The 108,280-nt window shown below is 43.2% G+C and carries 102 protein-coding genes (1 of these 102 running past the window's edge); 48 read left to right on the top strand and 54 right to left on the bottom strand.

What is annotated here, in order from left to right; translation table 11 throughout:
• Positions 1-205 precede the first annotated feature (205 nt).
• From AAEZ02_RS01770 to AAEZ02_RS01760, 3 genes are all read left to right on the top strand, one after another.
• A complete protein-coding gene (locus AAEZ02_RS01770) occupies positions 206-574 on the top strand; it encodes a universal stress protein (protein WP_233768589.1) in 369 nt (122 codons plus the stop codon).
• Positions 575-701: 127 nt separating this feature from the next.
• Positions 702-2,513: an alkaline phosphatase family protein gene (locus AAEZ02_RS01765; RefSeq protein WP_233768588.1), complete on the top strand. Its 1,812-nt coding sequence runs from the start codon at positions 702-704 to the stop codon at positions 2,511-2,513.
• A gap of 34 nt (positions 2,514-2,547) precedes the next feature.
• Positions 2,548-2,685: a hypothetical protein gene (locus AAEZ02_RS01760; RefSeq protein WP_164839413.1), complete on the top strand. Its 138-nt coding sequence runs from the start codon at positions 2,548-2,550 to the stop codon at positions 2,683-2,685.
• A 228-nt stretch (positions 2,686-2,913) separates the two neighbouring features.
• Here AAEZ02_RS01760 and greB read toward each other — a convergent pair whose 3' ends face one another.
• The gene (greB, locus tag AAEZ02_RS01755) at positions 2,914-3,393 is read right to left on the bottom strand and encodes a transcription elongation factor GreB (RefSeq protein ID WP_351121713.1); all 480 of its coding nucleotides are present in this window, start codon (positions 3,391-3,393) and stop codon (positions 2,914-2,916) included.
• 215 nt (positions 3,394-3,608) lie between these two features.
• On the opposite strand from greB, the gene AAEZ02_RS01750 reads away from it, so the two are divergent.
• The 6 genes from AAEZ02_RS01750 to AAEZ02_RS01725 all read left to right on the top strand — a co-directional run bounded on the left by AAEZ02_RS01750 (position 3,609) and on the right by AAEZ02_RS01725 (position 12,965).
• Positions 3,609-5,981, top strand: a complete 2,373-nt coding sequence (locus AAEZ02_RS01750) for a Tex family protein (RefSeq protein ID WP_124012740.1) — start codon at positions 3,609-3,611, stop codon at positions 5,979-5,981.
• A 204-nt stretch (positions 5,982-6,185) separates the two neighbouring features.
• Positions 6,186-7,853, top strand: a complete 1,668-nt coding sequence (locus tag AAEZ02_RS01745; RefSeq protein ID WP_124012739.1) for a phosphoethanolamine transferase — start codon at positions 6,186-6,188, stop codon at positions 7,851-7,853.
• A 9-nt stretch (positions 7,854-7,862) separates the two neighbouring features.
• Positions 7,863-8,342: a diacylglycerol kinase gene (locus AAEZ02_RS01740; protein WP_124012738.1), complete on the top strand. Its 480-nt coding sequence runs from the start codon at positions 7,863-7,865 to the stop codon at positions 8,340-8,342.
• Positions 8,343-8,448: 106 nt separating this feature from the next.
• Entirely contained in the window at positions 8,449-9,123 is a 675-nt protein-coding gene (locus AAEZ02_RS01735) for a response regulator transcription factor (RefSeq protein WP_124012737.1), read from the top strand.
• The gene (locus AAEZ02_RS01730; protein ID WP_351121707.1) at positions 9,123-10,553 is read left to right on the top strand and encodes a sensor histidine kinase; all 1,431 of its coding nucleotides are present in this window, start codon (positions 9,123-9,125) and stop codon (positions 10,551-10,553) included. The genes AAEZ02_RS01735 and AAEZ02_RS01730 overlap by 1 nt, the downstream gene beginning before the upstream one ends.
• Positions 10,554-11,015: 462 nt before the next feature.
• Complete coding sequence (locus tag AAEZ02_RS01725) at positions 11,016-12,965, top strand: LTA synthase family protein (protein WP_233768640.1); 1,950 nt, start codon at positions 11,016-11,018, stop codon at positions 12,963-12,965.
• Here the strand turns inward: AAEZ02_RS01725 and AAEZ02_RS01720 are convergent.
• Positions 12,957-13,466, bottom strand: coding sequence for a hypothetical protein (locus AAEZ02_RS01720; protein ID WP_124012734.1), 510 nt, complete (start codon positions 13,464-13,466; stop codon positions 12,957-12,959). The two genes, AAEZ02_RS01725 and AAEZ02_RS01720, sit on opposite strands and share 9 nt — an antisense overlap.
• 77 nt (positions 13,467-13,543) lie before the next feature.
• Complete coding sequence (gene bioH / locus AAEZ02_RS01715; RefSeq protein ID WP_351077193.1) at positions 13,544-14,332, bottom strand: pimeloyl-ACP methyl ester esterase BioH; 789 nt, start codon at positions 14,330-14,332, stop codon at positions 13,544-13,546.
• A gap of 43 nt (positions 14,333-14,375) precedes the next feature.
• Between bioH and AAEZ02_RS01710 the strand changes: the two genes are divergently transcribed.
• Together AAEZ02_RS01710 and nfuA are read left to right on the top strand one after the other, a co-directional pair.
• Positions 14,376-15,182, top strand: coding sequence for a ComF family protein (locus tag AAEZ02_RS01710; protein WP_351077196.1), 807 nt, complete (start codon positions 14,376-14,378; stop codon positions 15,180-15,182).
• 230 nt (positions 15,183-15,412) lie between these two features.
• A complete protein-coding gene (nfuA, locus tag AAEZ02_RS01705) occupies positions 15,413-15,991 on the top strand; it encodes a Fe-S biogenesis protein NfuA (RefSeq protein WP_101033177.1) in 579 nt (192 codons plus the stop codon).
• A gap of 77 nt (positions 15,992-16,068) precedes the next feature.
• Here nfuA and AAEZ02_RS01700 read toward each other — a convergent pair whose 3' ends face one another.
• From AAEZ02_RS01700 to dinF, 3 genes are all read right to left on the bottom strand, one after another.
• A complete protein-coding gene (locus AAEZ02_RS01700) occupies positions 16,069-16,398 on the bottom strand; it encodes an FKBP-type peptidyl-prolyl cis-trans isomerase (RefSeq protein ID WP_351077199.1) in 330 nt (109 codons plus the stop codon).
• A gap of 36 nt (positions 16,399-16,434) precedes the next feature.
• The gene (locus AAEZ02_RS01695) at positions 16,435-16,569 is read right to left on the bottom strand and encodes a hypothetical protein (protein WP_351077202.1); all 135 of its coding nucleotides are present in this window, start codon (positions 16,567-16,569) and stop codon (positions 16,435-16,437) included.
• 126 nt (positions 16,570-16,695) lie between these two features.
• The gene (gene dinF, locus AAEZ02_RS01690) at positions 16,696-18,042 is read right to left on the bottom strand and encodes an MATE family efflux transporter DinF (protein WP_351077205.1); all 1,347 of its coding nucleotides are present in this window, start codon (positions 18,040-18,042) and stop codon (positions 16,696-16,698) included.
• A 14-nt stretch (positions 18,043-18,056) separates the two neighbouring features.
• Between dinF and AAEZ02_RS01685 the strand changes: the two genes are divergently transcribed.
• Complete coding sequence (locus AAEZ02_RS01685) at positions 18,057-19,115, top strand: polysaccharide deacetylase family protein (protein WP_101033174.1); 1,059 nt, start codon at positions 18,057-18,059, stop codon at positions 19,113-19,115.
• A gap of 42 nt (positions 19,116-19,157) precedes the next feature.
• Here the strand turns inward: AAEZ02_RS01685 and AAEZ02_RS01680 are convergent, their stop codons facing one another.
• From AAEZ02_RS01680 to AAEZ02_RS01660, 5 genes are read right to left on the bottom strand one after another with little or no spacing between them, the layout of a single operon-like run.
• Positions 19,158-19,781, bottom strand: coding sequence for an SCO family protein (locus tag AAEZ02_RS01680; protein WP_351077209.1), 624 nt, complete (start codon positions 19,779-19,781; stop codon positions 19,158-19,160).
• Positions 19,782-19,799: 18 nt separating this feature from the next.
• Entirely contained in the window at positions 19,800-20,711 is a 912-nt protein-coding gene (cyoE, locus tag AAEZ02_RS01675) for a heme o synthase (RefSeq protein ID WP_351077212.1), read from the bottom strand.
• Positions 20,712-20,724: 13 nt separating this feature from the next.
• On the bottom strand, positions 20,725-21,705 hold the full coding sequence (locus tag AAEZ02_RS01670) for a COX15/CtaA family protein (RefSeq protein ID WP_124012730.1): 981 nt from the start codon (positions 21,703-21,705) through the stop codon (positions 20,725-20,727).
• Positions 21,705-22,256, bottom strand: coding sequence for a redox-active disulfide-containing membrane protein (locus tag AAEZ02_RS01665; protein WP_101033170.1), 552 nt, complete (start codon positions 22,254-22,256; stop codon positions 21,705-21,707). The genes AAEZ02_RS01670 and AAEZ02_RS01665 overlap by 1 nt, the downstream gene beginning before the upstream one ends.
• A gap of 57 nt (positions 22,257-22,313) precedes the next feature.
• Complete coding sequence (locus AAEZ02_RS01660; RefSeq protein ID WP_124012729.1) at positions 22,314-23,141, bottom strand: SURF1 family protein; 828 nt, start codon at positions 23,139-23,141, stop codon at positions 22,314-22,316.
• Between AAEZ02_RS01660 and AAEZ02_RS01655 the strand changes: the two genes are divergently transcribed.
• Positions 23,089-23,307, top strand: a complete 219-nt coding sequence (locus tag AAEZ02_RS01655) for a DUF2909 domain-containing protein (RefSeq protein ID WP_124012728.1) — start codon at positions 23,089-23,091, stop codon at positions 23,305-23,307. The genes AAEZ02_RS01660 and AAEZ02_RS01655 overlap by 53 nt on opposite strands.
• Positions 23,308-23,314: 7 nt before the next feature.
• Here AAEZ02_RS01655 and AAEZ02_RS01650 read toward each other — a convergent pair whose 3' ends face one another.
• From AAEZ02_RS01650 to lexA, 6 genes are all read right to left on the bottom strand, one after another.
• Positions 23,315-24,190, bottom strand: a complete 876-nt coding sequence (locus tag AAEZ02_RS01650) for a cytochrome c oxidase subunit 3 (protein ID WP_101033167.1) — start codon at positions 24,188-24,190, stop codon at positions 23,315-23,317.
• Complete coding sequence (locus AAEZ02_RS01645; protein WP_124012727.1) at positions 24,187-24,750, bottom strand: cytochrome c oxidase assembly protein; 564 nt, start codon at positions 24,748-24,750, stop codon at positions 24,187-24,189. Before AAEZ02_RS01645 ends, AAEZ02_RS01650 begins: the two co-directional genes overlap by 4 nt.
• Before the next feature lies 1 nt (position 24,751).
• Positions 24,752-26,347 (bottom strand): cytochrome c oxidase subunit I, encoded by a 1,596-nt coding sequence (gene ctaD / locus AAEZ02_RS01640; RefSeq protein ID WP_101033165.1) that lies wholly within the window; start codon positions 26,345-26,347, stop codon positions 24,752-24,754.
• A gap of 9 nt (positions 26,348-26,356) precedes the next feature.
• Positions 26,357-27,958 (bottom strand): cytochrome c oxidase subunit II, encoded by a 1,602-nt coding sequence (gene coxB / locus AAEZ02_RS01635; RefSeq protein ID WP_351077221.1) that lies wholly within the window; start codon positions 27,956-27,958, stop codon positions 26,357-26,359.
• A gap of 395 nt (positions 27,959-28,353) precedes the next feature.
• The gene (locus AAEZ02_RS01630) at positions 28,354-28,860 is read right to left on the bottom strand and encodes a cell division inhibitor SulA (RefSeq protein WP_124012725.1); all 507 of its coding nucleotides are present in this window, start codon (positions 28,858-28,860) and stop codon (positions 28,354-28,356) included.
• Positions 28,857-29,471 carry a transcriptional repressor LexA gene (gene lexA / locus AAEZ02_RS01625; protein ID WP_101033162.1) on the bottom strand — a complete coding sequence of 205 codons (615 nt, stop codon included), beginning with the start codon at positions 29,469-29,471 and terminating at the stop codon, positions 28,857-28,859. The genes AAEZ02_RS01630 and lexA overlap by 4 nt, the downstream gene beginning before the upstream one ends.
• A gap of 264 nt (positions 29,472-29,735) precedes the next feature.
• Between lexA and plsB the strand changes: the two genes are divergently transcribed.
• The 5 genes from plsB to AAEZ02_RS01600 all read left to right on the top strand — a co-directional run bounded on the left by plsB (position 29,736) and on the right by AAEZ02_RS01600 (position 34,959).
• Complete coding sequence (gene plsB / locus AAEZ02_RS01620) at positions 29,736-32,159, top strand: glycerol-3-phosphate 1-O-acyltransferase PlsB (RefSeq protein WP_124012724.1); 2,424 nt, start codon at positions 29,736-29,738, stop codon at positions 32,157-32,159.
• Positions 32,159-33,415: a tryptophan permease gene (gene mtr / locus AAEZ02_RS01615; RefSeq protein ID WP_124012723.1), complete on the top strand. Its 1,257-nt coding sequence runs from the start codon at positions 32,159-32,161 to the stop codon at positions 33,413-33,415. The genes plsB and mtr overlap by 1 nt, the downstream gene beginning before the upstream one ends.
• 146 nt (positions 33,416-33,561) lie before the next feature.
• Positions 33,562-34,341, top strand: a complete 780-nt coding sequence (locus AAEZ02_RS01610; protein ID WP_124012722.1) for a VOC family protein — start codon at positions 33,562-33,564, stop codon at positions 34,339-34,341.
• A gap of 94 nt (positions 34,342-34,435) precedes the next feature.
• On the top strand, positions 34,436-34,699 hold the full coding sequence (locus AAEZ02_RS01605) for a hypothetical protein (protein ID WP_124012721.1): 264 nt from the start codon (positions 34,436-34,438) through the stop codon (positions 34,697-34,699).
• Positions 34,696-34,959 carry a hypothetical protein gene (locus AAEZ02_RS01600; RefSeq protein WP_124012720.1) on the top strand — a complete coding sequence of 88 codons (264 nt, stop codon included), beginning with the start codon at positions 34,696-34,698 and terminating at the stop codon, positions 34,957-34,959. The genes AAEZ02_RS01605 and AAEZ02_RS01600 overlap by 4 nt, the downstream gene beginning before the upstream one ends.
• A 159-nt stretch (positions 34,960-35,118) precedes the next feature.
• On the opposite strand, the gene AAEZ02_RS01595 is transcribed toward AAEZ02_RS01600, so the two are convergent.
• The 6 genes from AAEZ02_RS01595 to AAEZ02_RS01570 all read right to left on the bottom strand — a co-directional run bounded on the left by AAEZ02_RS01595 (position 35,119) and on the right by AAEZ02_RS01570 (position 43,126).
• Complete coding sequence (locus tag AAEZ02_RS01595; RefSeq protein WP_351121703.1) at positions 35,119-38,253, bottom strand: efflux RND transporter permease subunit; 3,135 nt, start codon at positions 38,251-38,253, stop codon at positions 35,119-35,121.
• Between the two features lie 11 nt (positions 38,254-38,264).
• Positions 38,265-40,046, bottom strand: coding sequence for an efflux RND transporter periplasmic adaptor subunit (locus AAEZ02_RS01590; RefSeq protein WP_351121701.1), 1,782 nt, complete (start codon positions 40,044-40,046; stop codon positions 38,265-38,267).
• A 126-nt stretch (positions 40,047-40,172) separates the two neighbouring features.
• On the bottom strand, positions 40,173-40,871 hold the full coding sequence (locus AAEZ02_RS01585) for a heavy metal-binding domain-containing protein (protein WP_351077239.1): 699 nt from the start codon (positions 40,869-40,871) through the stop codon (positions 40,173-40,175).
• A 105-nt stretch (positions 40,872-40,976) separates the two neighbouring features.
• Positions 40,977-41,426: a hypothetical protein gene (locus AAEZ02_RS01580; protein ID WP_351077242.1), complete on the bottom strand. Its 450-nt coding sequence runs from the start codon at positions 41,424-41,426 to the stop codon at positions 40,977-40,979.
• A gap of 177 nt (positions 41,427-41,603) precedes the next feature.
• The gene (locus tag AAEZ02_RS01575; protein WP_351077245.1) at positions 41,604-42,362 is read right to left on the bottom strand and encodes a PepSY domain-containing protein; all 759 of its coding nucleotides are present in this window, start codon (positions 42,360-42,362) and stop codon (positions 41,604-41,606) included.
• Positions 42,362-43,126 carry a PepSY-associated transmembrane domain-containing protein gene (locus AAEZ02_RS01570; RefSeq protein WP_351077248.1) on the bottom strand — a complete coding sequence of 255 codons (765 nt, stop codon included), beginning with the start codon at positions 43,124-43,126 and terminating at the stop codon, positions 42,362-42,364. The genes AAEZ02_RS01575 and AAEZ02_RS01570 overlap by 1 nt, the downstream gene beginning before the upstream one ends.
• Before the next feature lie 184 nt (positions 43,127-43,310).
• Here AAEZ02_RS01570 and AAEZ02_RS01565 point away from each other — a divergent pair, with 184 nt between their 5' ends.
• The 3 genes from AAEZ02_RS01565 (at position 43,311) to AAEZ02_RS01555 (ending at position 45,430) form a co-directional block, all read left to right on the top strand.
• The gene (locus AAEZ02_RS01565; protein ID WP_124012715.1) at positions 43,311-43,757 is read left to right on the top strand and encodes a hypothetical protein; all 447 of its coding nucleotides are present in this window, start codon (positions 43,311-43,313) and stop codon (positions 43,755-43,757) included.
• A gap of 115 nt (positions 43,758-43,872) precedes the next feature.
• Positions 43,873-44,469, top strand: a complete 597-nt coding sequence (locus AAEZ02_RS01560) for a CueP family metal-binding protein (RefSeq protein ID WP_101033151.1) — start codon at positions 43,873-43,875, stop codon at positions 44,467-44,469.
• A gap of 397 nt (positions 44,470-44,866) precedes the next feature.
• The gene (locus AAEZ02_RS01555; RefSeq protein ID WP_101033150.1) at positions 44,867-45,430 is read left to right on the top strand and encodes a NapC/NirT family cytochrome c; all 564 of its coding nucleotides are present in this window, start codon (positions 44,867-44,869) and stop codon (positions 45,428-45,430) included.
• A gap of 114 nt (positions 45,431-45,544) precedes the next feature.
• On the opposite strand, the gene AAEZ02_RS01550 is transcribed toward AAEZ02_RS01555, so the two are convergent.
• Together AAEZ02_RS01550 and rsmD are read right to left on the bottom strand one after the other, a co-directional pair.
• Positions 45,545-45,856 carry a DUF1145 domain-containing protein gene (locus AAEZ02_RS01550; RefSeq protein ID WP_351121698.1) on the bottom strand — a complete coding sequence of 104 codons (312 nt, stop codon included), beginning with the start codon at positions 45,854-45,856 and terminating at the stop codon, positions 45,545-45,547.
• The gene (gene rsmD / locus AAEZ02_RS01545; RefSeq protein ID WP_124012712.1) at positions 45,843-46,460 is read right to left on the bottom strand and encodes a 16S rRNA (guanine(966)-N(2))-methyltransferase RsmD; all 618 of its coding nucleotides are present in this window, start codon (positions 46,458-46,460) and stop codon (positions 45,843-45,845) included. Before rsmD ends, AAEZ02_RS01550 begins: the two co-directional genes overlap by 14 nt.
• Before the next feature lie 180 nt (positions 46,461-46,640).
• Here rsmD and ftsY point away from each other — a divergent pair, with 180 nt between their 5' ends.
• The 4 genes from ftsY to rpoH all read left to right on the top strand — a co-directional run bounded on the left by ftsY (position 46,641) and on the right by rpoH (position 51,003).
• Positions 46,641-48,260, top strand: coding sequence for a signal recognition particle-docking protein FtsY (gene ftsY, locus AAEZ02_RS01540; protein ID WP_124012711.1), 1,620 nt, complete (start codon positions 46,641-46,643; stop codon positions 48,258-48,260).
• A gap of 3 nt (positions 48,261-48,263) precedes the next feature.
• The gene (gene ftsE / locus AAEZ02_RS01535; protein ID WP_124012710.1) at positions 48,264-48,953 is read left to right on the top strand and encodes a cell division ATP-binding protein FtsE; all 690 of its coding nucleotides are present in this window, start codon (positions 48,264-48,266) and stop codon (positions 48,951-48,953) included.
• The gene (gene ftsX / locus AAEZ02_RS01530) at positions 48,950-49,915 is read left to right on the top strand and encodes a permease-like cell division protein FtsX (RefSeq protein WP_124012709.1); all 966 of its coding nucleotides are present in this window, start codon (positions 48,950-48,952) and stop codon (positions 49,913-49,915) included. The genes ftsE and ftsX overlap by 4 nt, the downstream gene beginning before the upstream one ends.
• A 230-nt stretch (positions 49,916-50,145) precedes the next feature.
• A complete protein-coding gene (gene rpoH / locus AAEZ02_RS01525) occupies positions 50,146-51,003 on the top strand; it encodes an RNA polymerase sigma factor RpoH (protein WP_101033144.1) in 858 nt (285 codons plus the stop codon).
• A 216-nt stretch (positions 51,004-51,219) separates the two neighbouring features.
• Here rpoH and menE read toward each other — a convergent pair whose 3' ends face one another.
• The 4 genes from menE to menD are packed head-to-tail and all read right to left on the bottom strand — an operon-like array spanning position 51,220 to position 56,394.
• Positions 51,220-52,749 carry an o-succinylbenzoate--CoA ligase gene (menE, locus tag AAEZ02_RS01520; RefSeq protein ID WP_124012708.1) on the bottom strand — a complete coding sequence of 510 codons (1,530 nt, stop codon included), beginning with the start codon at positions 52,747-52,749 and terminating at the stop codon, positions 51,220-51,222.
• A 2-nt stretch (positions 52,750-52,751) separates the two neighbouring features.
• Positions 52,752-53,846, bottom strand: coding sequence for an o-succinylbenzoate synthase (gene menC / locus AAEZ02_RS01515; protein WP_124012707.1), 1,095 nt, complete (start codon positions 53,844-53,846; stop codon positions 52,752-52,754).
• Positions 53,847-53,848: 2 nt separating this feature from the next.
• Positions 53,849-54,655: a 2-succinyl-6-hydroxy-2,4-cyclohexadiene-1-carboxylate synthase gene (gene menH, locus AAEZ02_RS01510; RefSeq protein WP_351088014.1), complete on the bottom strand. Its 807-nt coding sequence runs from the start codon at positions 54,653-54,655 to the stop codon at positions 53,849-53,851.
• Positions 54,655-56,394, bottom strand: a complete 1,740-nt coding sequence (gene menD / locus AAEZ02_RS01505; RefSeq protein WP_351121693.1) for a 2-succinyl-5-enolpyruvyl-6-hydroxy-3-cyclohexene-1-carboxylic-acid synthase — start codon at positions 56,392-56,394, stop codon at positions 54,655-54,657. Before menD ends, menH begins: the two co-directional genes overlap by 1 nt.
• Positions 56,395-57,106: 712 nt before the next feature.
• On the opposite strand from menD, the gene yjeH reads away from it, so the two are divergent.
• Positions 57,107-58,384 carry an L-methionine/branched-chain amino acid transporter gene (gene yjeH / locus AAEZ02_RS01500; RefSeq protein ID WP_351121690.1) on the top strand — a complete coding sequence of 426 codons (1,278 nt, stop codon included), beginning with the start codon at positions 57,107-57,109 and terminating at the stop codon, positions 58,382-58,384.
• A gap of 16 nt (positions 58,385-58,400) precedes the next feature.
• Here the strand turns inward: yjeH and AAEZ02_RS01495 are convergent, their stop codons facing one another.
• A complete protein-coding gene (locus tag AAEZ02_RS01495; RefSeq protein ID WP_124012703.1) occupies positions 58,401-58,850 on the bottom strand; it encodes a tellurite resistance TerB family protein in 450 nt (149 codons plus the stop codon).
• 126 nt (positions 58,851-58,976) lie between these two features.
• On the bottom strand, positions 58,977-59,522 hold the full coding sequence (locus tag AAEZ02_RS01490) for a DUF2780 domain-containing protein (protein ID WP_124012702.1): 546 nt from the start codon (positions 59,520-59,522) through the stop codon (positions 58,977-58,979).
• A gap of 170 nt (positions 59,523-59,692) precedes the next feature.
• On the opposite strand from AAEZ02_RS01490, the gene AAEZ02_RS01485 reads away from it, so the two are divergent.
• Positions 59,693-60,415 (top strand): hypothetical protein, encoded by a 723-nt coding sequence (locus tag AAEZ02_RS01485; RefSeq protein WP_124012701.1) that lies wholly within the window; start codon positions 59,693-59,695, stop codon positions 60,413-60,415.
• Positions 60,416-60,447: 32 nt separating this feature from the next.
• Positions 60,448-61,887, top strand: a complete 1,440-nt coding sequence (locus AAEZ02_RS01480; RefSeq protein ID WP_351088018.1) for a DUF4145 domain-containing protein — start codon at positions 60,448-60,450, stop codon at positions 61,885-61,887.
• 767 nt (positions 61,888-62,654) lie between these two features.
• Here the strand turns inward: AAEZ02_RS01480 and AAEZ02_RS01475 are convergent.
• Positions 62,655-63,677, bottom strand: coding sequence for a DUF4382 domain-containing protein (locus AAEZ02_RS01475; RefSeq protein ID WP_351088020.1), 1,023 nt, complete (start codon positions 63,675-63,677; stop codon positions 62,655-62,657).
• Positions 63,678-64,357: 680 nt separating this feature from the next.
• Positions 64,358-65,368: a DUF4382 domain-containing protein gene (locus tag AAEZ02_RS01470; protein WP_351088022.1), complete on the bottom strand. Its 1,011-nt coding sequence runs from the start codon at positions 65,366-65,368 to the stop codon at positions 64,358-64,360.
• A 577-nt stretch (positions 65,369-65,945) separates the two neighbouring features.
• On the opposite strand from AAEZ02_RS01470, the gene AAEZ02_RS01465 reads away from it, so the two are divergent.
• From AAEZ02_RS01465 to AAEZ02_RS01450, 4 genes are all read left to right on the top strand, one after another.
• Positions 65,946-67,793 carry an SLC13 family permease gene (locus tag AAEZ02_RS01465; protein WP_233768586.1) on the top strand — a complete coding sequence of 616 codons (1,848 nt, stop codon included), beginning with the start codon at positions 65,946-65,948 and terminating at the stop codon, positions 67,791-67,793.
• 995 nt (positions 67,794-68,788) lie between these two features.
• Positions 68,789-69,160, top strand: coding sequence for a hypothetical protein (locus tag AAEZ02_RS01460; protein WP_351088024.1), 372 nt, complete (start codon positions 68,789-68,791; stop codon positions 69,158-69,160).
• 18 nt (positions 69,161-69,178) lie between these two features.
• Positions 69,179-69,691, top strand: a complete 513-nt coding sequence (locus tag AAEZ02_RS01455) for a hypothetical protein (RefSeq protein WP_351078975.1) — start codon at positions 69,179-69,181, stop codon at positions 69,689-69,691.
• 91 nt (positions 69,692-69,782) lie between these two features.
• Positions 69,783-70,478, top strand: a complete 696-nt coding sequence (locus AAEZ02_RS01450; RefSeq protein ID WP_351078973.1) for an AbiU2 domain-containing protein — start codon at positions 69,783-69,785, stop codon at positions 70,476-70,478.
• Positions 70,479-71,215: 737 nt separating this feature from the next.
• Here AAEZ02_RS01450 and AAEZ02_RS01445 read toward each other — a convergent pair.
• From AAEZ02_RS01445 to AAEZ02_RS01425, 5 genes are all read right to left on the bottom strand, one after another.
• Positions 71,216-71,854: an SDR family oxidoreductase gene (locus AAEZ02_RS01445; protein ID WP_124013164.1), complete on the bottom strand. Its 639-nt coding sequence runs from the start codon at positions 71,852-71,854 to the stop codon at positions 71,216-71,218.
• 345 nt (positions 71,855-72,199) lie between these two features.
• Entirely contained in the window at positions 72,200-72,538 is a 339-nt protein-coding gene (locus AAEZ02_RS01440) for a hypothetical protein (RefSeq protein ID WP_101033129.1), read from the bottom strand.
• Between the two features lie 336 nt (positions 72,539-72,874).
• The gene (locus tag AAEZ02_RS01435; RefSeq protein ID WP_351121686.1) at positions 72,875-74,728 is read right to left on the bottom strand and encodes a multiheme c-type cytochrome; all 1,854 of its coding nucleotides are present in this window, start codon (positions 74,726-74,728) and stop codon (positions 72,875-72,877) included.
• Positions 74,729-75,459: 731 nt separating this feature from the next.
• A complete protein-coding gene (locus AAEZ02_RS01430; protein WP_351121683.1) occupies positions 75,460-75,651 on the bottom strand; it encodes a hypothetical protein in 192 nt (63 codons plus the stop codon).
• A gap of 120 nt (positions 75,652-75,771) precedes the next feature.
• Entirely contained in the window at positions 75,772-76,755 is a 984-nt protein-coding gene (locus AAEZ02_RS01425) for a LysR family transcriptional regulator (RefSeq protein WP_351121680.1), read from the bottom strand.
• Positions 76,756-76,880: 125 nt separating this feature from the next.
• Here AAEZ02_RS01425 and AAEZ02_RS01420 point away from each other — a divergent pair, with 125 nt between their 5' ends.
• Entirely contained in the window at positions 76,881-78,086 is a 1,206-nt protein-coding gene (locus AAEZ02_RS01420) for a multidrug effflux MFS transporter (protein ID WP_101033125.1), read from the top strand.
• Positions 78,087-78,166: 80 nt separating this feature from the next.
• Here AAEZ02_RS01420 and AAEZ02_RS01415 read toward each other — a convergent pair whose 3' ends face one another.
• Positions 78,167-79,177 (bottom strand): TonB-dependent receptor, encoded by a 1,011-nt coding sequence (locus tag AAEZ02_RS01415; protein ID WP_351121676.1) that lies wholly within the window; start codon positions 79,175-79,177, stop codon positions 78,167-78,169.
• An 88-nt stretch (positions 79,178-79,265) separates the two neighbouring features.
• On the opposite strand from AAEZ02_RS01415, the gene AAEZ02_RS01410 reads away from it, so the two are divergent.
• From AAEZ02_RS01410 to AAEZ02_RS01385, 6 genes are all read left to right on the top strand, one after another.
• Entirely contained in the window at positions 79,266-79,877 is a 612-nt protein-coding gene (locus AAEZ02_RS01410) for a tRNA-uridine aminocarboxypropyltransferase (RefSeq protein WP_351121673.1), read from the top strand.
• A gap of 5 nt (positions 79,878-79,882) precedes the next feature.
• A complete protein-coding gene (locus AAEZ02_RS01405; RefSeq protein ID WP_335686706.1) occupies positions 79,883-80,278 on the top strand; it encodes a hypothetical protein in 396 nt (131 codons plus the stop codon).
• Positions 80,279-80,326: 48 nt separating this feature from the next.
• The gene (locus AAEZ02_RS01400) at positions 80,327-80,968 is read left to right on the top strand and encodes a class I SAM-dependent methyltransferase (RefSeq protein WP_101033121.1); all 642 of its coding nucleotides are present in this window, start codon (positions 80,327-80,329) and stop codon (positions 80,966-80,968) included.
• 485 nt (positions 80,969-81,453) lie between these two features.
• Complete coding sequence (locus AAEZ02_RS01395; RefSeq protein WP_101033120.1) at positions 81,454-82,782, top strand: M16 family metallopeptidase; 1,329 nt, start codon at positions 81,454-81,456, stop codon at positions 82,780-82,782.
• A complete protein-coding gene (locus AAEZ02_RS01390; protein WP_351121669.1) occupies positions 82,779-84,230 on the top strand; it encodes a M16 family metallopeptidase in 1,452 nt (483 codons plus the stop codon). The genes AAEZ02_RS01395 and AAEZ02_RS01390 overlap by 4 nt, the downstream gene beginning before the upstream one ends.
• A gap of 163 nt (positions 84,231-84,393) precedes the next feature.
• Positions 84,394-85,002 carry a hypothetical protein gene (locus AAEZ02_RS01385; protein ID WP_351121666.1) on the top strand — a complete coding sequence of 203 codons (609 nt, stop codon included), beginning with the start codon at positions 84,394-84,396 and terminating at the stop codon, positions 85,000-85,002.
• 23 nt (positions 85,003-85,025) lie between these two features.
• Here AAEZ02_RS01385 and AAEZ02_RS01380 read toward each other — a convergent pair whose 3' ends face one another.
• The 5 genes from AAEZ02_RS01380 to AAEZ02_RS01360 all read right to left on the bottom strand — a co-directional run bounded on the left by AAEZ02_RS01380 (position 85,026) and on the right by AAEZ02_RS01360 (position 89,940).
• Positions 85,026-85,361: a DUF2956 domain-containing protein gene (locus AAEZ02_RS01380; protein ID WP_351088035.1), complete on the bottom strand. Its 336-nt coding sequence runs from the start codon at positions 85,359-85,361 to the stop codon at positions 85,026-85,028.
• Positions 85,361-85,825, bottom strand: a complete 465-nt coding sequence (gene trmL / locus AAEZ02_RS01375) for a tRNA (uridine(34)/cytosine(34)/5-carboxymethylaminomethyluridine(34)-2'-O)-methyltransferase TrmL (RefSeq protein ID WP_351121663.1) — start codon at positions 85,823-85,825, stop codon at positions 85,361-85,363. The genes AAEZ02_RS01380 and trmL overlap by 1 nt, the downstream gene beginning before the upstream one ends.
• Before the next feature lie 457 nt (positions 85,826-86,282).
• A complete protein-coding gene (locus AAEZ02_RS01370; RefSeq protein ID WP_351121660.1) occupies positions 86,283-87,671 on the bottom strand; it encodes an ATP-binding protein in 1,389 nt (462 codons plus the stop codon).
• Positions 87,671-88,357, bottom strand: a complete 687-nt coding sequence (locus tag AAEZ02_RS01365) for a response regulator (protein ID WP_101033114.1) — start codon at positions 88,355-88,357, stop codon at positions 87,671-87,673. The genes AAEZ02_RS01370 and AAEZ02_RS01365 overlap by 1 nt, the downstream gene beginning before the upstream one ends.
• Positions 88,358-88,473: 116 nt before the next feature.
• Positions 88,474-89,940: a cytochrome C biosynthesis protein gene (locus AAEZ02_RS01360; protein ID WP_101033113.1), complete on the bottom strand. Its 1,467-nt coding sequence runs from the start codon at positions 89,938-89,940 to the stop codon at positions 88,474-88,476.
• 295 nt (positions 89,941-90,235) lie between these two features.
• On the opposite strand from AAEZ02_RS01360, the gene AAEZ02_RS01355 reads away from it, so the two are divergent.
• Positions 90,236-90,730, top strand: a complete 495-nt coding sequence (locus AAEZ02_RS01355; protein WP_101033112.1) for a Spy/CpxP family protein refolding chaperone — start codon at positions 90,236-90,238, stop codon at positions 90,728-90,730.
• Positions 90,731-90,933: 203 nt separating this feature from the next.
• The gene (gene fieF, locus AAEZ02_RS01350) at positions 90,934-91,803 is read left to right on the top strand and encodes a cation efflux pump FieF (RefSeq protein WP_124013173.1); all 870 of its coding nucleotides are present in this window, start codon (positions 90,934-90,936) and stop codon (positions 91,801-91,803) included.
• Positions 91,804-91,961: 158 nt separating this feature from the next.
• Here fieF and AAEZ02_RS01345 read toward each other — a convergent pair whose 3' ends face one another.
• The 6 genes from AAEZ02_RS01345 to typA form a co-directional block, all read right to left on the bottom strand.
• Positions 91,962-93,191, bottom strand: a complete 1,230-nt coding sequence (locus AAEZ02_RS01345; RefSeq protein WP_124013174.1) for a sensor domain-containing diguanylate cyclase — start codon at positions 93,189-93,191, stop codon at positions 91,962-91,964.
• A 135-nt stretch (positions 93,192-93,326) separates the two neighbouring features.
• On the bottom strand, positions 93,327-94,739 hold the full coding sequence (glnG, locus tag AAEZ02_RS01340; protein ID WP_101033109.1) for a nitrogen regulation protein NR(I): 1,413 nt from the start codon (positions 94,737-94,739) through the stop codon (positions 93,327-93,329).
• A 36-nt stretch (positions 94,740-94,775) separates the two neighbouring features.
• Positions 94,776-95,813 carry a nitrogen regulation protein NR(II) gene (gene glnL / locus AAEZ02_RS01335; RefSeq protein WP_101033108.1) on the bottom strand — a complete coding sequence of 346 codons (1,038 nt, stop codon included), beginning with the start codon at positions 95,811-95,813 and terminating at the stop codon, positions 94,776-94,778.
• Between the two features lie 139 nt (positions 95,814-95,952).
• Positions 95,953-96,477: a DUF4124 domain-containing protein gene (locus AAEZ02_RS01330; protein ID WP_101033107.1), complete on the bottom strand. Its 525-nt coding sequence runs from the start codon at positions 96,475-96,477 to the stop codon at positions 95,953-95,955.
• Positions 96,478-96,609: 132 nt separating this feature from the next.
• A complete protein-coding gene (gene ppnP / locus AAEZ02_RS01325; protein ID WP_124013175.1) occupies positions 96,610-96,921 on the bottom strand; it encodes a pyrimidine/purine nucleoside phosphorylase in 312 nt (103 codons plus the stop codon).
• 427 nt (positions 96,922-97,348) lie between these two features.
• Entirely contained in the window at positions 97,349-99,160 is a 1,812-nt protein-coding gene (gene typA, locus AAEZ02_RS01320; RefSeq protein ID WP_101033105.1) for a translational GTPase TypA, read from the bottom strand.
• A gap of 479 nt (positions 99,161-99,639) precedes the next feature.
• On the opposite strand from typA, the gene glnA reads away from it, so the two are divergent.
• The 3 genes from glnA (at position 99,640) to AAEZ02_RS01305 (ending at position 102,563) form a co-directional block, all read left to right on the top strand.
• Positions 99,640-101,049, top strand: coding sequence for a glutamate--ammonia ligase (gene glnA, locus AAEZ02_RS01315; RefSeq protein ID WP_101033104.1), 1,410 nt, complete (start codon positions 99,640-99,642; stop codon positions 101,047-101,049).
• A 288-nt stretch (positions 101,050-101,337) separates the two neighbouring features.
• Positions 101,338-101,874 carry a type II secretion system protein gene (locus tag AAEZ02_RS01310; RefSeq protein WP_124013177.1) on the top strand — a complete coding sequence of 179 codons (537 nt, stop codon included), beginning with the start codon at positions 101,338-101,340 and terminating at the stop codon, positions 101,872-101,874.
• Between the two features lie 218 nt (positions 101,875-102,092).
• Positions 102,093-102,563 carry an Lrp/AsnC family transcriptional regulator gene (locus tag AAEZ02_RS01305; protein ID WP_124013178.1) on the top strand — a complete coding sequence of 157 codons (471 nt, stop codon included), beginning with the start codon at positions 102,093-102,095 and terminating at the stop codon, positions 102,561-102,563.
• A gap of 100 nt (positions 102,564-102,663) precedes the next feature.
• On the opposite strand, the gene AAEZ02_RS01300 is transcribed toward AAEZ02_RS01305, so the two are convergent.
• Positions 102,664-103,311, bottom strand: a complete 648-nt coding sequence (locus AAEZ02_RS01300) for a DUF2959 domain-containing protein (RefSeq protein ID WP_101033101.1) — start codon at positions 103,309-103,311, stop codon at positions 102,664-102,666.
• A 47-nt stretch (positions 103,312-103,358) separates the two neighbouring features.
• Positions 103,359-103,583 carry a hypothetical protein gene (locus AAEZ02_RS01295; protein ID WP_351121655.1) on the bottom strand — a complete coding sequence of 75 codons (225 nt, stop codon included), beginning with the start codon at positions 103,581-103,583 and terminating at the stop codon, positions 103,359-103,361.
• Positions 103,584-103,688: 105 nt separating this feature from the next.
• On the opposite strand from AAEZ02_RS01295, the gene AAEZ02_RS01290 reads away from it, so the two are divergent.
• From AAEZ02_RS01290 to AAEZ02_RS01275, 4 genes are all read left to right on the top strand, one after another.
• A complete protein-coding gene (locus AAEZ02_RS01290; RefSeq protein WP_101033099.1) occupies positions 103,689-104,654 on the top strand; it encodes a virulence factor BrkB family protein in 966 nt (321 codons plus the stop codon).
• A gap of 60 nt (positions 104,655-104,714) precedes the next feature.
• Positions 104,715-105,152: a D-aminoacyl-tRNA deacylase gene (dtd, locus tag AAEZ02_RS01285; RefSeq protein WP_124013179.1), complete on the top strand. Its 438-nt coding sequence runs from the start codon at positions 104,715-104,717 to the stop codon at positions 105,150-105,152.
• A gap of 50 nt (positions 105,153-105,202) precedes the next feature.
• Positions 105,203-105,697: a thioesterase domain-containing protein gene (locus AAEZ02_RS01280; RefSeq protein WP_124013180.1), complete on the top strand. Its 495-nt coding sequence runs from the start codon at positions 105,203-105,205 to the stop codon at positions 105,695-105,697.
• Positions 105,698-105,846: 149 nt separating this feature from the next.
• Positions 105,847-106,440 carry an FMN-dependent NADH-azoreductase gene (locus AAEZ02_RS01275; protein WP_124013181.1) on the top strand — a complete coding sequence of 198 codons (594 nt, stop codon included), beginning with the start codon at positions 105,847-105,849 and terminating at the stop codon, positions 106,438-106,440.
• 403 nt (positions 106,441-106,843) lie between these two features.
• Here AAEZ02_RS01275 and AAEZ02_RS01270 read toward each other — a convergent pair whose 3' ends face one another.
• Positions 106,844-108,070: a beta-ketoacyl-ACP synthase gene (locus AAEZ02_RS01270; RefSeq protein WP_101033095.1), complete on the bottom strand. Its 1,227-nt coding sequence runs from the start codon at positions 108,068-108,070 to the stop codon at positions 106,844-106,846.
• Positions 108,067-108,280: the end of a 3-ketoacyl-ACP reductase FabG2 gene (locus tag AAEZ02_RS01265; protein WP_101033094.1), read on the bottom strand. 512 nt of this gene lie beyond the right edge of the window; 214 of the gene's 726 nt are visible here — the last part of the coding sequence; its start codon lies beyond the right edge, outside the window; its stop codon occupies positions 108,067-108,069. The genes AAEZ02_RS01270 and AAEZ02_RS01265 overlap by 4 nt, the downstream gene beginning before the upstream one ends.

Raw genomic sequence — 108,280 nt, 5'->3', positions numbered from 1 at the left:
AACAGAAAAGTTAGACTGGGCGGTCTGCTATATAACAAGAAACGCACAAAAGTCACAACAGAGAAAATCTAGAAAAGGCATAACGTTAGATGGGATTTTTGCAGGCCTTAATGCTTAAGGTCCAGTGTATGAGCGCGTTATAAGGTGCTACACCCAAAACGATGGCGCCAATAATCTGCATCGCTGCAATAGCACTAAGGTGTAGATGACAAATGTGATTGCCTGTATTGACGGTTCAAAAGCAACCTTGGCCGTATGTGATGCCAGTGGCTGGGCTGCTGAGCAATTAAATGTCCCTGTGACCCTATTACATGTATTGGATAAACCCGCTTATCCTACCGAGCTGAATTTATCGGGGAACATAGGTTTAGGTACGCGTGAGCACTTGCTCGCCGAAATGGTTGAACTTGAAGAACGCCGCGGCAAACTAGCACTCGAGCCGGCTAAGTATATGCTGCAAGATGCAACCCCCCGGGTGTTTGAAAGACACCCCACAGTAGCGATCGACCCACTGCAGCTGACTCGATGGCTAACAAATACCCTTGTCAATTTTACAGTAAATGCCTTCATATGAGGCAAGGTCAACGTGGTGATCATCGCGGCGTTCAACGCGCAATGAGATGAAATAGCTTGTTCAAATCAACCTTGACTACGGCTTTATGCTTCCTATACTCAAAAGTGATCTCAAAAAGGAGCCGCTAATGCAAGTTAAGCCAGATAGGCACAACACAGGTACATTCATTGCGATAATGATGATGTGCGTATTGATGATTATCACATCGCCTGTGGTAGCAAAAGAGGCACCTGCTCAACCGCGGCTGATATTACAGATCACCGTCGATGCGCTGCGTGGCGATCTGTTAAATCGATATGACAAGGTACTGGGTGAGGGCGGGTTCCGTTATCTGCTGGATAACGGGATCAACTATAACAATGCCCACTATCAGCACGCCAACACCGAAACTATTGTTGGACATACTTCCCTAGCAACCGGTGCTGCGCCAGCTGCTCATGGCATGGTGGCTAATGTCTGGTTTGATCGTGATAAAGACCGCCTAGTCTATAACATCGAAGATGCGAACTATCATCTGCTCACAGCTGGCGCTGATGTCGATAAGCAAACCGAGATCGACCCGACGCAAAAAACCGCCAAGGTCGATGGTCGCTCACCCAACAATATTATGACTTCAACGCTCAGTGATGAGATCGCAATCAGTTTTGCCGGCCGTTCTAAAATATTTGCGGTGTCGGTCAAAGACCGTGGTGCGGTGGCACTCGCCGGACATGCCGGCAAAGCGTTCTGGTTTTCCAAGGCCAGCGGTGAATTTGTGACCAGTAATTATTATTACGATCGTTATCCCGACTGGGTCGTTGAATGGCATACCCGCAAACCGGCCAACGCCTTCGCCGATAAATCATGGCAACTGCTGCGTAAACCTTCCGACTATCTGTTTGCTGATGCCGATGATCGCGAGTACGAGACCGATCTCGCGGGTTTTGGCCGCGTCTTTCCCCATGCCTTTGGTCAGGCCGATGATAAGTATTTCACCACCAAACTGACACTTAGCCCCGCCGGTGATGCACTGACGCTGGATTTTTCCAAGACATTACTCGATAAAGAAAAACTCGGCCAAGATGACGTGCCGGATTATCTCGCCATCAGTTTTTCATCAACCGATTATGTCGGTCATATCTTCGGTGCATCGAGTCTGGAGAGCGAAGACAATATTGCCCAACTTGATCGTACACTGGCGGATCTGTTTGCCTATGTTGATAAAAAAGTCGGCCTGGAAAATACTCTGATTGTGTTATCTGCTGATCATGGTCAACCAGAGGTTCCCGGTTATCTGCATGGCAACGGCATCGCCAAGGCGAGCTACTTTGATGTCGAGGCACTGGATAACAGCTCGGCAATCGCGGCGATAAAACAACAGTTCGGTTTGCTCGTGACGCCAGCAGAGAAGTTAGGCGATAAGTCCGGTGAGCCATCGGATACGGCTTCAGCTCACGCTAATAATAAGCCAAAGCAAGCAAAGCTAATCGAAGCGTATTTTCATCCTTACCTTTATCTCAATCATAAACTGATCGATAAAAAAGGCTTGGATCAAGCGGCAATAGAGCAAACGCTGGTTGATGAACTGCTCAAATTTGATGGCATCGCTTATGCGGTATCGAGCGCAGCATTGCGCACCAATAGCGTGCCAGATAATGCGATGATACGTTCAATCAAAAGCAACTATCACCCGAAACGCTCCGGCGATATCTATGTGGTTTTCCAGCCCGATGTGTTCATTAATGATTTCGATGGCCTAACCGTGTCTTCAACCCATGGTTCGCCCTGGCGTTACGATACCTTCGTGCCAGTGATCTTTGCCGGTGCGGGTTTGTCTGCTGCGACGGTGAGTCGTGCCATTACGCCTTATGATATCGCGGCGACAATCACGACGTATCTCAACATAAAACCACCATCGGGTTCGACGGGAACGCCGCTTAAGGAAGTGTTGGCCAAGTAGCGCAAGCTGGAATAATGAATGACTTTATGGAGAAATGACTTTATGGCTAAATGATGCGAGCAGGGTGGTGATTACTGGCGCAAGTCTTGGAGCAGTTCTTGAAGACGAAAAGTCATATGCCGAACAAGATGACAAGTTGACAAGATCACAAACCGATGGCCTGTTACCGTAAGCGTGGATAAACCCAGTTCGATATGGCTTAGTTGCAGTGGTTTTGAAACGTTAAAGACTCTGTTTAGATTATGCTGGCTCATTAAGTTAACGTTAGCCTGCTTTGGGCGCCATGTTTAACGCACTATATTTAACGCACCTTGATACGGATTAGCCTGTGCGACTCCCGCCTTAACGCGGCATTAGTGAGAGCGTTGCTCATTTCAGCTGTCTTGACACCCATTGACGGCTACTCTTGCTGATAAGTGATTTTATTGATGTACCAGGTTTTATCGCCTTGAGGCGTGCTGACAACCGCATCATCGTCGACCTGTTTTTTGAGCAGGGCGCGGGCCATGGGTGAGTCAATTGAGATGTAGCCTTTGTGTTGGTCGTAAATTTCGTCAGGGCCGACAATCTTAAAGGTTTTAATGTCACCGGCATCGTTTTCAATCTCAACCGTGGCGCCAAAAAACACTTTGCCTTCTTGCTCGGGATCGTAATAGACAATCTTCAGTTCGGGCAACAGCTTGCGTAAATAGCGTACCCGGCGATCGATTTGGCGTAACAAGCGCTTGTTAAAGGTGTAATCAGCGTTTTCAGAGCGATCCCCAAGACCTGCCGCCCAAGTGACAATTTTAGTGACTTCAGGACGTTGTTCTTTCCACAAATAGTCATGCTCAATTCTGAGTTTATTGTAGCCTTCTAAAGTGATTAACTTAGTTTTCACGCTGGATACTCTTTAATATTCTCGATTAACGGTAGGATTTTATGTTGCGCCGCAATATTCATCTCTGTGTTTTAGCACTTCATGTCCGATGATGCATTCTTTTTATCGATTATCTATAAACACATAATAAAGCCTTTCGTACTAGCAGCGAAAGGGTGGTCTTTATGGTATCTTTGGCATAATTTTATTTTAAACCATGTCGAATTCGATTGATTATGCATAATATTGCCCAGATTATCGCTCAAGAACTTAATGTCCGTGAACAACAGGTCACTGCGACCATTGCGCTATTAGATGATGGTGCGACAGTGCCGTTTGTGGCGCGTTATCGTAAAGAAGCTACCGGTGGCTTAGATGACACTCAATTGCGTAACTTGTTTTCACGCTTAGGTTATTTACGTGAGTTACATGATCGCCGCCAGGTGATTTTGTCGAGTATTGGCGCTCAAGGGAAATTAACCCCAGCGTTAACTCAAGCGATTAATGACGCCGACAGCAAAACCCGTCTTGAAGATTTATATCTGCCATACAAACCTAAGCGTCGCACCAAGGGCCAAATTGCCATCGAAGCCGGTATTGAACCGCTTGTTGATGCCGTATTAGCCGATCGCCAATTAGATATTGATACCAAAGCCACTGAATTTATTAATCCACAAGCTGGATTTGCCGACACCAAAGCGGTACTTGATGGTGCGCGTTATATTTTAATGGAGCGCTTTGCCGAAGATGCAGAATTACTGCGTAAAGTTCGTCAGCATTTAGTACCGCAAGCCGTGCTTGAAAGCCGCATGGTCAAAGGTAAAGAAAAAGAAGGCATTAAATTCCGCGATTATTTTGAACACAATGAAGTGATGAGTAAAATCCCATCGCATCGCGCCCTAGCCATGTTGCGTGGTCGTAATGAAGGCATGTTAAAGCTGTCGATGAACGCCGACCCCGATACGCAAGCGACTGAAGGCAGTTATTGTGAGGTGATTATTAGCGATCACTTTGGGTTAGTACTGAGCCACTCTAGTGTTGATGAATGGTTGAAAACCGTGGTGACTTCGACATGGCGGATTAAAGTTGCCTTGCAAATGGAAACCGAGTTTATTGCTAAGATGCGTGAAAGCGCAGAAGAAGAAGCCATTAGAGTGTTTGCCCGTAACTTAGGCGATTTACTGATGGCAGCACCTGCGGGTGCTAAAGCGACCATGGGACTGGATCCTGGCATTCGTACCGGGGTGAAAGTCGCGATTGTGGATAACACCGGTAAGCTGGTGGCGCACACGACTATTTTCCCCCATGCACCGCAAAACTTGTGGGACAAATCAATTCGCACCTTAAGTAACTTAGTGACGATGCACAAAGTGGAGATTATTGCGATTGGAAATGGCACCGGCTCGCGTGAAACTGACAAGCTAACCGGCGAGTTAATCGCTGCCGTGAAAGAAACGCATCCGACGTTGACCAAAGTGATGGTGAGTGAGGCGGGTGCATCTGTGTATTCAGCCTCAGAGTTTGCCGCTAATGAGTTTCCTAATCTTGATGTGTCTATTCGCGGTGCGGTATCAATTGCGCGTCGCTTACAAGATCCGCTGGCCGAACTGGTAAAAATTGAACCCAAAGCCATTGGCGTGGGGCAATATCAACATGATGTTAGCCAAAGCCAGTTATCGCAGTCGCTCGATGCCGTCGTCGAAGATTGTGTTAATGCTGTGGGTGTTGACTTAAACATGGCATCGGCAGCGTTATTGGCCCAAGTGGCTGGGTTAACTAAAACCTTAGCGAGAAACGTGGTTGATTTTCGTGATACCAACGGCCAATTTACCAACCGGAAGCAATTATTGAGTGTGGCACGTTTAGGGCCTAAGGCTTATGAACAAGCGGCAGGCTTTTTACGTATTCGCAATGGTGATAATCCACTGGATTCATCATCAGTTCACCCTGAAGCGTACAGTTTGGTCGAGTCGATTGCTGGTGCTAAGTTATTGTCTTTAACTCAACTGATTGGCAATAGCGATTTATTAAAACAGATTAACGCTGCCGAGTTTGTTACCGACGCATTTGGCGTGCCGACCATTAACGATATTCTAGCTGAGCTAGACAAGCCTGGGCGCGACCCGCGTGGTGAGTTTAAAACGGCTACTTTTAAAGACGGTATAGAAGAGTTAAAGCATCTTAAAGTCGAAATGATATTAGAAGGTGTGGTGACCAATGTGACTAACTTTGGTGCCTTTGTGGATGTGGGCGTGCATCAAGATGGACTAGTGCATATTTCATCGTTAACAGACAAGTTTGTTAGTGACCCACATACTGTGGTTAAAGCCGGTGATGTGGTTAACGTCAAAGTGATGGAAGTGGATATTGAACGTCGTCGCATTGCGTTAAGCATGCGTCTTGATGAAAAAATCGATGCCGAAAAAGCGACCCGACAGTCGGCAGGCAAACCCCAAAATAGTTACCAGAAAAAGCCTGCTACGGGTCAGCCTGCAGCCAATGGCAAAAGTGCTGGTCATAATAAATCGGCCAGCAAGCCAGTTAAAGCGCCGCAAAATGCGGCGATGGGTGATGCTTTTGCAAATGCCTTTGCTAAACTCAAGAAATAGTAAATTATTGCTTAGAGTAAACCGTATTTTAATAAAGCATTGATTATTAAAGCTCTTTCATCTTAGATGTTAGGGCTTTTTTGTTTTTTAGCGAGGTGTTTAAAACTGAATTAACCAGACAGTAACAATTCAGTTTTTATTAAGTAAATCTTAAGTTTCAAAGCGGAATATCAGCGCCAGTCAAGTTTATTGCGAGTGGCAACATTGAAATTACTAACGCAAACACTATCCCGTATCACCCCCAAAAGTGTCAGTTATGAGGCGATGACCTGCATTATCGCTGTGTATTTTGGTTTGGTATTAAATTTTCCGTTAATCCGTAAAATCTATCGATTATCAGCAGATGGCCACGTGTTGTTTTCGCTGTCACCAGCAATTTTGCTCACAAGTTGTTTTGTGCTGATATTTAGCTTATTTGCGTTTAAATTTGTGTTTAAACCGGTGATGATTGTGTTGTTGCTTTCGTCGTCAGCCGCTATGTATGCCATGTTAAAATATAATGTCATGTTTGATTACGGCATGATTGAAAATATTTTTGAAACTAATTCAAGCGAAGCATTCTCATATATCAGCTTATCTTCAGTTGGTTATGTGTTGGTGTTAGGGGTATTACCTTCTATATTGCTTGTCAGTACTAAAGTCACCAGCGGCCCTTCGTTTATTAAAGCGGTGATTCGCCGCGTTGGTTTTACGGTTATCAGTTTAGTGGTTCTGGGGATGATGGTGGTGTTTTTCTATAAAGATTATGCATCGGTAGGGCGCAACAATAGCTATCTTAATAAGATGATTATTCCTGCGCATATTTTCAATACGGTTAAATACCTAAACCAACGTTACTTTACTGAAAAGTTAACCTTTAACCCTATTGGTCAAGATGCACAGTTAACCCCTAGTGCGAATGGTAAACCTACACTTATGGTACTTGTTGTAGGCGAAACCGCTCGAGCACAAAATATGGCTTATAATGGTTATCAGCGTAATACCAACCCTTACACTGAAAACCTCGACATTATTGCCTTACAAAACGTGTCGTCGTGCGGCACGGCAACAGCACATTCATTACCTTGCATGTTTTCAAATCTAATCCATGACAATTACAATCGTGAAGTTGCCGATGCACGAAATAATGTGCTTGATGTGATTAAAGCGGCCGGTGTCAATGTGACGTGGTTTGACAATGACGGTGGTGATAAAGACGTCGGATCACATATTAAGAAGATAGATATTTCGCCGAGTGAGGCAAACCCATTATGTGATGGTTCAAGTTGCTATGATGAGATTTTAGTTGAAAAGCTCAGTCAAAAATTACAACAACAAAGTGAGGCAAGCGCGGCATCGGGTAAAAAGTTAGATAATCAATTTATCGCCTTACATACTATCGGTAGCCATGGGCCGACTTATTGGCAGCGTTACCCAGCCGATAAAGCTTTATTCACTCCAGCTTGTAGCCGCAGCGACATTGAAAACTGCAGTGACCAAGAGATTGTAAACGTATACGACAACACCCTTGCCTATACCGACTTTGTGTTGGCAAAAACAATTAACTTACTTAAGCAGTACCAAGACAAATATAATGTCGCACTGGTGTATTTGTCTGATCACGGTGAGTCTTTGGGTGAAAGTGGTATGTATTTACACGGCACGCCTTATAGCATTGCGCCAAGCCAGCAGACCCATGTGCCTTGGTTTATGTGGTTACCGCAAGACTACACACAAGCAAAAGGGGTTGATCGTAAATGTATTGCCGAGCACGCCTTAAGTGGCTCTTATTCCCATGACAACTTGTTCCATACTTTATTAGGGCTTTACGGTGTAAGCAGTTCGGTGCGAGATCCAAAATTAGACATCACCACCGATTGTAAAATAACCTAGGGTATACCCATGACAACATCAGTTTCATCATCTACATCTGATGGTAATGTAATCAAGAATGTAATCAAGAATGTAACAAAGAATGTAACAAAGAACGCAACAAAAAGTGTTACGGCTAAGCAGACAAGAGTTGTGGTAAAACGCCATGGCATTATGCGTTTACTGTATACCTGTAAACATACTTTTAATGGTTTAAAGTGGATGTGCCGAAATGAAGCGGCATTTCAGCAAGAAATATTACTGTTTATCCCATTGACTGTGTTTGCCTGTATGGCAAATATTAGCGCGCCGCAATCTGCCATATTGGTACTGGCATTACTATTTGTATTGTTCGCTGAGTTGGTCAATACGGCTATCGAAGTGGTGGTAGACCGCATTGGCTTGGAGTTTGATACCTTGTCAGGGTTAGCAAAAGACATCGCGTCGGCATTTGTTTTTCTGAGCATGCTAATGGCAGCAATTGTGTGGTGGGTTATTTTGTGGGCATAATTATGAGCAAGCTATAGTGGTTAATATCAGTGATGACTGACCGAAATGATCAATAAATAGTGTTAGCAAAAAACGGTATTAGCCTAGTTATTATAAAGGACACTCAATGAAAGTGTTGTTGATTGAAGACTCTGAAGCGCTGCGTCGCGGCATTAGAGTTGGGTTAGATCATTTAGGTTACACCGTTGATGAAACCGGTGATGGTTCTGAGGGCTTAAGTATGGCGCTCACTAACCAGTATGACTTTATTATTTTAGATTTAATGTTGCCTAATGTAGATGGGCTGAGTTTGTTGAAAAGCATCCGTAAACTAGGTAATCAAACGAAGGTGATTATTTTATCGGCTAAATCTCAAGCCGAAGATCGGGTGACGGGGCTATTGGCGGGTGCAGATGACTATCTGTGCAAACCTTTTTCTTTCGATGAATTACAAGCGAGATTAATGACCCTTGGCCGTCGTGGTGGGCTGAATCAACAAGCCAAAACGATTTGTATTGCTGATTTTGTGCTTGATACCAGTAACAAATCTCTTTATGCCAATGGCCACTATATCGATCTGACTAAAAACGAATTTAAAATTGTTGAGTATTTATTTAGTAATCCTAAACAATTACTCAATCCTGAACAAATTAGTGAAGCGGTTGTGGGCTCATTTAACCATTTGTCGAAAAATACCATCGAGGCTCATTTATCGTCAGTGCGAAAAAAAGCCAAAGCAGTTGGATCAACCCTACCAATTAAAAATAAACGTGGTTTTGGCTATTTTGTGGGTGAACATTAATGAGATCGTTAAGCACGCATTTAGTGAACACCATGACATATGTGGTCTCAGCGATTTTAATTTTAGTGTTTCTTGCCATTGATATCAGCATAGATAACTGGGTTGATGTTGAATTTGACAGTGCTCTCACCGATAAGTCTAATTACCTAAAAACATTAGTAAAAGTGACTAAAAATGGCACAGAGTTTGATTTTGCAGGTGAGTTTATGCCCGAATTTGGCATCTCAACGAAAGCGAGTTTTTTCCAGTTATGGCAAGGCGATGCAGTTTTTGAGCGTTCGGAGTCGTTAAGCCAGTTTCCAGATATGGATTTATTAAAACAAGACCTGCCATTAAACAGTGAAATCTTTGCTGATGTGGTGTTACCAGATGGCAGAGATGGTCGCGCTATGGTGTCTTATTTTGAGCCGCAAGTTCCTAGCAATAGCTCAATACTAGCGAGTAAAATTGAGCCTATGTGGCTCACTATTGCGATTGCTACCACAGATTTAACCCAGATTTCGGTGATCATTGATTCTAGTTTAGCGATTGGTTTATTGCTGGTGATTGTGTTGATCCGTTGGGCTGTGGTTAAGGTCATTTATCGGGGATTAATGCCACTTAACGAATTAAATCTGGCGTTAAAAAACGTCGATGTAACCCAAAAACACATCCCATTATCGTCGCATTTTGAGCGTTATACTGAGATTGAGCCAATACGCAACGAACTGAATAAGTTTATTCAGTTAAGCCAGCAATACTTACAAACAGAAAAGCGCATTACCGCCGATATTGCTCATGAATTGAAAACCCCTATCAGTGAATTGATCAGCTTAAGCGAGATCTACATTCGTTATCCAGATGATCAACGTATTGGTGTGAGTTATAAACAAGATGTACTCAATATTAGTTTACGGATGAAAACGATAGTCAATAATCTATTACTATTGCAACAAGCCTCATCTGAAAATATTAATCTCCATCGACAAGATATCTATATTAACGCCTTGATGGATCAAATTGTTGATGAGTTAGCATTTAAGTTCGCGACTATCCATTCTCGCTTGAATATTGACAATCGAGCTTCCAATGATCACTGTTTTGCTGATGAGTTTTCTTTACACCTCATTCTAAGCAACTTATTTGATAATGCGCTCTACTACAGCCCATCAGACTCGGCGATTCAAATATGCTTAGTATCCGATGACCAAGGCTTAACGATAAGCGTTGAGAATCAATTGGTGACCGCCATCAAGGCTAATGATTTACAACGACTCACATTACCATTATTTCAAACCGAACGGTCGCGCTCAAATAGTGAACGTCATGGATTAGGATTGGCGATAGTGGAAAATATCGCTAAATTGAATGGGTTTGAATTTTACTTTACGTTGGTTTCCTCTGACAAAATTAGGTTTAGTCTGCACATCCCAGCAATCGCTGACGGCTAAACAAGATTGTTCTAATGCAGATCACATTGAAGTGATAAATGATTGAGCCGAATCGTTAGTAAAAGGTTAATATAGGTCGATTGTCACTGAACTTTGATAGTCAATTAGAGTCCTAGGTTCAGAACGTTTTAGTGTCAGAGATCTCACCTCTTATGAGTGTTAGTTAATATATTGATAAAGATAGCAATATATTTTTAATTTGATTGGGTTAATCAAACCGTAAAGACGACACTTATCAAGGTAAATCGACCTTGAGAACGAGCATTAATCTGTTGTAAATAACAAACATGCTACGTTTGGCACGACTTGTTGAATATAAATGACGTATGTAGTAATAAAAAAACAATAATATTGGAGCAATAAATGGCTGTAAATTTCTTTGGGCTTAGCGAACGTTCTTCGTCGCTATCCACACCACACACTTCGCGAAGTTTACTCCAAGTCATTATTATATTCAGTGTTATGTCACTTATTATCTTGAGCCTAAGCCGCCTAGGTTTGTCTTTGTGGCAGGCCGACCGCGTCAGTGATGCGCAAGGTTGGGGTTATATTTTTATTCAGGGGCTGCGCGTTGATTTTGCTTCAGTGTGTTGGTTATGGGGCATAGCAGCTTTAGGAACCGTAGTGTTTTCTGGGGAGCATTTAGTTGGCCGAGCTTGGGTGATGATATTACGAGTGTGGTTAACACTAGGTTTATGGGTGATTATTTTTCTTGAAGCCTCCTCGCCGTCATTTATTGCCGAATATGGCTTTAGACCTAACCGTTTATACGTAGAATATTTAGTTTATCCAAAAGAAGTATTATCTATGCTATGGGCTGGGCGTAAAGCTGAGCTTATCCTTTCTGGATTGATCACTATCGGCAGTTTGTGGGGGGGGTGGTGGTTTAGCGGTAAACTCACTCAGCGTATTTGTTACCCTAAATGGTATTGGCGCCCAGTGGTGGCGGTGATGGTCATTGCGATTACGATACTAGGTGCGCGTTCATCATTGGGGCACCGTCCGCTTAATCCTTCACTGGTGGCATTTTCTGACGATCCGTTAATTAATTCCTTAGTTCTTAACTCATCTTTTTCATTAATTTTTGCGATTAAGCAGATGGGTAATGAACAAGATGCATCGAAAGTGTATGGCAAACTACCCTATGATAAAGTGATTGATATTGTGCGCCGTGAAAGTGGTCGGCCACTGAGTGCATTTACCTCAGCAGATATACCGTCGTTGTCATTTAATCAAGCTAGTTATAGCGGTAAACCGAAGAACCTTGTGATCATTTTACAAGAAAGCTTAGGTGCGCGTTTTGTGGGTAGTTTAGGTGGCTTACCGTTAACCCCCAATATTGATGAGTTATCTCAACAAGGGTGGTTTTTTGAAAACTTATACGCGACAGGTACGCGCTCGGTAAGAGGTATTGAGGCGGTGACAACCGGTTTTACGCCAACGCCAGCAAGGGCGGTCGTTAAGCTAGGTAAAAGCCAAACCGGCTTTTTTACCATTGCGGATTTATTAAAACAACATGGCTATACCACGCAGTTTATTTATGGCGGCGAAAGTCATTTTGATAATATGCGCAGTTTCTTTTTAGGCAATGGTTTTTCCGATATTGTTGATCAAGGTGACTATAAGGACCCAGCGTTTATAGCGTCTTGGGGAGTCTCTGATGAGGATCTATTGTTCCGCGCCGATGAAGAGTTTTCGCGAATGCACAAAGAAGGTAAGCCATTCTTTAGTTTAGTGTTTAGCTCAAGCAACCATGATCCGTATGAGTTCCCTGATGATCGAATTGAGCTGTATGAACAACCGCAGTACACCATGCACAACGCGGTAAAATATGCCGATTATGCCTTGGGTGAGTTTTTCAAGAAAGCCAAAAAATCAACGTATTGGAAAGATACTTTATTTTTGATTATAGCCGATCACGATAGTCGTGTTGGCGGCGCAGCATTAGTGCCTGTGTCTCGTTTTCGTATTCCTGGGCTTATTTTAGGCGACGGTATTGATATGAAGCGAGACCCTCGTATTGTCAGCCAGATTGACATGGCGCCGACGTTAGTTTCTTTGCTTGGCATTTCTGATAATTATCCGATGTTAGGCCGTGATTTAACCAAAGAACCAGATTCTTGGCCTGGCCGAGCGATGATGCAGTACAATCAAAACTTTGGTTTATTAGAGGGGGATAAAATGACAATTTTACAACCTGAATTACCTCCAGAAAGTGTGATGTACGATTTTGCTACAGAAAAAATGACACCGACGACATTGGATGAGACACAAGCGGAAGCGGCATTAGGGTGGGCGTTATGGGGCAGTTTGGCCTATAACAAAATGTTGTATCGTACGGCGAATACAGAGGCTAAGCCAACACTCTCTGATATAACGACCACCGAAAAAGCCACCGAAGTATCACGCTAATATTTGTAACTGAGACTCATTGTTTGGCGCGGATTGTTGTTGATAGAATTGACCAATCCGTTGGCCAAATTGCTGATAGGTCGCTTTTGATACGCCAGCGTCGATGAGTTGGCGCTGCCAAGGTTCCGCTGTTTTTTTTGCGGCCACCGTTTGGGTTTTTAGCTGAATATCTTTACGTTGCAATGCCGGTGTATGGCTTGCCATAACTCTGATTGTCTTAACACTAACAGCTTGTGCTGCGGCGGATTTAGGGGCAACAGATTGTTGTTGGGTGAGGTTTTGTTGCTGGCGCTTGGCCTGTTCTTGCTGTTGTTTTTTTTCTGCGACGATATAAGCCGTAGCGCGTTCATTTTGTGGATTTAATGATCGCTCTCGGTGGCCTTTAGCCGGTTCTTGCGGTGGAAGGATCGGCGGTTTTTGTTGGTTGTCCACTCGCGCAAGATCCGTTGCAACATTTGACGTTGCTAGCGGCACTTGCGGATAATGAGTGGTGATAATCATCTTGACCTTGCCAATACGATGTCCTGACTAAATTATAGTCAATATTTCGCTAAGGCTAAAGCGCTATTAGGTTATTTTTAGCTGTATTTTGTGATCCAAGGTAATAAATGGCCTAAAAAAGCATCTGGATGGGAAATAAACGGCGCATGGGATGCCTTATGGATCACCACATCTTCAATGTTGTCACTGTTAGGTAATGCAGTGATAATCTTTCTCGGCACCAAACTATCTAACTTGCCCCATATACGTAACCACGGTTGCTCTATTTGAGCGATCGTTGCCCGTAAATCCACTTGCGCTAACATATCCAATCCTTGCGACAATGCTTGTTGTGTCGGTAATGGTTTATTTAACACTAAGTTTTTGATGTGTAGAATATCGGATTTTGGATTATCACTTCCCATGGCTTGGATCGCCAAAAAGCGTTCTACTGTGCGGAATAAATCGTGGCTTAATTGGCTTGAAAACTGTGCTAACACCTGTGGCTGGATCCCAAACCAAGCTGGGGCTAAGTTGTTGGCTTCGCGAGCCATAAAACAGGGTGATGAGGCAATAGTGACTAATGCTGCCACTGACTCTGGGTTGTTAATGGCAACTTGGCTAGCAATCAATCCACCTAATGACCAACCTATCCAAATAGCCTGCTGTGGAAGTTGTTCAGCCAACGCTTGTGCCCACTGGGTAATGTCACCATCGATATTGGGGCTCAAACCAAAACCCGGCAAATCAACATAATGCACTCTATACTGTTGCAATGCGTTTTTTAATGGACTGAAGACTTGGTTATTCACCCCCCAACCGTGTAATAACACGATGTCTTGGCCTTGAGAGCCTTCGGTATCAATATGCAATGCAGGAAAACTCACGGTTAATACCTCTTTTGAGCCTATTTAATGGAATGAATAGCCAATGCCGCCAATCAATAATTCAGTCAACATCGCCCACGTATTACGCTTATGCACCAACAGTGTTCAGCGTGCAAGAGTCATTTTACTGGCCAGTTTACCCAACCGTTGCTTGCTGTGCCAGCAAAGGATAGAGCAAACGGGTTATCAGCAATTGTTTCCTAATCAAGTACTCACGGGTGTTTGCCAAGAGTGCTTAGCGGCGAGTTTGTATCAGCATGAAGTGTGTTTAGGTTGTGGTCGCGAAATAGCAGTGCTGCAGGCATATTGTGGTAAATGCCTTCAACACACACCCAATTGGGTTGTTGCACCTTGCAGTTATCATCAAGGGTTAGGGCCTCTTATCGCCGCGATTAAATACCAACAACAATGTGCGCCGCTTAACGCGATAACTCAGCAATTAGCTTGTCGAATCGAATTACTCATTAAACATGGCATCATTAGGCGGCCACAGGTGTTGATCCCGGTACCTTTACATCCAAATCGTTTGCGGCAGCGAGGCTTTAATCAAGCCTGGTTAATAGCGAAAGAATTAAGTCTATTAACCAATATTCCTGTCGACGACAGTTGTTTAATCAGGGTTGTTGATACTTCACCACAAACGGGATTAGCGGGTAAACAGAGGCGTAAAAACTGTCATGGTGCATTCAGATTATTGGATGGGATGACGTACCAGCGTGTCGCTTTGATTGATGATGTTGTCACTACAGGCACTACAGTGGATGAAATTGCGCGATTATTTAGTACACAATTTGTCCATGTACAAACTTGGTGCCTTGCGCGTGCTGAAGCGCCCGGATTGTTAGATTAATTCGATTTTAATAATAACCAGTTTTATTATCTAATATAACCAGTAACTTACTCATTACTTATAAGGCTGAGGATCTTGTTTGCTGAAGTTTATTTGGCTTAAAAAACTTTGCACTAGATCATTTTTTTAAGATCTTGTCTCACTGACACTACAAAGCCAATGCAACACAGGGTATCATAGATCTAATTCTTACTAATTTACTCAGGTATACCCTGACGGAGCAGGTTTTTATGATCACCATTTCCGATACAGCTCAGGCCCATTTCGTAAAGTTGTTGGCCGATCAGCCAGAAGGCACTCATATTCGTGTTTTCGTGATAAGTCCAGGTACCGCTCAAGCTGAATGTGGTGTGTCTTATTGTCCACCTGATGCCGCTGAAGCTGATGATGTAGAACTTCCATTTAATGGCTTCAGCGCTATGGTCGATGAAAAGAGCGCCCCTTTCTTAGATGATGCCAGCATTGATTTTGTAACCGACCAGCTTGGTTCGCAACTGACATTAAAAGCGCCTAACGCAAAAATGCGTAAAGTGTCTGGTGATGCGCCGTTAGTTGAACGTATCGAGTATGTTATTCAGTCAGAAATTAATCCACAACTTGCCAGCCACGGCGGTAACATCACCTTGATAGAAATTACTGATGATGGTGTTGCAGTATTGCAGTTTGGTGGTGGATGTAACGGTTGTTCTCAAGTTGATATCACCTTAAAAAATGGTATCGAGAAGCAGCTGTTAGATATGTTCCCAACGGAATTAACCGGCGTTCGAGATGTGACCGAACACCAGCATGGTGACCATTCTTACGCATAATAATGCCAAGATTGACGCTTGAATTGAGAAACGCGACCTTATTATGGGTCGCGTTTTTTGTTGGTATAGCTTGGACTTCAGTCGTCTCGTGTGAGCACTTCAAGTAATTCGATATCAAAAAACAAAGCTGAATTTGCTGGAATACGATCGCCCATTTGACGTTCGCCATAGGCTAGATGGGCCGGTACTGATAATTTTCGTTTACCGCCCACATTCATGCCGATAATACCCTGATCCCAGCCTTTAATGACTCTACCTGTGCCGATGACACATTGAAACGCATCAGAAGCATCAAACTGGGTGCCATCGGTTAAACGTCCACTGTAGCGGGTTGTAATTAACGCACCTTTAACTGCAGTTTTACCGTTGCCAACTTCAATGTCGGTAATAATCAATTCTTGAGTCATAGTATTCTCGTGTGTGACGACTTGGGCTATTTGAGGTTATTTTACCCCAAGATTGGTCGCTAAGAAGTGTTCTATTTCACTAGTTTTTCTTAGGCGATGTGGATTATTGCTGACATTGTGATCGCCATTTTCACGTTCGATGTCGTTAACGGGTTTATGTAAATGCTTCATTGCGGCATACATTTTTACTGGAATTAATCTCAATTAGGAGTGTCGCAGCTATTCTCTGAATTGTGGTATCAATAGGCTTCGTTCGTTCTAGTGCTATTACGGGATAAGTTTGATGACTCATAAGCACTATGATGTGGTCAGCAGTTGATACCTGAGTTTGTAGTAATAGTGCCAGCCAAGAGTCAAGCTTCGGCATAGCATGAATATTGACATCGCAGCCCACAGACTGTGGTTACCCCAATCTTGCAACACGTACCAGCAGGGGAAATAAATTCCAAAGGTGGCCAATATCATGCTATTTCGCATTATCTGCCCATGGGCGGCACCAATATATACACCATCGAATAAGTAGCAGCCAAACGCTAATATAGGCATGAAAATAAGCCAGATTAAATAATTATTTGCGGTATCTTGTACTGCTTCTATGTTGGTTAATAGCTGAATTATCCATGGCCCTGCCAACCAAAATAGCAGGCTAAATAACACCGCAACCATTGCCGACCAGCAAAATGCGAGTACTACGCTGTCATGGAGTAAGGTTGGGTTTTTTTGGCCAAATGCGCGGCCCACTTCAGCTTCGGCATAATAGGCTATGCCATCTAACGCATAAGATATCAGCATCAGTAAATTGAGCAGTACCGCATTAGCGGCAATAATGTTGTCGCCTAATCCGGCACCATAGAAAGTCATAAAGCTAAAGGCGGCTTGCAAACACAAGCTGCGGATAAAAATATCACGATTTAAGGTGAGTAAACGAGCATATCCACGCCATGATAAATGCGCGATAACTTGGCTTAATTTTAGTCCGCCCATATCAACCAGCTGGCGTTTAACCATGACTAATGCCACTGAAAAAGCACAGATATCAGCAATAACCGATGCCAAAGCCACGCCTTGCACATTCCATTTAAAGACCATAACAAACACAAGATCGAGAATAATATTGACGCTGTTAGCGATAATGAGTTGCCACATGGCTGCTTTGGGCGCTTGGCGACCAAGCAACCAACCCAGTAGCACCAAATTGGTAAGGGCAAAAGGCAATGACCAAATTCGAATTTCGACATATTGACGACAATAGAGCATCACTTGTTCGCTGGCATCACTCAGACTTAGTGCTAAATTGAGCAGGGGAGATTGCAGTATTACGCCAACTAAGCCTAAGGTTAATGCTAGGCTGCAACCTTGTATCAGTAATTGTTGCTGAGTTGAGGTATCATTAGCACCGTAGGCTTGTGCAACGAGTCCTGTGGTGGACATACGTAAAAAACCAAGCAACCAAATCATCAAGGTGATAATGGTACTGCCTAGTGCCACGCCGCCAAGATAGTAAGCTTGTTCAAGATGCCCAATTACTGCGGTATCAACTAATCCTAATAGAGGGATAGTGATATTAGACAATATCATGGGGGTCGCTAATGCTAATAATTGGCGATTTTTTTGGCGGTTGAACAGTAGTGTGCTAACAGACATAGGTATGGATAATCATGGTTAAGAAAATAGCGTTATTGTTGGCGGTGTTCAGTTTGAGTGTATTGCATTGTGATGCCAATGCCGTGGTTATTTTACAATACCATCATGTATCTGAAAACACGCCTAAAAGTACTAGTGTGACACCTAGTCAGTTTGCCGAGCAGATGCAGTACTTGGCTGATAATGATTTTACGGTGATTTCATTAACTCATGCGGTTGAGTCTCTAAAGCATAACACGGCATTAGACAATAACAGTATTGTGATCACCTTTGATGACGGCTATGAAAGTATTATTAATAATGCCGCGCCTATATTGGTGGCGCATCAGTTTCCTTATACGGTATTTATTTCTGTTGCGCCGATTGATGCGGGTTTCAAAGGGATGATGAGTTGGCAAGATATTAACACTCTGTCAGAGCAAGGGGTAACCATTGCTAACCATAGCTGGGGACACGAACATTTAATTCGCCGCCAAGGCAAAGAAACCCAAGACCAATGGCAAGTACGCGTTGAAGATAATATTCTATCGACGGAAGCGGAGATCTTAAAACGAACGGGTCAAAGTGTAAAAATGTTTGCTTACCCTTATGGTGAATACACCAACAAGCTGGAAGCTATTTTGGCTAAGCATGGTTTTGTTGGTTTTGGTCAACAATCTGGTGCGGCGGGAGAGTATGCATCATTAACCGCATTACCCCGTTTTCCGGTGGCCAATGCTTTTGCTGATTTGGCAAGTTTAACGGTTAAATTTTCCAGCTTACCTATGCCGGTTATTAAGCAAAATATAAGCGATCCACTATTAGTTTCAGGTCAATGGCGGCCTAAATTGGTGCTGACTCTCGACACTCAGGATATATATCCACATCAAGTGATGTGTTTTATTCAAGGACAAGGCGCTAAAAAACCCATTTGGTTAAGTGAAAATCGCTTATCCATTCAGGCATCATCAGATTTAGCCCCAGGACGTTCGCGCTACAATTGCACCGCACCGAGTAAAACAAAAACGGGTTATTATTGGTTTTCACAAGCGTGGATCCGCCCGCAAGATAATGGTCACTGGCTTGAAGAGTAATTTAACCTCAGCTCGGGTTAATAAGCGGTTATTCAATAATGGCTAGTGCCAAGATGCAACTATTTGAGCAAAGTCAGCAATAAGCTCAGCATTAATAATTTGTGGTAACTGGCCTGGTTGTGGCTTGGTTTTAAATACCGCAATTTTTTCAACCCTCGGTGAAACCAACACATAAGATGCGCTATGGTCTACTTGATAATCGCTGTCATCTCCTACCATGGCATACACAAAGCCTAGATCACGGCTGAATGGAAATAAATCTGTGTGTTCTGCACTGACGGCTTTAAAGTCTTTATTAAAAAAGTTGATGTAATCTAATCGTTTAGCTTGAGTGTCACGTTTAGGGTCAGCAGATACAAACACCACTTGTACATTACTGGCTATTTTTTGTAGCTTTGGGTAAGCCGCCGCAAGTTTATTTAAGGTGGTTGGACATACATCAGGGCAAGCGGTGTAACCAATAAAAAATAAACTCCATTTACCTTGCAATGTTTGGTTCGTAAACGAATTACCAAACTGGTCTGCCAATGTAAATGGGGCTAATGTGCGTGGCTGTTCAAATACATAACTGGTCGCCAGTTCCATAGGTTCGGTTTGCATTTTTTGATAAGCGACCCCACCGGCCACGACCAAAAGAAATAGCCCTACAATAATCGTTATCTTCAATGTATTTCCCTTTCTAATTTAAGCGTTTACCCAAAAATAATGGTCCACTAATAATACAATGAACAATATCATTAAATGATAAATTGAAAATTTAAACACCTGCATGGCGAGTTCTGGATAGTCATGAAATTTTAACTGCCAGGCTTTATAGATAAAACCGCAACTGAGTAAGGTTGAACCGACCAAATATATCGGACCACACATGCCGACTAAAACCGGGAGTAGACAGGCAATGGCTAATAAAATGGTGTAAAGCAAAATACAGGTTTTGGTAAATTCGACTCCATGGGTCACCGGTAACATTGGAATATTAACCTTGGCATATTCTTTACGGCGATGGATAGCTAATGCCCAAAAATGTGGCGGTGTCCAAGTGAAGATAATTATGACCAATAATAAGGCGTAACCGTGTAGTTCATTGGTTATCGCGGTCCAACCGAGTAACGGTGGCATCGCGCCAGCTAATCCCCCGATGACAATGTTTTGTGAGGTGGCTCGCTTAAGATAAGCCGTATAAACCAAGGCATAACCAATCAAGCTGGCAAAGGTTAGCCAAGCTGTTAGGGGATTAACTAAGGTATATAACACCACAAAACCGAGCGCGCCAAGTGACACCGCAAATGCCGACGCCTTGGTTGCTGATATTTTTCCTTTCGGTAATGGGCGGTTATAGGTGCGAGCCATTAAAGCATCGATTTTACGGTCAATTAAGTGATTAAATGCCGCCGCAGCCCCCGCCATCATCGCAATCCCTGCCATTCCCGCGACCAAAGGTTGAAGCGGCACTATACCGGGCACAGATAAACACATACCGACTAATACGGTCAGCAACATTAGCGCAACAACCTTGGGTTTGGTCATTTCAAAATAAGCGCGCCATTGCAGGGTTAATTTAAGTTGATGGTGACTAATCGTAACAAGTTTTGTCATGGTCGTTCCTCGCCTATGCTTTGCGCCATAAGGCATAATTAATAAAGACTAAGGTAAGCAGCAATAAGGCTGCGCCTCCATTGTGTGATACCGCGATACCCAAGGGTAAATTCATCACTACATTACTAATACCCAGTCCGACTTGAACTATGATTAACAACACTAATAAGTAACCACTGTTACGCATAATGTGTGATTGGGCATAACGTAATTTTAGTGCCAGTACGATCAGGGTTATGGCGGTAACAACCGCCCAAATTCGGTGGCTAATATGAATAGTCATTCGAGTTGCGTAGTCTAATACGCCAAATTCAAAACTAGGATGATCGCCTTGAAATGGTGAAAAAGCATCGGCAAAACGTAAGTTATCGACCCAATTCCCTTCACAAATGGGCAACGTGGTGCAGGCAAGCGCAGCGTAATTGGATGAGGTCCAGCCGCCGAGTATAATTTGAATGACTAACACCCCTAAACTGACTAATGCTAACGGGATCAGCTTACGAGCATAGGTATCACCTCCGGGGATCCGTAATGGCTTTAGCCGTAGATACAAGAGTAGTAACAAGGCAAATAGGCTAAAACCACCAATAAGGTGTGCCATAACCACAATAGGCATTAATTTCATCGTGACAGTCCACATGCCAAGCGCGGCTTGAAACACAATGAGCCCAGCAATAAAGATGGGAAGTTTTTTGGGGGCTTGAGGCTGTTTAAGACATAAAATTAAAATGGCTAAAACCATTAAGCCTAATGTTCCGGCGATATAACGATGGATCATTTCCAGCCATGCCTTTTCAGGCTCAATTTGAGCATCAGGAAAACGACTCTCAATGTTGGCTAAATCATGACTTGCACTTGGAAAGGCCAAGTGACCATAACATCCCGGCCAGTCTGGGCAACCTAATCCGGCATCTGACAGGCGTGTATAGGCGCCCATTAGAATAACCGCCAAGGTAAACACCAAAGTGAATTTGATTAATCGCTCAATTGCCATTAGCCTACCCTCGACAACTTAAGCATTTTGCGTAAATCAGCAATCATGGCTTTGCCTTGGGCGATATTGGCGTCGTGACCTATCACATTGTCATATTGCATCACCAAGTTTCCGAGAGGATCGACAATAACTAGACGTTGCTCTGTCAGCATGGTTGCCAGTGCTTGATTGGCGTTTACTTGATCGAAGCCGATATTTAATTGCTTAAGTATCTTGGTGTCGCTGCTGTTATTAACCACAATGATAGGGGTAACACGATCCCGATCTTTACCCAGTGCGATATAGCTTTGATGTAAAATATACAGGCGTTCTTGGCACTGTTCATTGCACGTTTCAGGTAGAAAAAACAGCACTTGCCATACGTGTGGTTTGGGGTTGTCCATGGCTAAATTGGCATAATTTACTTCGGGAGTGATTAACGCCCCCTTGTTAGTCGCCGCACCATTATACAGTTCTAGGCTTAACACTAATTTGGCCAAAGCTACCGGTAAAATAAATACCAGCAGTAATACTATTAATGCTTTATTGCTTTTTTTAGGTAGGGAGTTCATTCCATCTCCTCTTTATCATTTTGATATTATTGTTAAGTTAATTTTTCACGACGAGGCTTAACGTCGAAATTGTCGAAATGCTATCCAGCTCATTAATCCTAAAAAGACTCCTGCCATCGTGAACCATTGCAAGGCATAACCTTGATGCTTGTGCGCCGATAGTGGGATCGGCACCCAGGGTTGAGGTAAGTTATAACTCGGGACATTCTCTGGTTGCAGTACCACAGAGATCAGCGGATGAGCCAACATGTCAGCCAATGCCGCGATGTTGATGTTTTGAAAACGTAGCGGGGCATCTATATCTGCTAACTTCTCCGGATATAATTGATCACTTAATGGGTTGGTTTGCTTTTGGTATACCCGACCCAATAGTGTGTAGTAATCGACTTTTAACGCTGTGAGCTCCGGTAATATTCGACGATCTTTATTTGCTGGAACAAAGCCGAGTTCAACTAATATCCAAGGTTGATCAGGCGTTATCTCAAATACTTGGTAAGCTAAATAGCCCACTTGGCCTTGATACACTTGATTGTCTAACAGCAGTACGGTGTTATTGGCTGGTTTAGCATAAATCGATAAGCGATAACCCGTCAGTAAAGACGCCTCTGGCTGAGAGGCGGTTTGTCGCTTTGATGATTCAACCAATGCCAACATGTCTTCATAAGTGAGAGCTTGCTGCTGTTGGCGCTGAAGTAATGTGCTTTGCCACTCTTGTTTAAACGCTGCCCGTGATAATTGCCATAATCCTAGCTTGACCAATAAGCCAAACACGACCAAAGTAATGATTACCAATAATATTTGAGACACACCCACACTGCTAAAAGGATTGCCTGTGACAACCCCTTTCATTGTTAAGTTAGTTTTAGTCTCGTTGCTTTTATTCATATTATTTAACTTAGGTAGAGCCTTAGTTATTATGGTTAAAGGGCAACATCAGCAACCTATGAGTCATTTTCTAGGTCGCCGAGTGTTGTTTTCTATTGCTGTGATTGTGGTGTTGCTGGTGGCCTTAGGGCTTGGCTACATTCAGCCTAACCCCAGACCTTATTAATGTTGATTTACAACACGTAGACAAAGATGAATAAGCATAACCACACCACATCAACAAAGTGCCAATACCAACTTCCCGCTTGAAAAGCGAAATGCTTGTCGGGCGTAAAATGCCCTTTGACAATTCTGAGTAACAAAATAATTAAGAACAGGGTGCCAATCGTCACGTGCATACCGTGAAAACCGGTTAACAGAAAGAAGGTGTTACCGTATACACCAGAAGAGAGTGTTAGCCCCATTTCTTGGTAAGCATGGCTATACTCTTCAACCTGTAAACCGAGAAATGCAATACCCAAAATAACCGTCAGCGCTAACCAGATGATCAAGGGTTTACGATTGGCTTTTTCGAGGTTGGTATGGGCAAAGTGTAATGTAACCGATGAGGTTAGCAGTATCATGGTGTTGATTAATGGCAAACCCGTCCACGGCATGGCTTCGGTTGCGGTACCATCAGGCGTTTTTACCAGTGGCCAAATAGCCTCAAAGGCAGGCCACAACACTTCATGAGTCATGGCATTATTTGATGCGCCCCCAAGCCAAGGCACTGAAATCATGCGTGCATAAAAGAGTGCGCCGAAAAATGCCCCAAAAAACATAATTTCAGAAAAAATAAACCAGCTCATTCCTTGTCTAAACGAACGATCCATTTGCGCTGAATACAATCCAGCCATGGACTCATCAATAACGGTTTTAAACCAGCCAAAAATCATAAAAATAATGACGGCCAAACCCGCGAGTAAAATGTAACCCCCAGAGGTTTTTTCTGTGGTTAATTGTTGTATATAATTGCCAGCACCAAACGCAATTAAAAATAAACCAATAGCACCTATTATCGGCCACGCACTTTGGGATGGTACATAATAAGGTTGATACTTTGTTGTCATTTTGCTGCTCCTTGCTCTATGTCGATCGCTTGTTTATCGGTGATGTCATAAAGGGTATAAGAGAGAGTCAATGTATTAATGGACGCTGGTAAATCAGGGTCCACGTAAAAAATCAGTGGTAATTCTGCTGTGGCAGACGCTGCTAAGGGTTGTTGATTAAAGCAAAAACATTCCGTTTTATTGAAGTACGCCGCCCCTTGGCCAGGCGATACCGAAGGGATCGCTTGGCCTACGGTGTCGCGTGAAGACAGGTTTTTAACCAAAAATTGTGCGTGAGTAAGCTCACCAGGATGCACGCTTATTTGGTTAACTTTAGGGCTAAATTCCCACGGCATATTTGATTGAACTTGGGTGACAAATTCAATGGTTACGGTTCGGCTTTTATCAACCACCACCGCTTCATAGCTGCTGGCACTATTTTGGGTTTTGCCATTTATACCCAATGTATCGCAGAGCACGTCATAAAGCGGTACCAGCGCAAAACCAAATCCAAACATACCAATTGATCCAGCAATCAGCATGATTAATAACTTACGATTTGATCTTGTTGGTTGCGTCATCTCATTTAATCTCCGGCGGAGTGGTAAACGAGTGATATGGCGCTGGACTGGCAATCGACCATTCTAAGCCTTCTGCTGCTTGCCAAGGATTATCTCCAGCGGGTTTGCCACCCTTAATGCATTTGAGTACCACCGCGAGGAAAATAAACTGAGATAAACCAAATGCGAACCCACCAATTGATACAATTTGATTTACATCGGCAAACTGTACAGCGTAATCTGGGATCCTTCTCGGCATGCCTGCTAAGCCTAAGAAATGCATCGGGAAAAATAGTACATTGACGGAGATAACCGAACACCAAAAATGCCATTTCCCTAAGGTTTCGTTGTACATATGACCGGTCCATTTGGGCAGCCAATAATATGCCGCTGCCATAATGGAAAATATCGCCCCTGTGACCAACACATAATGAAAATGAGCCACCACAAAGTAAGTGTCGTGATATTGGAAATCAGCAGGGGTAATTGCCAGCATCAGACCCGAAAACCCGCCAATGGTGAACAGGATGATAAACGCGACCGCAAAGAGCATCGGTGTTTCAAATGTCATCGAACCGCGCCACATGGTTGCCACCCAATTAAACACTTTCACCCCAGTAGGGACAGCAATTAACATGGTGCAATACATGAAAAATAGCTCTGCAAACACAGGCATACCCGTGGTAAACATATGATGTGCCCACACCAAGAATGACAGCACGGCAATGCTGGCAGTGGCATAAACCATAGAGGAATAACCAAACAATTTTTTACGACTAAAGGTCGGAACAATCGCCGAGATAATGCCGAATGACGGTAAAATCATGATGTAAACTTCAGGATGACCGAAGAACCAGAAAATATGCTGGAACATCACCGGATCGCCGCCACCTGCGGCATCAAAAAAGCTAGTACCGAAAAACTTATCGGTTAACACCATGGTGACCGCGCCCGCAAGCACTGGCATCACCGCAATCAGTAAAAATGCGGTAATAAGCCAAGTCCACACAAACAGCGGTAATTTCATCCATGTCATACCAGGGGCGCGCATATTGACTATGGTCACGATAACGTTAATGGCGCCCATTATCGAACTGATCCCCATCATATGAATGGCAAATACAAACAAAGCGGTGCTGTCAGGACTATAAGTGGTTGAGAGTGGGGCGTAGAATGTCCAACCAAAATTAGGACCACCACCTTCCATGAATAGCGAACCTAGTAACATGGAAAAGGCGAACGGTAAAATCCAAAAACTCCAGTTGTTCATCCGCGGTAGTGCCATGTCTGGCGCACCGATCATCATTGGAATTAACCAGTTAGCTAATCCAGTAAAAGCTGGCATTACCGCGCCAAAGACCATAATAAGACCATGAACTGTGGTCATCTGATTAAAAAAGTTAGGTTCGACTAGCTGTAATCCCGGCTGAAATAACTCAGCTCGAATGACCATAGCCATCGCACCGCCAGTTAGAAACATAATGAAACTAAACCATAAATACAGCGAGCCGATATCTTTATGGTTAGTGGTGAGTAGCCAGCGCATTAGCCCTTTCGGCGCTCCGTGATGATGATCATCATGAGCGGTAGCAATTGTATCGTGCGTTGTTGTGCTCATTGTTTTCCCCTACTGTCCATGGCTAGCGACATCGGCAGCTTGCACCGCCTCGTCAGAATTATTGCCCCACGCATTGCGCTCATAAGTAATCACTGCCGCCATTTTTTGAGGGCTGAGTTGACTACTAAATGCTTGCATTGCGGTGCCTGGTTTGCCGTGCATAACGATATCGATATGTCCGCTAACCGGTCCGCTAACGACAGGGCTGCCAATAAGTGAAGGGAAAGCGCCGGGTAAACCAGCGCCAGAGGCCTGGTGACATGCAGCACAAACAGTGGCATAAACCTGCTCACCTTCAGCGATTAATTGCTCCAAGGTTAAGGTGGGCAGATCTGCCGCTGCAACAACTTCAGGTGTCACAACCTTGGCAACGGCTTCTATAGCTTGAGTGGTTTTTTCTGTGGCCGCATCGGTAATGTCTGTCGTTGTTGCGGCAATGGTACTTGCTGCATCGGCTACGACCTCGATCGGCTCAGTGCTTGACGCGTTACTACTTGAGAAGTTACCCACATCAGCTGCTTGAACAACATCGCCACTGTTGTTGCCCCAAGCATTTCGCTCAAAGGTAATCACTGCGGCAATTTCTATGGCGCTAAGTTGCTTGGCAAAGGCTTGCATTGCGGTGCCTGGTTTACCGTTTAATACAATATTGAGGTGATCGTCAACAGGGCCTTTTATGATAGGACTGCCAATCAATGATGGGAATACACCGGGAAGACCCGCCCCATTAGGTTGGTGACAAGCGGCGCACCGCGCTATGTACACTTGCTCGCCCTGCGTGTTTAGCTCTTCAAGGGACAAGGTTTGTGACATTGATGCGGCTGCAGCGACTGCAGCATTATTGGCCAGTTGTTTTTGTTCAACTAACCAATTATCAAAATCAGTCTCCGATAAGGCTTGTACCACAATAGGCATAAATCCATGGTCTTTACCGCATAACTCAGCACATTGACCGCGATAAGTTCCAGGCTTATCAATACGAGTCCAGGCTTCGTTGATAAAGCCTGGGTTGGCATCTTTTTTAACCGCGAAAGCGGGTACCCACCATGAGTGGATAACATCATCAGATGTCATCAAGAAACGCACCTTTTGATTGATGGGCAGTACTAGCGGCTTATCGACTTCAAGGAGGTAATTTTCGCCTTTGGCCTCACGGCCATCAATTTGCTCTCTGGGGGTGGATAATGAGCTGTAAAATTCGATGTCTTTATCAAAATAGCTGTAGTGCCATTTCCACTGTGACCCAGTAATTTTGATGGTCAGATCGGCATCGCTGGGATCTTCCATGGCAATTAAGGTTTTAGTGGCTGGAATAGCCATTCCGATTAAGATAATGAAAGGGATGACGGTCCAAGCAATTTCCACTTTGGTACTTTCGTGAAAATTGGCCGCAACGGCACCTTTTGATTTGCGGTGATAAATCATCGAATAAATCATGATCCCAAACACCACTAACCCAATAGCACAACAGATGTAAAGAATCGTCATATGGAGGTCATAAACCTTACCACTGATATCCGTCACGCCTTGGGTCATGTTGAGGGGCATTTCTGTTGCCCCAAGCGGAAGTGCTACCCACACAACCAATAAAAAATACAACCATTGCTTCACAAGACTACTCCCCTGCTAATTGCAAAATAGCAACTACAAAGAAAAGTCACACAGTAAATCTCAGCTCTATGCAAACTCTTCGGTTCCCGAAAAAAGCTTGATGAACTCAAAGTACTCTGGTGGTTGTATACAGACTGTCTACGCTTTTATTGTTAGCTGTGCACCACGCTTGTACCTACGACTGAACTTATCAATTTCTATTTGGATTATTTGTCTGACAGTAATCTTGATTACTGTCATTTTATCCAATTAAAGATGAAGAATGTTTCATCCTTGTTAACCACATTACTTGTAGATTAAACATTGATCAAGATCACTTTGTTGGTAAATAGGCTAAAAAAAGATGAAAAAAAGCCCTGAATTCAATGCAGGGCTTGGTAATTAAGGATTTATGCTTAGTGAAATGAGCAAAAATTACCTGCTCCACTTGTTAATGTAGAGTTAACAAGTTGATGTTTGTGAGGTAAGTGAGCATTCACATCTTCAATTACCACGCCTAATGCTCGCGCGCTCTTAGCGACAATTTCCAATCGACGACTATCGCGAGCATCGAGTGAACTTGTCCAAGTAACCACTGCACTAGAAGTTCCGCTCGTGAGAGCTTTTTCCATGGCCCATAATGTTTCGACTTCATCTTTGGTGTGCACCAGTAAAATACGATCCATTCTCACTCCAGCACTGGCCAGCATATGCTTATAGCCTATGTGAGGTGGACTAATTAATACAATCCATCTGCCTTGTTGGCTCAACGTCGCCAGTTGGCTACACAATTGACTCAGTTCTGCTTCACCTTGGGTGACAGTTTGTAATGTTTGAATGGTTTGGTTGCCATGCAGATCTGTTTCAGTTAAATCTACCCATAAGCCTGGGTGACGTGGCGCTACGCCCATTAGTTTGTTCATGACCAATCTCCATTACGGATAACGCCAACTGCAAGCCCTTCGATGGTTAGGCTTTGGCAACTTAAATCTACTTTTATCGGGTTATAATCTTCATTTTCTGCATGCAGATAAATCATATTACCTTTTTGTTCGAATCGTTTTACGGTGACGTCATCATCAACACGCGCCACCACAACCTGACCATTACGCGCTTGTTGCATTTTATGTACAGCGAGCAAGTCGCCTTCTAAAATACCAATGTTTTTCATGCTATCACCACGAACCCGTAATAAAAAATCTGCGGCGGGTTTAAACATATTTGGGTCGACTTGATAATATTGTTCTACATGCTCTTGCGCCAAAATAGGCTCTCCAGCAGCAACTTGTCCAATGAGTGGCAGACCGATTTCAAGCTGTTCTTCATGAGGTAAACGAATACCTCTCGAGGTACCAGGTATGATCTCGATAAAACCTTTTTTGGCTAATGCTTTTAAATGCTCTTCGGCGGCATTAGCACTTTTAAAGCCAAGACGACTCGCAATTTCAGCACGAGTGGGTGGCATACCTGTTTCGGTGATATTGTTTTTAATTAAGTCTAAAATTTCTGCTTGGCGCGGCGTTAACGGTCTCATGATGGTTCCTGTCTTTTTATACAGTGACTGTCATTATATACAGTGTTTTTGTTCGTGCAAGTATTAACCAACTCTTTTTTGAATATTGTTGGTCAAGTATCATTCAACAACCTGTTTCTATTAGTTATTGTGTATTGATTGTCTGATGTTATTTCTGATAGTGAGAACTCAAGCGTAAAGATAAATCGGTCTGATAGTGTAAGCAGGCTGGTTTCTGGTATCCTATACGACAATATTACAGTGGCTTATGTTGCGAAAATAACCATGTCAAAACCAGATTCAATATTTTTACGAGCGTTAAAATGGATTCAAAAATCGATGGTACTCACGGTTGTTGTGCCACATGATCCTTTTGACGATCTTAATTTAGATCCATCTAAACCTCTGATTTATGTTATGAAAACAGAATCAATCAGTGATGCCGCTGCATTAAGCGAAATCACTGAGAGCTTTGGTATGCCCAGTCCATATGAGCCACTGCAATTGGATGGCCTCAAAGTATCACGCATCGTTTGTCTTGAAGGCCGCAAACCGCTTTTTGGTAAACGCGAAAGCGGTGAAAAATTTATTAATAGTTTTACCAGTCTGTTAGCGCTTCATCGTCAATGTCCTGAGTTAGATATTCAGTTGGTGCCTGTGAGCCTTTATTGGGGTCGCACACCGGGTAAAGAAGATGACAGCATGAAAGCGGCTTTTTTTGAAAGGGAAAACCCGACCTGGCTGCGAAAATGGCTAATGATTTTGTTTCTAGGTCGCCACAATTTTGTACAGTTTTCTAATGCATTATCGCTTCGTCTTATGGCTGATGAACACGGTACCGATAAAAGAATTGCTCACAAATTAATCCGTGTTGCGCGAGTGCATTTCCGCCGTCAACGCAAAGTGATGACAGGGCAGCAATTACCGAATCGGCAAGTGCTTTTTGCGTCGTTACTTAAATCTGATGCAATCAAGAAAGCCATTGAAGAAGAGTCGGTAAACAAAAAAGTATCTGTCGAGAAAGCCCGTGAAACCGCCATTGAATACCTTGATGAAATTGCCGCTGACTATTCTGATAGTTTTGTGCGCATTGCCGAGCGCTTCCTCACTTGGTTATGGAACAAATTATACAGTGGTATCAATATCAAAGGTGCAGAACAGATAAGGCAGTTACATCATGACGGCCATGAAATTGTCTATGTGCCTTGTCATCGTAGTCATATGGATTACTTACTGTTGTCATATATTTTGTATTATCAGGGTATGGTTCCACCGCACATTGCTGCCGGTATTAATCTTAACTTTTGGCCTGCTGGGCCTATGTTCCGTCGTGGCGGAGCATTCTTTATCCGTCGTAGTTTTAATGGAAAAAAACTCTATACCGCAGTATTTCGTGAATACTTAGATCAGTTATTTGCTAAGGGCTATTCGGTCGAGTATTTCACTGAAGGTGGTCGTTCTCGTACCGGGCGTTTGCTAGCGCCTAAAACCGGTATGTTAGCGATGACTATTAATAGTGTGTTACGTGGCATTGAACGCCCTGTGACCTTAGTGCCTGTGTATTTAGGTTATGACCATGTGATGGAAGTGGCCACTTACCATAAAGAATTAAGCGGTAAGAAAAAGAAAAAAGAATCTGTTTGGCAGTTATTTGGGGCTCTGCGTAAATTAGGCAATTTTGGCCAAGGTTATGTGAACTTTGGTGAGCCGATTAATTTACAACATTTCTTAAACGAGCAGGCGCCAGAATGGCGTAAAGAGATTGCGAACGATCCTGATCAGAAACCATCATGGTTTACCCCATCGGTCAACTTACTAGCCAATCGTGTAATGACCAATATCAACGGCGCTGCTGCGGCCAGCTCGGTGACATTGACCAGTTTAGTGTTATTGGCATCAGAGCAAAATGCATTAGAAAGAAGCCAGTTAGAACGTCAGCTTGATTTGTATTTAGCATTACTTAACACAGTGCCTTATACCCATTACGCATCCGTTGCAGAGGGTAATGGCAAGTCAATTGTTGATCATTGTCTGTCGTTAAATAAGTTTGTCAGTACTAAGGACCTTATTGGCGAGATAATTTCGGTTGATGAAAAAGTTGCTATTACCATGAGTTATTACCGTAATAATATTATTCATTTAATGGCATTACCTTCACTCATCGCCAGTTGTTTAGTGCACTATGATGTGTGCGATCGCACCCGAATCCATGCCATAGTGATGGATTTTTACCCATTACTTAAAGCTGAACTTTTTATGGGTATTGATGATGTTCCTAAACATGTAGATTGCATTTTAGACTTTATGGTTGAACAAGGTCTGTTGAGCGGTAGCGATCAGTTGGTGATCACGCCTCACCATATTACTCAAGTGTTACTGCTTGCTGAAACCATCAATGAGACGTTGCAACGCTATGCCATTATCTTTAATTTACTGGCGATAAATCCGGAGCTTGAGCGTTCAGGATTGGAAACCGATAGTCATATGTTAGCCCAACGTTTAGGGGCTCTACATGGCATTACCGCACCAGAATTTTATGATAAAAAGTTGTATAACACCTTGAGCGTGAAACTAAAAGAATTGGGATATTTATGCAGTGTCGAGAATCGTTCTGAAGTGATAAGAATTCGAGATAATGCCAATAAATTACTCAGTTCTTCAGTAAGACAAACCATTGTTGATAGTGTGGCAGCGGAGCACGGACAATAATGGCCAACCACATGAATGCAGCAAAGCATCGAGCTAGCGGTAAGTCAGTATTGGGTGGGGCGATGATTATTGCTGGGACCACAGTCGGTGCGGGCATGTTTTCCTTGCCGGTCGTTAGTGCAGGAATGTGGTTTGGTTATTCATTAGCCATGTTGTTAGGTGTATGGTTTTGCATGTTAATGTCGGGTTTGCTGTTATTAGAAGCCAATTTGCATTTTGAACCTGGCGATAGTTTTGACACCTTAACCCGCGTAACTCTAGGGCAGTTTTGGCGGGTGATTAACGGCGTATCTATTGCCTTTGTGTTGTATATTTTAACCTATGCTTATATCAGTGGTGGCGGGTCGATTGTTAATCACAGCTTATCGGCTCTGGGTGTTAGTTTGCCTCAGAGCGTGGCGGGTTTGGTTTTTGCTATTGTCTTGGCACTTGTGGTGTTTATCAGTACTAAAGCGGTCGATCGGATCACCACCATCATGCTCGGTGGTATGATGATCACTTTCTTCTTGGCTATCGGTAATTTATTAATCGACATTGACACGGTGAAATTGGCGTCACCCGATGGTGAGTCGCGTTATCTGCCTTATTTACTCGCTGCTATTCCTTTTGGGTTGGCCAGTTTTGGTTATCACGGTAACGTGCCGAGCTTAGTAAAGTATTACGGTAAAGATGCCAATACGATTGTGAAAGCCATCGTTACTGGAACCAGTATCGCATTGGTTATTTATGTGTGTTGGTTAGTGGCGACAATGGGCAATATTCAACGCAGCCAGTTTGCCGATATTATTGCGCAAGGGGGCAATATCGGGGTGTTAGTCGCGGCCTTGTCGGGGGTGATTGCCAGCCAATGGCTTGATAACATGTTAACCCTGTTTGCCAATCTTGCCGTTGCATCATCATTTTTAGGGGTGACACTCGGGCTGTTTGACTACCTTGCCGATCTCTTTAATTTTGATGATTCACGCACCGGACGGATTAAAACGGCCGCGGTTACGTTTATACCGCCGACAATACTGGGTTTATTATTTCCGAATGGATTTATTTTAGCGATTGGATTTGCTGCGCTTGCGGCCACCATATGGGCCGTTATTGTACCCGCTTTGTTGGCTTATAAAGTGAGGCAACAATATCCCAATGCCGACGGTTTTAAGGTGCCAGGTGGGACTCCGCTGATTGTACTGGTGGTGTTGTTTGGGATGATCACAGCAACATGTCACTTACTGGCAATGGCGGATATCTTACCGGTATTTAAATAATCTTAACTTGTTACATAGAATTATAATTGTTCAAAAAAGCCTTCGTTTGAAGGCTTTTTGCTTTTCTGCTGATATCGACTTAACTTATGAGACACGTTTCATGTTGGCCATATAAAAGCAACTATTTTTTATAGAGGATGATGATAATGCAGGTACAAGAGTATCAACAAGGACAACCTTGCTGGATTGAACTAGCGACTCATGATTGGGCGGCAGGTAAAGCATTTTATCAGGCATTATTTGGCTGGGAAGCCGATGATATGCCCATGCCAGAAGGGCATTATACTATGCTGCAAATAGACGGTGATGATATTGCGGCAATGTACCCAATGCCGGCAGAAATGGAGGCATTACCTACTCATTGGACAATTTATTTTGCGGTCGATGATGTCGATGCTACCTCTATGGCTGTGATTCAAGCTGGAGGTGAGATTATTGCGGGGCCTCATTCTGTCGCAGATGCTGGTCGAATGGCGCTATGCACAGATCCAGAAGGCTGTCGTTTTGCATTGTGGCAAGGCCAAGACCATATTGGCATCAAGCGATCGCAAGAATCAAATACCCTATGTTGGGTTGAGCTTGCTTGTCGTGATACCGCTGGCGCGAAACAGTTTTATAGCCATGTATTAGGCTACCAAACCAAGCTAGCTGACATGGCTGAGTTTGAATACACGCAATTGTATGTCGGCGAGCAAGCCATTGGTGGCATGTTGGAAATGACTGAAGAATGGGGCGATGCTCCTGCGCATTGGATGAATTATTTTGCTGTCGACGATTGCGATGCTTCAGTTGCAAAAGCCAAAAGTCTAGGAGCTACCATCTGTGTGCCTGCGACCGATATTCCTGATGTAGGTCGTTTCTCTGTTCTTACTGATCCACAAGGTGGATTTTTCTCAATTATAACTTTATTGGATCCCACAACATAATCACGGATAATAAAGGTCAGAATTGGAACTTGAAGCAAAAAACTATGTCATTGCGAGTGGCTTTAAAGGATGAATAAAACCCAAGGATGAGTCTATGACCCAAGAAACAACTCAAGCCGCATTAGCACGAATTAACCGCAGTATGCTGATAGTGGCCATTACCGATGTTCCCGGTACATTACTATTTGGCCTAGGACTTTACGGAATATTTGCCGGATTTAACCAAGACTTTTTACCTATGTTAGCCAACCCTGTACTCATCAATATTATGTTGGTTACTGGTGCTGTCATTATGGCATGGGGTATGTTTCGGATGGTAATTCTCGCACGTGAAAAACAAGGGATATTACAACAATGAAGCAGCTGATAATTCAATTAACATTGTTATCGAGTTTAGTGCTGCTAACGGCTTGTAGTGGAACAAATCCAATCCGTATTGGTAAGGCTGGCAATGGGGATGACAATAAAAATGACACTGACTATATGGTGATTAATCTTCCTAGAGCCATTCTGGCAAGCGATCCTTGCAAGTATGGTCACCCAGACGATATTGCCACCTGCCGTAAAAAGCAGCAAGATCAAGTCGATCAGTTAAATGAGTCACTTAAACGTCAATAACCCCCATCTTTTAACCTGAGTAGAGGTTAACTAAATCAAAACCATTTAGTAAGTACCAATAAGATGAGTATAAACGCTCATAAAAATAATCCTCAAGTCACCGAGTGACTTGAGGATTGTTGTTTCTAGGGTGAATGTATTTAGCGTTAACGTTTGTCGTTATTGCTTAGGTAATGTGCGGCCGTAAATAAGCAAGTAAATCGCCGGGATAACAAATAGCGACAATAGCGGCGCTGTTACCATGCCGCCCACCATAGGTGCGGCAATTTTTTGCATGACTTCATTACCCGTACCACTACCCCACATTATCGGCAGTAAACCAAAAAAGATGGTGGCGACTGTCATGGCTTTAGGCCGAATTCGCATTACTGCACCGTCGAGTAATGCGGCGGTTAAATCCGCTTTACTGTGGTAGTTGTCGGCTTGCTTATAGGCCTTAATACTATTATTGAGATAGACCTGCATTACCACGCCAAATTCGGCGGCGACCCCGGCTAGTGCAATCATACCGACCGATACCGCGACTGAAAAATTATAGTCCAGCCCATAGAGCAGCCATGCACTACCCACCAATGAAAAAGGCAAACTTAGCATGATCACAGATGCTTGTATTACTGAGTTGAACGTCATCATCAGTAGCATAAAAATCACCGCAATCATTAATGGGATCACCATTTTCATTTTAGCGTCAACCCGTTGCATGTACTCGTACTGCCCAGCAAAGCTATAGTTGTAGCGCGCAGGTAGAGTAATTTGTTGCTTGAGTGCCTTTTCAGCTTCAATAATATATTCGCCGATAGAAATGTCTTTTAGATCGACAAACACCCATGAGATAAGGCGACCATTTTCACTGGCTAACATAGGGGGGCCATCAATGATTTTGAGTTCGGCTAAATAACTTAACGGTAAGTACTTACCCGTTTTAGTCAGCACAGGTAAATTTCTGAGCTTCTCAATATTGTCACGTAACTCTCGTGGGTAACGAATATTGATGGGATAGCGCTCTTGACCTTGAATCGACTCACCAATAGTCATACCGCCAATGGCTATTTGCACTACATCCTGGATGTCTTTTAAGGTCATGCCATAACGTGCGGCATTTTTAAGATCTGGGGTAATATCAATATAACGGCCGCCGCTACTGCGTTGTGAGAATGCAGATACTGTTCCAGGTAATTTGCTTACTACCGCTTCTATTTCAGCGCCAATCCGTTGCAGTTCCTCAACATTCGATCCCGATATTTTTATGCCAACAGGCGTTCTAACACCGGTAGACAGCATATCGATGCGAGTTTTAATCGGTTGCACCCAAGCATTGGTCATCCCTGGAATACGCACGGTTTGTTGCAGTTCTTCAATAATGCTTTCTAAGGTTACGCCATCACGCCATTCAGTTGTGGGTTTGAGCATAATGGTGGTTTCGAGCATGGTTAGCGGCGCGGGATCGGTCGCGGTCATTGCGCGGCCTACTTTGCCAAATACCCTTTTGACTTCGGGAACGGTTTTTATCAGACGGTCTGTTTGCTGCAATATTTCTGCAGCTTTGCCTGCGCTGACACCGGGCAGGGTGGTCGGCATATAGAGTAGATCACCTTCTTCTAAGGTGGGCATAAACTCTGAGCCCATTTGGCTTAATGGGTAGTAAGCACTGAATAGGACAATAATCGCCAATCCAATGGTGATTTTAGGGAAATGCAGTACCCATTTAAGTAATGGCTGATATATGGCAATTAATACTCGACTGATAGGATTCTTACGTTCATCAGGGATTTTTCCGCGGACAAAATAACCCATTAATACTGGAATTAAAGTGATCGCTAAGATTGCCGATGCGGCCATGGCGAAGGTTTTAGTAAAGGCTAGTGGATGAAATAAACGTCCTTCTTGCGCTTCAAGGGCAAATACCGGCGTAAAGCTTAAGGTGATGATAAGCAAACTGAAGAATAACGCTGGGCCGACCTCAATTGAGGCTTCTTTGACCAGTTGCCAGTGATCTTCTCCCTCAGGAGCCTTACCGTGTTTTTGACGATAATGTTCTAAATGTTTATGGGTGTTTTCGACCATCACAATCGACGCGTCAACCACGGCACCAATGGCAATGGCAATCCCGCCTAAACTCATAATATTGGCATTGACCCCAATGATATTCATGGCGATAAAACTGACTAAAATTGAAATAGGTAAGGTGATAATCGCCACTAAGGTTGAGCGGGCATGCAGTAAAAACAGTAGGCATATGAGTCCGACTACCAACATTTCTTCAAGCACTTTATGGGTAAGGTTATCGACTGAGCGCAAGATTAACTCTGAGCGGTCATAAGTGGTGACTAACTCAACACCATCAGGGAGTCCATTACTGATTTGCTCGAGTTTTTTCTTCACATTATTAATGGTTTCAAGCGCATTTTCACCATAGCGCATCACTACAATACCGCCGACGACTTCGCCTTTACCATCTAGCTCTGCAATGCCGCGCCGCGCTGCCGGGCCGGTTCTTAATTGGGCCACGTCTTTCATTAATACCGGCGTGCCGTTTTCAGACAAAATGCCTAAGGGGATTTCAGCAAAGTCGGCAATGGTTTGGCGATAACCACTTGAGGTGATCATATATTCTGCTTCGGCCATTTCAATGACCGAGCCACCAGTTGAGCTATTGGAGACATCTAAGGCGTTTTTAATGGTCATTAAATCGATTTGATACAGGGCCAACTTATGCGGGTCGACAACCACTTGATAAGTTTGTTCCATGCCACCAACGGTGGCAACTTCTGATACTCCTGCAACACTTTGTAATTCAAGCTTTAAAAACCAATCTTGTAATGAACGTAATTGGGCTAAATCATACTGTCCGTTGCGATCGACTAAGGCGTATTGGAAAATCCAACCTACACCAGATGCATCTGGCCCAATGCTTGGCGTGACGCCAGCAGGCAGTTGATCTTGGGTTTGTGATAAGTATTCTAATACTCGTGAACGTGCCCAATAAATATCGGTGCCATCTTCAAAAATGACATAGACGAATGAATCGCCAAACATGGAGAACCCGCGAACCGTTTTGGCACCCGGCACGGCAAGCATAGCCGATGACAATGGGTAGGTAATTTGATCTTCAACTAATTGTGGAGCTTGGCCTGGGTATGAGGTTTTAACAATGACTTGTACATCTGATAAGTCAGGTAGCGCATCCAGAGGTGTCATGCGCATGGCTTGATAACCCACTAACGCGATAACGGCCGTGAGTATCAACACCATGACGCGTTGCTTTATTGAAGCACTGATAATTTTTGCTAACATTGGCGTGCTCCTTAGTGCTGGTGAGCATCGGTGGTGGTTGAATCTTGGGTTGAATCTTGGGTGGTTGAATCATTACTCGTTAAACGCTGTAAACTGCCTTGAATACTGGCTTCTGAGTCTAGTAAAAACTGTCCAGATATGACCACTTTGTCATGCTCATTCAGCCCGTCTAAAATTTCGGCCTTACCGTCTGCTATCATGCCAATTTTTACCGGCACTGAAGCAAAGCTAGTATCACTGCGTTGCACCACAATACGGTTCTCGCGGCCAGTAAGAATGAGCGCCTCTGTTGGGACGGTGAGCACATTATCCTTAGGAAGGCCAAATAAGGTGACATCCACTAAGCTGCCAGGTCTGAGCTTGTCGTTAAGATTATTGAGTTTGATCCGTACCTGCATAGCCCGGGTGACGGGATCTAATTCGGGGTAGATATAGTCAATCGTCGAGTCAATATCAAACAGTCCCAGCGCTGCTGCGCTGACAGTGACTTTGCGGCCTTTTTGTAGCCAACTTTGCTCGTTTTCAAATACATCTGCAATGACCCATACACTGTCTAAGTTAACGATTTCAAACAAGGTATCGCCTGGCTGGATATACATACCGGGACGGATCGTTAACTTACTGATAAAGCCATCTTGCTGGGCATAAAAAGGCACTTTAAAAATGGTTTCACCGGTTTTTTCTAAGCGATTAATCACCGTGCTATCGACACCTAATAGTGCTAAGCGTTTACGAGCTTTAAGCAATAAACTACTGCCACGCTCGTTATCTTGTTTAAGGTAGTCTTGTGCTTGGGAATAATCGTCTTGGGCATTGACTAGCTCGGGCGAGTAAAGCTCATATAATAGTTGGCCCTTTTTTATCTCTTGTCCCACGTCATTCACCTTAAGCGTTTCTATCCATCCGGTTGCACGAGTATGCACATGGCCAATAGCATTTTCGTTATATTGCACTGTGCCTATGGTATTTACTTGGCTAGATAAACTGGTTCTTTCAACCACCTGACTTCGCATCCCCAGTGCCTGTTGCATACCGCCAGACACGCCAACCACAATTTCTTTGCTGGCATCGGTCACCGTCACTTTCTCAAGGTTCATGCCGCAAATAGGGCAGGTGCCAGGCGCATCGGACACCACATGCGAATGCATTGGGCAGACATATTTTACATTAGTGCTGTCCTTGTTATTTGCCGTGGGCAGTAATGCGGGCTTAGGTTGTTCAAATACCTTGTCTGCTTGGCTTTTGTTTGTCTGACTGACACTTTTCATGTTAGCCATTGATGGTTGCATCCCGCCAAGCTCAGCACTGCCGATTTTCTGGGTGGCATCGGCCACCGTCACTTTCTCAAGGTTCATGCCGCAAATAGGGCAGGTGCTAGGCGCATCGGACACCACATGCGAATGCATTGGGCAGACATACTTTACCTTAGCGTTGTCCTTGTTATTTGCCGTGGGCAGTAATGCGGACTTAGGTTGCTCAAACACCTTGTCTGCTTGGCTTTTGTTTGTCTGACTGACACTTTTGATGTTAGCCATTGGATGTTGAGTGTCGTCAACGCTGGACTCATCTTGATCCTCTTTGACGACGAGAAACATATTACAGATGGGACAACTTCCCTCTTTATCACTGATCACTTCAGGGTGCATCGGGCAAGTATAGGTTTTGCTGGCTTGCGACTGATGCTGGGCATGATCGTGCTCTGCGCCATAAGCGACTGGTGATGTGAGCGCTGCGGGGATCATTACCCAAACAATCGCGCCTAATAGCACACTAGAAAATGGGAATTTCTTCATAACAACCTCGATATTCACCATGATAGCCATGATGAAAACGCTAAAAACAATAATATTGAATGTGCTCGATGCACAGAAGGATCAATTGATCTTGCCTGCTAGGCTTTGTTCTATTGCAATAGCACTTTACATGTTAGCCATTGAATGTTGAATGTCGTCAGCGCTGGACTCTTGTTGCTCATCTTTGACGACTAAAAACATATTACAGATGGAACAACGTCCCTCTTTATCGCTGGTTTCTTCTGGGTGCATCGGGCAAGTATAGGTTTTACTGACCGCTGAATGATGTTGGCTGTCGTCAGCGGTAAATTCGTCTTGCTCATCTTTGACGACTAAAAACATATTACAGATGGGACAACGTCCCTCTTTATCGCTGGTTTCTTGAGGGTGCATCGGGCAAGTATAGGTTTTACTGACCGCTGAATGATGTTGGCTGTCGTTAGTGATGGACTCTTGTTGCTCATCTTTGACGACTAAAAACATATTGCAGATGGAACAACGTCCCTCTTTATCGCTGGTCTCTTGAGGGTGCATCGGGCAAGTATAGGTTTTACTGGCCGCTGCTGAATGATGTTGGCTGTCGTCAACGATAGACTCTTGTTGCTCATCTTTGACGACCAAAAACATATTGCAGATGGGGCAACGTCCCTCTTTATCGCTGGTTTCTTGAGGGTGCATCGGGCAAGTATAGGTTTTACTGGTCGCTGACTGATGTTGGGCATGATCGTGCTCTGCGCCATAAACCACTGGTGATGTCAGAGCGACGGGGAGCATAACGGCAATCAACGCGCCTAACAGCACACTAGAAAAGGAGAATTTTTTCATAACAACCTCGATATTCATGATAATAATCATGATAATAATCATGATAATAAATACTAAAAAATAATTATATTGGATGTGCTCAATGCACAAAAATCATCAATTGAATTAAGCGATAGGTGGGCGAAACGCGGGAGGGAAAGCGATTGAAACACGGTTAACAACCATGGTAATTGATGTCGAATGGATTGGGGTGCTGGCCATCGGCAATTGAATGTCAATAAGGTTAGCTACCAGTGAAATGGTCAAACAATGATGGCAATCAAGACTGCAAAAGCCCGAACCATCACAACAGCTGGTTTGCGGTGCCGATGCGCTAATGGGGTCATTCACATCATTGACCATATTATCATGACAGTTTTTCGTTGCCTTTTGAGGCATTGCGGCTGTGGTGTTGGTTGCCCGGTCGGTTTTTACCGACATGCTCTGCTGAGCAAGATCATCGTGAGCATGCCTATCTGAAGGCGCAGTCTGTTGAGCCATTTTTGCATGGGCCATTGGCACCATAAAACTGTCATTAGTCAGCAACCCCTGTCCGACAAGTGCCAGCAAAGTCATTGCAATGATCCAATAGTTTGACAGCGTTGCTCTCATTTAACCTTAACCAAGTCGTTTGTAGGGTCTAATTTAACAGACCTTTATATCAGTAAAAATATTTCAAGCAATCATACCCATTTTATTTAACATAATGGTAGCGCTTTATAGTCGGTATCGTGTGATACACATTCCATTTCATTAATTTAGCGTGGTTTCACGTTTAGACAATGCTGATTTTGGTTTCCACTTAGGCCGGTATTTGTGGCGCTTCAACATGTCGATTACCCAAATAAATCCGCTAAAGGTTAACCATAAGGTGATAAACGCAAAGATCTTAATAGGAATATTATTAAAACCGCCTTCATTAAAGTAATCCATAAAGTGGAGCATAAAAAACACTTCGGCTAAACGTTTGTGCTCATCACTGTGACCGACAAGTCGGCCCGATTGGGCTTCAATATAAACGCTGGTGGCAATGTCATCGGCAAAGTTTATCTGCCAAGTGTCATTTTGCTGTTTAGGAAAGTCGTCCAATGGCGGGATCAGTAGATGTGTCGAACTGATTTGAGCCTCGCCAGAATAGGATTCTTTGGCCAGTCGTTGCGCAAATTCGACGTCAATCAATACCGGTTTACCCTGATAAGCATTAATCAAGGTGTAGTCATGGCGAAGATGTTTATATAAGCCTTTTTCATGGGTTAATAAGTAGTAAGGTTTATCTAATAAAGTAATCAAGTTGAGTGACACGCTTGGTTTAAAGGCACCTAAAACCATTTTAGGTTCAACCAAACGATGAGTGTCTACCGCCACCACGGCGTGAGCATCGCTTCGGTAACTAAGGCCTTGGGCTTTATTGTGATCCATAAGATTAAAATACAGCCCGCTGATTAACCAAAGCAGTAATTGAATGCCCACAATGACCGATGCCCATTTATGCAGTTTTCTGATCCAAAACATTAGGCTGCTCCACTGTGATTGCGTTTTTTAAATATATTTTTACGCTTACTATACATGGGCTTACGTTTGCTTTTGCGCCCAAATACCCTGAAGTAAGTTAATACTAGCCCGCTAATAGTGGCGAATGTCGATAACAATGCTATCCAAAATAACAACAGGTTATCGACCTCTTCAGCATCGCCATAATCCATCACATGAAAGCGAAACATCCAGTCAAATATCCGCCAAAAGGCATGACGTTTACCGACGATAAGTCCACTGTCGGCAGAGATATAAATTGATGGTGCGGAGAAATGCTCGAAATTAATCCGCCAAGCGGGTAAATGTCGATCACTCAGCTCAAAAGGTGGATTGTCGGTCAGTAAGCTCACCTCATCGATAGGCTCATTACCTGCGTAATAATATTGGGCTAATGCAATGGCCGTCGTTTGATTTAGTGGCGATAAACGCTCACCGGTTTGTGCGCTTAATAATACCTGCTGAGTCGCTGTTTGGCTTGGGATTGAAAAACGGTATACGTCTTGCTCCATCAGCTTACCCACACTGATTTGCTCAGCATGAGGGTAAGTCTGTAACAGTTGTGCCAACGAGTACTGCAGTTTATCGGGATTGATTTTTATCTGAGGGTTAGTTATTAGCGGATCCCCATGGATATAGTCAATATGCATAAACACCATGTATGCCCCCGTCACTGGCCAAATAACAAACTGCAGTCCGAGTAATAGCATCAGCCATTTATGAACTGTTCTTGCGGTTTTATGCATTAAAATGAGCCTTATTATTGTTATTATTAGTTTGTTTGTAACCTTGTTTACGAGGGAACCAATGGCGATAAATGGCCATCAAAATGTTATTAACTGTTAAGTGACTCATAGTTTTAAGCAATTTATCTTAGTCACGAGTGAGGTCAATGATAGGCTAAAGGTCATTATCCACTCGGTTGAATTCATGAAACTAACCACAACATTGCTGGTAGTGTTTGCCCTCATCTTACAAGGATTAACGTCCTCAAGTATGGCGATGAATAGTACACTTGCTTGTCATGAAAACAGCCAAGTCTCCATGTCGACGGCAAAACAGTTATCGACTCACATGGGCCATGCTTCAACATCTGATGAAACCGGCGCCGGTACCTGCAATTGCCATGATAACGAAGCATTTATAGCAGATTCAATGCCGTTATCTCAGCAATCCACGGTTCAAGCTATTTCTCCATGTGAACCGTCAGATAAACACAATTGCGACAAATGCAGCCATTGTGATATTTGGCATAGCGCGCCCTGTGCATTGATGCCGATAGGATTTACTTTCGATAAAGTCGCGATGGAGTTTACCCCAACTCCGCTGCTTAATTTCACCTCCGTTATGTTAATTGATCAGTCCCCACCGCCTTAATCGTTTATTCCAAAAAAACACCGTATTTCACAATCAACACAGCTCTTTTTTTGGGAGGATGCTGAGTGTATTTCAACACTCAATGTCCCGAACTATGACGTATAAAGGTACTATTATGTTTAAAAAATTATTGATCAGCAGCTTCATCATGCTTGGTGCTAGCACCCTTGTTCAAGCACAAGAGCCTATGGACGCACAACATTTTGAACAATTAAATTATAAAGAAGCAGTATTAACCGCAAATTCATTATATAGAAATGATCAAGGTATTGTTGTTAAAGTGCTACCCAATAAGATCACGGCTTCATTTGCTAATGGCAGCTCTGCATCGGTTGCTATTCCACAAGATCAATTCTTCTTATCTATTGCCCCTTTCTTAAGTCAAACTCACCCGTGCACCAACCATGTTCCAACGGGATGTACTGGTGAATTGGTCGGCGAAAAAATGCATATGTCGGCTATTGATGTCGCCACCGGAGAGGAAATTCTCAATCAAATGGTCACCACTCAACCCGACGGGTTTATTGATTTTTGGGTCCCTAGGGATCGCAAGTTAGCGTTCACTTTTCATCATGGTGACAAAAATGGCGTATACCGAGAAGCTAAAGAAGTCATATCAACGGATGAAAACAGCCGCACTTGCATTACCAGTATGAAGTTATTGGCTAAAAATGATCAGCCTGCAACGGAGTCAAAACACAGTCATCATTAAGCATTAGCGCTAAAGGTTAATGGAGCTAAAGGCTGTATGTAATTGCAGCCTTTGGCGCATAAACCTAAAACCAGCATTTTTTGTCATGGTCAGCTTAGGATATAGGCTGATGTTACTGACAAGATAATTTTTACCATTACATTTGATGCACGTTTAGCTATCAAGTTACAGCCATTGCATTTGATCCACTTTCTAGCAAGTAAGTTCCTACAGGGGTCAATCGGCTCCTTTTTTGATGCAGCACAAACTAAAGTAGCGATCTAGCTCGCATTTTCGATATATTTTCGATAAGCAATCATCAAAATAGCGACTAAAATCAATTTTCTAATTTCTAAAAATCCTAAACTAGACAAATAAATATTAGAATTCCATTTTTTGCTATTACGGAGATTGAACAATGAACTGGCGTGCACTATTTAAACCAAGCGCGAAGTACTCAATTATTGCCCTTATTGTGGTGGGTGTAATTGTTGGGGTAGTCGGCTATTTTGCAACACAACAGACTTTGCATGCGACAAGTAGTGATGCTTTTTGTATGACATGTCACCGAGACCATTCGTTAAGAGATGAAGTTATGGCGTCAGCTCATGGTGGCGGTAGTGCGGGTATTACCGTGCAATGTCAAGATTGTCACTTACCTCATGGACCATTTGCTTATTTACTGAAGAAAATCGTTGTGTCTAAAGATTTGATTGGTTTAATGACCATCGATGGTTTTATGACTCAAGAATGGTTAGATGAGAACCGTAAAGAACAAGCGGATCTTGCCTTAGAATACTTCCGCAGCAATGATTCTGCTAACTGTCAGCATTGCCATACTCGTATTTATGAAGATCAACCCGATACGATGAAGAAAATGGCAGTAAGAATGCACAGTATGAACTTTAAAAAAGCACCTGAATCTAGAAAGACCTGTGTCGATTGTCATAAAGGCGTCGCGCATCCTTACCCTAAAAGCTAGTTTTAGTTTATAGGCAAAAAAACCCACTCATCGAAGTGGGTTTTTTTATCACTGTTTTTTAGGGATTACCTTTTAGGGATTGCCTTTTACGAATTGTCTGGTAGAGATGATCTGTTAAAGATTGCCTGTTGTGGCCGGCTCTGTAGGGGAGAGTAAGCCGAAAACACCCCAGCATAGGATGGCCCTATATTGGTGGCGAAACCTTAAGGGTTTACGCGCTAACACAAGCAAAAGTAGCAAGGTGTGCATTAAGGCTGTGATGCTTGCCACGGCCAGCAGTAGTGCCGTCGCGCCTGAGTCAAAAGGGATGACACAGCTATAAGCAAATAACATCCACATCGATAATGTGGCGGTTTTACCGATTAACACGATATCTGTGATCAAGCGGTTTTGTTTTATTATGGAACCTTGTTTAATCTTGGACACTTTCATTGGCCTCTGCATTAAGTGATCCAGCTTGTTGATATTGATACAAGCGGTAGCATACTTGTCCAGCAAATTTTTCTTTTAAGGGGATCCAATTAGCTGGGACATTACAGATTGTTAACTCTGATTCTGTTTCAACATAAATTAACGCATGATTATTTAACCAATGATGTGCCGCCAATAGCTCAATGGTCTTAATGGCTAATGCTTTGCGAAAAGGGGGATCGATAAAAACCACATCAAATCCTTCAGTCGTGCCTTGTGCAAGGATTTGTAAACTGTCAGCATTAATCACTTCAGCGTTATGACACTGCAGCGTAGCGAGGTTTTGCTTAAGTTGGTTGGCCGCATTTTTTTGCAGTTCAATCATTTTGGCAAAGCTGGCATAACGCGATAATGCTTCAAGGCATAATGCACCACTGCCAGCAAAACAATCGAGCACTCTGGCACCACGAATATCGGTTGCAAGCCAATTAAATAAGGTCTCCCGTACGCGATCAGTTGTTGGGCGTAAACCTTCAAGATCATGGATCGGTAACTTACGAGATCGCCATTGACCTGAAATAATCCGCACCTGACCGCTGCTGGTATTTTTTTTAGCCATCTCATCCTCGTGATTTTGCCTGAACAAAGAAAAAAGAAAGTGGTAGACTATGCCACAATCTGAACCGTCGTTATTTTATATCAAACTTGTGATTAAATGTGAGTATTGATCATTTTACTGGTGAGAGATGCAACAAACGGTTTCAACTGAATTTTTAAGCATATAAAACTGGTAGCAAACATGGCAAAGAAAGGTTTTTTTTCCTGGTTTCGTAAAGATAAGCCCGCCCCTGAAGTTGAAGAACAACACGTTGATGCGGAGCATGACGTTGCAACAGAGGCTAAAGATCAAACCCAACAAGCTGAGCCGCAAAAGCAAGCGGATGACGTTGCGCGCTTAGAAGCCGAGCGTCTTGAAAATGAACGTGCAGAACAAGCCCGTGTCGATGTCGAGCATATTGCAGCGGAAACGTTAGCCGCTGAAGTATTAGTCGCACAACAGCTGGCAGCAGAGCAACAAGCTCAAGTGGTAGAACTTGCTCGCATTGAAGCGGAACGTCTTGCGGCAGAACAATTAACAGCCGAAAAGCTGGCAGCAGAGCAACAAGTTCAAGCGGCAGAGCTTGCTCGCATTGAAGCGGAACGTCTTGCGGCAGAACAATTAGCCGCCGAAAAGCTGGCAGCAGAGCAACAAGCTCAAGCGGCAGAACTTGCTCGTATTGAAGCGGAACGTTTTGCGGCAGAACAATTAACAGCCGAAAAGCTGGCAACAGAGCAACAAGCTCAAGCGACAGAACTTGCTCGCATTGAAGCGGATCGTCTTGCGACAGAACAATTAGCAGCAGAGCAACTGCAGTTAGCCGAACAACATATCCCCACAGCGTCAATCGCATTAGAAGAGCAAGAGGAACCTCAAGCTAAGCCTAAGAAAGAAGGCATGTTTGCGCGTTTAAAACGCGGTTTAATGCGCACTAGCGAGAATGTTGGATCGGGCTTTGTTGGCTTATTTCGCGGTAAAAAAATTAATGATGACTTATTTGAAGAACTCGAAGAACAATTATTAATTGCCGATGTGGGCGTAGAAACCACCACTAAATTAATTAAAAGCCTGACCGAGCATGCCTCGCGCAAACAACTTAAAGATGCGGAAGCGCTTTATGATTTAATGCGGGAAGAAATGCAAAAAATACTCGATCCGGTTGCAGTGCCTTTGGTCCCAGAAAATCCCAACGGTCCGTTTGTTATTTTAATGATCGGAGTGAACGGTGTTGGTAAAACAACCACTATTGGTAAGCTGGCTAAACAGTATCAAAGCCAAGGTAAATCTGTCATGTTAGCTGCGGGCGATACCTTTCGCGCGGCGGCTGTTGAACAGTTACAAGTGTGGGGGCAGCGCAATAATATTCCGGTAGTGGCACAGCATACCGGCGCTGATAGTGCTTCAGTCATATTTGATGCCTTACAAGCCGCTAAAGCGCGTAAAGTCGACGTATTAATCGCCGATACCGCGGGGCGTTTACAAAACAAAAGTCACTTAATGGAAGAGTTGAAGAAGGTCGTGCGTGTCATGAAAAAACTCGACCCAGATTCCCCCCATGAAGTCATGTTAACCTTAGATGCCAGCACGGGTCAGAATGCCATTAGCCAAGCACAGTTGTTTAAAGAAGCCGTTGGCGTGACGGGTATTACCATCAGTAAATTAGATGGTACTGCTAAAGGCGGGGTCATTTTTGCGATCGCCGATAAGTTTACTATTCCGATCCGTCATATCGGTGTCGGTGAGCAAATTGATGATTTGCGTACCTTTAACGCCAATGACTTTATTGAAGCATTATTTAGCCAGGATAAAACGGACCAATAATTTATGATCCAATTTGAGAAGGTCAGTAAAATCTATGCTGGTGGTCAAAAGGCCCTCATGGATGTCAATTTTCATCTTCGACAAGGTGAAATGGCCTTTTTAACCGGCCATTCAGGTGCCGGTAAAAGTACCTTGCTCAAACTCATTACCGTAATTGAACGTGCCACGGCAGGTAAGGTGTCCATTAATGGGCATAACATTGCCAATGTGGGACCTAAACATGTGCCATATTTACGCCGTAATATTGGGGTGATCTTCCAGAACCATCATTTGCTGATGGATAAAACCGTATTTGACAATGTTGCCTTACCGTTAGTGATTGAAGGCTTCACCCATGGCGAAATTCGTAAACGGGTGGCTGGCGCACTCGACATGGTGGGTTTATATGGCAAAGAACGTCATTTGCCGATAATGCTTTCTGGTGGTGAACAGCAACGTGTGGGTATTGCCCGCGCCATTGTTAACAAACCACCATTATTATTGGCTGATGAACCGACAGGTAACTTAGACCCTAAATTATCGATGGATATTTTACGTTTATTTGAGGCCTTTAATGACTCGGGGACCAGTGTCCTCATTGCCACCCACGACTTAGGCCTTATTGCGCGAATGAAGTATCGTACTTTTACTCTGCGTCAAGGACGCATGCTCGGTGGAGAAAGCTCTGCCTCTGAAGGGGAGTACATACGATGAGTAAAAAACCGAATATTACTCAAAGTAAATTACCCTTAAGTGGCCGTATTGTGATGTTTTTTATTCGTCATGTGCAGCAAGGCACCTCGAGTATGGGTGAACTTTGGCGTAATCCAGTGTCATCAATTATGACCATGGCAGTATTGGGCGTGAGTTTAAGTTTACCGGCCGCATTACAGGTGCTGGTTAAAAATGCTGAAAACATCACCCAGTCTTGGAACAGTGCTGCTGAAATTTCGTTATTCATTAATAAAGGCCGCAGTGAGCAATCTATTCAAAGTTTATTGTCGCGTATTAAAGTCTTCCGAGAAGTTGAATCCGTGACGTATATTAGTCGTGAGCAAGCATTAGAAGAGTTTCAGCGTTTATCAGGTTTTGGTGAGGCACTTGCATACTTAGATGAGAACCCTTTACCTGCAGTGGTTACCGTAACCCCTTCGGTTAAATACTCGAGTCCGGCAGGGGCGCGTGAGCTACTGGTAAAATTAGAGCGCGAACCAGAAGTCAGCTTTGGTCGTTTAGATATTGAATGGTTAGAGCGTTTGCAAGCATTGCTTAAATTACTTGAGAAAACCGTGCTGGCGATTGCCGCCTTGCTGATCCTCGCGGTGGTATTAGTGATTGGCAACACTATTCGTCTTGCGATTATGAACCGTCGAGCTGAAATTGAAGTGATGAAGTTAGTGGGCGCGACGGAAGCCTTTATTCAACGTCCTTTTTTGTATACCGGGATTTGGTATGGCGTTATAGGTGGCATTTTGGCTTGGCTAATTATCAACCTGTTAGTGTGGTATATCGATAGTGCCTTAGCCGAATTATTGGGTTTATATGGCAGTGAATTAACCATTGAGTCGTTAACATTTTTAGAATTAATTAAACTGGTGTTACTGGCATCATTTTTAGGCTGGTTGGGTTCGTATTTATCTGTGCGTCAGCACTTACGTAGCATTGAACCGTCATAATAGCCGGCGTATAATAATGCTTAATCCCAATAATGAACGTTTGTTCACTTGCATTGTGATTACCTAGCGGTAAAAATGTTCATCCAGTAGAACCTTATTTGACATATGATGTCGTATAGTTGATAGTTCATCAGCTAAATAGGGTGAGCATTCTTGTGTTGTGAACCAAGAAGCTTCACTTATCGTATTAAGATAGCTGAAATATATTTTTGAATGTAGTAGGAGAGCGAATGACTGATCAAACGCAATCAATGGCGCTGACTGTTCCACACAGCACTAGCAGTCTAGAGGCGTACATCCAGTCTGTGACCAGCATTAACATGTTGGACGCGGATACAGAGTATGGCATCGCCAAGCGTTTACAAGAAAACGGCGATCTACACGCTGCAAAACAATTAATTATGTCGCATCTTCGTTTTGTTGTGCATGTTGCGAAAGGCTACTCTGGATACGGTTTACCACAGGCAGACCTTATTCAAGAAGGTAATATTGGCTTGATGAAAGCGGTTAAACGCTTCGATCCTGATGTTGGTGTTCGCTTGGTCTCCTTTGCGGTACATTGGATTAAAGCTGAAATTCATGAATACGTACTGAAAAACTGGCGTATCGTGAAAGTCGCGACCACAAAAGCACAGCGTAAATTATTCTTTAATATCCGGAAGTCTAAAAAGCGTTTAGGTTGGTTTAGTGACGCTGAAGTGACTATGGTCGCGGAGAATCTGGGTGTATCTAAAGCTGACGTGACTGAGATGGAGTCTCGCATGGCAGCACAAGATCCGGCTTTTGATTTAGCCAGTGACAGTGACGACGACCATCAAGATTTTGCCCCAGCATTATTCTTAGAAGATCATTCTTCAGATGTGGCATCGCAGGTTGAAAATGCCAATTGGGAAGCCGATTCTCAAACACGTTTATTATCAGCAATCAAAACCTTAGATGAACGTAGTCAGCATATATTACGTGCGCGTTGGTTAGATGATCATAAAGTGACTTTGCAAGAACTGGCATCGACTTACCAAGTCTCTGCGGAACGTATTCGGCAGTTAGAAAAGAATGCTATGAACAAACTTAAATCGTGTATAGCGTAAGATCTAGCCTATTCGATTTTGATAAATTAAAACCTGCAACGGCAGGTTTTTTTATGACTAAAAAGTGACGTTTTGTTTGCGAAGCTTTATCTGTGTCAATTAAATCTACTCCAATCTACTCTAATCTAATCCAATCTAATCTAATTTAATTTAGTCTATTCAAAAGTGACCGATGCAAGGGTTGTTCAATCGTCGCTGAGCAATCAATAACCCCATTTATTGCGCTTTTTTTGAAGCGGCTATCTGAGTTAGAATCGCGCTAATAATACTTTTTCTTGGCACTTTTAAACCACCAGAGATAACCTCTTTTGGCCACATAAAAAACTGTCTAGGCCGCTTGAAGCGTGCCAGCGTTGACTCAACTAACTGACTCAGCTGTAAATTAATGGCGTCTATATCAATCGCTTCAACTTCAATGTTTTTAGCATCAAAGGCTGCAATATGCCCTGCATCAACGCCATGACTGTTGTCTACTGCACAATAATCAATAATGGCGGCAGGTAAGTGGCCAAACGTTGCATCGTCTATCGGAAATACAATGGCTTGGGCAACATTAGGATGGCTTAATAACACCGCCTCAAGTTGTTCTGGATGAATATTTTCACCACCACAAATAAACATGTTATCTACTCGACCTAAAATACTCAGCTGACCCTCGGAATCTAATTGGCCCTTATCATGGGTACAAAACCACCCTTGCTCATCTACGGGAAGTGTTAAGCCATTTTCGGTTAAATAGCCTAAAAATAAACAGTCACCTTTAACCCAAATCACTCCCTCTTTTAGGCTAAGCTGTCTTGACGGTAAAGGGCGACCATGATGGCCGGATAAATTCGCTTTAGCTGTGGTGATTTGCGAGCTCATCTCTGTCATACCATAGCTGGTGTAAGCGTTAATGTGCAGGTGTTGTAATTCCTCAATCAGTGCAGACTCTATGACCCCGCCGCCTAACAGTAACGCGGAAATATGGCTAAATGCTTCAGGTTGTTGCTGCAGTATCTGTATTGCTTGGGTGGGCACTAATGACACATGGGTAATAGAACTGCCTCGCAGCTGTTCGGCCAGTGACTGTGAAGGATTTCGCAATACAATGCAGGCGCCCGCGAGGGTACAACGATGAATAATGGCTAACCCACCAATATGAAACAGTGGTAACGATAATAGCCAAGCATCGGTTGTTGTTAAAGGGATCGAGGTTGCGGCCCCTTTGGCGCTGCTCACATGGTTAATTAAACAATGCATTGCGGCTTTGGGTGTACCACTTGAGCCTGAGGTGAGAATAATGTTTGAAGCTTGATGCGCTGGTATCTTTGTAACACTGCTGGCTGCTTGAGGTACATTCTGAGGTAAATCAATATCGAGCCAATGGTTAATCTTAATGGTCGTTTTTTTGCTTGGGGTATCGGTCCAGAGCCATTGAAGAGCAAAGCGTTTGATAAGCTGATTAATCTGTACATCGGCAAATCGAGGCGACAGAGGTAAAAATATCCATCCCGCATCAACGCAAGCCCAATATAGGCAAATCATTTCAATATTATTATGTGATACACAAGCCACAATGTCGCCATGCTTGACGCCTTGAGATTGCAGCTGTTGCACTACATGGCGGACTAAACCACTTAAGCGAGCATAGTTTATTCGAGAATTAACATGAGAATTGGTGCTGGTGTTTACGCCATCATGCGAGGTCTCAATCGCAATGGCATCTGGGGTTGTTAATGCTGCTTGATGCAAAGGTGACATCATTATTAACCTACCTTGTTCGGATCACGTGTTGGGCCAATATGAGTGAGTTGCTGTAATACCTGATGGTTTAGTTGTGGCGATAAGCCTGAGGTTGCTAACAGTACTGGCTGAGTAAAGGCGCTTAATGTATCAAGGCCTGGCGATTCATCAGGGGTTAATGCTTGGCTTACTAAGCGTAAGTCGTTAATGCCCATATCAGCTTCTAAGCTTGAGCTTAATATACAACGCACTCCCTCGAGATGAGCTCGGCTGATCATACTTTGCAATTTTTCCAGCGAACCCAATAACATAGGTTTGATGATTAAGGCCCCCAAACCGGGTTGCTGTAAGGCTAAATCGAGATCAAATTGAGGCAAGTTGAGTGATTCATCTAACGCGTAGTTAATGCCTAGTTGGCGGTATATTTGCGGATTATCATTTGGGTTAATGCAGGGTTCTTCAATGTATTCAATTTTGTGTTTTGGTAAACACGCTAAAAAATCGATAGCCTGTTCAAGGCTAAAACCACGATTGGCATCTAAACGTAATGTGACATGTGGTGCAATGGCCAGTACTTGATAAATAAATTGGATCTCGCTTGCCATGCTAGTCTGAGCGACTTTAATTTTAACACTGTTTATGCTGGCTTGTGTCAGTAGCTTTTGGGTGATAATGGCTGTCGACATACCATCATAAAGTAACGGCACCACTGCTGATTGAATCGGTGTATTTTCGATAATAATAGGCAGGCAATGGGTTGATTTTGCATGCAATAAGCTTAATGAGAATGCCAATGATGGCAGCGATATCTGCTGGGCAATGGCATTTAATACCACTAAGGGTTGATCTATCAAAGAGGGTAATATCTGCTGCAGTTTTGATTTCACTTCATCAAGCGATTCTTGGCTAAACCCCGTTATCATCTGGCTATCAATGTCCAAGCCTGACAATGGCGCTATTTCAGCCCAAGCCGTTTGTTGATTATTAAGTTGGATATCAAGTACTAATCCTTTGCGAAAATCAATTCGTTGTATACCCACGGGTAAGCTCGGATTGAGTTCAATTTGATATTGATACAGGGTGCAACTGGTTATCGTTAAGTCGTCTGATGATGACATTGTTACTCCTTTGAACCCATTAGCGGATCTAAGCACAATAACGTCAGTAGGGTATCGATAAACAATTGAGGATGCAGGCTGTGAATATTATGTCCTGCAGCATGTAATGGGTGTAATTGTAAATTGACTGAACCTGCAAGTGCCGCCTGCCAATCTATAGCCACTTGAGCAAACTTTTTATCATCAACACCATATATAAAATGGCATGGGCAGTTGAGCCGCTCAAGTACATTTCGACAGTCTTGTTGCAAGCTCAGTGAGGTTGTCATGTAACAATTGGCTAAGCGTTGCGGATCGTTAATACGGCGTATTGAAATAAGTTGCTGCTTTTGATGTTCGCTCAAGTCGCTAAATACCGCTTGCTGGTACCAAAGTGCCAGAAAATCCGCTAGGGCTAAATGCTGGAGTTTGTTAGCCCAGAGGCGATCGCTTTTAGCTCGGGAGGCTTGTTGCTGAGCATCTTGTAACCCAGGATGGGCTGATTCGAGTGTTAAACTCAGTAGCGAATCGGCAAAATCAGCTGCAATATGCAGCGCTATCCGACCCCCAAGAGAGTAGCCCAACAAATGAAACTGTTGATAACCCATGCGGTGCATTTTACTGACAATCAGCTCTGCAGCTTGGTGTAAACCCGGTGAGGTTAAGGTGTCTTCGTTACCGCCATGCCCAGGTAAATCAATACAAATACAATGGAAATATTGGCTTAAACGGGGCATTAAAATAGACCAGTCGTCTTTACTGCCAAGGAAGCCATGTAGCATTAACAATGCAGGTAAGTGTGGTTGGCCAAAACGACTGATTATAACCATTAATGTTGTTTCACCCATTGGCTGATTTGAGCGATTTGATCGCTGGCTTGAGTAGGGCTGACATTGATTTCAATGACTGAGGCACAATTGAACTCAAAGGCTTCTTGATAAGCTTGATTAAACGATTCAATGTCATCGGCTTGCCGATAGGCCAAACCAAACATAGCCGCACCATAGCCAAACTCTAAACCATGGCTTAACCGATAAAAGTCATTGCGAAGTTCCTCATTTGGTACGGGCAATAAATTAAAGATATTACCGCCATCATTATTGATAATAACCAGCACAAATGGATGGGTCATTTGTGTTAACAGTGCCAGTGAATTTAAATCATGTAAACAGGATAAGTCGCCCATAACCAGAGTGGTCGGTGCATTTTTGTCTGCGGCAACGCCACAAGCTGTTGCAATTAACCCATCGATGCCAGAGGCGCCACGGTTGGTATAAATGGCTGGTGTGTTGGTCGCAATTGGCGCATACATATCGTAGAGCCTGATAGGTAAACTATTACCGATAAACAGTATATGTTGATCCGTTTGAGCCAATGCAATGGCGCGTACGACTTGCGCTTCACCAAAGGTTTTATTGTCGATCTGTTGTTTAAACAGTGATTCCAATGATTCATTTAGCGGTAATAATTGTAATGCCCAGTTGGCTTGTGATGATCGCGGCCAAGGTAATTGGCATACCGCTTGAACGCTTGCCTGGTAAAATTCTTTAGATTGATGGGTCGGATCTAAACGATCGCCGTATTGACCCACATGCCAGTAGCTATGCCAAGTTTGCTGGGCAATATATTGAGTTAAACGTTTGGAAACAAAACGGCCACCAAAGACGAGTATCCGCTCAGCTTGTTCAAGTTTTTTGTTGGCTTTAGGGTTTAATAACAGTTGGTCAACGTGGCCTATTACCCCAGGATGTTGACGTAACTGTGATTGTGCATCGACTAAAACCGGCCAGCCTAATTTTTGCGCTAACGCGACGATTTGCTGTGGATTATCTTCAGGGGCTAAGGTGCCAACCACTATCACGCCCTTACCATGAACAAAGCGCATTAAGGTGTCTGTTGTCGGTAAGTCTGCACTCGTTAGTCGAGCATAACGAGTTAATGGCTTAGTGTTTTCAAACCATTGGTTTAATGGCGCAAGATACGTTGATGTTATAATACTAGCCGTTTTCTTTACATGGGCTAATGTCACCAATTCTGCTGGGTATAGAGGCTCGCGGTACATGCAGTTTATATGCACAGGTTGATGCTGGTTCGCTACCGCATGATCAATTGTACTTAATAATGCATTAGCCGGATAACCAAGATCAGGCGTTGGTAAGTTAACTTGTTTGGCGTATTGAGCAAATATAGCCGGCTGAATAATGGCTTGATTGGCGCCGCAATCAATCAGCTCAGGCGGTCTGTCGCCAGACAAAATAATCAGTGGTACATGGGTTAACCATGCCTCAACAATCGCTGGATAAAGATTGGCCACTGCGGTACCTGAGGTGGTTATGATAGCGACAGGGGCATTGCTGGCCTTTGCCAGTCCAAGTGCCATAAAACCTAAGCCTCGTTCGTCAAAATGAATGTGACGCGTAAGCTTGGTTTGACTAGCAGCAGCCAATGTTAGCGGAGTTGAGCGAGAACCTGGCGCCATACAGACATGCTTAACCCCTAAGCGTGCAAGTTCTTCCAAGATCAATTGACCCCATAACAAATTCATATCGGCGCTGGTCTGTTGTTGCATATTGGCTCATATCAAAGATAAATAAACAAATATTAGTGTAACGTCAAGTTCGCTATATATCTAAGATTTAGCGCAAATTTTTATCGGAAATCTGCGAAATAAAGCTTGTGGTTATAAGCAAGCAACTGCGGTATTCATGCTTGTATTATTTTTGTTGCGATAAGGTTGCTTAGATGATTTTGATAAGGTATCAAAACAATAAAAACAACAATAATAAGAACAATAATAACAATAATAAAAATAACGACAAAATCCTTCAGAAGATGGCTTCCGCTGTATTATTTACAGAGAGTCGATAAATTGCCCCATCGCCCCAAGGGAGTGAGTGAACGGCTCGATGCTATGCGGTCGATAATGAGCATTCGAGGCTAAAAAGGATGTTAACTAAAGTGGTTCAAAATCCTGTAATAATGTCAGCTTTAGGAGGAATAACCTGCCGAATTTGATACTGTTACTGTATTGAATGGGGATGCATATAGGCTCATCAATTCATTTAAATCGTAATATTTTGGCCGGTAACCATTTGCGTTGTGGCGGTTAAAATATTAATTGATTCAGTACCATGGTCACCACTGTGTTGAATTTAAAAAGTATGCTGACACCCGTTTTTTTTGTAACGCCCTAAGCAAAACTTGATAGCCGCGAATTAATCCGCATCATGTTTACCTGTTTGCCCTTATAATGTCGCCATATATCTCACAAGATTAAAATAATGAATCAAATAACAGCAACAATCGGACGCTGGCAAGGCGCAGGCTTAATGGCCACCACATTGTTAGGCACGGGGGTCTTTATTTTACCGCAAATGACCATAGAGGTAGCCGGCTCAGGTTCGTTATTGGCATGGTTATTATTGACGGTTGCGATTATCCCGGTGGCATTAGTGTTTGGTTTGTTAGCGAGTCGTTTCCCTCACGCCGCTGGCCCGGCTTACTTCATTGAAAAAGCCTTTGGTGCCACAGCAGGCCGAACAATTGGGTTAATCTTTTTGTTAGTCATCCCCATTGGCGCGCCAGCAGCCATTTTAATGACCTTTCAATTTTTAGATGCACTGGTGTCGATATCTGGGATTGGCCAGTTAGTGGCTGAATTGCTGATTGTGGTTGTGTTATTGCTGCTCAATATTAAAGGCATTCAGGTGTCGGCTAAATTACAATTTGCCCTCACGTTGCTGATAGTTACGGTAGTAGCGATATTATTTGGTGCTAGCGGGTTAAATGTTGATCAACTACAAACCTTCGCTCATACCAGCCACCCGCAGTTTAGTGGGGTTATGCTCGCCATGGGCATTGGTTTTTGGAGCTTTTTAGGTATTGAAGCCATGACCCATCTTGCGGGCGATTTCCGCCAACCCGATAAAGACTTATTGCCTGCGATGATGATGGGGACGGTATTAGTGGGGATTATTTATTTGGCCTGTACTTTTTTATTGCTTATGGTGCCAACAGAGGGTGACGGCTTAGCGATGATATCGGCGTTTGATTACTTACTCTCAAACACCGTATTGAGCGGCTATGGTGGCTACATTATCGGATTATTAGGTATTGCTAGCGGGTTAGCGACAGTGAATGTGTATGCTGCCAGCGCTGCGCGTTTGTTGTGGAGCTTTAGTAAAGAAGGCATAGTGCCACGCTATTTTGATAAGTTAAATCCACATGGCGTGCCTTTTAGAGCCTTGTTTGCTATTTTAGGCTCGATGGCAGTGGTCATTGTTGTCACCTTTTATGGCGCTCACGAACTAGAAGATTTAATCGCTTGGAGCAATGGGGTTTTTGTGATTATTTACCTGTTGGCCATGTTGTCTGCTGCTAAGTTACTCAGCAAACGCTACTTACCTTTGGTGGTTGCGGGTTGCTTATTTTGTATCGGTTTAGGTATTGCTCTTGGAAGCAATATGATTTATGCCATTGTAATGGTTATTGTTGTTGCCCCTTTTATGTGGTGGCAAAAAGCACATCTTACACGTAAGTATTTAGTGAGTAATCACTAAGGATAATGGGCTTTATTTAGCGAGTTTCCATGGCAATATTACGCATTTGAATCAGTTCGCTGTGTTTTAAGTGTAGTAACTCTGCCGTACGACGAATAATCTGGTCTTCATATTGAGACAGTTCACCGTCGGAATAGGCTAATTGCCACATTGACAGCAGTAATTTTTGTTTATCATTAATACTAAATTGAGCATTGATTTCGGCGGTGAATTCAAATAATGATGTGGCGTCTTTACGGCTTTGTTTCGCCTCGTCTATCAGGATTATCGCTTCTTCTGAGCTAATGCCTAAAGTGTTGATGAGCATTTCTGGCAGTAAAGCTGCTTCAGCTGCGGCCAAATTTTCATCGGCATACACAACCTCTTGTAATAGGGTTGCCGCCGCGAGGTTGAGGTTTTTCTGTTTATCTTCAGGGCTACTTTCTTGAGCATGCGATTGGAGAAACTGCTTGAGTTTAGCGATCATAATCACTCCGTTATAATGACATTAGACATACCGATGCTAGCAAAAATGATAATCCCAAGCGAATAGCATGGGATTAAATAATGTTAACGTAAGTTCACTATGATTGTCAGACCGTCTTAAGGCTGATTATAAAACTGAGCCTAGGCCTTTGATTAATAAATCAACCGTGCCGTCACCGCCACTTTGCTGTAGATAGTTTTTAGCGATATTCACCATAGGTGTAATATATTCTTTTGAGATACCTAGTTTGTCAAAAGCATCATATACCATTGCGCTACCTTGTAACGCAGTGCCTAAATCACCCGTTTTTGATAATAATCCTGACATACCACTGTCTGATGCTAACGCAGGTACCGCAGCAAGTAGACCGTCTGTATTAGGGATGCTGTCGCTTAATTGACTGAAATCATTTGCACCTAAATTACTTTGGGCCAAGCTAAGTAGTGACCCTAATCCGCCTTCTGCTTGGGGTTGAGTTAACCCCAGTTGTGACATAACGCTAGCCACTAAAACACTTGATTGCTCAGTTGCTTGGGATTGGTCAATTGTTTTAGCTTGTTCTGCTGCCGGTTTTTTGGTTATTTCAGTCACGTTATCTAACCAGCCCGCCGATGCTGGAGCTGAGAATATAAAGGCGCTAAAAAGTATCGCTAATGATAATGCCAATTTCATAATGGGTATCCTTTTATGTGGCTAAATGTCAAAACTTAGATGCTATTTTAGCCTAATTTACATAAATGCGACAAATGATCGCATCTTTTAATAATTTGATTTGTGCAAAATACGTTTTTTTTGGGTATCCTAAGCGCCATATTCGTCGTTAATAGATTACTGGAACCCACATGTCATTGTTTGCAATTATGGCTGAAGCATTTAACTTTTTTCGAAACCACATCCGTCAGCTTGCCGTACTGACTTTGCCATTTTTGTTAATCCAAGTCGCGATTCAACTTTGGCTGGGTAATGAAATGATCCAAGCGGATGTTGAAAACCCGCAATTTGGTGCTATTCATGCTGCTGCAATGATGGTGCTATTGTTGGTGTTTTCATTTTTAATTGCCGCCTTAACCTTATATTTAGAGTTACGCTCTCAAGGCCACGATCTTGCGCCGGCACAAATACTAAAAGCCAGCTTTCCGTTTGTACCACCGCTATTACTGGCTGGGGTATTTTCTGGTTTAGCGATTTTAGCGCCAGTAATGATTTTTGCGGCGTTTGGGCCACTGTGGTTAATTGGCTTAATAGTGAGCTTGTACTTATTCTCTCGCCTAGCCTATGTCAATTTTATGGTGGTGGTTGAGCGTTTAACGCCATTTGAAGCGATTAAGAGCAGCTTTAAATTTAGTGGCCCTATCACCATTAAAACCATTGCGGTATTAATGCTATACGTGCCATTGTCTCTATTAGGCGGTATGTTTTCACAATTCGCGATGCAAGTTGGCTTTCCGCTACAACTGGTCGTTGAAACCACTTTTTCGTTCTTAGGTTTGTTCGTTAATATTGCTTTGTTTAGATTGTATATGATCAATCGTAAAACACCGGATGCTGACAACTCTGAAGGATAAAGATGTTATAGATACTCAAAAAGGAGAGACCATTGTTAAATGATATTGAGTTTATTGATGGTTTCTCTATTGAGTTGGGCAATGATTACCGTTTAGCCAAAAGCTATGTACGCGACATTCCAACCCAAGCGTTAGTTTATATTAGAAGCTTTACCCATAAGTTAGCCGCTCAATTAGCTCAGAAGCATGATGTAACATTTACCTCTGCCAACTTATATGATCGCATCGAACAGTTAAATCAGCTGCGCGTGATTGATGTTGCTGCCGTGCGGGCGTTACATCGCCTGCGCAGTGACGGTAATCGTGGTGCCCATCCTGAAAAATATCATTTAACCCAAATTCAGCTCATTAGCATCGCAGAAAAGTCGATTCGTCATATTTTGCAGTTAATTGTAAAGCTATACCCCTCTTTACATCGAGGCACTGCACCCCGCTACCAATTTGAAGCATTTGATTCATACGCTGGCCGCGATTTATGTTATCGCGCAGTGATGAAGAATGATCCTGAAGCACAGTATTTAGTGGCAATGTCACTCAAAGCCAAAGGGTTAATGTTACAAGAGCAGGAGCGCGCGTTGGCGCAAACCATTGACACATCCGCGACAGAAAGCGCGGCGACGTCGGCATCCGTTGAACAAACATCAGCAGAGGCATTTGCACAAGCGGCACATTGGTTTCGTGTTGCATCCACTCAACATCAAGCGGCATTATTTGAGCACGGTGTGAGCTTATTGCATGGCTATTGCAGCGATCCAAATCCAATCGAAGGTGAGCAACTTATTGCTAAAGCTGCCGGAAAAGACATTGTTGAAGCACAAGCATTACTGGGGTTTTTCTACCTTATCGGCAGTAATCAATTTACCGTCGACCTAACTCAAGCCGAGCGTTTATTGACCCTTGCTGCCAATGCGGAAAATGCCGAGGCTATGTCTAATCTTGGGGTGTTGTTTTATCAAGCTCAGCAGTTTGAACAAGCATTTGTATGGATTAATAAAGCAGCCCAAGCAGGCTATCCGAATGCACAATATCATTTAGCCCTGATGCTGAGCGAAGGTTTGGGCTGCCAAATAGACTTGGCTGCGAGTCAGCAATGGATGAGCGAAGCTGCCGAGCAAGGTCAAGTCGATGCAATGTTATATTGCGGCAGTGATATTTTGCATGACGACAATGCCAGCCAACAACAGCGCACTAAAGCCGAGCATTACTTACATCAAGCTATAAAGTACGGTCACAATGTTAGCGCAATGATAGAGCTAAGCGTGGCGTTAGCCGACGGTATTCTAGGCCGTATCGATGTGGTGCAAGCAGCGTATTTACTCACATTAGCTAAGGTACACGCCAATGACGATCACTTACAAGTAATCGAACCATTGTGGCAATCATTAGCAATGCAAATCGACAGTGTGATCGCACTTAACCCAAGTGAAGATGAAATGATCGCGCTGAAACAAGCCAAACACTTACTCGAATAAGTCATGTTTTGTTTCCAAATAAGAGCGTGTGACCTTACGGTCGTGGCATTTCGCCGACACCCGACTTAAAGGGATAAAGTGACATTTATTCAATAGATCGTTATTGCAATAGAGTCCTTACTAAACCCGGATCGCACCAACGAATTTGCACGATTTAAATAACTGCATACCATAGCTTTAGTCGATATCACCGCCTCAACGAACCTCAGATCTAGATAATAAAACGTTATTAAACAGGCGCTTATTTAGATGGCGATGTTGATTGGCAATAAGCTAGCTATTGATGCGTCAATGGGCATTATTAGCAAGACTAATCGCAAAAAAAGAGCAAAAAAGTAACAAGTTTGATATGAAATAGACCAAACATTCTGATCTTGGCTAACTTATCCCATCCCTTAACCTCTGCTGAGGTTACGTTAGGATTAAATCGTTAGCTCAATGTTGTCCAGTAATCGGGTTGGATTTATTAATATGTTTATGCCCATATTGGGTTGGATCGTTAAGGAATAAGGTAGGTTTATTTAGGGGTTATCACTACAACCGCGAATGTTATAGCCATTGATGGCCTATTTTTGTAAAGTATCTTTTCTACTTAATGGCTGCAGATCTTACTGGGTGTTAATGGTTTTTTACGGTTAAATGAATGAGCCGAGTCATAAAAAAAAGCATCCATTACGGATGCTTTTTTATAAGTCAGCTTTATTTGGTGTTAAGCGAGTTGCTCAAGACTATGGTTTAAGTCTATGGCTTAAGACTATGGCTCAAGACTATGGATTAAGCGTGTTAGCAAAATCACCATTAGCCACAGTGCCATTGGTCACTGTCACTGTTTGTTTATCCGCATGGATAAAGAAAGGTAGCTCTAAATCATCAGGGTTGTTATTGAGATCAGGATCGTCATTTTGGGCTACACAGGTGTAACCCACACTGTAGTTGCCTGCAACGACGAAACCAAATTCATAGCCTTGGCCAATGACTTCACCGTTCTGATCGATAATATCGTTGACTCTAGCAGAAGCAATTGGCGCAATTTGTGGTGCCACAACGGCATCACTTCTGAAATCGCTCATATTGTCGAGTGCTGTTGCATCTGAGTAAAGATAGACAGCATGACTAAAGAGGCTGCCACCTGCTGCTGTTCCACATAGTGTCTCGAGCTCTGAGGGAATATTGCCTTTAATGGCTCCGACTTCAGCATTGTTATGTAACTGAACTGATGTTGGTTTTAAGGTCCAGTAGTCTTTATTGCCGTGGGGGTCTTGTAAGCCACTGTTTAGGTCAAATTCGGCGACAAAGCTGTTTGTACCGGCTGCGATAGTAAATGTTTTATTGAAAAATAAACGGCCAGTATCAGCATCGTCTGCGCCAACACCGCCACAAGAGCCATTGCTGTTGGTTGTCAGTCCATAGAGATTATCATCTATGGTTTTAACAAAAGAGCTCTCGGCATTTGGCGTTTCACTTCTTTGCATGTAAATACACATTTGGTATTCGCCAACGGGGATACTTTGACCGCTCACTAAAGTTTCAACAGCTGTACCTTGATATTCGAGTAAATTGACTTGTTTTAAATCGCCGTCGTCAGACACGTCAAATGAAATGCTGCCCGTATCATTTTTCAATACGACTTGCTTAAAAGCGATAGTCACGTTTTTTGCGTCACTCGGGTTATCTGACACGCCTAAGCTAAACTCTCCCATTTGCGGCGAGGAAGTGTCGTCGTCACCACCACCACAGGCGACAAGCAAGCCCGATAGGGAGAGCGCAATCAGTGTTTTTACTGTTTTCATGGTGGACCTTCTTATTCATTGGAGGGATGGCGTTGTCGTGAAAAAACAATCTCTTGTCTTAAACGTTAGCTAACTTTATCGAGTATTGTTCAGTTTACAAGCGTCAATATTTTGGAACGCGTCAATTGCTTAGCGTTATATGCCAGACGGTATGTTGATACTTTTTTATTGTTATTAAAGTCATTAAGATAGAATGTTTTTATCCCAAAATTTACCAAGGACCGCAAAGATTAATTATTCAATACAATGAGATTTGGGTTCAGAAAATTGTTTGGCGGTGTCGTTGCTGAGCGAAACTAAGACTATGTTTTAAAATGATCTGTACCCTTAATAATAGACATTTAGATAAGCATTAGATCCTAAATCGTGGTGTTGTAATGACAAGTAATACATTACTTGTTGTTATTTGAACGTAGATAATGGAGTAAAAACCCTAGCTCATTCCTGTCCATCTACCCGTCAGTGGATATTTGCTGACTCAAAACGGCCATTGTGTGTTAGAGAGAAAAACCGATTGCCACTTTTATGTGAAGAGCTGCGGCTCTACCTCAACGCAACGATAACAATGATTAACGAGGTATCTGCTCATACTTCAACTCAATCATCATTACCGTTAACTTAGTTCACCATGCTTTTAGGCGTGAAGGCTCCCAAATTGAATGTGAGCCTGACTATTATCGCTAGCCGCCCATACCCATACCCATGCCGCCGTGATGACCACCATTGCCATTACCGCACTCATGTACCGTCTGCTGGCCACCCTGTGTACCTGCTTCTATGGTAATTGAACCTGAATCTTTAAACATAACAAATGGACCACTAGTGATCTCATCGGTGATTGGATCATCTACATGGCCTAAACAGCTATAGCCGACCCGATAGTTTCCGGCTGGCAAGTAGCCCATGGCAAAGTGCCAGTTGCCGTCGGTATCCTGCATCATAGGACTGACTGCCGTAGGGGGGATGAAACCCGCTGGTGGATTGGTTCCCATATCTGCCATTTGGTTAATATCGGTGACCTCTTCGGGGTACAGGTAGGCCATATGGCTAAATTGCCCTCCCGCCGAAGCCAGATCGGAGTGAGTTGTTTCGCAATCGGCAATCCACTGGGGGTCGACCTCACCTAGCAAGTGACCCATATGACTATTATCGACAGACCACATGGCTTCATGATTTAAAAGGTATTGCCCCTGCTCGTTAGACAAGCCACGATACAAATCAATTTCCATGGTGATGGCAAGATGCTGGTCAGCGACGACCTCAAAATCCGAAACGGGCAGCTGTCCATTGGTAATATGCAAACCGTGGCGACCCTGGCCATCTTCAACATAGCAGCCGTCATTGCCATCGCCTTGCTGGGTGGTGACATAGGCATCATGATACTGCCCTGGGGGCAAGTCGATGCTATCGACCATAAGATGACTGTCCATCCCCTGGAAATCGAGTAGGTTAAATGCCATATCCTGTAAGTCATGCCTATGGATGTCGCCCGCGGCATCTGTCATGACCAGTTCCCCCATGACCATGCCCACATGGGTAACGCCAGCCATAGGCGAGTCGGAAATGGCTAGAGAGAACTGCCCCTGAGGCAATACCTGTTCCGGCGCCGTGACAGTACTATCACTATCACTCCCACAAGCCCCAAGCCAAAAAATTGAGGATAAGACCAACATTGTTTTACAAATCGTCATAAAGCCGCCCTGAATATATGAAATTTATCTAATGCTAATCCTTTGGAGGTAGTAATGCTAATTGGTGAGATATAAATGTGATCCTGAGCCAGATGCAAGATGTAAAAATCGCTGTTTAAGATTAAGATATTGAAAATAATGGTTATTAATTGTTGTTCTATGGTTTTTTATGGCGCTATAAAAATCATATGACTAGTAACAATATCCAGCATAAGTCTTGCAAATCAAACAAAAAATACCTCTTACTGGATGATGACATTACTGCGACATGGCTACAGCTTGTGTTTCGTCAGGAAAACAATTCAATTTTGACATGGCGTTAAATGACAATGTTAGGCCGCTGAATCTTCAATTTCATGCTTGCCTGTGGGTTATACAATAAGACATAACCCATAACTTGCTGATTTGTTTCTCTTCAATTAGCTTTATTAGAAAAAAAGCCTAATATTTAGGTGATATAGGGTCAACAAACAAACGCCAACCTGCACTGAAGAGCGTCGTAGAAAAGATCTTCAGAGCAAGCCTCTGCTTTACCATGCATATGCAAATAAAAAAGGTTAACTGACAGGTGCCAGCAATGAATATCATGACTTTGCCACCGCTTCCTGATGTGCATGCACTTGCAGTGCTATTGCTTGTCTTGCTTGCTCTGTTTCTGTTTACCAGAGAATCTATTGCCATTGAGACGTCGAGTCTGTTTATTCTGGCAGTGCTGAGCATAGGTTTTACTGTTTTTCCTTACATCAACGCCCAGGGGCAACATCTTGAGGCGCTGCAATTTTTCAGTGGTTTTGGCCATGAAGCGCTGGTGGCTGTGTGTGCATTGATGATTGCCGGAAACGGCTTGGTGCGCACGGGAGCCCTGGTGCCTCTTGGCCGAATTCTAGCGCGTTTATGGCGAGTAAGCCCTGTATTGAGTATGTTGCTGACCCTGCTGATTGGCGCTTTTCTCAGTGCATTTGTCAATAATGTGCCGATAGTCGTGCTGCTGCTTCCTATTCTGATCAGTGTCTCGCTGCGAACCGGAGCGCCTGCTTCGGGGGTGTTAATGCCAATGGGGTTTGCGACGCTGGTGGGCGGCATGAGTACCAGTATAGGTACCTCGACGAATTTGTTAGTGGTCTCGGTGGCTGCTGATATGGGCCTGAGAAGACTGCAGATGTTTGATTTTTTTGTACCAGCAGCAATCGTTGCCGGCATTGCCATTGTTTATCTATGGTTGATTGCACCACGCCTACTGCCTGCACGTAAGGCCATACTCAGCGATACCTCTCCAAGAATATTTTCCGCCCAACTGGTGATATTGGAAGACGGTTTTTCCGTCGGCAAGACATTGACAGAGCTGACCGAAAAGACCTCAGGGTTGCTGGAAGTATCACGCATCATGCGGGGTAGCGGAACCTATATTGTCCCCTTGCCGGATGCGCAAATTCAGGCAGGGGACAGGTTGATGGTCAATGAAACGCCGGACAATCTTAAGGAGCTGGAAAGTGCTCTGGAGGCCATGCTCTATGTCGGCGATAACCCGGTGGATGAAGAGCATCCATTATCCGGTGAGGGACAGCAGATCGCCGAAATAGTTGTCATGCAAGGTTCTCCTCTGCTTGGCATGACCTTAAGGCAAGTTAACTTTTATAATCGCTATCAGTTAATGGTCCTGGCAATACATCGGGGGGAAAGCTCAGTCGAGACGCTGCGCGAAAAAATAGCCCAGGCTCGCCTGCGCATCGGTGATGTTCTGCTGGTGCAGGGTAATCAAGATACCATAGGTGAAATCAAACGAGCGGGTGAGCTATTGGTTCTCGATGCGACCGCAGACCTGCCGCACACCGATAAAGCGCTAACGGCTCTGCTGATCATGGCTGGGATTATTCTTGTGTCGGCATTTGGGGGCGTTCCCATTGCGATCAGCGCAGTCGGTGGTGTATTACTGATGCTGATCACCCGCTGCTTAACCTGGCAGCATGCTTCCATGGCGCTGAGCACCCAGGTTATTCTGATTGTCGCGGCGAGTTTGGCGATGGGGGCTGCATTATTGAAAACCGGCGGTGCAGAGTATTTGGCCCAAGTCTTTGTGGCCTTAACGGCGGGGGCTTCTTCGGCGGTTATTGTGTCTGGACTGATGTTGTTAATGGCAATTATGACCAATATTGTTTCCAATAATGCTGCGGCAGTCATTGGTACTCCCATTGCTATCAGCATCGCGCAGCAACTGCAGGTTGATCCCGAACCCTTTGTTATTGCTGTGCTGTTTGGCGCCAATATGAGTTACGCCACCCCCATGGCGTATAAGACTAACCTGCTGGTAATGCATGCGGGTGGTTATAAGTTTATCGATTTTGTCCGTGTGGGCGTTCCCCTAACGATCATTGTCTGGCTGAGTTTATCGCTATTACTGCCGGTCATATATTCGCTCAGTTGGTAACATTTGCCGTGGCATAATGAATGATCAACATCATTTGCCTGTTTATTCTTTATTGCCTACGGCCACTAACGGCTGTTCCCTCTCTAATCTTCATAAAAGAATTGGCCAGCCGCCCTGCAACATTTTCCCGATTGACTTAAACAACAGATGCGAAAAGGTCGCCATGGGGATTGATCCAGCATTTATCTTCGTTTTAATCCTGCTTCGGCCCATCTTGCAGTAAAGAGTGAAAATGCTAACGCTTCCGATAGGCCTGTCAGGCTCACGCATTCTTTTATAAAGAGTCTTCAACGTCCTCAAGTTTAGAGTTGAATTTGTCCCTTTTAACGTCAACATACCGACACGTTTATGCCCCAAAGTGTTTTTAAGATATGGCCTGCGGCCACTAACGTCGTGGCGCTTCACCCACACCAGACCAAGAGGAAATCAACGGCTATTCCCTCTTGGAACTCCCAGCCGCCCCGCAACATTTTCTGAACAGCGAAAAGGTCGCCATGGGGATTGATCCAGCTTTTAACTTTATTTAGTGTTCTTCGGCCTTATTCGAAAATGCTAACGCTTCCGATGGTACATCCTGTACCGCGAAAGCTAAGCTCACATCCATGTGAGCTTCACGCTTTTTCTTCAACGCCCTCAAGTTTAAAGTTGAATTTGTACATTTTTAAGTCAAAAACCAACTCGGTTTTGCCCCTTTATCATTTAGAACATATGCTCAGCTCCATTTTGCCTAGCTAGATTAGCCCTACCCCTGCTAATGTTAAATCACCATATCTAGTGACCACTTTACCCACATCTATAATCAACCCTGAATTTAGATGTGAACGCTAAATAACATTAGACACTAACGAATTTACATTAGAGTAAACACTATCGCGATATAGTAATATCGCCATATTGTTCAATGACTTACGGTGGTGTCGCGGCTTGTGATTAACACTTTTTCGGAGTATCTTATGCTTTAGCCAATCAAAGATTATATTTATAAAGGAGTTAATATGGGGCTTGGTAGAGTTGATATACACGCAGGAGATTTTAAAAAAGGAAATGAAAGCCAGTACGTGCATGGTAAATTCTCAATGAAAAATGAAGGTGAATTTTTTCGTGAAAAGATAAATCCTTCGGAAATAGAAAGGTTGGAAGAGGCATCTGAAGAGTCAGTTATAAGTATCGGTGGTGCAGCAGGCTGGGGCGTTGCGGGTAGTGTTCTGCTTGGTCCTGTTGGGTTGTTAGCGGGGTTAATACTAGGTGGAAAGAGCAAAGATACTACTTTTATTTGTGAGTTCAAAGATGGTCGGAAATTCTTAGGTACTGCATCCTTTAAAGTATTTAATGAGCTTAAAAAAAATATTATGGCTTCATCATTCTAGTGTTACATAGTGGGCAATATGACAAGTAATACTCGAAAGCAAGATGTGATTTTGCCGTTCTACGTTAGATTTACAACACGAGTTTTAAGTAATATTTTGAAACTTTCAATATTGCTTATGTTAAGTGTACTTCTAGTCGTTGCAGCTATCATTCTTGATTCTAAGGCCTTTGGTTTCCAATACCTTAAAAAAGCAGGTGTCGTTATTGGATTATTTGGTGTGCTACTTTCACTAAAACATCGATTGTTGAAAGCTTTTTCAAGTTATGTCACTTATGACTCAGATATAAACGGTGATGGCTTGTTTTTTTGTAACGATATCATTAGTCAATGTGAAGCTCAAAAAGTAAAGAGTAAAGCAATTGAGGAGGCGTGCGGTGTTTGGATGATGCTAATTGGCACCATCTTAAGTGTTTTCTCTTTTTGGCAAGCGTTGCTTTTGCTTATTTATCCTTATCTGTTAGGTCTTGTCGACAAGTCAGAGGTGGTGTTCTTTGACATACTTCAAGCAATTAGTAGCTCACTTAATTAGTGAATTCACTGGCTCGGTTTGTCACAGCGGCTGGTTTTGGGATAGGCAGTGGATTACTGTCCATACAGCGTTATGTATTTAGAGAAAATCAATGAGAAAACAGCAATTGCCTAGGTTTCAGAAGAAAATTGATTCAGCGACCATTGGCTACTTAAATCTTTTGGAACCCAAAGAACTTCTGTCTGTATCGATAAATCTGAGCAACTCCCTAAGTTCCTTATCTTCTCCTATCCGGAGAAGTATTCTTACGTTGCAACATACTTTGTATGCATCTTTAATGGTTGATGTTCATTCTTGGCTATTTGATCCGTCGAAAGGGTCATCGAATTTAAGCCTTTATAACCTGCTTGAGCAGTTGACTGATAAAGATACTAAATTCAACACAAAGTATCTTAAAAGCTACTATATTGCTGAGCCAAATGTAGTAAAACTCAACGAGTCAGCATCCCGTTGTCAAAGTGAATTTGTTAGCAAGCGTGTAGCTAAATTTGATCAGGACTTTCTTGAATGCATCGGTAATATTGAGGAACTACTGAATTCAGGGCAAGCAACAAGGATTAAGTTGCTCCGAAACAAGTTACTTGCACATAAAGACGGTGTATATGACGTAAAAGCTAATGGTCACGAAATTGGAGATGTATTTTACTTGTTAGGGCAGATGAAAGTTATATTACTTACCCTTAACAGACTATTTCAACGAGTTAGCTACCCCATTGAAGAATCCGAGCAACAAGCCAAGAGTAATGCTGATTTTTTTTGGAAGCATGTAGCACGTACAAAGATTTAAGGATACTTTTCCTAATCCTGAGATCAACTTTTAGACCCTTTGCACTAACTGATTTATGTCCATAAATGATTTAGATGCCTTGATTGAAAATGCCTAAATTCACCTCTGAACTTGAGGCCGTTGAAGAAAATGACGTGAGCTGGCCATGGATGGCCCGCTAGCTTTCGCGGTACAGGATGTACCATCGGAAGCGTTAGCATTTTCACTCTTTATTATAAGATGGGCCGAAGACGGTTACAGATGAAGTCAAAAACTGGATAAATCCCCGTGGCGACCTTTTCGCATCTGTTGTTTAAGTCAATTGGGAAAATATTGCGGGGCGGCTAGGCCAATTCTTTTAAAAAGAGTAAAGAGGGAGCTGCCGTTGGTTTCCTCTTGGTCTGGTGTGGGCGAAGCGCCACGACGTTGGTGGCCTCAGGCCATATCTTAAACCCACTTTTGTCCAAAAGTGAACTAGCTCATTAGTTGCTATCATTTGCACAATGGTGGCTCTTTCATATCTCGATAATCGCCAGTCAGTTCGGTAATCTGCAGTGTGCGATGGATGAAATGTCATTTCAGGCTTACATTTCAGGCTTACATTTTAGGGTTAAATAGTGGTGCGCTTAACCACGCAATATAGCTAATTTATTGTATCTAAGACTATGAAAAAATACTAAAAATAAAACGGCCAGCGTTGTGCTGGCCGTTTTATTTCAGTGTTTATGGCGTTGTTAGGCGAATGTCTACTGAATGGATTAATTTAGGACATCAGTGAGGGATTTGCTGCCATTAAATAATTCAAAGACTTTGCCGCCTAGCTGCGGTTTTCCTACCGCGTAAGTCAGTGCTCGAGCAACATCTTCTCTGTGAATAGTCATCTCTTGTTTGCTGCTCGGCCGCTGGGTTTGCACTTTACCTGTGGCGCGATCATCGGTTAATGAAGCCGGTCTAAATATGGTGTAGTTAAGCCCACTGTTGATCAAGTGTTCGTCGGCCATGTGTTTGGCAACTAAGTAAGGCTTCATTTGTTCTGAACCTTGGTCGGGATCGTCAGCACCGATAGAGCTAACCATAATGAAATGTGACACATTAGCCGCTTTTGCGTAATCAATGGCTTTACAGGCCGCCCATAAATCAATGAGCATAGTTTTGTCTGCACCTGTTTTGCCACCTGAGCCAGCGCTGAAAATGACCTGATCGCAATCGTTAAATGCTTGGCTAAAGTCCTGTTCTAAATCCACTTCAACTATGCGTAGCTTCTTATCACTGGCGATATCAGCCAATTTATTTTTATCTCGCACTAACGCTATTACTGATTGGCCTTCTGCTAATAGCTGCTTTGTTGCCATGTTACCGATCTGTCCGCTTGCGCCTAAAATGAGTGTCTGTTTCATTTTATCTTCTCCTCAGTATCGAATTTTTGGCTTATATTACTGGCAAATGTGGCAGCATCGTTTGCTACTCTATTTGCCCGCCTTCTAATGACATTGGGGTTTGATCGGCGCGATTCAATGCTTAAGAGGTGACTAGTGTTTAGCAGCACTTTATGTTTTACATCAAAATAAACATAACCAGCCGATATTTTTGGCGAATATTGAAGGTTTTACCACCTTAGATAGCGTTAATAGCTTGCTGGTAATGAGGACTAATGACGGTAATTTTAGATAAACATAGCCCATATCAATTTGGATTAATGTCTAGGATCGGTAAGGTGATCACTAAGCACATCTAACGGTTAGTTAATCTGCTTGATGCTCAAATGTGCGTCCAGTGTGTTGAGTTTGATTCGGTTTAGATCGGTTAAACATCTCTGCATAAGGAGCAGCTTGTTCGCGCTGCACATCAGCGCTGTCTTGGTAGACATCACCTTGTTGAGCGTGTGGCTGGTTTCTCTGCAATATTTTTTTACCTAAGAGCTGTAGTGTAATAAAGCTTAATAAGCCCAGTAACAATAAAAAGGGTAATAGCACAATCGTGGTTAATGCGATGCTAAAAAACATCAGTAATGCCAAAATTGGGTTCATTGCCGTGAACCGACTTTTCAAATTGGCAGTGTGGAATGATTGATTAAATTTCATAGTGGCTCCTGAATGCAGTTCGTCTGAAAATGGGTGTCTAAAAACGTTACCTATAAATTAGTAACGATGACTTAATGTACAGTTTGCAATATCTGGACATAATATGTCACGTTAAACTTGGTTAATGTTTTAAGTTTGGGATTAAATGTCTATTTTGCTGATCCATTAGCAATAGCACGTCAATACAACTTCGACCGCGGGAAAAAGAGTTGTTTGAAACCCTCTATTGGTCTGGGTAACGGTTGCTCTTGTTAACTAAGCGTATAACCAAAAAAAAAGGGTAAACATAATGTTTACTCTTTTAGTTATGACTTGTTTATAAAATGCTTTGATCGATTATTTGGCTTTTTCGGCCATCTTTCTAATCACTTTATTATGGGTTACATCGTTTGGCGCTTTACCTGTGGCATTGATTTCATCACTGCCATGACACGCTAAACAAGTGCCGACTCGGCTGATGCGATCCATTTCTTGTTTATTAAATGGACGAGCACCTTCATGTGAAGTTGATTGCAGTTGTTTACCGTTTTCATCAACAAAACGTTCCAGTTCAAAATCGATAGGGGCTTTGCCGTCTGGGAAGTTTCTGTTGATGTCGTATACACCGCTCCCTAGGCCCAATACTTTCGGGTTGGTATGACATTCTTCACAAGTACGCGACTTTTTGCTCATGGTATGAGGCTGGATCGGGTTGTGTGAAATACCACTGGTGCCATCGACGGTGGTGTAAGTTTTATTGCTTACAATCGATTTTTTACCATCTACTTGAGTCAAAAATACTTGGCAACCCGGTACGAAAGTAGACACTTTTCCGCGATGGTTAATCCCTAATGCAGGCATTTCCCAACGAACGTATGAACGGGATTCATCCCAGCTGAAGGCATTCTTGGCTAAGTTAGCTTTGTTACCTTGTTTAGAGGGGTCATCACCCGTGCCGTTAAGCCAATCGCCATTTGGCTTGCTGATGTCTTGCTTAGCATGACAGCCATAGCATTGCGGTGCCCAAGCTGCATGACAGGTAGAACATTCCATTTTTTCCATGTGGCTGGCAATTTTCACCATCGCAACATAGCCTTCTTTAGACAACTCTTTATCTTTTAGTTGAGGAACATCCAGTTTTTTACCGTCGTTTTTAGTGGTTAAGGTTACTGTTTTGCCTTCACGTTTGAGGTTGTTCAATGGCATGTCGCGTGAGGTTTTTAATGTGGCTTCGGTGGTTGGCGTACCATGACAAGACACACAACGGATTTCTAAGGCGTGCTCTTTTTTGGTATATAAGTAGCCATCACCGTGCATTTCGTTTTTGGTGTGGCAGTCAATACAACTCATACCAGCATCATAGTGTAAATCAGCTTCAAGGAAGTTGTAGTGTTTGCCATGCAGCTTACCCTGCTTGTCACCGTCTTCGGTATACGGTGTGCCGTATCCGTCAGATTCCATCATGCCTTTATAGCTTACGCCAGTACGTCCGCCGCGGTTATGACAATGCTGACACTGGTCTACGGTCATTTTCTTGGTCATTTTATGCTTGCGAGGACGATCTTTTTGAGTTTTATCTATGGCCTCATCGCCACCTTCATAGGTGCCATCGTTACTGTATTCAACATGACATGCTGCACAGCCAGACGCGCGGTAATCGCCATCGCGTTGATGGCCGTCGCTCCAAATATGGCAACGTAAACACTGGTTGCGGAGGTAATCATCACCTGGTGAATTGGTGTTTGATTCTGGTTGAGTTGGGTCATAACTTGGTATCTGGGTTAGGCTTTCAACTGTGCCTTCTCGGCCCGTTTTCAGTGCTTTAACATCGTAAGTGGCATGGATCGCATTACGATCTTGGCTAGCAAAGTTGTAGCGAGTACCTGAAATTACTCCGGCCATAGTGGCATGGAGTGAGGTTTTGGCGTTGTCGACTTCATCTGGGTGACAACTGCCACAGGTGTCGTTAATAACCCGTAAGTCTGTCGGATTGGCCCACATATCTGTGTGAGCGGTTTTCATGTTGGTGGCGATACCATCACCATTGTGGCAATCAACACAAGTCAGATCGGCCATGCCGTCAACTTGTGAAAATTGTTCGATGCCATTATGGCAACTCATGCAGCCGGTATCATCATCCCATTGCGCATTAGCGTTGAACGCTAACATGGAAAATAATACAAATATGGCGATGAAATAAAATGTTTTCATCTTTGCTCCCTAATATATTTTTTATAAAAATAAAACCCTACATTTTGTAACTGTTTATTATCCTATATCAAAAGAGGTATGTAAAAATTTCGATACAGATTTGTAGCCAATGTGTGACTTGTGCATATTCAATTGACCGTGGCAAGTATATAAGCTGGGAATTCGATTAAAAAAACATCGCAATATAATACTATCCCTATGGCTTGTAGATATTTTCTGGTTAAAATATGTTCGAGGTAAACAGGTTTTAATTGCGGCGCAAGTCTTACAGACCGAGTCTTTAACTAAGCGAGTACCTTGCAACAAAGACCCTGGTTTACAAGTATCTTTGCTTACGAATACCCTTGCTTAAAAATAAGAGCACCCGTTTAGCTGGACCCTTAGGGCACATTGGTGGCTTGTCGCTAGTGCGTTATTACTTATTCATCTACAACCACTGCACGTTGTAAGCGCGACCTTGTATAATATGGCCTCAAACTGCTACAAAATGTATTTTAAAACATCAACATGCCCTCCCATCACGAATAAATTCTAATAGTTATCGAGGGATAAAGTGTGCCGCGAGTTAGGTTGTAAATATGAAAAAATAAATAGAGGCATGATAAAAAATAGCTGAGTCAGTGTGGGCAGAACAATTATTTACGCGAGTGATTAATGGTTCTAGTCACGTGACATGATGTGGTTTTCTGGTTCAATATTAGTATGAGGTTGATATCTGTCCTTGCTTGAGTTTAGCGATTATGCTTCATATATTGGTGACGCAAGAGCGTCATGCCAATGAAACCGACAAACACAAACAGTAATATTAACGGTAATAGTAGCAAGCCGCCGACCAAGACAGTGACAACCGTAGCTAATGCAGTATATGGGCGCATTTTCCGGAGGCGTTGAATTATATTGTGTAGGTTAATTGAACTGAACATCCTCTCTCCTCCGGGATTAACCCTACGGATAACCCATCAGGTTTGCTTATTTGGTAATCGATTACTTATTCGTTTTATTCTAGTGCCTCGTGACTTAAAAGTTAAATTAAGGCTGAAATGTCAGCGATTAGTTTTACTAATATGATTATGAGTAATGGCTTTCTCGACACTGCTGAAAATAATATTGCGAAACCATTGATGTCCCGGCTCTTGATTATTTCGTTCGTGCCATAAAAACACATAGGCCATAGGCATAAATTCAAACGGCAAGGGAATAGAAACGAGTGAGTACAGTTTCTGGGCGTGATAGGCAAAACTAGACGGTAAGGTGAAAATTAAATCGGTGTTTACGCATACACTTACTGCACCGTAAAAGTCTGGCACTGTGGTTGATAAGTTACGATGTAAGCCTAAATTGGCTAAGTGGTAATCCAAGGCCCACCAGTCGTTACCTTCACATCTTACTTGCACATGAGACATATTGAGGTAGTGATCTTGATCCCAGTGTCCAGCAGTGACAGTCTGTAAAATAGGGTGATCTTTACGCACCAAGCAAACTTGATGATCGTTAAATAGAGTTTGTGATTCAATACCTTCAGGCACATGTTCAAAATTGACATCGGTATGAGGTTGAATGTCTCTGCCTGCAAGCCCAAAATCGATTTGTCCTTGTTGTAAATCTTGCATTGATTTTTCAGTCCAAACATAAGAATCCAATTTTATTAACGGTGCCTGTTGTAATAATGGTCCGATAAAATATGGAATTAAGGTTTCATAAGCACTTTCGACCATCGAGAATGAAAATTGACGGTTACTGGTCGCCGGATGAAAGGTTGGCGGTTGCGTGAGTTGATACAAGTTTTGCAACACTAATGGTAGTTGTTGCTTTAATGCATCAGCATGTGCGGTTGGTTTTAAGCCGTGTGCTGTACGTTGAAAAAGTGGATCGCCTAATGTTTCCCGCAAACGATTTAAGCTTTTACTAACAGCCGATTGACTGACATGCAAGCGATGGGCTGCCCGGGTGACACTTTGCTCCTCAAGTAAGACTTGCAGAATGACTAATAGATTAAGATCGACTCGAGCGAGGTTGTCTAAGTTCATGTGATATTCTCAAATGGAAATTCACTTTGGATTTTATATCATTTCCGTTCATACCTCCATTTGACTTACTATAGCGCCCTATTAAGGGTGACCTTTGTGCATTAAAATTTTGAGAGATAGAAAATATGCGTCGTAACCTATTGCCACTATTAATGTTTATGGTGCTACTAAGCCCATTAGCGATTGATATTTATCTTCCATCTATGCCTGCAATGGCGTTGGATTACGGCGTATCTAACAGTGAAGTACAGTCCACCTTAGTGTTATTTTTATTTGCTATGGGCGTAGGACAAATTTTAATTGGCCCATTAGCGGATCGTTTTGGCCGTAAACCTGTCGCGTTATTTGGTATTGTACTTTATGGCATTAGCAGTTTATTAGGTGCTTACGCGGTTGAGTTTGAAGTGTTGCAGATTGCGCGTGTTTTCCAAGGCTTGGCAGCATGTTCAACCTCTATTGTGGTATTTAGTGCGGTACGTGATTGCTATGACCGCAAACAAAGTGTGTCAATGTACAGTTACCTCAATGGGGCCATTTGTGTGGTTCCTGCACTGGCCCCCACATTTGGTGGACTATTGGCCTTACAGTTTGGCTGGCGTTCTACCTTCATTTTTATGGCTTTGTATGCCATTTTCGTACTGTTTTTAGTGGGATTTCGTTTTCCGGAAACGCGTCCATTAAATACCGACAGCACAGGTCCTTTATACCGTTGGAGCCGTTACAAGCCTGTTATTGGCGATCCTCATTTTATGTTTTATGCCAGTTGCTGCATGATCGCGATGGCGTCTATTTTGTGTTACGTGTCGTACTCACCCGTGTGGATAATTGGTCATTTAGGTATATCTGAACTTACCTTCAGTGGTTTATTTGGACTCAATGCTGCGGTCAATATTGCCGCCTGTTTTGCTGCTCCGGTGTTGGTAAAGCGCATTGGTAATCGTCCGGGCGTATTGCTGGCATTGTCGCTGATGTTAGTTGCTGCCTTTCTCGAAGCGGGGATGTACTTATTCGGCCCACAAGAAGGGTTAGCAGCCGCGATAGCCTTTATGGCCCCAATGATGATCTTGTGTATTGGTTTTGCTATTTTACTTGGCCCTGCAACCAGTATGGCGTTGTCGGCTTTCGGTGAACGAGCAGGCACAGCAGCCGCTATGCTGGGGTGTATTCAAATGAGCGGTGCGTCATTACTGACCGCGTTGGTGCAACTAACAGATATACCAGCACCTTATGCCATTGCGCTGGTTATGGCAGGCTTTAGTGCAGTATTACTGATCATTATGGCAATGAAAAACTTAAGCCATCTGCATCAAGAACAGTTACAACATGAGTAATTAGTTTGAGTAATATCACCTTTAACCCGCAGAATGCTAACCACATTCCGCGGGTTTTTTTTACCTCAATATGATGAGACTTAGAAGCGGGCGTTAATGCCTATACTAAAGCTGGTTTGTGAGTCGTTATCATATTCGCCATTGTAATATGAGTGATCAAGTGAAAACTTAGCCGAAAATACATCGGCAAAACGCCAGACGTAGCGGGTGTTTATGCCTGTCAAAGTGTCTGTTCGGTCATTATTACCCTGGTTGTCGTAAGTAGTACCGCTGATGTCATAATCAGTTTCGGTATAACTCTGTTCAGCCGCAGCCCCTACAGACCATGCATTATTGATATACCAATCGGCATTGATGGCAACGTTATAGTTGTTGTGCCCAAAGTACATTTTAGAATCTGTGTTTGTTACTTGACCTAAATCATCGACCGAGGTGCTGGAAGCATTACTCGTATTTTGCTGATCACTATAGGTAAATGCACCTGTGAGCATAACTCCTGCAGTTGATTGCAATGGAATAAAGTGTTCATAGGTTAGGCCGAAAACATCAACGTCATTACTATCATAACGCTCAGAATTATAGTTTGTTGATGTAAAGGTGTTTGATTCAGACTCAGAAATTCTGCTGTAATTCAGGGTTAATGCCGAATGGTCCGTGAAAAAATAACCTAAGTTTGCTGAATAAATGGTAGAGCTATCTGGACTACTAGAGTAATTATCTTCCTCAAAATTGACTTGGCGGACTTCTGCACCGATAAACCAGTTTGAGCCAAAAACATACTGGCCTGAAAGTTGATATATATCATCGAAACTGGACGTAGAGTAACTAGCAGCAACAGTTGAGCCTTGATGAAAGAATCCACTTAGTGCGTATGGCTTATCAGCTTGTTCAACCGCTTTAAAGTAGTAACGATAGTTAGCATTAAATAGGCCATCGCCGCCATCGTCAGAATCTAAAAAGCTGAGTTCTGCTTCGTGGTGATAGGCATTATCTTGTGCGGCATAAACGGAACTTGTAGAAAGTGCGAGCATTAAGGCAATCGACATCTTTGTCATTGTTGTTGCCATGGTTCTTGTGATAATTCCTGTCATAATAGGGGTTCTTCCTTGAGATGTTATGATGTAAAGCCAAGCATATTGAACTCAATATTACATATTTGCAACAATAATAAGACAAAAAATGAGCAGAAGTTATTGTATTAATTGCCAATACCCGCAGTCAGCGTGTGTTTGCCATGCGCTCAAACCGGTGTGTTCCCAAACCGAGGTAGTGGTGATGCAACACCCGTCTGAAGTGGGGCATGCTAAAAACAGCGTGAGGTTATTGAAGCTGGTGCTGCCGCAAACCCAGATTTATGTGGGCGAGACTGCCGAGGACTTTATTGAGTTGCAACACTATTTAGCCACGCAAACGAAACCTGTGTACGTGGTTTACCCCAATGAGCACAGCCAAACTGTCGCCAAGGCCGGAGCGAGCGAAGCCGTGATTATTATTGTAATCGACGGTACTTGGCGCAAGGCGTACCGCATGTTGCAGTTGAATCCGTGGTTAGTTGATTATCCGTCGCTGCATCTTGAGTGTGTAGATGAGTCGCAATATGTTATTCGTAAAGCGAAACGCAGCGACAGCCTGTCAACCCTCGAAGCGGTTGCTCATACTCTGGTTGCGTTAAATCCTGCGACTGATATCGCGCCAATATTTGCAGTGTTTAACACAATGGTGCAACATAAGTTAACCGCTATGCCTGCTCAGGTTCGTGCGCGTTATAACAGCGATAAAATCAAAGGATAGATAACATGAAAATCGGGCTGATAGGCTTATTTGTTTTAGTGGTTGCAGCAAGCTCGTTGACGTTTGTCGTTTCTGGTGCTTCTGCTGCTGACAAACCCCATAAAAAAATGACCTTAGCTGAAAAAGGCGAGCAAGCGCGGCAAGAGTCGATTGAACTTGAGCAAACCCAATTGCAAAAAGCGCGTGAAGCAGCCAAGGCAACCTCGGAACGTGAACAAAAAGTGTTAGCTAAGGCGCAGTCTAATGATTGGGAAGCGCAGCAGCTCGAAAAAGCCCGTGCTCAATCTGATGAGCGTTTAACCCGTCAGCAAAAGTATTTACAGCAGGCGCAAGACGCTGCTAAGCAAACACGTAAAATCCCCAAGGCCACCACAACAGCAGAACCGGTTCTATCAGAATAGACTCAGTGTTTATTATTACTTTTCACCTCGCCTGTGTCGGAGTTCATTTTGTCGTGTTGTCCTTTGTGTCACCATCAAACTATTGCGTTTCATCAAGATAAATATCGCCCCTATGTTCGTTGCTCACAGTGTTTGCTGGTGTCAGTTCCGGCAGCATTTTATTGGGATGAAACCGCCGAAAAAGCCCATTATGATTGTCACCATAACGACTTTGCCGATGCGGGCTATCAGCATTTTTTATCACGCACCTTAACCCCGTTGTTAACCCGGCTTGCTCCCAATGCAAGCGGATTAGATTTTGGCTGCGGCGAAGGTGCTGTGCTAAGCCAAATGGCGGCAAAGCAAGGGATCAGCGTGGCTAACTATGATCTGTTTTATCACCCAGATACTCAGGTGTTAAGCCAGCAATATGATTTTGTGTGTTTAACCGAAGTGATTGAACATATTGCCAATGCCAAACAACTCATCGAGCTATTAAGCCAATTACTGTTACCCGGTGGCATATTGGCCATTATGACCAAACGGGTATCGAACCTTGAAGGATTCATTAACTGGCACTATAAAATCGACCCGACCCACATCAATTTCTACGCGATTGAAACCTTCGAGTGGCTAGCATTACAACAAGGCTGGCAGCTTGAAGTTATCGGCAGTGACGTGGTGTTTTTTCACGTGCCCGTATTACGTTAAGTGTTACGTTAAGTGTTGCATGAAGTGTTGCATGAGGGGCATGACGTGTTGGATGAATAGTGGTCAACTCAATAAAGTCCTCGCCAGTCTCGCCCACATAAATCTGGGTTTGCGGCATCACCAGCTTAATCATGACCGGCAGGCGTTAATAAATAGATACAATTGACTTGTTAGCAAATGGCTAAAAAAGTTAACAAAAGGGTCATTACAGGGTAGTTTTGTTGCACTAATTGGTTTAAACATGGAATCAGCATTCCTCTGTACTCCCTTGAACCATTGCTTTTAAGGGGCCTTATTAGCGTTAACACCAGCGAAGCTGAATATAAGCCAAGTTGGCTGCAACTATTCAGCGGGTTTTACGTTGATGAAAGTGGCCTTAAACTTGGCGTATAAATCATGGCGCAAGTAGCGTTAACGGTATTAAGCGCGGCATAAAAAAACACAATGTAGATTAATTATTGGACAAGTGCTCAAAGGAGCGAGATATGATCCGCAAGATAATGGCGTTGTTGATGACGTTAGGCGTTCTAAGTGCGCCTTCGGTGTCAGCGACACAAGCTGAAGATATTAATAGTTTTACTTTAGATAATGGCATGAAAATTATGGTACTTGAGGATAGCTCTATCCCAAATGCCAACATGTACATTTTTTGGAAAGTCGGTTCGCGCAATGAAGTGCCTGGCATTACCGGTATTTCGCACTTTTTTGAACATATGATGTTTAATGGTTCTAAAAAGTTTGGTCCGAAAATGTTTGATCGCACCATGGAAGCCGCTGGTGGCGCTAATAATGCCTATACCACTGAAGACATGACAGTGTATACCAACTGGTTTCCTGCAAATGGCTTAGAAACTATTTTTGATTTAGAAGCGGACCGGATCGCCAATTTAGACATCAACCCTGAAATGGTTGAAAGTGAACGTGGCGTGGTGCAGTCAGAGCGGACTACCGGGCTTGAAAACTCTAACTGGCGCACTATTCAAGAAGCACTTAAAAGTGTTGCCTTTGCAGCCCACCCTTATAGTTGGTCTGTGATTGGTTATGAGTCCGATATTGCTGCTTGGACATTAGCAGACTTACAGCAATATCATAAAACTTACTATGCGCCTAACAATGCGCTAGTAGTGATTAGCGGTGATGTGAAGTTAGCCCAAGTAAAAGCACTGGCTAATCAGTATTTCGCGCCAATTCCAGCCCAAGCAGCGCCAAAAGCTGTGCGCACGGTTGAGCCGCCACAAAATGGTGAGCGCCGAGTATTTGTCAAAAAAGAGTCTGTGAGTACGCCAAACATTATGTTGGCTTACCATGTACCTGCCACTCGCCATGCTGATTATTACGCGCTTGATTTATTAGCGTCGATGTTAAGCGAAGGTAATAGCTCGCGTTTTTATCAGGCGTTGGTCGACAAGCAATTAGCGTTATCGGCCGACACCTACATGCCGATGTCGTTCGACCCGAATCTATTTTACATTTTGGGTGTGGCCAATGCTGGTGTGAGCGCTGAGACCTTAGAGCAAGCCTTAATTGAGCAAATTAATCTTATTGCCACCCAAGGTGTGACTCAGCAAGAGCTTGAAAAAGTAAAAAATATCAAACTAATGGATTTTTACCACGCTATGGAAACCATTAACGGTAAAGCCAATACATTAGGCACATACGAGCTGTATTTTGGCGACTATACCAAACTGTTTAACGCCCCAGAAGCGTATAACCAAGTCACCCCTGCTGATATTCAGCGTGTGGCGCAAACCTATCTAATTAAAGCGAATCGAACTGTCGGTGTGCTCGCGGCTACTGAGGAGTCAGACCAATGAAAACCGTTACTCACACACGCATTAAGCTATCGTTATCGGCTATCGCATTGGCTTGTAGCATAGGGATAAGTGGTTGTGCGACCACTCAGAAAACTACTGCCGATACCGCCAACCCTGTCACCGCTAGCTTTGTGCTGCCAAGCTACCAATCCGTCACGTTAGACAATGGCTTAAAGGTTAAGTTGATGGTGCAAAAAGAAGTGCCATTAGTGACCATTGATGCCGTGGTTAGAGTGGGCGCGGTCAATGATTTGACCTCTGGTATGGCTTACATCACCTCACAAAGTTTAATGTTAGGTGCCGCGGGTCAATCTAAGGCGGACATCGAGCAGCAATTAGACTTTATCGGTGCCAGCATTAATACCAGTGCCGATTTAGAAGGCAGTTATATTCGTGCCAATATGATGAACAAAGATGTGGATACTGTGCTCAATATTTTTAGCCATGTATTACGTCAACCTGACTTTGATGCCACTGAATTTGATAAGCTAAAACAGCGCGAAATCGTTGGCTTATCACAGCAAAAAGAAAGTCCGCGAGCTGTGATTGGACGCTACTTTAATCAGTTAGTCTTTGGTGAGCATCCTTATGCCAACCCAGTATCGGGTAATAGTGACACCATCGCGAGCCTGTCTATTGAGGAGCTACGCGCTTTTTATAAAGGTTATTATCAACCAAGCAATATGACCATTAACGTGGTGGGTGATTTTAATGTTGCCGATATGACCGCCAAGCTTAATAAGGCCTTTGGTGATTGGCAGGCAACCGAAACCGTGCTTCAGCCAGATTTAAGCCAAGCCTTACCGACGCTCACCAAGCCGCAGGTGTTGTTAGTCGACAAGCCTGATGCAATTGAAACCACCTTTTTAATTGGTGGCGTGGGAATTCGTTATGACAACCCAGATTATGTTGGTTTGACCGTCGTTAACACCATCTTAGGTGGTCGTTTTACCTCATGGTTAAATGATGAACTACGCGTCAATGCAGGCTTAACTTACGGTGCTCGTTCCGGGTTTAGCCCGTATGCGCAATCTGGATTATTCCAAATCAGTACGTTTACCAAGTCGTCGACGACTAAAGAAGCGATTGATTTAGCCTTAAAAACCTATGCTCGTTTGTGGGAAAAGGGCATTGACCAAGTGACGTTAGATTCTGCTAAAGCCTATGTCAAAGGCCAGTTTCCGCCTAAATATGAGACCAGTGGTCAATTAGCCGGTTTATTGTCTGACATGTATTTATATGGCTTTAATGATGATTTTATTAATCAATTTCAAGCTAAAGTCGATGGACTTACCCTAGCTGAAACCCAACGTTTGATTAAGCAATATTTCCCACAGCAAAATTTACAGTTTGTGTTGATTGGTAATGCAGAACAAATTGCTGATGTTGCGGCGCAATACGGTGAAGTCACTACAGTGGATATTACCGCCACCGGTTTTGGCCAGTAGGTATTTGTCGGTTAGTCATATCATGGCCCACTAAGGTGAGCCATTTTTTATGGTTAACCATCACCAAAGCGTGCTCATTGCCAGTGATATTATAGGGTATGTGGTATTGTAACGGCTTACCGGTGTTGGGCAGTAGATGTATCTAATCACAAAGGACATTTGAATGGTAAGAAGTTTGTTTACCCAAAAAGGTCGATCAATATTCCTGTTAATGGCTATGTTGTTACTGACACATTCAGCCTCAGCTTATGCAGATAAAGTGACATTGAATACGTTTTGTAGCCAATTAGCTGGCGAGTGGCAGGGCAGTGCTGCCAATCCTAATGTTTACCCCAAGAAGGTCACTACCTCGGTGATGTGCTCTGCAGATAGGCGCAATTTGTTCATCAGTGTTAGCCGAGGCAGTCGTTTTACAAACAGTGAAACCTGGTGGTTTAGGCAACAAAACGGTCATATTTTATTGGTGTATGCCAATGGTGTTACCGATGACGTGTCGCAGGAGTTAACGCTTTATGAGCAAGCGGGCCGTTACTCATTTTTAGGCAAAGGTGAAATAAATCAACGCCCAGCATTAGTGCAGTTGCAGTTTGATCCCATTATTGACGATACCGATACCGATACCGATACCGATACTAGTGCCGATCAGGCAATACTAGGATGGCAGTGGCAGCAAAGCGCTCATTATTTGGATGACGACAGTGAGCAGTATCAGGTCGTCAGAGCCATTAGCCTGCTTAAACTGTCAGCAGAGGAGACTCAGCTGACTGAATAGCGTGAACGTTTCACCAATGCGGTTTAGCGGTAAAACAGGTAAGCGGCAAACAATGCCCAACTCAAGAGTAATAAGCCCATTAACGACCACGTTAGCGAATTGAATCGACTCTGGGACACAATATAAGGCATATCGGGCTCATCATTGGTGGGCGTGGTACTTTTGGTTTTTTGTTGCTGTTTACGTGCTTTGTCACGATCACGGGCTTTGACTTTATGTTGCTTTTTAAATTCAGTAATCCCTTTCTCAATGCCTGCGGCAATCAGCTTAGTTTGTTCTTTCGTTTGTGCGGGTCTTTGGGTTGCTTTGGCAATGGCCAAAGCATCGTGTTGGGTTTCGGGTGACTGGGTTTTTTTCATTACTCTGCGCCTGCAAAACCGAGTTGACGCCATGCTTCATAACTAATAATGGCGACTGAGTTTGATAAATTTATACTACGGCTATTGGCTGTCATTGGAATACGTAACCGCTGCGCAAGTGGCGTCGCATCAATAATATCCATCGGCAGTCCACGAGTTTCTGGGCCAAATAACAACACATCATTCTCTTGAAAAGCAATTTGAGTATGGGGACGGCTGCCTTTAGTGGTGCAGGCGATAATACGTTTTCCTGCCATGGCCTCTAAAAAAGCGGCATAATTTTTATGGCGAGTCACACTGGTTAGGTCGGAATAATCGAGTCCAGCGCGACGTAGTTTCTTTTCTTCGAGATCAAAACCTATCGGCTCAATCAAATGTAACTGTGAGCCATTATTGGCACATAGACGGATGATATTTCCAGTATTTGGGGCGATTTCGGGTTCATAAAGGGCAATCTGAAACATAGCAACCTTACGGTACGAAGTATAAAAAGAATGACAAATTATACATTAAGCAGGGTTTGACTGCGAGACGTTATCAAAACTGACTCGGTTACTGTGATGAGCATGCGTTAGCGTGCTGATATGACTTTTAGCAGGTATCTTTTTTGGGGTAAATATGACTCTAGCCTTGGTAAACGGTGGATTGAATTTGTCACGATACAATGGATGATATTGCTAAAAGTCGATGGCAGAGTATTGCAGCAAGGCGATTTAATCTATTGGCGGCATAAGCACTGACGATACCGGTACTAGGGGTCACTGTACCGAGGATAATATATATTGCTGTCTTTCATACACTATGGTTCATACGATGGTTAATCGTGTGACGATATTAATCATAGTTGTTCATCAGTAAGCCGCTCCTAATCCCAAGCCGAAGTTTATTATCCCGAGGTGAGGTCACCGATTAATGTTTACATTAAATGGGTAAGTCGATGGTGACGATTAGCCCATGTGATGGTTGATTTTTGGCAACTATGCGTCCTTTATGGGCCTCAACTGCCGCTTGAGTAATGGCTAATCCTAATCCCCATCCACCAGATACGCGATCACGTGCGTTATCAGGTCGATAAAATGGCGCAAATATCGCTTCGAGCTCTTCTTCTGCAAGGCCGGGACCGTCATCGCTGACCACAATACGAACTTGGTTTTTTGTTTGCTGACTTTCAATATAAATATGTTGATCAGCGTAACGAATGGCATTACGCAGCAGGTTCTCAATGGCGCGGGATAAGGTTCTAGGCAAATGATTAAAGCGGATAGACTCGTCGATATCTATATGTAATTGTTTACCTTGCTGTTCGGCTTCAAATTCGGCGTCATCGAGCACTTGGCTTAAGGTTTCTGTGAGTTCAGCTGTCAGGCGTTTTTCGCTAACATTTAAGGTAACTCTAGATAAGGTTAATAGCTCGCCAATTAAGGCATCTTGTTGTTGAGCTTCATATTCTATTCGATCCAGTTCGGTGCTGTGCTGACCTTTTTTACGAGCAAGTGCCAATGATAGTTGCAGCCGCGTCAGTGGCGTTCGCAGTTCATGGGAAATATCGCCCATTAATCTTTGTTGGTTATTCACCATGGCTTCAATGGCGTCGGCCATACCGTTAAAAGCGATTGCCAATTGGCCCATTTCATCACGCCGATTAGCGGTAGCCGCATCAACTCGGCTAGACAAGTCGCCTCTGGCGAGGGCATTGGCACTGTGCTTGAGCGAACGCAATGGTTTACCTAAATACCATGCCAGCAAACCGCATAATAGGCCCGATAATAAAATGGCTAGGCCTGCCGTGAGTAATTTATTGTCAGCAAAAAAGAAAAACCACGGCCGAGGATGGTTATCGGGTAAACGGCCAAATAATTGATAGGGTTTGCTGTTGACCTCAAAAGAATAGGGGCCAAAAATGAGCTCGTCTCTAAATTGGTGGCTTATCGGCTGATCTGCCTCTTCTGCCATCAGTTGAAAGCGTCTAAATCCACGCGAGACGTGTTTACTGTTTAACACTTGGCCTTCACCATCGGTTAAATATAAACGCAAAGGGCCGCCATTATGCTTACGGTCACCGCCACCGTCTTTATTGCGGTTATGGCGCAGACGTTGTAGGTTTTTGCCTTCGAGTAATTGAGGTTGCTCTTGTATCCGCTCGGCGACGTTTTCCAGCATCCGCTCAAGGCTAGGCGGCAAAGGTGAGCGGTCATGATTTTGCTGCAATAATGGCAATAATGACACCAGAGCAATAATCAACGAACTGCATAGCCAAAAGCCCAGCAATAATTTAAAAAACAGTCGGTTAAATGGATTGTTTTTCAGCATTATGGTATCCAAATATAGCCTTTACCGCGCAGGGTTTTGACCCGTGGACGGCCGTCTTGGCGCTCTGGTAGTTTTTTGCGTAAGTTAGACAAATGCATATCTAAACTACGATCAAATGGCATCAGTTTTTTGCCTAATACGTTTTCACTTAATGACTCTTTGGTGACCAGTTCGCCTGATTTTTCGAGTAAATTAAACAACAGTAAAAACTCGGTGCCCGTCAGGATAATCAGTTGTTCGTTGCAATAGGTTTCTTGGCGGGAAGGGTCGAGGCGTAAATCACCAAACTGCATCATTTCATTGGCTTGGTTATCTTGTTGAGTGGTTTGTGCTCGACGTAAGATGGCCCGAATTCGAGCCACTAATTCGCGGTCATTAAACGGTTTTGGCAAGTAGTCATCGGCACCGATTTCTAGACCGACTACCCGATCAATTTCTTCGCCGCGGGCGGTTAGCATCAACACAGGGGTTTGCTTGCGTTGCCTTAAGGCGCGCAATACTTCAAAGCCATTGAGCTTAGGTAACATGACATCAAGGAGGATTAAATCGAAGTCCTGCTGTTGCGCCATCAATAACCCTTGCTCACCATCATAAGCTTGGGTTAAGGCAAATCCTTCCAATTCAAGTAATTGGCTGAGTAGATCGGATAAACCAATATCATCGTCGATAAGTAAAATGCGATTCATAACTGTCCTCTGGCACAAAGAAAATCTGCATGCTAACGCTAACATACAGATTTTTCGATCAATTAAGGTTATCGCATGCCAATATTAAATCATATCAACATTGCACAGTTTTACATTTACCCTGCTTTATTTTGCACTACGTAGCGTTTAATTCTGGCAATGATAAAGGTGAGTACAATCGATCCAAGGATCAGGCCTACCGAAAAGACTGCATTTTGCAGTGAGTTAGGATTAAAGACTAACATGCTGCCTAACCCTAACATCATAATACCTGACATCAGTTTAAGTACTTCGCCTTCTTTTTCGGTCAGTTTGCGTTTACCTAACGTCATTGAGAACACAATCACAATTACGGCAAGTGGGATAACATAAACCACATTATAAGCAATGAGGTATAAGTAACGTTGCATGGTATCGAGATCTGATAATGACAACACCGAGGTGTAAATCATCGGGAAGCCTGCGGTGCACAGTAGTTCATAGGTATTGGCTAGAATAGCCAGAATGGTTGAGCCTAAAATCATGGTGGGTAATGAACTGGCTTTAGATAATTTACCCATACGTTTTATCAGTGAACCACGATTTTCGACTGACATTGAAAGGCTAACGTCGCCGCGGCCATAGAAGTAATCTTTTATATTCACTATCGCTGCGATCAAGGCCAATACCCCTGCACAAGTGATAATGATGCCGCCATCACCGCCGCCGAGTAGTTGGAATAAATTTAACCAAGCACTCATAAATATAAAATAGATAAAGCCTGAGAAAAATACAAAAATACCGCCCACTAATAGCATACGTCTGCGGCTGCCGGCGTTAACCATAATGCTCAGTAAAAACAGTAATACGAAAAAGGCGCAGGGATTAAATGCGTCGACACCCGCTAATACTATGGTCAGTACTGGCAATGACATTTGTTCAGGATGCACTGCACCAATTAGTGGAATGTTGACAGGCTGAACCGATGGTACTGGAGTAATGTCACTGGCTTGGTCAAATGACATGCCACAAGAACCTTCGGCTTGAGGATCATCACTGTTGTCACCACAGGTTTCAAATAATGGCGTATTTTCAACTGGAGTCGCACCTAGAAAATCATCGAGCTTATCGCCAATATCAGCTTTACCACCATGACGTTGGTAGCAGTTGACTAAACGCTCTAGGATGTAACGCCCTGTGACATCATGGTTGTTATAGCCGACTACGGCCTCGCCACAAATGGCAAAGTAGGGTACCGATTTAGGTTCAATACCAGTCTGTTGGCCCATTTGCATGAGTTTATCGACATTACCGGGTTCGCTAATGGCGTAGTCGTGTAATTCAATCCAGTCAAAACGTTCGCCTAGGGCGTCAATAAAAGGGTGCGCTTCTCGACAGTGCGGGCAGGTTTTTGACCAAAAAAAGTGCAGCTTTACCGACACTTGTTGATCATGTTGGCTAACCCACAGAGGGTCGTCTGCGTTATGCATTTGAGTCGTGGTTGCTGCGGTATCTGCAGCGTCAACCGAGTTGGAAGCACTGGCACTCGGTGCCAGTAAGAAGACACTAAAAAGTAAAAGTAATGGGCCAATCAATCTGTTCATAAATAATCTCGTTAATATCGTTAATATCGCAAATATCGCTAATAATATGATTTTATGCCCTTAAATGATCGCTGTAAGTGCTAAGTCAAAATAACGTTAACTGGCTCGCATTAAGGTGATATTAATATGCAAATATGCCAGCTGGATCATGAAATCGGCTGTTTAAAGTGTTAAGGGAAATATTCTTTACACAATTTTACCCAAGCATAACCCTCATTGACATTGCATTCGGTAAACTGAGTATCAAATCTGCTAAGGCAGAAAATAAATCCCATTCATACCGAGGAACTTAACAATGAAAACATCATCAATCATCAAAACGAGTTTAGTTGCCTTAGTGGCAAGTTCGGCTTTATTAGCTGGCCAGTTATATGCGGCAGACACGACTACCGATACAGAAGTAAAGACAGCGTCTATGTATCAAAAGGGTGATATGCATCATGGTCGTAAAGGGGGTATGCATAAAATGATGCATATGCTTGATTTGACTGCCGCTCAGAAAACGGATGTCAAAGCGATTATGCAAAAGTATAAAGCTAACCGCCCTGAGCGCCCAACTAAAGAGCAGCGCGCTGAGCACCGTACAGAAATGTTAGCGTTAATCACTACCGCTGGTTTTGACGAAGCAAAAGCAACTGAAATGGCTGAAATGCAGCAACAAAAGCATTTACAAAAGATGCTGACGCATTTGAAAATGCAAAACGAAATCTATCAATTATTAACGCCTGAACAGCAACAAACGTTTCAAGATCAATTTAACCTAGGTAAAGGCCACAAACCTCGCCGTTAATGGTTAATTGATACAATATCAGGTTAAACTGATAAAAGCCGTTACCTTTAGGTAATGGCTTTTTTTCATTCATGCAAGTTTGCTAATGGTCACACTTTGCATAAGACCAGCAGTTACTTTAGTAAACTTTATCCTAATTAAGCAATGAACTTGCTATAGTAAGCGCAGTTAAATCATCCGTAAAAAGAGCCGATAATTCCTTTATGAGTACCTCTTCTGAATATGACTTTTGGGTCAAATTAGCCAGCCGCGCGTCAGTGGCAACTGCGCTGTGCCTTATTGTCATTAAGTTAATCGCTTGGCTGCACTCGGGATCGGCCAGTATGTTAGGGTCATTAACGGATTCATTTGCTGATGCACTCGCTTCGATTGTTAATTTTATTGCTATTCGTTACGCCATTGTTCCCGCGGACAAAGACCATCGTTATGGCCATGGTAAAGCAGAGCCGTTAGCGTCATTAGCCCAGGCCGCCTTTATTTTGGGGTCGGCGTCATTGTTATTATTGTATGGCGGTGAAAAGTTAATTAACCCGGTTCCGGTCACCAATGCAGTGAGTGGGATTGTGGTGTCTATCATTGCGATTGTGCTGACATTTGCCTTAGTGTTGCTGCAACGACACGCTCTGGTGAAAACCAATAGTTCATTGGTTGAAGCCGATTCATTACATTATAAATCTGATTTGCTACTCAATGCTGCCGTGTTATTAGCGCTAGTATTGGCACAATATGGCTGGTGGTGGGCTGATGGTCTGTTTGCCGTATTCATAGCATTATTTATTGGCAATCAAGCGCTTGGTTTAGGTTATCGTTCAATTCAAAGCTTACTGGATCGTGAGTTAGACAACGACACTCGCGACAAGATTAAAGCGTTAGCCAAGCAAGATCCTCGCGTTCAAGGCGTTCATGATTTGCGCACACGTCAAGCGGGTAAAACCACGTTTATTCAATTGCACATGGAATTAGCCGGTGACTTGTCCTTGCATGACGCTCATGAAATAGCAGATAAAGCGGGGTTGATGATTAAAGAGGCGTTTGATGATGCTGAGGTGATTATTCACCAAGATCCGGTATAAGTTGACGAGTTCTGTCAACATTACCCGGTTGCATTAGGTTTATCTACTTAACCTCGACTCTGGTTAAAAGATGGCGGAAGTAGAGTAACGCCCAATACTTCACCTATTTCATAACCGCTTATTCTCCCGAGCTGAGTGTTATGGGTAATCAGGTAAGCTTATGCAAACACTAGCTGGTGAGTGATTTGTGATCGGGCTTGCTCTAGGGCTGTGTCTGCACGCAAAATAAGAGTGTCGATAGTGTCGTTAGCTTGCCAGTTTGATAACCCAACAGAGGCACTAAAACGAATATGCTTATCCGTAGCGGGTTCGATTAGGGCTGCATTATTGATACTATGACGAATACTCTCGGCAATTTTTAGTGCCATTTTTTTGCTGTCAGCTTGGATGATGGCAAGAAACTCATCACCACACCAGTGGGCTAATAAATCGGTATCAGCCAGCTTGCTTTGGCAATGTTGAGCAAAATGAATTAATGCTTTATCACCGATATCATGACCAAATAAATGATTAATTTGCTTTAAGTCATCTAGGCCCATTAATACACAATAAAGGTGTTCATGTACAAGGGTGCTATCGGTCATTAATTGTTGACTAAAATGTATTAGCCCTCGTCGATTAAGGGTATTAGTCAGGTAATCAGTATAGGTTTGTTTATCAAGTTTCTCTGTTAATAAATAAGACTCAGTGACATCTATCATGGTCACTTGAATCGCTGACTGCCCCTGCCAACTGATAACACTTTCCAGTAATTTTACCCACATTAAACGGCCGCTTAAATGTAAACATTTGATTTCAAAAGAGTGAGATTTTATTTTGCTCGCTAATAACACAGCGTTCGCGTCTACCCATTGCTCTTGATAGGCAGGTTCAATCACATCTAAAATTGAGGGTAGTGACATAATCGTTTGAGTATTAGGGTAACCGAATAGCTGTGCCAACGTTTGATTGCAATGCAGTGGGCTAAAGTTACGATGCACCAACACCCCTTGAATAGAGCCATTAACTAATTGTTGATAGCGATGTTCACTCTGTACTAATGCATGTTTAAGCGTGGTGGATTCGGTTAAATCAACAATCGTGACTTGCAGTGCAGGGCGCCCTTGCCATTCGACAATATGTTCAATCGTTAATACGTTGATTAGCATGCCTAAACGGTTACGATTAATGTAATTGCGTACCTGCGGCTTTTCGATACCGCTCATTAATGCGTAGTAAGTGTGTGCAGCGACGTCCTGCATTTCAGGATCGATTAACTCTAAAATACTCTTCAGCGCTAAAATATCTTGAGCTGTATTATAACCGAATATTTTTGCATAATTATCATCAGCATAGAGTGGTATAAAATCTTGATGAATAACTACACCAGAATGAGCATCAAAATCCACAATCTGTCCTTATTTGAATGTTATATTTTAAGGTAACATTTTTAGTGGATAAATATTCTAATCCTCTTGGTTATTTGCATGATTATGTGATGAATAAACGCGATAAACTATACTATTGGAGATAATGTTCACTTGTTAGTCCATTGACAGTTCTTTCAATTTACGGGTTAGGGTATTACGCCCCCAACCTAGACGCTTAGCGGCTTCTTGTTTATGGCCTTGGGTATGTCTTAGGGCTGTTTCAAGTAAAATACGTTCAAATTCAGGTTGAACTTCAGTTAATAAATCACTTTCACCAGCAGCAAGCTTTTCATCAATCCAATCGGTTAATGCGGTCTGCCAATCCGTTGCCCCAGCCGATTTTTGTTGAGCACTGATCGGATCTTTAAGTAATTCAGGAGGCAAATCTTGCGGTAAGATTTCTTGTCCAGAGGCCATTACGGTCAGCCAACGGCAAGTGTTTTCCAGTTGGCGAACATTGCCTGGCCACGGTAAATTGGCCAGTTTTACCGCGGTTTCTTTGGTGAGTATTTTTGGCTCAACGCCAATCTCTTTCGCCGCGGTGTTTAAAAAGTGATTGGCGAGTTGGGCAATGTCTTCACGGCGTTGCGATAACGGCGGTAAGTGCACTCTGATCACATTGAGGCGATGAAACAAATCTTCGCGGAAGGTGCCTTTTTGCACCAGCACCTCAAGATTTTGGTGGGTTGCAGCAATAATTCGCACATCGACTTGCACGGCTTGATGACCACCGACACGATAGAATTGCCCATCGGCAAGCACGCGCAATAATCGGGTTTGTACATCGATTGGCATGTCACCAATTTCATCTAAAAATAGGGTGCCACCATTAGCTTGTTCAAAACGACCTTGGCGCACATTAGCGGCACCGGTGAACGCACCTTTTTCATGGCCAAAGAGTTCTGATTCAATCAAATCTTTTGGGATAGCGGCCATATTTAACGCGATAAACGGTTTTTCTTTACGAGGACTGTGTTTATGCAATGCCCCTGCAACTAACTCTTTACCCGTGCCTGATTGGCCATTAATCAGCACACTAATCGATGAACGTGATAACCGACCTATTGCACGAAATACTTCCTGCATGGAGGGGGCTTCACCAATAATTTCAGGGGTTTTTATCGTTGTATCAATAACGGGTTGTGGCGTTTGTTCGGTTGCATGAGTCAGTGCACGCTCAACTAAATTAATCGCTTCATCAATATCAAATGGTTTGGGCAAATATTCAAATGCCCCCGCTTGATACGCACTCACTGCACTGTCTAAGTCTGAGTGGGCGGTCATGATGATCACCGGGATATGCGGGTAATGCAGTTGTAAGCGATCAAGCAAGGTTAAACCGTCAGTACCCGGCATACGGATGTCTGACACAATAACTTGAGGTTGTGATGCTTCTAAAGCTTGCCATAATGATTCTGCAGCAGCAAAACTGGCCGTTGATAGCGATGCGCCTTTAAGGGCTTTTTCGAGTACCCAACGGATCGAACTATCATCATCGAGGATCCAAACTTGTTCACTAATGTTCATGTTACTACCTCATTCTGCCTACAAAGGGCATGCTAGTTATTGTAATGGCAGGTTAATAATAAATTCGGTATGGCCTGGTGCCGAAACACAATCAATGCGACCGCCGTGTAATCGGGCAATGTTATGTGCAATGGATAATCCTAACCCTGAACCCTCGTCACGACCGGTGACCATAGGGTAGAAAAGGGTATCGATTAACTCGCAAGGAATACCGGGGCCGTTATCAATAATGGATAAGGCAAGTACTACTTTATAACGCTGTGTCCCAATGGTGACCTGATGTTGGGTGCGAGTCCGAATGACAATATCACCGCCACAGTGTTCTAACGCTTGTATCGCATTTTGGACAATATTCAATACTGCTTGCTGCATTTGATCTGGGTCCATCTGAATATCTGGAATCGATGGATCATAATCTCGTTTTAAGCAGATATTGTCTGGTAGTGCCATTTCGACTAACTTAAGCACTTTTTGAATCACTTGATGGATATTGTGTTCAGCATGTTGCGTTGGTCGTTGTGGGCCAAGTAAACGGTCGACTAAATTACGCAATCTATCTGCTTGTTCGATAATCAGACTGGTAAATTCTTTTAATTCGGGCGAGTCGAGCTCTCGCGATAACAACTGCGCAGCGCCTCTAAGGCCGCCCAGTGGGTTTTTAATTTCATGGGCTAAGTTACGTACCAAAAACTGTGCAGCTTGCTGTTGGGCGTCCATATTAAGCTGCTGATGAATGCGCCGTTGTTGGTCGACTTGACGTAGTTCTAAGATGCTGAGGTTATTGTCATTTTCAATAGGCATCAAGGTGATATCAATAGTGTGGTGCTGACCATCTAGGGTAATTAATGCGGCGGTATTGACCGTGAGTCCTTGGCCAGCATTAATGGCATCGCGTAGTAATTGTGGATCAACCCCCATGAGTTGATAAAGCTCGGGAAGCGTCTGTTCGAGTAGCTTATGATTACCGACTCCCAATAATTGTGCGGCCGCGGCATTGGCATAGCACGGCTTGAGCTCGTTATTAATAACAAGCACCGCGGTGACTAAATGATTGAGAAGGTTATTTGTGTCCATTAGCCGTCCTAGTATAAGGTTGCACCATCATGATGCACCACATTGGTGCATTACACAACCCGGTACACACAAGCACTCTCTAAGATAAAAAGCCAGAAATAATCTTGTAAGCTAATGAATGAAATGGTTTTTATCTTAACTATTTAGACTTTTTTGCAGGTCCAAATACTGATGCTTGGTGAAGGAATATCTTTCTAGGAGAGCTTGATGCAAGGACTTTGCCGCTTTGTGTTACAGCATTAACAACAAGAGAATGTTCACCTCGATTAATGCCCGTTAATTGGAACACTGGCGAAACTTGTGGTTGAGCAATGATGACCCCATCGATTAATAATGTCAGCAACACCCCTCGAGGTAACTCGGGCGCAACGCTAGCAGACACGGTAAAATTACCGTTATTATCACGGACAGTGGCTTCTTGTTGAGGGGAGGTAATCGAGATAGTGTAGTTAATTTGAGTTTCTGTTGTAGGCGTTACATTGAGTTTTTTAGGTATATTAATCGTTATATTATTTTGCGTGTTTTCATTTAGATCAATAGCTTCAGCATTATTTTTGGGTTCATCTGAGTAATGCACTTTGCCATTTTCATCTACCCAACGGTATACCGTCGCAAGGCTTTGGGCACTCAATAATAGTAAACCAATAAGTATGATAAGGCGCATGATGCACTCCATAAAACGATAGTTTCAATAGAGTAGACGTTTTTAAAGAAAAAATCAGCTTAAACTGTTTTGATTAAGCTGAATATAAGCGGGCAATATTAAGCCGCTATTGTTTATTTAGGTGCAACAACACTAGATGTATTGGCAGCAGTATTCTGAAATTTGTGCCGTACGGAGACTGAAGCTCACGTTTGGTGCAAGTTCAAACTGGCTGCCTGTAGCGTATATAACCCACTCAGTTTGACCCGGTAATAACACGTCAAACTCGCCAGAAATGACCTGCATTATTTCGCCTTGAGCAGTGGAGAACTCATATTCACCAGGCAATACAACACCCAGAGTTTGTTTACTTCCATCTGCTAACACTACGCTTCTACTGATCACTTTACCGTTAAAATGTACATTGGCTTTTTTAGCGACGCTTACCTGTTGCAACATACTCATATGTTCTCCCTAAAAATGATATTGATTTCAATCTATCTGCGTTTACGTAAAATATCTAGTTAAATATTTTCATCTTGTATCGCTAGAGTCGCTTCGCTGCTAGGGCGGACTGCGTCCTGCTAGAGTCGCTTCGCTGCTAGGGCGTGACTTCGTCACTGCTAGTGTCGCTTCGCGGTTAGGGCGTGACTTCGTCACTGTTAGTGTTGTCGCTTCGCTGTTAGGGCGTGACTTTGTCACTGCTAGAGTTGCTTAGCTGCTAGGCTGTTGACTTTATAGCCTCTAGCCGCGAAGCGTACTAGCAGCGCAGCGTTCTAGGCTCTTTCGCTTTTAGCCTGTATATACTAGGCAACAAAAAGCCCAGATGCAGGCATCTGGGCTTTTTAGGTATCAAGAGTAGCAAATGTAATCTGCTACAGTTTAATACTGATTAACTGCGGTTATGACGCTTACGTTCGTTTTCAGTTAAGTATCTCTTACGAACACGAATATTCTTAGGAGTCACTTCAACTAATTCATCATCATCGATGAACTCAAGAGCTTGCTCAAGAGTCAGTGTAATCGGAGTCGTCAATACTTGCGCTTCATCAGTACCTGATGCGCGCATGTTAGTTAGCTGCTTACCTTTGAGACAGTTTATTGTCAAATCGTTAGAGCGAGCATGGATACCAACTACTTGACCTTCATACACTTCAGCCGCGTGGCCAATAAACAAACGACCACGGTCTTGTAAAGTAAAGAGTGCGAACGTTAGTGACTTACCTGTTCCGTTTGAAATCATTACGCCGTTAGCACGTTGACCAATATCGCCACCTTTGTGTGGACCGTAGTGATCAAATGAATGATAAATTAGACCAGTACCCGATGTTGAGGTTAAGAACTCAGTTTGGAAACCAATCAAACCACGGCTTGGGATAATAAAGTCAATACGAACACGACCTTTACCATCAAGCTGCATATCTTTCATTTCAGCTTTACGAATACCTAATTTTTCAATTACGGTACCTTGATGACCTTCTTCAACGTCAACCGTTACTGTTTCGTAGGGTTCATGTAGCTCACCATCGACGGTTTTCAGAATAACTTCTGGACGCGATACAGCTAATTCGTAGCCTTCACGACGCATGTTTTCAATTAAAATCGATAAGTGTAATTCACCACGACCTGATACACGGAAACGATCTGGACTGTCAGTTTCTTCAACACGAAGTGCGACGTTGTGAACTAATTCAGTCTGTAAACGCTCAAGAATGTTACGTGAAGTCACATACTTACCTTCTTTACCCGCGAACGGAGAAGTGTTTACTTGGAACGTCATTGTTAGTGTAGGTTCATCAACAGTTAACGGCGGCATTGCCTCTACGGCACCCACTGCACAGATAGTGTCAGAGATCTTAAGCTCGCCTAAACCGGTAATCGCAACGATGTCACCCGCATTGGCAATGGCAACTTCATTACGTTCTAGACCCATATAACCTAATACTTGGCCCATTTTACCGTTACGAGTCTTACCGTCAGCGCCAATAATAGTCACTTGTTGGTTAGTCTTAACGTTACCACGGGTAATACGGCCAATACCGATAACACCCACGTATGAGTTATAATCGATTTGAGAAATTTGCATTTGGAACGGCGCTTCCGCATCCGCGTCAGGGAAAGCTACTTTCTCAACGATAGTTTGAAACAGCGGCGTCATATCATCGCTAGCTACATCTGGATCTAACGTTGCAAAACCATTTAATGCAGAAGCATAAACGATTGGGAAATCTAATTGTTCGTCAGTGGCACCTAAGTTAACGAATAAATCGAATACTTGGTCAATAACCCAATCTGGACGAGCACTTGGACGGTCAATTTTGTTGATAACAACAATTGGCTTAAGGCCTTGAGCGAAGGCTTTCTTGGTTACAAAGCGAGTTTGTGGCATTGGACCATCAACTGCGTCAACCAACAATAATACTGAATCGACCATAGATAGAACACGTTCTACTTCGCCACCGAAATCGGCGTGGCCAGGAGTATCTACGATGTTAATACGGTAGTCGTTCCACTGGATGGCAGTATTCTTTGCCAGAATGGTGATCCCACGTTCTTTTTCAAGATCGTTAGAATCCATAACCCGCTCAGTAGCTTCTCCACGAGATGCAAGGGTTCCTGACTGCGCCAACATTTTGTCTACCAGGGTTGTTTTGCCATGGTCAACGTGGGCAATAATGGCGATGTTACGTAAATTCTCTAGCACGGATAAACCTCTAAACCATCAAAAAAAAAAGGGAGCTAACAGAAGCTATTTATTATTACAGCTACTGTAAAAAAGCGTGCCATTCTACTTCACAGCAGCTTTTGTAGATAGGATTATTTTTGAACACATGTAAATCTTTCGTTTACTAAGCCTCAAAAAACAGTATAAAACGTTTATATATTAAACATAATCGAGGTGTGATGCAAAATGTGGCATGATTAAAACACCAGCATTAACATGACGCACTATTATGGACTTTTGCACTATGATGAAACATAGTAATGCACGTCATTGGTGCAAAATCATAATTTAGAAGATGAGGGAACGTTCTCATCTTCATAAAATCAACTAGTTAACGAACTGGCATGAATATCGCTTCACTGCTGTTATTATGTAAATATTCGTTTTGCAGATGCATCATCTGGCGAATACCAAGATTATATTAAGGGACAACCCTTTACCCTACCGGAGGCTTGAGAATGTCAGTTGAATCAGTTTTAAAACAACTAGAAGAGTTAGAAGTTAAGTTTGTAGACTTACGCTTTACCGACACTAAAGGTAAAGAGCAGCACGTTTCTATCCCATCTCACCAAGTAAATGAAGATTTCTTTGAAGACGGCAAAATGTTTGACGGTTCTTCAATTGTAGGTTGGAAAGGCATTAATGAATCTGACATGGTGTTAATGCCAGATCCAACGACTTTTGTGTTAGACCCTTTCACGGAAGAAACGACCGCACTTATTCGTTGTGATATTTTAGAACCGGGTACCATGACAGGTTATGATCGCGATCCTCGTTCTATTGCCAAAAAAGCCGAACAGTATCTTATTTCTACTGGCATTGCTGATACCGTATTGATTGGTCCAGAGCCTGAATTCTTCATATTTGACGATGTCCGTTTTGGTACTGATATGTCAGGTTGTTTCGTGAAGATTGACGCTAAAGAAGCTTCATGGAACTCAGCTAAAAGCTATGAAGAAGGCAACACCGGTCATCGTCCAATGGTGAAGGGGGGTTACTTCCCAGTTGCGCCAGTTGATTCGTCACAAGACTTACGCTCTGCAATGTGTTTAGTACTTGAAGAAATGGGTCAAGTGGTTGAAGCGCATCACCACGAAGTGGCCACAGCTGGTCAAAATGAAATCGCAACACGATTCAATACATTGACTAAGAAAGCTGACGAAATTCAAATCCTTAAGTATGTTGTTCATAACATGGCTCATGCTTATGGCAAGACAGCGACATTTATGCCAAAACCAATCGTGGGTGACAACGGCAGTGGCATGCACGTGCATCAGTCTTTAGCTAAAGACGGGGTAAACTTATTCGCTGGTGATAAGTATGCTGGTTTGAGTGACCTTGCGCTTTACTACATTGGCGGCATCATTAAGCATGCTCGTGCATTGAATGCATTCACTAACCCAAGCACAAACTCTTACAAGCGTTTGGTACCGCATTTTGAAGCGCCTGTGATGCTTGCATATTCTGCACGTAACCGCAGCGCGTCAATTCGTATTCCAGTGGTACCAAGCCCTAAAGGTCGTCGTATCGAAGCGCGTTTCCCTGATCCACATGCCAACCCATACTTAGCGTTTTCGGCATTGCTAATGGCCGGTCTTGACGGTATTCAAAACAAGATCCACCCAGGTGAAGCAATGGACAAAGATCTGTATGACTTGCCTGCTGAAGAAGCGGCTGAGATCCCACAGGTTGCGACTTCATTAGAAAACGCACTTGAAAATTTACAAGCGGACCATGAGTTCTTGACTAAAGGTGGCGTGTTCAGCGAAGACTTTATCCAGTCTTATATTCAGCTTAAAACAGCAGAATCTGAACGTGTAGCGCGTACGACTCATCCGCTTGAGTTTGAAATGTACTACAGCTTGTAATTCTTGAATCGAATTGCATAGGCAAGCAAGTAATAGAAAAACCCGGTAATTGATTATCGGGTTTTTTTGTTTCTGAGCTAAAAAAGATAACAAGTTTATTAAGTTGTTGTGGCGGCGGTTGCATTTATAGACAGATGTGCATAATGTATTGCCGATAGAAAATAAGCTCCTTTTATTCACCTAATTAATCGACTTAGCTCGCCTACTAATCCGAGTTGAGGTTAACTAACGTTATAAAAGGGATATAGAGACAGTATCCTATTTGGCTTAAGGAAATTTGGGTTGAGGGTGACAAGCGTAGTAAACCATGGGCATTTTTCGTGGCGTAAACAGCAAGGTTTTACCTTAATAGAACTTGTTGTGGTAATTATTATTTTAGGCATTCTTGCTGTTATGGTCGCGCCCCAATTTATAGGGTTAAAAAGCAATGCTTATGCGAGCACGATGCAAGGCGTAGCTGGTGCAATTAACAGCAGTAAAACATTGGTTTATTCAGCTTGCACAATCAGTACTGATTGTGATGAAACGGCGGCAGCAGGTACGGGTAATGGCCTTGGTAACAGTCTGATTGTACTGGGCCAATCAATCACCTTAGCTTATGGATATCCGCGCCATACTGGTGCTGGAATAGCTCGAATGACCAATATTGCCGACATCAGTGATGGTGGTGAGTTTATTTTAACAACCTATACCGATTCTGGACGTTCAGGTCTTCGTATTCGGCCTAACGCAGAATATGCCGCCAATAAATGTGAAATTCGTTATTCCCAGCCTCAGGCCGTGGGTCAAACTCCGCTAGTTGAAGTGTATATTGATCAGTGTTAGCGCCTGCTAAACTCAGACATATAGTTACTTTTATCTCTATTATTGTGACGCTATCAATGTGATTGTGGTTGATGTTGTGCAGTTTCTAGACTCTATAGAGCAAAAGTGTGACAGACCATCTCATTGAATAAATTGATAGTGTGGTAAATTTGTAGAGGATTTCACTCATAAATATGATATTTATAACACTAATCACTCACTAAAAAGCGACTTGTTCAATGGATAAGAAAGACCTCAAGCTATTAGAAATCTTACAACGTCAGGGCCGAATGGCTATTTCTGAATTAGCCGATAAGGTTAATATGTCAGATACTCCTTGTTTACGACGAGTAAAAAAGCTTGAACAAGATAAAGTGATTTTGGGTTATGGTGCGCAGGTTGATCCTCTTAAAGTGGGGTTGAATATTGTGGTTTATACCTCGGTACGCTTAACAGAACATACTGATCAGTCGACAGCATTATTTGAATCAACCATGGCACCACTACCTCAAGTGATGGAATGTGCTGTGATAACCGGAGCCTATGATTATTTGCTCAAAATAGTCGCCAAAGACCTAGTTTCCTATGAACAATTTATCAAGAAATCACTCGGTAACCTCAAGTTTGTCGCCAGCATTGAAACTACAGTGGTTTTGAAGCAAATATTTAGCCGTACGGCTTTACCTGTGGACCAGTCGCCGATTGACTAAGCACATTACTATAAATCCCCAAAAGCAGCTCCTAGGCCGTCATAGACTATAACAGCATAGGTTACCGCTAAGGGCGTTACTTGATATAGGTAGGTAAGGTTTAACCTTGTTCCATTGAGGCAATAAACTGATTCGATTCGGCAATCGATTTGTTCATTTCGTTAATCAGGCTGGAAATATCCGTCTGTAAATTGGCAAATTCGCCTTTAATTGCGCCAATGGCTTGTGCGTTTAGGTTATGTTTTAAATACAGCATATTGTCTTTCATCGCGGTTAAAATCGGTGGCATTTTGGCTTCTGCCCGACGCATACTTTTGACTAGCGAGTAATATGACCGCTTGGTCTTGTTGAGCGTATTGGTGCTGTTACGGCGTAAACTGGCTTTACTTATCTCTTCGATTTCAGTTTGCCATTCGTCAAATAATGCTTCAGCGACATCTTCAACTTTTTCAATACGGCGACTGACTTCATCTGCCGCTGACTGCGCAGATTCATACTCATCTTTTGCTTTGTTATAGGCATCGTCTAAATCACCACCATCAAACGCCAATAGAGCCTGCATTTCTTCCAAAGCAGAACTAAATTGCTCCTGAGCTTCTTGTTGCGACTCTTTAGCACTTTGCACTCTATCGACCATGATGTCGCGCTTGTGATAGCCAACTTTTTCCATTGCACCGTAATAGGCACTTTGACAGCCGCTCAACAGTAAACTGCTACTTAATAGCGCCAGTGATATCCATTTTTTCATCAATGTGTCTCTTTTATTGTCTGAGGCGAAAAGTGACCTCGTTGAGGTTAACTGCCTGATTTAAATTTTGCTGCGTCGATGATGCTCCATAAATGGAATAAACCACCGATAATGGCTGGGATGACCAACACAAAAAAGAAATAGCAAACGGCAGTAATGCAGAAGAATAACAAAGCCGCTAAAATACGCCCTTGTAAAAGCTGACCTAAGCCCGGGGAAAAAAAACTAGCGACAGCAGCGAGCACATTGCCCGCCGAACCTTGTTGTGACATCAATTTGCTCCATTGTTCGATGACTAATATGTTATAACATTGTACGAAGTTAGTGACTGAATACAAACGTTATCTCCCCTAACGTGGCAAGAAAGAAGGATTATTATGCCCAAAAAGTTTGATTACAGCCCGATTGTGGCTTTTTTTAGCGGGGTTTGGCAGTTTCTACGCCATCTCAAACAACGGCTTACTGAAGACCAAATCAATATACGAGCAGGTCATTTGGCTTATGTGACCTTGTTGTCACTGGTGCCTATGGTGGCCGTTACTATGTCTATGCTATCTGCGTTTCCGGTGTTTAAAGGCATTCGCGGTAATATTGAAGGATTTATTTATAATAATTTTATACCTGCTGCGGGTGATACGGTTCAAGTGCATATTAATGAGTTTGTGGCCAATGCATCTAAAGGGACCTTTGTGGGTATTGTTGCGTTAGTGTTCGTTGCCATTATGCTGATTTCTGCTATCGACAAAGCACTGAATAACATTTGGCGGATCACTGAACAGCGCTCTTACGTGGTGTCATTTTCGATGTACTGGATGGTATTGACGCTTGGCCCTGTTCTTATTGGTGCAAGTTTGCTGGCAACCTCATATGTGGTGTCATTAGAGGTGGTGACGGGTAGTGAGTTGTCTGGATTAGTTCCGAGGATTATTGAGCGTCTGCCATTGCTGTTTTCTGTTGCATCGATATTGCTTTTATATATGGTCGTGCCGAATAAGAAAGTGCATTTTTTACATGCCTTATTGGGGGCCATTGTTGCGGCGGTATTATTTGAAGCGGGTAAAAAAGGCTTTGCGTTTTACGTGACTCAATTTCCGAGTTATGAAGCCATATATGGTGCGCTGGCAGTGATCCCTATTTTGTTTGTATGGGTGTATTTATCGTGGATTATTGTATTACTTGGGGCAGAAATTACTGCGGCATTACCAGAATATTTAGGCAGTTTGGCTGTTATCGCTGACGACCTAAAAGCCGAAATATTTACTGAGCCTAAAGATGATCATATTAATAATGTGGATGATCAGCGGGTGGTGAGTAAATCGGTATCGTCATCTGATAAGTATTAGGAGTGATCGTGATTAGTTTATCCAATAATTGTCACCCAATAGTCTATTTTTAGGGCCGTTATGATTGCATTAATTCAACGTGTTAAACGCGCATCCGTCTCGGTAGATAGCACGATAGTCGGCAAAATTGACCAAGGCTTGTTAGTATTACTAGGTGTAGAGCGTGAAGATAATATTGAGAAAATGGTTAAGCTAGCCACAAAAGTCATTCGTTATCGGGTGTTTAGTGATGAAAATGGCAAAATGAATCTTAATCTGGCACAAGTCGCCGGACAGTTACTGGTGGTGTCACAATTTACCTTGGTAGCCGATACCGATAAAGGCTTAAGGCCCAGCTTTTCGAGCGCAGCAACCCCTGAGCAAGCCGATCGTCTCTATCAGGCGTTTGTGGACTATTGTCGTCAACAAGGGGCCATTACTGAAACCGGCCAATTTGGTGCAGAGATGCAGGTTGAGTTGGTCAATGACGGTCCTGTGACCTTTAATTTACAAGTATAAAGTGTATCTGTTGTGTATGGTCCACTCGTTGTCATCAGAGGGATATTGCTATGTTCGATTTGTCATTGACCGAAGCACAATCAGATGCCGAGGTCAGCGCATTATTACAGACTTTGTGTGAAACTTGGCACAATACCATCCCTGCCAGTAAGTTTATGCAGATTACACCAGTATTGTTTAATGGTGATAGCTTACAGGTCACAGCGCCTATTGCTCCCAACATTAATTTACATCACACCATGTTTGCGGGCAGCATCTATACCTTAATGACATTAACCGGATGGGGAATGGTGTGGTTACAGCAGCAATTATCTCAAGCACATGGCGACATTGTATTAGCTGATGCGAAAGTAAGGTATTTAAAACCGGTTACTAAACAGCCTTATGCCAAAGTCATTTGGCCTTATACCGATTTGACTCCATTAACCCGTGGTCAGCTAGTGAAAATCACCTTAGAAGTGGCTCTGTATTGTGATGAGATTATGTGCGCCACGTTTACCGGACAATTTGTATCGTTTCCGCCAAAGATTGTTAGCTCAGAGTAGATAATTAATGGACGGGTATTACTTTCTGTTTTATCGAACGTAACTGCAAAATTATTGCGCTATTTTTCTTTTTTATAGATCAATATACTCATTTCATTGGTCAGGCGCATAGCCATGTGACCCAACAAACAGATGGGTGAGAATTAACAATGGCAAAAGTATTAATTTTAAAATCAAGCATTCTAGGCAGTTATTCACAATCTTCAGCATTAGTGGACTATTTACATCAGCAATGGAGCCGTAAAGGTGCGCAGATCACCGTGCGTGATTTAGGCAGCCAACCCGTGCCAATGTTAGATGGTGAACTTGCTACAGGTTTACGCGGTGGTGAGGATCTTTCTGAGCGTCAATTATCAGCACTCGCGCTATCGAACGAATTAGTGGCTGAAATTAAACAGCATGACAGCATTATTATTGCAGCGCCCATGTACAATTTCACCATTCCTACGACGTTAAAAAATTGGATTGATTTCATCGCTCGTGTAGGTGTGACGTTTAGTTATACTGCAACAGGACCGGTTGGCTTAATTGAAGGTAAGCGGGCGATTATTGTTACCACTCGCGGTGGCGTCCACAAAGATGGTGCAACTGACCATGTGGTGCCTTACCTAACGACATTATTAGGTTTTATTGGGATTAACAATGTGGAAACGATTTATGCAGAAGCCTTAAATATGGGCCCTGATGCTGCAGAAGCCGGCATTAGCCAAGCTAAGCTTGCTATCGATGAACTTTCACTTTAATTAATTCATACCCAAACGACCTCGAAATGCAGGATTGTGCATGTCCATAAGTGACAGAGTTCAAGGGTCTAAGAATAGGGCGCCTGCGGCTGCTAGAGCGAGCTTCGGTCTGCTAGGGACAGCTTCGCGGCTAAGATTTTATAGCATCTAGCCGCGCAGCGTCCTAGAACCTTGGAATAGTGATATTAAAAAGGGAATAACCATTCTCTTCAATCACTGCCTTGTTCAGTTATCCTACGGGAGCCCTGAAACGAGCATGTTGAAGTGGCTTGGGTATATACCGTTACTTAAATAAAGTTCTCTGCTTAAAAACTTAACGCTTAATGAGACTTTAACGTTTCATTAAGCGTTTTTTTATGTCGGATTTTACTCTTATTGGCAAATTACTGACTCCCCGTTGCCATTAATGCCAGCGTTTAAAAATCAATGAAGTATTAATGCCCCCAAAGGCAAAATTATTGCTCATGACATAGTCTGTATCGATAAGGCGGATATCGTCTTTAATGTAATCGAGCGGGGCGCATTGTGGGTCAATATTGGTGAGGTTGAGTGTTGGCGCAAACCAGCCTTCGTTCATCATTTCAATACTGGTCCACGCTTCCAATGAACCACAGGCACCTAAGGTATGACCGGTGTAACTTTTTAGTGATGAAATCGGCGTATTCGTGCCAAATACAGCATGGGTAGCGGCGGTTTCAGCGATGTCACCGCGATCGGTTGCGGTGCCATGGGCACTAATATAACCAATGTCTTGTGGCGTTAACGCGGCATCTTTTAAGGCTAAACGAATCGCCACTTCCATGGTTTTTGCATTGGGTTGGGTCACGTGTTGTCCATCTGAATTGGTTCCAAAACCAACCAGTTCAGCATAAATTTTGGCGCCACGGGCTTGAGCGTGCTCAAGCTCTTCTAATATAAGAGTACAAGCACCTTCACCTATCACTAAACCATCACGTTGACTGTCAAATGGGCGTGGTGTTTGAGCTGGCGTATCATTTTTGGTGCTGGTAGCAAACAAAGTATCAAATACCACAGCTTCGGTAGGACAAAGTTCTTCAGCGCCACCCGCTAACATAATGGTTTGCATACCATATTTAATCGCTTCATAAGCGTAGCCAATACCTTGGCTCGCAGAAGTACATGCACTGCTGGTAGTATGGACTCGGCCTTGTAAGCCAAAAAACACGCCAATATTTACGGCCGTAGTGTGGGCCATCATGCGGATATAGCTGGTAGCGGTTAACCCTGACATATCGCCGGTTTTTAACATATCGCCAAATCCCATTATCGGATCGGTACTGCCAGTTGATGAGCCGTAAGCCACGCCTACTTGGCCAGAGTTAACAATAGGATCATTTAACAGACCAGCATCTTCAAGCGCGAGTTCACTGGCGCGAGTGGCCATCATGGAGACTCGCCCCATTGAGCGAATTTTTTTACGTGAATAGTGTTTAGGGAGAACAAACTCGGTCACAGGCGCGGCAAGGCGAGTATTTAACCCTGGGTAGCGATCCCATTCATCCATTTGAATGACGCAGTTATGTTTAGCGAGTAGGCTGGCTTTAATTTGCGCCCAGTCCTGACCCAATGCACAAATTCCCCCCATGCCTGTAACGACAACACGCTTCATATCATGCCTCCGTTAACTGAAATCACTTGGCGTGTAATATAGGCGGCATCGTCTGACAATAAAAAGTTAGCAAGGCCGGCTATTTCACTGGGTTTACCCATGCGCTTCATCGGCACCATTTGGTTGACCATATCGGTTGAAATGTCCGTCACCATGTCGGTTTCAATTAGCCCTGGGGCGATACAATTAACGGTGATTTTTCGTTTTGCC

This window comes from Shewanella sp. T24-MNA-CIBAN-0130, assembly GCF_040310185.1.
GTDB classification, from domain to species: Bacteria; Pseudomonadota; Gammaproteobacteria; order Enterobacterales; family Shewanellaceae; genus Shewanella; species Shewanella psychromarinicola.
This window is presented reverse-complemented; position numbering and strand designations above follow the sequence as displayed.

Bases quoted from the DNA above. Each gene is read 5' to 3' on its own strand.
- AAEZ02_RS01770 (WP_233768589.1), top strand. From the start codon at position 206: ATGACAAATGTGATTGCCTGTATTGACGGTTCAAAAGCAACCTTGGCC.
- AAEZ02_RS01765 (WP_233768588.1), top strand. From the start codon at position 702: ATGCAAGTTAAGCCAGATAGGCACAACACAGGTACATTCATTGCGATA.
- AAEZ02_RS01760 (WP_164839413.1), top strand. From the start codon at position 2,548: ATGACTTTATGGCTAAATGATGCGAGCAGGGTGGTGATTACTGGCGCA.
- AAEZ02_RS01750 (WP_124012740.1), top strand. From the start codon at position 3,609: ATGCATAATATTGCCCAGATTATCGCTCAAGAACTTAATGTCCGTGAA.
- AAEZ02_RS01740 (WP_124012738.1), top strand. From the start codon at position 7,863: ATGACAACATCAGTTTCATCATCTACATCTGATGGTAATGTAATCAAG.
- AAEZ02_RS01735 (WP_124012737.1), top strand. From the start codon at position 8,449: ATGAAAGTGTTGTTGATTGAAGACTCTGAAGCGCTGCGTCGCGGCATT.
- AAEZ02_RS01730 (WP_351121707.1), top strand. From the start codon at position 9,123: ATGAGATCGTTAAGCACGCATTTAGTGAACACCATGACATATGTGGTC.
- AAEZ02_RS01725 (WP_233768640.1), top strand. From the start codon at position 11,016: ATGTCACTTATTATCTTGAGCCTAAGCCGCCTAGGTTTGTCTTTGTGG.
- AAEZ02_RS01720 (WP_124012734.1), bottom strand. From the start codon at position 13,466: ATGATTATCACCACTCATTATCCGCAAGTGCCGCTAGCAACGTCAAAT.
- AAEZ02_RS01710 (WP_351077196.1), top strand. From the start codon at position 14,376: ATGCCGCCAATCAATAATTCAGTCAACATCGCCCACGTATTACGCTTA.
- nfuA (WP_101033177.1), top strand. From the start codon at position 15,413: ATGATCACCATTTCCGATACAGCTCAGGCCCATTTCGTAAAGTTGTTG.
- AAEZ02_RS01700 (WP_351077199.1), bottom strand. From the start codon at position 16,398: ATGACTCAAGAATTGATTATTACCGACATTGAAGTTGGCAACGGTAAA.
- AAEZ02_RS01695 (WP_351077202.1), bottom strand. From the start codon at position 16,569: ATGAAGCATTTACATAAACCCGTTAACGACATCGAACGTGAAAATGGC.
- dinF (WP_351077205.1), bottom strand. From the start codon at position 18,042: ATGTCTGTTAGCACACTACTGTTCAACCGCCAAAAAAATCGCCAATTA.
- AAEZ02_RS01685 (WP_101033174.1), top strand. From the start codon at position 18,057: ATGGTTAAGAAAATAGCGTTATTGTTGGCGGTGTTCAGTTTGAGTGTA.
- cyoE (WP_351077212.1), bottom strand. From the start codon at position 20,711: ATGACAAAACTTGTTACGATTAGTCACCATCAACTTAAATTAACCCTG.
- AAEZ02_RS01670 (WP_124012730.1), bottom strand. From the start codon at position 21,705: ATGGCAATTGAGCGATTAATCAAATTCACTTTGGTGTTTACCTTGGCG.
- AAEZ02_RS01665 (WP_101033170.1), bottom strand. From the start codon at position 22,256: ATGAACTCCCTACCTAAAAAAAGCAATAAAGCATTAATAGTATTACTG.
- AAEZ02_RS01660 (WP_124012729.1), bottom strand. From the start codon at position 23,141: ATGAATAAAAGCAACGAGACTAAAACTAACTTAACAATGAAAGGGGTT.
- AAEZ02_RS01650 (WP_101033167.1), bottom strand. From the start codon at position 24,190: ATGACAACAAAGTATCAACCTTATTATGTACCATCCCAAAGTGCGTGG.
- AAEZ02_RS01645 (WP_124012727.1), bottom strand. From the start codon at position 24,750: ATGACGCAACCAACAAGATCAAATCGTAAGTTATTAATCATGCTGATT.
- ctaD (WP_101033165.1), bottom strand. From the start codon at position 26,347: ATGAGCACAACAACGCACGATACAATTGCTACCGCTCATGATGATCAT.
- AAEZ02_RS01630 (WP_124012725.1), bottom strand. From the start codon at position 28,860: ATGAACAAACTAATGGGCGTAGCGCCACGTCACCCAGGCTTATGGGTA.
- lexA (WP_101033162.1), bottom strand. From the start codon at position 29,471: ATGAGACCGTTAACGCCGCGCCAAGCAGAAATTTTAGACTTAATTAAA.
- plsB (WP_124012724.1), top strand. From the start codon at position 29,736: ATGTCAAAACCAGATTCAATATTTTTACGAGCGTTAAAATGGATTCAA.
- mtr (WP_124012723.1), top strand. From the start codon at position 32,159: ATGGCCAACCACATGAATGCAGCAAAGCATCGAGCTAGCGGTAAGTCA.
- AAEZ02_RS01610 (WP_124012722.1), top strand. From the start codon at position 33,562: ATGCAGGTACAAGAGTATCAACAAGGACAACCTTGCTGGATTGAACTA.
- AAEZ02_RS01605 (WP_124012721.1), top strand. From the start codon at position 34,436: ATGACCCAAGAAACAACTCAAGCCGCATTAGCACGAATTAACCGCAGT.
- AAEZ02_RS01600 (WP_124012720.1), top strand. From the start codon at position 34,696: ATGAAGCAGCTGATAATTCAATTAACATTGTTATCGAGTTTAGTGCTG.
- AAEZ02_RS01595 (WP_351121703.1), bottom strand. From the start codon at position 38,253: ATGTTAGCAAAAATTATCAGTGCTTCAATAAAGCAACGCGTCATGGTG.
- AAEZ02_RS01590 (WP_351121701.1), bottom strand. From the start codon at position 40,046: ATGAAGAAATTCCCATTTTCTAGTGTGCTATTAGGCGCGATTGTTTGG.
- AAEZ02_RS01585 (WP_351077239.1), bottom strand. From the start codon at position 40,871: ATGAAAAAATTCTCCTTTTCTAGTGTGCTGTTAGGCGCGTTGATTGCC.
- AAEZ02_RS01580 (WP_351077242.1), bottom strand. From the start codon at position 41,426: ATGACTTTGCTGGCACTTGTCGGACAGGGGTTGCTGACTAATGACAGT.
- AAEZ02_RS01575 (WP_351077245.1), bottom strand. From the start codon at position 42,362: ATGTTTTGGATCAGAAAACTGCATAAATGGGCATCGGTCATTGTGGGC.
- AAEZ02_RS01570 (WP_351077248.1), bottom strand. From the start codon at position 43,126: ATGCATAAAACCGCAAGAACAGTTCATAAATGGCTGATGCTATTACTC.
- AAEZ02_RS01565 (WP_124012715.1), top strand. From the start codon at position 43,311: ATGAAACTAACCACAACATTGCTGGTAGTGTTTGCCCTCATCTTACAA.
- AAEZ02_RS01560 (WP_101033151.1), top strand. From the start codon at position 43,873: ATGTTTAAAAAATTATTGATCAGCAGCTTCATCATGCTTGGTGCTAGC.
- AAEZ02_RS01555 (WP_101033150.1), top strand. From the start codon at position 44,867: ATGAACTGGCGTGCACTATTTAAACCAAGCGCGAAGTACTCAATTATT.
- rsmD (WP_124012712.1), bottom strand. From the start codon at position 46,460: ATGGCTAAAAAAAATACCAGCAGCGGTCAGGTGCGGATTATTTCAGGT.
- ftsY (WP_124012711.1), top strand. From the start codon at position 46,641: ATGGCAAAGAAAGGTTTTTTTTCCTGGTTTCGTAAAGATAAGCCCGCC.
- ftsE (WP_124012710.1), top strand. From the start codon at position 48,264: ATGATCCAATTTGAGAAGGTCAGTAAAATCTATGCTGGTGGTCAAAAG.
- ftsX (WP_124012709.1), top strand. From the start codon at position 48,950: ATGAGTAAAAAACCGAATATTACTCAAAGTAAATTACCCTTAAGTGGC.
- rpoH (WP_101033144.1), top strand. From the start codon at position 50,146: ATGACTGATCAAACGCAATCAATGGCGCTGACTGTTCCACACAGCACT.
- menE (WP_124012708.1), bottom strand. From the start codon at position 52,749: ATGATGTCACCTTTGCATCAAGCAGCATTAACAACCCCAGATGCCATT.
- menC (WP_124012707.1), bottom strand. From the start codon at position 53,846: ATGTCATCATCAGACGACTTAACGATAACCAGTTGCACCCTGTATCAA.
- menH (WP_351088014.1), bottom strand. From the start codon at position 54,655: ATGGTTATAATCAGTCGTTTTGGCCAACCACACTTACCTGCATTGTTA.
- menD (WP_351121693.1), bottom strand. From the start codon at position 56,394: ATGCAACAACAGACCAGCGCCGATATGAATTTGTTATGGGGTCAATTG.
- yjeH (WP_351121690.1), top strand. From the start codon at position 57,107: ATGAATCAAATAACAGCAACAATCGGACGCTGGCAAGGCGCAGGCTTA.
- AAEZ02_RS01495 (WP_124012703.1), bottom strand. From the start codon at position 58,850: ATGATCGCTAAACTCAAGCAGTTTCTCCAATCGCATGCTCAAGAAAGT.
- AAEZ02_RS01490 (WP_124012702.1), bottom strand. From the start codon at position 59,522: ATGAAATTGGCATTATCATTAGCGATACTTTTTAGCGCCTTTATATTC.
- AAEZ02_RS01485 (WP_124012701.1), top strand. From the start codon at position 59,693: ATGTCATTGTTTGCAATTATGGCTGAAGCATTTAACTTTTTTCGAAAC.
- AAEZ02_RS01475 (WP_351088020.1), bottom strand. From the start codon at position 63,677: ATGAAAACAGTAAAAACACTGATTGCGCTCTCCCTATCGGGCTTGCTT.
- AAEZ02_RS01470 (WP_351088022.1), bottom strand. From the start codon at position 65,368: ATGACGATTTGTAAAACAATGTTGGTCTTATCCTCAATTTTTTGGCTT.
- AAEZ02_RS01465 (WP_233768586.1), top strand. From the start codon at position 65,946: ATGAATATCATGACTTTGCCACCGCTTCCTGATGTGCATGCACTTGCA.
- AAEZ02_RS01460 (WP_351088024.1), top strand. From the start codon at position 68,789: ATGGGGCTTGGTAGAGTTGATATACACGCAGGAGATTTTAAAAAAGGA.
- AAEZ02_RS01455 (WP_351078975.1), top strand. From the start codon at position 69,179: ATGACAAGTAATACTCGAAAGCAAGATGTGATTTTGCCGTTCTACGTT.
- AAEZ02_RS01450 (WP_351078973.1), top strand. From the start codon at position 69,783: ATGAGAAAACAGCAATTGCCTAGGTTTCAGAAGAAAATTGATTCAGCG.
- AAEZ02_RS01445 (WP_124013164.1), bottom strand. From the start codon at position 71,854: ATGAAACAGACACTCATTTTAGGCGCAAGCGGACAGATCGGTAACATG.
- AAEZ02_RS01440 (WP_101033129.1), bottom strand. From the start codon at position 72,538: ATGAAATTTAATCAATCATTCCACACTGCCAATTTGAAAAGTCGGTTC.
- AAEZ02_RS01435 (WP_351121686.1), bottom strand. From the start codon at position 74,728: ATGAAAACATTTTATTTCATCGCCATATTTGTATTATTTTCCATGTTA.
- AAEZ02_RS01430 (WP_351121683.1), bottom strand. From the start codon at position 75,651: ATGTTCAGTTCAATTAACCTACACAATATAATTCAACGCCTCCGGAAA.
- AAEZ02_RS01425 (WP_351121680.1), bottom strand. From the start codon at position 76,755: ATGAACTTAGACAACCTCGCTCGAGTCGATCTTAATCTATTAGTCATT.
- AAEZ02_RS01420 (WP_101033125.1), top strand. From the start codon at position 76,881: ATGCGTCGTAACCTATTGCCACTATTAATGTTTATGGTGCTACTAAGC.
- AAEZ02_RS01415 (WP_351121676.1), bottom strand. From the start codon at position 79,177: ATGACAGGAATTATCACAAGAACCATGGCAACAACAATGACAAAGATG.
- AAEZ02_RS01410 (WP_351121673.1), top strand. From the start codon at position 79,266: ATGAGCAGAAGTTATTGTATTAATTGCCAATACCCGCAGTCAGCGTGT.
- AAEZ02_RS01405 (WP_335686706.1), top strand. From the start codon at position 79,883: ATGAAAATCGGGCTGATAGGCTTATTTGTTTTAGTGGTTGCAGCAAGC.
- AAEZ02_RS01395 (WP_101033120.1), top strand. From the start codon at position 81,454: ATGATCCGCAAGATAATGGCGTTGTTGATGACGTTAGGCGTTCTAAGT.
- AAEZ02_RS01390 (WP_351121669.1), top strand. From the start codon at position 82,779: ATGAAAACCGTTACTCACACACGCATTAAGCTATCGTTATCGGCTATC.
- AAEZ02_RS01385 (WP_351121666.1), top strand. From the start codon at position 84,394: ATGGTAAGAAGTTTGTTTACCCAAAAAGGTCGATCAATATTCCTGTTA.
- AAEZ02_RS01380 (WP_351088035.1), bottom strand. From the start codon at position 85,361: ATGAAAAAAACCCAGTCACCCGAAACCCAACACGATGCTTTGGCCATT.
- trmL (WP_351121663.1), bottom strand. From the start codon at position 85,825: ATGTTTCAGATTGCCCTTTATGAACCCGAAATCGCCCCAAATACTGGA.
- AAEZ02_RS01370 (WP_351121660.1), bottom strand. From the start codon at position 87,671: ATGCTGAAAAACAATCCATTTAACCGACTGTTTTTTAAATTATTGCTG.
- AAEZ02_RS01365 (WP_101033114.1), bottom strand. From the start codon at position 88,357: ATGAATCGCATTTTACTTATCGACGATGATATTGGTTTATCCGATCTA.
- AAEZ02_RS01360 (WP_101033113.1), bottom strand. From the start codon at position 89,940: ATGAACAGATTGATTGGCCCATTACTTTTACTTTTTAGTGTCTTCTTA.
- AAEZ02_RS01355 (WP_101033112.1), top strand. From the start codon at position 90,236: ATGAAAACATCATCAATCATCAAAACGAGTTTAGTTGCCTTAGTGGCA.
- fieF (WP_124013173.1), top strand. From the start codon at position 90,934: ATGAGTACCTCTTCTGAATATGACTTTTGGGTCAAATTAGCCAGCCGC.
- glnG (WP_101033109.1), bottom strand. From the start codon at position 94,739: ATGAACATTAGTGAACAAGTTTGGATCCTCGATGATGATAGTTCGATC.
- glnL (WP_101033108.1), bottom strand. From the start codon at position 95,813: ATGGACACAAATAACCTTCTCAATCATTTAGTCACCGCGGTGCTTGTT.
- AAEZ02_RS01330 (WP_101033107.1), bottom strand. From the start codon at position 96,477: ATGCGCCTTATCATACTTATTGGTTTACTATTATTGAGTGCCCAAAGC.
- ppnP (WP_124013175.1), bottom strand. From the start codon at position 96,921: ATGAGTATGTTGCAACAGGTAAGCGTCGCTAAAAAAGCCAATGTACAT.
- glnA (WP_101033104.1), top strand. From the start codon at position 99,640: ATGTCAGTTGAATCAGTTTTAAAACAACTAGAAGAGTTAGAAGTTAAG.
- AAEZ02_RS01305 (WP_124013178.1), top strand. From the start codon at position 102,093: ATGGATAAGAAAGACCTCAAGCTATTAGAAATCTTACAACGTCAGGGC.
- AAEZ02_RS01300 (WP_101033101.1), bottom strand. From the start codon at position 103,311: ATGAAAAAATGGATATCACTGGCGCTATTAAGTAGCAGTTTACTGTTG.
- AAEZ02_RS01295 (WP_351121655.1), bottom strand. From the start codon at position 103,583: ATGTCACAACAAGGTTCGGCGGGCAATGTGCTCGCTGCTGTCGCTAGT.
- AAEZ02_RS01290 (WP_101033099.1), top strand. From the start codon at position 103,689: ATGCCCAAAAAGTTTGATTACAGCCCGATTGTGGCTTTTTTTAGCGGG.
- dtd (WP_124013179.1), top strand. From the start codon at position 104,715: ATGATTGCATTAATTCAACGTGTTAAACGCGCATCCGTCTCGGTAGAT.
- AAEZ02_RS01280 (WP_124013180.1), top strand. From the start codon at position 105,203: ATGTTCGATTTGTCATTGACCGAAGCACAATCAGATGCCGAGGTCAGC.
- AAEZ02_RS01275 (WP_124013181.1), top strand. From the start codon at position 105,847: ATGGCAAAAGTATTAATTTTAAAATCAAGCATTCTAGGCAGTTATTCA.
- AAEZ02_RS01270 (WP_101033095.1), bottom strand. From the start codon at position 108,070: ATGAAGCGTGTTGTCGTTACAGGCATGGGGGGAATTTGTGCATTGGGT.